Source organism: Campylobacter sp. IFREMER_LSEM_CL908 (genome assembly GCF_025771545.1).
Lineage (GTDB): Bacteria > Campylobacterota > Campylobacteria > Campylobacterales > Campylobacteraceae > Campylobacter_D > Campylobacter_D lari_D.
On sequence record NZ_JAKMQK010000007.1, the window covers coordinates 1 to 87,038 of the forward strand.

At 29.7% G+C, this 87,038-nt stretch carries 90 protein-coding genes, 1 tRNA gene and 1 pseudogene; 63 read left to right on the forward strand and 29 right to left on the reverse strand.

Features of this window, described 5'->3' with window-relative positions; translation table 11 throughout:
• The coding region (locus L8U04_RS03715) for a S8 family serine peptidase (protein WP_263709475.1) at positions 1-2,095 on the reverse strand (2,095 nt) is incomplete at its 3' end.
• 91 nt (positions 2,096-2,186) lie between these two features.
• The gene (locus L8U04_RS03720; RefSeq protein WP_263709476.1) at positions 2,187-3,407 is read right to left on the reverse strand and encodes a metal-dependent hydrolase; all 1,221 of its coding nucleotides are present in this window, start codon (positions 3,405-3,407) and stop codon (positions 2,187-2,189) included.
• Positions 3,408-3,495: 88 nt separating this feature from the next.
• Between L8U04_RS03720 and aroQ the strand changes: the two genes are divergently transcribed.
• Genes aroQ through fliY form a run of 9 tightly spaced genes read left to right on the forward strand, consistent with a single transcriptional unit; the run spans position 3,496 to position 10,686 of the window.
• Positions 3,496-3,978 carry a type II 3-dehydroquinate dehydratase gene (gene aroQ / locus L8U04_RS03725; RefSeq protein WP_133319632.1) on the forward strand — a complete coding sequence of 161 codons (483 nt, stop codon included), beginning with the start codon at positions 3,496-3,498 and terminating at the stop codon, positions 3,976-3,978.
• Positions 3,975-5,000 carry a M24 family metallopeptidase gene (locus L8U04_RS03730; RefSeq protein ID WP_263660679.1) on the forward strand — a complete coding sequence of 342 codons (1,026 nt, stop codon included), beginning with the start codon at positions 3,975-3,977 and terminating at the stop codon, positions 4,998-5,000. Before aroQ ends, L8U04_RS03730 begins: the two co-directional genes overlap by 4 nt.
• A 1-nt stretch (position 5,001) precedes the next feature.
• On the forward strand, positions 5,002-5,475 hold the full coding sequence (gene folK / locus L8U04_RS03735; protein ID WP_220566782.1) for a 2-amino-4-hydroxy-6-hydroxymethyldihydropteridine diphosphokinase: 474 nt from the start codon (positions 5,002-5,004) through the stop codon (positions 5,473-5,475).
• Between the two features lie 8 nt (positions 5,476-5,483).
• Positions 5,484-6,866 (forward strand): flagellar biosynthesis protein FlhF, encoded by a 1,383-nt coding sequence (gene flhF / locus L8U04_RS03740; protein ID WP_039667960.1) that lies wholly within the window; start codon positions 5,484-5,486, stop codon positions 6,864-6,866.
• A complete protein-coding gene (gene flhG / locus L8U04_RS03745) occupies positions 6,859-7,722 on the forward strand; it encodes a flagella biosynthesis ATPase FlhG (protein ID WP_133319628.1) in 864 nt (287 codons plus the stop codon). The genes flhF and flhG overlap by 8 nt, the downstream gene beginning before the upstream one ends.
• Positions 7,723-7,736: 14 nt before the next feature.
• A complete protein-coding gene (locus L8U04_RS03750; protein WP_133319627.1) occupies positions 7,737-8,093 on the forward strand; it encodes a hypothetical protein in 357 nt (118 codons plus the stop codon).
• Positions 8,080-8,766, forward strand: a complete 687-nt coding sequence (locus L8U04_RS03755) for an RNA polymerase sigma factor FliA (RefSeq protein ID WP_133319626.1) — start codon at positions 8,080-8,082, stop codon at positions 8,764-8,766. The genes L8U04_RS03750 and L8U04_RS03755 overlap by 14 nt, the downstream gene beginning before the upstream one ends.
• Positions 8,766-9,857, forward strand: coding sequence for a flagellar motor switch protein FliM (gene fliM, locus L8U04_RS03760; protein WP_263661152.1), 1,092 nt, complete (start codon positions 8,766-8,768; stop codon positions 9,855-9,857). Before L8U04_RS03755 ends, fliM begins: the two co-directional genes overlap by 1 nt.
• Entirely contained in the window at positions 9,847-10,686 is an 840-nt protein-coding gene (gene fliY / locus L8U04_RS03765; protein ID WP_133319624.1) for a flagellar motor switch protein FliY, read from the forward strand. Before fliM ends, fliY begins: the two co-directional genes overlap by 11 nt.
• Before the next feature lie 33 nt (positions 10,687-10,719).
• On the opposite strand, the gene L8U04_RS03770 is transcribed toward fliY, so the two are convergent.
• Together L8U04_RS03770 and L8U04_RS03775 are read right to left on the reverse strand one after the other, a co-directional pair.
• Positions 10,720-11,316 (reverse strand): C39 family peptidase, encoded by a 597-nt coding sequence (locus L8U04_RS03770; RefSeq protein WP_263709479.1) that lies wholly within the window; start codon positions 11,314-11,316, stop codon positions 10,720-10,722.
• A pseudogene (locus L8U04_RS03775) lies at positions 11,301-12,130 on the reverse strand (hypothetical protein). Before L8U04_RS03775 ends, L8U04_RS03770 begins: the two are co-directional and overlap by 16 nt.
• A 151-nt stretch (positions 12,131-12,281) precedes the next feature.
• On the opposite strand from L8U04_RS03775, the gene L8U04_RS03780 reads away from it, so the two are divergent.
• From L8U04_RS03780 to mnmA, 4 genes are all read left to right on the forward strand, one after another.
• On the forward strand, positions 12,282-12,866 hold the full coding sequence (locus L8U04_RS03780) for a hypothetical protein (RefSeq protein WP_263709480.1): 585 nt from the start codon (positions 12,282-12,284) through the stop codon (positions 12,864-12,866).
• A gap of 27 nt (positions 12,867-12,893) precedes the next feature.
• Complete coding sequence (locus tag L8U04_RS03785; RefSeq protein WP_263709481.1) at positions 12,894-13,526, forward strand: hypothetical protein; 633 nt, start codon at positions 12,894-12,896, stop codon at positions 13,524-13,526.
• 192 nt (positions 13,527-13,718) lie between these two features.
• The gene (locus L8U04_RS03790) at positions 13,719-14,354 is read left to right on the forward strand and encodes a TIGR00730 family Rossman fold protein (protein WP_133319622.1); all 636 of its coding nucleotides are present in this window, start codon (positions 13,719-13,721) and stop codon (positions 14,352-14,354) included.
• Positions 14,317-15,333 (forward strand): tRNA 2-thiouridine(34) synthase MnmA, encoded by a 1,017-nt coding sequence (gene mnmA / locus L8U04_RS03795; protein WP_133319621.1) that lies wholly within the window; start codon positions 14,317-14,319, stop codon positions 15,331-15,333. Before L8U04_RS03790 ends, mnmA begins: the two co-directional genes overlap by 38 nt.
• A gap of 173 nt (positions 15,334-15,506) precedes the next feature.
• Here the strand turns inward: mnmA and L8U04_RS03800 are convergent, their stop codons facing one another.
• From L8U04_RS03800 to L8U04_RS03820, 5 genes are all read right to left on the reverse strand, one after another.
• Complete coding sequence (locus L8U04_RS03800; protein ID WP_263709482.1) at positions 15,507-15,914, reverse strand: hypothetical protein; 408 nt, start codon at positions 15,912-15,914, stop codon at positions 15,507-15,509.
• Between the two features lie 82 nt (positions 15,915-15,996).
• Positions 15,997-16,488, reverse strand: a complete 492-nt coding sequence (locus L8U04_RS03805; protein ID WP_263673024.1) for a phosphatidylglycerophosphatase A — start codon at positions 16,486-16,488, stop codon at positions 15,997-15,999.
• Between the two features lie 2 nt (positions 16,489-16,490).
• Positions 16,491-17,657 carry a sulfate adenylyltransferase gene (locus L8U04_RS03810; RefSeq protein ID WP_263709483.1) on the reverse strand — a complete coding sequence of 389 codons (1,167 nt, stop codon included), beginning with the start codon at positions 17,655-17,657 and terminating at the stop codon, positions 16,491-16,493.
• Positions 17,635-18,510 carry a hypothetical protein gene (locus L8U04_RS03815; protein WP_220566787.1) on the reverse strand — a complete coding sequence of 292 codons (876 nt, stop codon included), beginning with the start codon at positions 18,508-18,510 and terminating at the stop codon, positions 17,635-17,637. The genes L8U04_RS03810 and L8U04_RS03815 overlap by 23 nt, the downstream gene beginning before the upstream one ends.
• A complete protein-coding gene (locus tag L8U04_RS03820) occupies positions 18,507-19,622 on the reverse strand; it encodes a bifunctional 2-C-methyl-D-erythritol 4-phosphate cytidylyltransferase/2-C-methyl-D-erythritol 2,4-cyclodiphosphate synthase (protein WP_263709485.1) in 1,116 nt (371 codons plus the stop codon). Before L8U04_RS03820 ends, L8U04_RS03815 begins: the two co-directional genes overlap by 4 nt.
• Positions 19,623-19,729: 107 nt before the next feature.
• On the opposite strand from L8U04_RS03820, the gene L8U04_RS03825 reads away from it, so the two are divergent.
• Together L8U04_RS03825 and L8U04_RS03830 are read left to right on the forward strand one after the other, a co-directional pair.
• Positions 19,730-20,833 (forward strand): Mrp/NBP35 family ATP-binding protein, encoded by a 1,104-nt coding sequence (locus tag L8U04_RS03825; RefSeq protein ID WP_133319616.1) that lies wholly within the window; start codon positions 19,730-19,732, stop codon positions 20,831-20,833.
• Positions 20,834-20,843: 10 nt separating this feature from the next.
• Positions 20,844-22,007: a 2,3,4,5-tetrahydropyridine-2,6-carboxylate N-succinyltransferase gene (locus L8U04_RS03830; RefSeq protein WP_263709486.1), complete on the forward strand. Its 1,164-nt coding sequence runs from the start codon at positions 20,844-20,846 to the stop codon at positions 22,005-22,007.
• Between the two features lie 337 nt (positions 22,008-22,344).
• Here the strand turns inward: L8U04_RS03830 and L8U04_RS03835 are convergent, their stop codons facing one another.
• The 3 genes from L8U04_RS03835 to galU all read right to left on the reverse strand — a co-directional run bounded on the left by L8U04_RS03835 (position 22,345) and on the right by galU (position 24,973).
• Positions 22,345-22,800, reverse strand: coding sequence for a Dps family protein (locus tag L8U04_RS03835; protein ID WP_263709488.1), 456 nt, complete (start codon positions 22,798-22,800; stop codon positions 22,345-22,347).
• A gap of 129 nt (positions 22,801-22,929) precedes the next feature.
• Positions 22,930-24,153 (reverse strand): glucose-6-phosphate isomerase, encoded by a 1,224-nt coding sequence (locus L8U04_RS03840; RefSeq protein WP_263659460.1) that lies wholly within the window; start codon positions 24,151-24,153, stop codon positions 22,930-22,932.
• Complete coding sequence (gene galU / locus L8U04_RS03845; RefSeq protein ID WP_263709489.1) at positions 24,143-24,973, reverse strand: UTP--glucose-1-phosphate uridylyltransferase GalU; 831 nt, start codon at positions 24,971-24,973, stop codon at positions 24,143-24,145. Before galU ends, L8U04_RS03840 begins: the two co-directional genes overlap by 11 nt.
• Positions 24,974-25,047: 74 nt before the next feature.
• Between galU and L8U04_RS03850 the strand changes: the two genes are divergently transcribed.
• Positions 25,048-25,629: an IMPACT family protein gene (locus L8U04_RS03850; RefSeq protein ID WP_263659438.1), complete on the forward strand. Its 582-nt coding sequence runs from the start codon at positions 25,048-25,050 to the stop codon at positions 25,627-25,629.
• A gap of 19 nt (positions 25,630-25,648) precedes the next feature.
• Here L8U04_RS03850 and L8U04_RS03855 read toward each other — a convergent pair whose 3' ends face one another.
• From L8U04_RS03855 to L8U04_RS03880, 6 genes are all read right to left on the reverse strand, one after another.
• Positions 25,649-25,981, reverse strand: a complete 333-nt coding sequence (locus L8U04_RS03855) for a hypothetical protein (RefSeq protein WP_039627883.1) — start codon at positions 25,979-25,981, stop codon at positions 25,649-25,651.
• A gap of 50 nt (positions 25,982-26,031) precedes the next feature.
• Complete coding sequence (locus L8U04_RS03860) at positions 26,032-26,364, reverse strand: hypothetical protein (protein ID WP_039617462.1); 333 nt, start codon at positions 26,362-26,364, stop codon at positions 26,032-26,034.
• On the reverse strand, positions 26,361-27,935 hold the full coding sequence (locus L8U04_RS03865; protein WP_263709490.1) for an ABC-F family ATP-binding cassette domain-containing protein: 1,575 nt from the start codon (positions 27,933-27,935) through the stop codon (positions 26,361-26,363). Before L8U04_RS03865 ends, L8U04_RS03860 begins: the two co-directional genes overlap by 4 nt.
• A gap of 120 nt (positions 27,936-28,055) precedes the next feature.
• The gene (locus tag L8U04_RS03870; RefSeq protein WP_263709491.1) at positions 28,056-28,589 is read right to left on the reverse strand and encodes a hypothetical protein; all 534 of its coding nucleotides are present in this window, start codon (positions 28,587-28,589) and stop codon (positions 28,056-28,058) included.
• Positions 28,590-28,592: 3 nt separating this feature from the next.
• A complete protein-coding gene (locus tag L8U04_RS03875) occupies positions 28,593-28,850 on the reverse strand; it encodes a hypothetical protein (RefSeq protein ID WP_263660687.1) in 258 nt (85 codons plus the stop codon).
• A gap of 51 nt (positions 28,851-28,901) precedes the next feature.
• Positions 28,902-29,393, reverse strand: a complete 492-nt coding sequence (locus L8U04_RS03880) for an NINE protein (RefSeq protein ID WP_220566796.1) — start codon at positions 29,391-29,393, stop codon at positions 28,902-28,904.
• 168 nt (positions 29,394-29,561) lie between these two features.
• Between L8U04_RS03880 and L8U04_RS03885 the strand changes: the two genes are divergently transcribed.
• The 3 genes from L8U04_RS03885 (at position 29,562) to L8U04_RS03895 (ending at position 32,392) form a co-directional block, all read left to right on the forward strand.
• Complete coding sequence (locus L8U04_RS03885; protein ID WP_039662706.1) at positions 29,562-29,771, forward strand: hypothetical protein; 210 nt, start codon at positions 29,562-29,564, stop codon at positions 29,769-29,771.
• Between the two features lie 253 nt (positions 29,772-30,024).
• Positions 30,025-31,023 (forward strand): hypothetical protein, encoded by a 999-nt coding sequence (locus tag L8U04_RS03890; protein ID WP_133319607.1) that lies wholly within the window; start codon positions 30,025-30,027, stop codon positions 31,021-31,023.
• A gap of 1 nt (position 31,024) precedes the next feature.
• Positions 31,025-32,392 carry a phosphomannomutase/phosphoglucomutase gene (locus L8U04_RS03895; RefSeq protein ID WP_263660689.1) on the forward strand — a complete coding sequence of 456 codons (1,368 nt, stop codon included), beginning with the start codon at positions 31,025-31,027 and terminating at the stop codon, positions 32,390-32,392.
• Here the strand turns inward: L8U04_RS03895 and tilS are convergent.
• Both tilS and rimO read right to left on the reverse strand, forming a co-directional pair.
• The gene (tilS, locus tag L8U04_RS03900; protein WP_263709493.1) at positions 32,373-33,335 is read right to left on the reverse strand and encodes a tRNA lysidine(34) synthetase TilS; all 963 of its coding nucleotides are present in this window, start codon (positions 33,333-33,335) and stop codon (positions 32,373-32,375) included. The genes L8U04_RS03895 and tilS overlap by 20 nt on opposite strands.
• Entirely contained in the window at positions 33,325-34,641 is a 1,317-nt protein-coding gene (gene rimO / locus L8U04_RS03905) for a 30S ribosomal protein S12 methylthiotransferase RimO (RefSeq protein ID WP_220566799.1), read from the reverse strand. Before rimO ends, tilS begins: the two co-directional genes overlap by 11 nt.
• Before the next feature lie 76 nt (positions 34,642-34,717).
• Between rimO and prfB the strand changes: the two genes are divergently transcribed.
• Together prfB and L8U04_RS03915 are read left to right on the forward strand one after the other, a co-directional pair.
• Entirely contained in the window at positions 34,718-35,818 is a 1,101-nt protein-coding gene (gene prfB / locus L8U04_RS03910) for a peptide chain release factor 2 (RefSeq protein WP_133319603.1), read from the forward strand.
• Between the two features lie 19 nt (positions 35,819-35,837).
• The gene (locus L8U04_RS03915; RefSeq protein WP_133319602.1) at positions 35,838-36,674 is read left to right on the forward strand and encodes a universal stress protein; all 837 of its coding nucleotides are present in this window, start codon (positions 35,838-35,840) and stop codon (positions 36,672-36,674) included.
• A gap of 57 nt (positions 36,675-36,731) precedes the next feature.
• On the opposite strand, the gene L8U04_RS03920 is transcribed toward L8U04_RS03915, so the two are convergent.
• The gene (locus L8U04_RS03920) at positions 36,732-37,769 is read right to left on the reverse strand and encodes a YeiH family protein (RefSeq protein WP_133319601.1); all 1,038 of its coding nucleotides are present in this window, start codon (positions 37,767-37,769) and stop codon (positions 36,732-36,734) included.
• A 106-nt stretch (positions 37,770-37,875) separates the two neighbouring features.
• Here L8U04_RS03920 and L8U04_RS03925 point away from each other — a divergent pair, with 106 nt between their 5' ends.
• Entirely contained in the window at positions 37,876-38,739 is an 864-nt protein-coding gene (locus L8U04_RS03925; protein WP_133319600.1) for a LysR family transcriptional regulator, read from the forward strand.
• Here L8U04_RS03925 and murD read toward each other — a convergent pair.
• Entirely contained in the window at positions 38,731-39,930 is a 1,200-nt protein-coding gene (gene murD / locus L8U04_RS03930; RefSeq protein WP_263709494.1) for a UDP-N-acetylmuramoyl-L-alanine--D-glutamate ligase, read from the reverse strand. The genes L8U04_RS03925 and murD overlap by 9 nt on opposite strands.
• Complete coding sequence (gene mraY, locus L8U04_RS03935) at positions 39,930-40,988, reverse strand: phospho-N-acetylmuramoyl-pentapeptide-transferase (protein WP_263664790.1); 1,059 nt, start codon at positions 40,986-40,988, stop codon at positions 39,930-39,932. The genes murD and mraY overlap by 1 nt, the downstream gene beginning before the upstream one ends.
• Positions 40,989-41,066: 78 nt before the next feature.
• Between mraY and gpmI the strand changes: the two genes are divergently transcribed.
• The gene (gene gpmI / locus L8U04_RS03940; protein ID WP_263709495.1) at positions 41,067-42,545 is read left to right on the forward strand and encodes a 2,3-bisphosphoglycerate-independent phosphoglycerate mutase; all 1,479 of its coding nucleotides are present in this window, start codon (positions 41,067-41,069) and stop codon (positions 42,543-42,545) included.
• A gap of 14 nt (positions 42,546-42,559) precedes the next feature.
• Complete coding sequence (gene fabG, locus L8U04_RS03945; protein ID WP_220566803.1) at positions 42,560-43,303, forward strand: 3-oxoacyl-ACP reductase FabG; 744 nt, start codon at positions 42,560-42,562, stop codon at positions 43,301-43,303.
• An 8-nt stretch (positions 43,304-43,311) separates the two neighbouring features.
• Here the strand turns inward: fabG and acpS are convergent, their stop codons facing one another.
• The 3 genes from acpS to L8U04_RS03960 all read right to left on the reverse strand — a co-directional run bounded on the left by acpS (position 43,312) and on the right by L8U04_RS03960 (position 44,917).
• Positions 43,312-43,668: a holo-ACP synthase gene (gene acpS, locus L8U04_RS03950; RefSeq protein ID WP_220566804.1), complete on the reverse strand. Its 357-nt coding sequence runs from the start codon at positions 43,666-43,668 to the stop codon at positions 43,312-43,314.
• A complete protein-coding gene (gene fliL / locus L8U04_RS03955; RefSeq protein ID WP_133319594.1) occupies positions 43,668-44,213 on the reverse strand; it encodes a flagellar basal body-associated protein FliL in 546 nt (181 codons plus the stop codon). Before fliL ends, acpS begins: the two co-directional genes overlap by 1 nt.
• Before the next feature lie 65 nt (positions 44,214-44,278).
• Positions 44,279-44,917: a transcriptional regulator gene (locus tag L8U04_RS03960; protein WP_220566805.1), complete on the reverse strand. Its 639-nt coding sequence runs from the start codon at positions 44,915-44,917 to the stop codon at positions 44,279-44,281.
• Positions 44,918-45,135: 218 nt separating this feature from the next.
• Between L8U04_RS03960 and L8U04_RS03965 the strand changes: the two genes are divergently transcribed.
• From L8U04_RS03965 to L8U04_RS03980, 4 genes are all read left to right on the forward strand, one after another.
• Positions 45,136-46,560 carry a catalase gene (locus L8U04_RS03965; RefSeq protein WP_263709497.1) on the forward strand — a complete coding sequence of 475 codons (1,425 nt, stop codon included), beginning with the start codon at positions 45,136-45,138 and terminating at the stop codon, positions 46,558-46,560.
• 51 nt (positions 46,561-46,611) lie between these two features.
• Entirely contained in the window at positions 46,612-47,073 is a 462-nt protein-coding gene (locus tag L8U04_RS03970) for an ankyrin repeat domain-containing protein (RefSeq protein WP_263664792.1), read from the forward strand.
• 172 nt (positions 47,074-47,245) lie between these two features.
• On the forward strand, positions 47,246-48,643 hold the full coding sequence (argH, locus tag L8U04_RS03975) for an argininosuccinate lyase (RefSeq protein WP_263709498.1): 1,398 nt from the start codon (positions 47,246-47,248) through the stop codon (positions 48,641-48,643).
• Positions 48,644-48,663: 20 nt separating this feature from the next.
• Positions 48,664-49,995, forward strand: coding sequence for an anaerobic C4-dicarboxylate transporter family protein (locus L8U04_RS03980; RefSeq protein ID WP_263666318.1), 1,332 nt, complete (start codon positions 48,664-48,666; stop codon positions 49,993-49,995).
• A 3-nt stretch (positions 49,996-49,998) separates the two neighbouring features.
• Here the strand turns inward: L8U04_RS03980 and L8U04_RS03985 are convergent, their stop codons facing one another.
• Entirely contained in the window at positions 49,999-50,673 is a 675-nt protein-coding gene (locus L8U04_RS03985; RefSeq protein WP_133319588.1) for a transcriptional regulator, read from the reverse strand.
• A 167-nt stretch (positions 50,674-50,840) separates the two neighbouring features.
• Between L8U04_RS03985 and L8U04_RS03990 the strand changes: the two genes are divergently transcribed.
• From L8U04_RS03990 to feoB, 7 genes are all read left to right on the forward strand, one after another.
• On the forward strand, positions 50,841-51,203 hold the full coding sequence (locus L8U04_RS03990; protein ID WP_044598311.1) for a Rid family detoxifying hydrolase: 363 nt from the start codon (positions 50,841-50,843) through the stop codon (positions 51,201-51,203).
• 3 nt (positions 51,204-51,206) lie between these two features.
• On the forward strand, positions 51,207-52,646 hold the full coding sequence (dcuC, locus tag L8U04_RS03995) for a C4-dicarboxylate transporter DcuC (protein WP_263659421.1): 1,440 nt from the start codon (positions 51,207-51,209) through the stop codon (positions 52,644-52,646).
• Between the two features lie 13 nt (positions 52,647-52,659).
• The gene (locus L8U04_RS04000) at positions 52,660-53,829 is read left to right on the forward strand and encodes a trans-sulfuration enzyme family protein (RefSeq protein WP_263709499.1); all 1,170 of its coding nucleotides are present in this window, start codon (positions 52,660-52,662) and stop codon (positions 53,827-53,829) included.
• 3 nt (positions 53,830-53,832) lie between these two features.
• Positions 53,833-55,197 carry an adenylosuccinate lyase gene (gene purB / locus L8U04_RS04005; protein ID WP_263659419.1) on the forward strand — a complete coding sequence of 455 codons (1,365 nt, stop codon included), beginning with the start codon at positions 53,833-53,835 and terminating at the stop codon, positions 55,195-55,197.
• A gap of 6 nt (positions 55,198-55,203) precedes the next feature.
• The gene (locus tag L8U04_RS04010) at positions 55,204-56,544 is read left to right on the forward strand and encodes an MmgE/PrpD family protein (protein WP_263664796.1); all 1,341 of its coding nucleotides are present in this window, start codon (positions 55,204-55,206) and stop codon (positions 56,542-56,544) included.
• A gap of 91 nt (positions 56,545-56,635) precedes the next feature.
• The gene (locus L8U04_RS04015; RefSeq protein ID WP_039627920.1) at positions 56,636-56,863 is read left to right on the forward strand and encodes a FeoA family protein; all 228 of its coding nucleotides are present in this window, start codon (positions 56,636-56,638) and stop codon (positions 56,861-56,863) included.
• On the forward strand, positions 56,863-58,887 hold the full coding sequence (gene feoB / locus L8U04_RS04020) for a ferrous iron transport protein B (protein ID WP_263664797.1): 2,025 nt from the start codon (positions 56,863-56,865) through the stop codon (positions 58,885-58,887). Before L8U04_RS04015 ends, feoB begins: the two co-directional genes overlap by 1 nt.
• A gap of 15 nt (positions 58,888-58,902) precedes the next feature.
• Here the strand turns inward: feoB and tenA are convergent, their stop codons facing one another.
• A complete protein-coding gene (tenA, locus tag L8U04_RS04025; RefSeq protein WP_263709500.1) occupies positions 58,903-59,568 on the reverse strand; it encodes a thiaminase II in 666 nt (221 codons plus the stop codon).
• Between the two features lie 145 nt (positions 59,569-59,713).
• On the opposite strand from tenA, the gene acpP reads away from it, so the two are divergent.
• The 4 genes from acpP to L8U04_RS04045 all read left to right on the forward strand — a co-directional run bounded on the left by acpP (position 59,714) and on the right by L8U04_RS04045 (position 62,269).
• Positions 59,714-59,947: an acyl carrier protein gene (acpP, locus tag L8U04_RS04030; RefSeq protein ID WP_039617517.1), complete on the forward strand. Its 234-nt coding sequence runs from the start codon at positions 59,714-59,716 to the stop codon at positions 59,945-59,947.
• 26 nt (positions 59,948-59,973) lie between these two features.
• Entirely contained in the window at positions 59,974-61,188 is a 1,215-nt protein-coding gene (locus tag L8U04_RS04035; RefSeq protein ID WP_263664799.1) for a beta-ketoacyl-ACP synthase II, read from the forward strand.
• A gap of 1 nt (position 61,189) precedes the next feature.
• A complete protein-coding gene (locus L8U04_RS04040; RefSeq protein WP_263709501.1) occupies positions 61,190-62,125 on the forward strand; it encodes an acetyl-CoA carboxylase carboxyltransferase subunit alpha in 936 nt (311 codons plus the stop codon).
• Positions 62,126-62,193: 68 nt separating this feature from the next.
• Positions 62,194-62,269 (forward strand) — tRNA-Phe (locus L8U04_RS04045).
• 3 nt (positions 62,270-62,272) lie between these two features.
• Here L8U04_RS04045 and L8U04_RS04050 read toward each other — a convergent pair.
• Complete coding sequence (locus L8U04_RS04050) at positions 62,273-63,070, reverse strand: ferritin-like domain-containing protein (RefSeq protein ID WP_263664801.1); 798 nt, start codon at positions 63,068-63,070, stop codon at positions 62,273-62,275.
• 81 nt (positions 63,071-63,151) lie between these two features.
• Between L8U04_RS04050 and L8U04_RS04055 the strand changes: the two genes are divergently transcribed.
• From L8U04_RS04055 to L8U04_RS04170, 24 genes are read left to right on the forward strand one after another with little or no spacing between them, the layout of a single operon-like run.
• Positions 63,152-63,928 carry an ABC transporter permease gene (locus tag L8U04_RS04055; RefSeq protein ID WP_263659412.1) on the forward strand — a complete coding sequence of 259 codons (777 nt, stop codon included), beginning with the start codon at positions 63,152-63,154 and terminating at the stop codon, positions 63,926-63,928.
• Positions 63,925-64,596, forward strand: coding sequence for a capsular polysaccharide export system, ATP-binding protein (locus L8U04_RS04060; protein WP_039617525.1), 672 nt, complete (start codon positions 63,925-63,927; stop codon positions 64,594-64,596). Before L8U04_RS04055 ends, L8U04_RS04060 begins: the two co-directional genes overlap by 4 nt.
• Positions 64,586-65,701 (forward strand): capsule biosynthesis protein, encoded by a 1,116-nt coding sequence (locus tag L8U04_RS04065; protein ID WP_263664803.1) that lies wholly within the window; start codon positions 64,586-64,588, stop codon positions 65,699-65,701. The genes L8U04_RS04060 and L8U04_RS04065 overlap by 11 nt, the downstream gene beginning before the upstream one ends.
• A complete protein-coding gene (locus L8U04_RS04070) occupies positions 65,701-67,359 on the forward strand; it encodes a polysaccharide biosynthesis/export family protein (protein WP_263664804.1) in 1,659 nt (552 codons plus the stop codon). The genes L8U04_RS04065 and L8U04_RS04070 overlap by 1 nt, the downstream gene beginning before the upstream one ends.
• An 8-nt stretch (positions 67,360-67,367) precedes the next feature.
• Entirely contained in the window at positions 67,368-68,324 is a 957-nt protein-coding gene (locus L8U04_RS04075) for a KpsF/GutQ family sugar-phosphate isomerase (protein WP_412175292.1), read from the forward strand.
• A 24-nt stretch (positions 68,325-68,348) separates the two neighbouring features.
• Positions 68,349-69,236 (forward strand): glucose-1-phosphate thymidylyltransferase RfbA, encoded by an 888-nt coding sequence (rfbA, locus tag L8U04_RS04080; RefSeq protein WP_263709502.1) that lies wholly within the window; start codon positions 68,349-68,351, stop codon positions 69,234-69,236.
• Positions 69,237-69,242: 6 nt separating this feature from the next.
• Positions 69,243-69,818, forward strand: a complete 576-nt coding sequence (gene rfbC / locus L8U04_RS04085; RefSeq protein WP_263664806.1) for a dTDP-4-dehydrorhamnose 3,5-epimerase — start codon at positions 69,243-69,245, stop codon at positions 69,816-69,818.
• Positions 69,811-70,692 carry a dTDP-4-dehydrorhamnose reductase gene (gene rfbD, locus L8U04_RS04090; protein ID WP_263664807.1) on the forward strand — a complete coding sequence of 294 codons (882 nt, stop codon included), beginning with the start codon at positions 69,811-69,813 and terminating at the stop codon, positions 70,690-70,692. Before rfbC ends, rfbD begins: the two co-directional genes overlap by 8 nt.
• Positions 70,689-71,696, forward strand: a complete 1,008-nt coding sequence (gene rfbB / locus L8U04_RS04095) for a dTDP-glucose 4,6-dehydratase (RefSeq protein ID WP_263664808.1) — start codon at positions 70,689-70,691, stop codon at positions 71,694-71,696. Before rfbD ends, rfbB begins: the two co-directional genes overlap by 4 nt.
• The gene (locus L8U04_RS04100; protein WP_263664809.1) at positions 71,689-72,615 is read left to right on the forward strand and encodes a glycosyltransferase family 2 protein; all 927 of its coding nucleotides are present in this window, start codon (positions 71,689-71,691) and stop codon (positions 72,613-72,615) included. The genes rfbB and L8U04_RS04100 overlap by 8 nt, the downstream gene beginning before the upstream one ends.
• Positions 72,608-73,054, forward strand: a complete 447-nt coding sequence (locus L8U04_RS04105) for a sugar 3,4-ketoisomerase (RefSeq protein WP_263664810.1) — start codon at positions 72,608-72,610, stop codon at positions 73,052-73,054. Before L8U04_RS04100 ends, L8U04_RS04105 begins: the two co-directional genes overlap by 8 nt.
• A gap of 43 nt (positions 73,055-73,097) precedes the next feature.
• On the forward strand, positions 73,098-73,376 hold the full coding sequence (locus L8U04_RS04110) for a sugar 3,4-ketoisomerase (protein ID WP_263664825.1): 279 nt from the start codon (positions 73,098-73,100) through the stop codon (positions 73,374-73,376).
• A complete protein-coding gene (locus L8U04_RS04115; protein ID WP_263664811.1) occupies positions 73,363-74,946 on the forward strand; it encodes an HAD-IIIC family phosphatase in 1,584 nt (527 codons plus the stop codon). Before L8U04_RS04110 ends, L8U04_RS04115 begins: the two co-directional genes overlap by 14 nt.
• A 1-nt stretch (position 74,947) precedes the next feature.
• Positions 74,948-75,169, forward strand: coding sequence for an acyl carrier protein (locus L8U04_RS04120; RefSeq protein WP_263664812.1), 222 nt, complete (start codon positions 74,948-74,950; stop codon positions 75,167-75,169).
• Positions 75,166-76,146 carry a GNAT family N-acetyltransferase gene (locus L8U04_RS04125; protein WP_263664813.1) on the forward strand — a complete coding sequence of 327 codons (981 nt, stop codon included), beginning with the start codon at positions 75,166-75,168 and terminating at the stop codon, positions 76,144-76,146. Before L8U04_RS04120 ends, L8U04_RS04125 begins: the two co-directional genes overlap by 4 nt.
• A 20-nt stretch (positions 76,147-76,166) precedes the next feature.
• On the forward strand, positions 76,167-77,639 hold the full coding sequence (locus tag L8U04_RS04130; protein WP_263664814.1) for a hypothetical protein: 1,473 nt from the start codon (positions 76,167-76,169) through the stop codon (positions 77,637-77,639).
• On the forward strand, positions 77,626-79,044 hold the full coding sequence (locus L8U04_RS04135) for a CDP-glycerol glycerophosphotransferase family protein (RefSeq protein WP_263664815.1): 1,419 nt from the start codon (positions 77,626-77,628) through the stop codon (positions 79,042-79,044). The genes L8U04_RS04130 and L8U04_RS04135 overlap by 14 nt, the downstream gene beginning before the upstream one ends.
• A 1-nt stretch (position 79,045) precedes the next feature.
• Positions 79,046-79,735, forward strand: a complete 690-nt coding sequence (locus L8U04_RS04140) for an IspD/TarI family cytidylyltransferase (protein ID WP_263664816.1) — start codon at positions 79,046-79,048, stop codon at positions 79,733-79,735.
• A 6-nt stretch (positions 79,736-79,741) separates the two neighbouring features.
• A complete protein-coding gene (locus L8U04_RS04145) occupies positions 79,742-80,800 on the forward strand; it encodes an NAD-dependent epimerase/dehydratase family protein (protein WP_263664817.1) in 1,059 nt (352 codons plus the stop codon).
• Between the two features lie 2 nt (positions 80,801-80,802).
• The gene (araD, locus tag L8U04_RS04150) at positions 80,803-81,516 is read left to right on the forward strand and encodes an L-ribulose-5-phosphate 4-epimerase AraD (RefSeq protein ID WP_263664818.1); all 714 of its coding nucleotides are present in this window, start codon (positions 80,803-80,805) and stop codon (positions 81,514-81,516) included.
• Complete coding sequence (locus tag L8U04_RS04155; RefSeq protein WP_263664819.1) at positions 81,509-82,600, forward strand: DegT/DnrJ/EryC1/StrS family aminotransferase; 1,092 nt, start codon at positions 81,509-81,511, stop codon at positions 82,598-82,600. The genes araD and L8U04_RS04155 overlap by 8 nt, the downstream gene beginning before the upstream one ends.
• Positions 82,593-83,432 (forward strand): glycosyltransferase family 2 protein, encoded by an 840-nt coding sequence (locus L8U04_RS04160; protein ID WP_263664820.1) that lies wholly within the window; start codon positions 82,593-82,595, stop codon positions 83,430-83,432. Before L8U04_RS04155 ends, L8U04_RS04160 begins: the two co-directional genes overlap by 8 nt.
• Positions 83,429-85,228: a hypothetical protein gene (locus tag L8U04_RS04165; RefSeq protein WP_263709504.1), complete on the forward strand. Its 1,800-nt coding sequence runs from the start codon at positions 83,429-83,431 to the stop codon at positions 85,226-85,228. Before L8U04_RS04160 ends, L8U04_RS04165 begins: the two co-directional genes overlap by 4 nt.
• Position 85,229: 1 nt before the next feature.
• Entirely contained in the window at positions 85,230-86,996 is a 1,767-nt protein-coding gene (locus L8U04_RS04170) for a DUF2972 domain-containing protein (RefSeq protein ID WP_263709505.1), read from the forward strand.
• Positions 86,997-87,038: the final 42 nt, after the last annotated feature.

Sequence of the window (87,038 nt, forward strand, 5' to 3'; positions counted from 1 at the left end):
CAGGTTTTGGTTCAGGTTTTGGTTCAGGTTTTGGTTCAGGTTTTGGTTCAGGTTTTGGTTCAGGCGCGGGCTTATTAATACTAACTTTATCTTCATCTAATACAGCAACAAAATCAATACTATTGTTTCCTGATATTTCAACTTTTTCAAAGTCATTTATATTATTTTTTAATCCAGCTAAATTTATAGTAATTATATTGCCACTAGTGTAAAACATAGGTAATGGTATGTATTGTAATTTACCACCTTCTATTTGATAAGAATTTGCTATAAGTTTAGAATTACCATTATTTCCAAAATCAAGCTGCAAAATAGCATTGTTTTTTTGGTTATATAGACCTTCTACAATTAAATCGCTTAAGTCTTGATTTCCAGGTCTCACAATTCCTTGATTGTATAAATTATTTTTTATTAAACCATTTCCGCTAAATTTACCATTAGTTAAAACTTTAACCTCCCCACTTATAATTCCTTTATTATTTTGTGTTTTTATTAGGGAAAGCTCACCTTCTTTTACTATAGTTTTACCAAGATAAGTATTTTCTCCACTTAAAATTAACCTCCCTTGACCATCTTTGATAAATCCAATATTTAAATTTTGTATTTCATCTTTTGGAGAATTTAAAGCATCGAGTCTATGTAAACTATCATCCCATTTTTTTTGAGATATGTCATTGCTAAAAGTCGCGTTATATCCTTGAGTATTTATAGTATAGTAAGCTTCTTTTTCGCCATAAGTATCGGTAATATCTTGTGAATTTAATCTATTTGCATCTAAAATTCCTATACCATTTACGGCTTTTTCAATGTCTAGAATGCCTTGTCCTAAGATTTGTTCTTTTTTGAGAGTTTGTATTCCTTTGTAGTCTTCATTGGCATTTTGCATAAGTGGATATTTGTCGATTAGATTGTTTAATATCTTATCTGCTTCAAAACTCCAATATCCAGCATCTATCAAATCTTGTTTTATTTTATTTTTATCATCAGGGATAGGCGTATCTATATAAATAATAGTATAATAGGATTGTTTTCTTCCATTGGAAGTATTAAGAAGTTGAGTTTCTTTTACTGTTAGTTTTGGAGTTTTGTAATTTTTATTTGCTGTACTTAATAAAACATCAGCTATTTGTTTTCCATTTAAAAAAGGGAATTTTTCTGACACTAAAGCAGCAGCTCCACTTACCATAGGAGTTGCCATAGAAGTACCACTCATTTTAACATATAAATTTTTATCAGGTCTTCCAAAAATGGGTTGTATATTATAAGCAGCATTAACTGAATTAACAAAACTTCCAGGTGCTACTAATGAAAAATTTTCAACTCCTTTTAATCCATTGCTATACGATGCTATAGCTTTAGAGGATAATATAAGTTTTCCATTTTCATCTTTTGTAATTTTAGAAGAATCAATGGCTCCAATGCTAAGCCATGATCTTAAATTTTCATCATAATAAGGAAGAGTAGCATTAAATCCAGGTGATACTATACCCTCATTTCCAGCTGCAAATAGTATTAGAATGTTTTTTTCTTTTGCTAACTTTATAATCCCATCAAGCGGTTTATTGTTGTTTGCTAAATTTAAAAAATAATTAGAATTTTGCTTTTTAAGATCTGATACATACCACCCGAGCTGACTCATTCCTACTATTGGATATAATTGCGTATTCCAACTATTATTGATTATTTTTATTTCTTTATCTTTAAAATAATCATAAATATTATAAGGAATTATTTTTTGACTTCCATTGTTATAGCCAAAAATTTGAATTCCATACATTTTCGCATTGTAAGCAATCCCATATGGTTCTTTAATGTTTTTAAAATTACCAAGTATAATTCCTGCTACATGTGATCCGTGAGTGTCTACTGTTAGATCAGGAGTATAAGGTTTATTATTTACTGTTGAGTATTGTTGCTCTATGATTTGTCCTTGCAAACTAGGATGATTTGCATTAAAAGCAGAATCTATAATACCTACATTTATATTTTTTCCTGTGATATTAAGATCGTGTGCTTTATGAACATTAATAACTTCAAAATCATTTAAAGCTAAAATTTGAGTTATAAAAATAAATATTATTAAATATTTTTTCATATGACTTTCTTAAATTTTATTAAAGATTCTTATAATTTTTAAGTATAACAGAAATATTTTAATTTTGATTAGAAACTCTTGTTTAAGATATTTATATTATTTCTTTTCCTTCTATAAAAAGTTTTAACACTTCTTTGCTTTGTAAGATAAATTGCAAAGGAAGTTGTTTTAAATTTGCACTATTTGGTAAAGCAAAAAGACTAAAATCAGCTATTTTGCCTTTTTGAATTTGACCTAGGTTTAAATTTAAGGCTTTTGCGGCTTTATTTGTTGCCATTAAAAGTAACATTTTGGCAAAATTTTCTAACTCTAAATCATCATGTATAAGTAAATTTGCTCTCATTTCATCAAGCATGCTTAAAGAAGTATTTGAACTTAAGCCATCGGTTCCTAGATGGATATTAATACCATTTTTTAAAGCAGATTTTAATTTAAAAGTATTTTTACTCAAAAGCCTATTTGAAAAAGCACAATGCGTGATTGAGTGCAGATTTTTATCTAGCAAATTCCATTCTTTAAAATACACGCAATGTGTAAATAAAGTCCTTTGATCTTTAAAAAGTTCTAAAAAGCTTTGCGGAGTGTAAAGTGGCATAGGATTTTTGCTAAATTTAGCCAAGCTCTTTTTAAAACCACCTTTTTTAAACCTTAGCCAGTTGTTTTCATGATTGCTTTCAAGAAAATGTGTGCTTAGTAAATGATCGTTTTCTCTAGCAAGTTTTATAGCAAATTTAGCAAGCTCTGGGTGGGTTGAGTAGGGTGCATGCACTGAAATAGCAGGGATAAATTTAGAAGTTTTAAAACGCATGCTTTTTTCATAACGAGTTAAAAATTCCTCTTTTTTTGCTTGGATAAAATTTTCACTTGAACCTAAAATTTCATTGAAAAATATCACTCTAGCTTGTGAATTTACACAAGGGTTTAAATCGCCCCCAAAGCTTGAAATTTCTCCTATAGTAGCAGTGCCACTTTTTAGCATTTTATGAATATTTTGTGAGATTAATTTTTCTTTGGCTTTTTCGTTTAATTGCTCGCGGTTATTAAAAACGCTATCAAGCCATTTTAAAAAGTCTCCAAAGACTAAATTTCCATTATTTGCACTAAATTCTAAATGTGTGTGCGGGTTGATAAAGGCGGGTAAAAGTAAGGTATTTTTTGGAGTTGGTATAAGCTTGGCTTTTGGATAGGATTTTTGTAAATTTTCTAAGCTATCAATTTCTAAAATATTATCATCAAAAAGAATAGCTTTTTTTTCTAAAATACTAAATTTATCATCACAAGTTAGGATGATTTTGGGTGCTATTATAAACATTTTCCATCCTTTAAAAAGGTAAATTGTAGCTAAAATTTAGCTTTAAAGTGTTATAATATAGTAAATTTTACTAAATAAAGGTTAGATTATGAAAGTTATGGTGATACAAGGACCAAACATTAATATGCTTGGTGTAAGAGAAACTCACATTTATGGTAATATGAAAATGGAAGATATCCACGAGCAAATGAAACAAGCCGCAAAACAAGCTAATGTGGAGATTGAGTTTTTTCAAAGTAATTTTGAAGGTGAGTTAGTTGATAAAATTCAAGAATGCTTAGGCAGTGTAGATGGAGTGATTATTAATCCAGCTGCTTATGCACACACTTCTATAGCAATCCGCGATGCGATCGCAGCGATTAATATGCCTGTGATTGAAGTGCATATTAGCAATACTTACAGAAGAGAAGAATTCAGACAAAAAAGCATGATAGCACCAGTTTGTGCAGGTAGCGTGGTAGGTTTTGGTCCTTTTGGTTATCATATGGCTTTAATGGGACTTTTCCAAATTTTTGATCAAATCAATGCATATAAAGCAGCTCAAGCAAAAGCACAACAAGCAAATCAATGAATTTTATCTTAAAAAACGAAAATGCACTTTTTTATGAGTGTGGCTATTCTTGCGATAATGCTTTGTTTTTAAAACTTGAAGATAAAGCTTTTTTCATCACTGATGCAAGATATAGCTTTGAAGCTAGCGAAATGATAAAAAATGCTAAGGTGGTTTTAGCACAAGATCTTTTTGCTAGTGCTAGAGAGCTTTTAGAAAAAGCAGGAATTGATAGGGTGTGTTTTGACCCAAAAGACTTTAGTTATTTTGAATTTAAAGAACTTAGTAAAAGTGCAAATATCGTTTTTGAAGAAAAATTAGACTTAAGTAAAAACAAACGCATTATAAAAAATGCCAAGGAATTACAGCTTTTGCAAAAGGCTGTAAATTTTGGTAAAGAATGTTTTGAAGAATTTGCTAAATTTATCAGCCAAGAAGGCCATGGAAAAAGCGAAAAAGAATTACATTTTAAAGCATGTGAAATTTTTCAAAAAAAAGGTGCTTTAGAACTTTCTTTTTCACCTATTGTAGCTATTAATGAAAATGCGGCTAAAGCACATGCTTTACCTAGTGATAAATGTTTAGAATATGGAGATTTGTTATTAGTTGATGCGGGTGTGGTTTATCAAAGGTATTGTTCTGATCGCACAAGAACGGCTTGTTTTGATGAGAATGGTATAGTTTTTGATAAAAATAAGCCAAATTTTAAAGATAAAGAAATTATGCAAATTTATGAAGTGGTTAAGCAAGCTCAACTTCAAGCTATAGAAAAAGCACGCGTTGGTATGAGATCAAGTGAGCTTGATTTTATCGCAAGAGAAGTGATTAAAAACGCAGGTTTTGAAAAAGAATTTATTCATAGCTTAGGGCATGGAGTGGGGCTTGATATACATGAGTTGCCAAATATTAGTCCAAGAAGTGATTATGAGCTAAAAGAAGGTATGGTATTTACCATTGAACCTGGAATTTATATCAAAGATAAACTTGGCATTAGGATAGAAGATATGGTCTATCTTGATAAAGAAAAGGCAGTGGTGTTATAACTTGCTGATTAAAGGGGCTAGAAGGTTAGAAAAAATTCGTTTTTTTCCTTTTTATTCAAAGGCTGATAAAAAAGGAAAATACATAGCCATTATAGGACTTGGAAGCAATATAGAAGATGAAAAAAAACGCTTTCGGAGTTTATTTAGGCTTTTAATGCAAGATAAACGCTTGCAAGTATTGCAAACATCGCCATTTTTGATTAATAAAGCTTTTGGCTTTGAAGAGCAAAAAGACTTTACTAATGCAGTGATGGTTGTAAGCACAAGTTTGCATGCAAGAGCACTTTTAAAAGTTTTGTTTTTTTATGAGTTTAAATTCAAAAGAAAAAGAACTTTTAAAAATGCTCCTAGAACGCTTGATTTGGATTTGTTGTATTTTTCAAAAAAAGCGCGTAAAGATGAGTATTGCATAGTGCCTCATGCGGGGGTAAATGATAGAATTAGCGTAACTTTGCCTTTGGGCTTGTTAAGATAAGGAAAAATATGGGACAATTGATTCATACTTTTACGGTTGAAAGCACAGATGAGATTATACCTAAGGTCAAGCAAGATTATGGCGATAAGGCTTTGATAGTAACTAATAAGCAAATTCGCCCAAAAACTATCAATCAAAAGCCTTTGTATGAGGTTATAGTGGCGATTGAAGAAGCTGATTATGAAGAGCATTTAAAACAAAATAATTTGCCTATGCCACCAAAGAAAAAACCAAACACAGCAAGTTTTCCTGAGGCTAAAATTCAAGCTCCAAAACTTGAAGATGAAAAAAAAGAAGAAGATGTGGTGCTTGATTTTTCTTCAAAAGCTAAGCAAAAACCTATTAATCCTTATTTAAATACAAGCAAAAAAGATGATAATTTTTTAAATTTAAAAAACAAACTTTCTCAAGTTAGTTCAGAAATTAGTAAGGTTTCAAACTATCAAGATTTTTCTATGCCAAATCCAAATTATGATAAAAAAATAGAAGCTTTTGAAAAACAAATGAACAAGCTTAATGATAAAATGAATTTACTTGTGGATATGATGTGGGATGATAAGGCAGATTTACGCAAAGAATTAGCTATACCACCTGAGTTTGCAAGTATTTATAAGCAAGCTAAAGCAAGTGGTATGCAAGAAGCGCATTTAGAAGCGATTATGAAAGCAACTATTGAAAATATGCCAAGCACTATGAAAGCAAATCAAGAAGCAGTGCAAAGGTATTTTTACTCACTTTTGCGTAATATGCTTCCATGCCGTTTAGAAAGTGAAATTAAAAAGCAAAAAATCATGATGTTAGTAGGTCCAACAGGAGTAGGTAAAACTACAACTTTAGCAAAGCTTGCTTTTCGCTATGCTTATGGAGATAGACGCTATAAAACCGGTATTATAACTCTTGATACTTATAGAATAGGCGCAGTAGAACAACTTTTTCAATATGCTAAGATGATGAAACTTCCTATTATTGATAGTATAGAGCCAAATGACTTAGATGATGCGATTAGAAGTTTAAATACTTGTGAGGTTATTTTAGTAGATACAACCGGAAATTCACAGTATGATAAGGCAAAACTTGAAAAAACAAAAGAATTTTTATCGCATTCTAATGCGCAAATTGATGTGAATTTAGTGCTTTCAGCAAATACAAAATATGAAGATTTATTAGAAACTTATAATAATTTTTCATTTTTAAATATAGACACTTTAATCATTACAAAATTTGATGAAACAAAAGTATTTGGAAATGTGTTTTCTTTGCTTTATGAAACTAGCACTCCGATGAGCTTTTTTTCCATAGGTCAAGAAGTACCTGATGATATAGAAGTAGCAAATAGCGACTTTTTGGTGCGTTGTGTGTTAGAAGGTTTTAGAAGGGATGAAAATGAGTAATCAAGCAGAAAAATTAAAAGATCTAGTAAAAAATGAAAACTCAAATGTAAAACATACCCATTTTATCGCAGTTACTAGCGGTAAAGGTGGAGTTGGAAAAAGTACTTTTAGTGCAAATTTGGGCAACATCCTAGCTAAAAATGGATATAAAGTAGGGCTTTTTGATGCAGATATAGGGCTTGCAAATTTAGATGTGATTTTAAATGTGCGTGTAGAAAAAAACCTTTTACATGTTTTAAAAGGTGAATGCTCACTAGAAGATATTCTAATAGAAGTCAAGCCAAATTTATGGCTTATCCCAGGTGAGAGTGGCGATGAAATTTTAAAATACAATGATAAAAATATTTATGAGAGATTTTTAAATCAAACAAGTATTTTAGATGATTTAGACTTTTTAATCATTGATACAGGAGCAGGTATTGGTGGCAATATAGGGAATTTCTTAGAAATGTCTGATGAGGTTATTGTCATAACTGTACCTGATCCTGCCGCAATTACCGATGCTTATGCTACTATAAAAACTACTTCAAAGACTAAAGAGAATTTATTAATGGTATTTAATGTAGTTAGAAATGAAAATGAGGCTTTAAGAATTTTTGATAATATTAAAAAAGTAGCAGATATTAACATTAAGCATAATTTAAATTTAGAATTTTTAGGATTTTTAGGTCAAAGTAAAGATATTAGTTCTAGTATTAAAAAAAGAACTTTATTTAGCGATGATGATACTAATGCAAGTGATGAGCTAAAAGCCATAGCTTCTAAGCTTTTATATAGGTTGGAACAAAAAGTGCTTAATAATGTGGGAGATAAAAGCATTATGAGTTTTTTCAAAAAGCTTTTGGATCGTTTTTAGATTGAAGGAAAAAGATGAGACCAGAAAATTTTGTTGCTTTTTTTACTGTTTGTGGTTTTTTTATAGGATTAATGTTCACCATAGTTAATATAGAAGATGCAGTAGAGATAGTTGTGTATACTTGTTTGATTACTTTTGTATTTTATGTGTTAATCCATATAGTAATTATGATTTTTGTAGATGCAAATAAAATTAGTGGTAGAAGCTTTAATAAAGAAAAATATGAAAATGAAAATAATAGCTTTATAGCAGAATTAGCTGCAAGAGAAAAGAAAATGGATTACTTGCTTGAAAAACTTCAAGAAGAGCGTGAAGACCTTAAAAAACTTGATAGCTCTTCAAAAAGAAAAGTAAAACATGCAGCCGCATAATGCTTATGCTTCTACGCTAAAAAAAGAACAAGATGACTTAGTCATCTCTTATATGCCCGCATTAAGAGCTATGGCTTTTAGACTTAAAGAGCGTTTGCCTGCAAGTATTGATGTAAATGATTTAATTAGTATTGGCGTAGAAGAGATGATTAAACTCTCGCGTCGCTATGATAAAGAACAAAATGACAATTTTTGGGGTTTTGCAAGAAAAAGAGTAAATGGAGCTATGCTTGATTATCTAAGAAGCCTTGATGTAATGAGTAGAAGCAATAGAAAAATCATCAAAGATATTGACGCTATTATAGATGAGTTTTATCAAGAAAATGAAAAAGAACCTGATGATGAGTATTTAGCACAAAGATTAAATTTAGAAGTAGAAAAGGTAAAAGAAGCAAGAGCAGCTCATGCTATATCGCTTGTTATGCCTTTAGATGAACAGCTAAATTGTTTTAATGATAGTAATATCATAGAACAAATAGAAAAAGAAGAATTAATAGAAAAAATCAACGCGGTTTTGGAAGAATTTAAAGAAAGAGAAAGACTTGTAATACAGCTTTATTATTATGAAGAATTAAATTTAAAAGAAATTGCAGAGATTTTAGAGATTAGCGAGTCAAGAATTTCACAAATTCATAAGCGTTTGCTTAAGAAGATTAGAGAAAGGCTAGTTTAATGGCTGAAATACTTTCCCAAGAAGAAATTGATGCTCTTTTAGAAGTCGTTGATGATGATAGCGATGATAGTACTGCTTCTTCAAAATTAGAAGAAATAGAAGATAAAAGAGATATTGTAGTATATGATTTTAAGCGTCCAAATAGGGTTTCAAAAGAACAACTTCGTTCTATTAAAGGAATTCATGATAAATTAGCTAGAAATCTTGCTTCGCAAATTTCATCTATGATGAGAAGTATAGTTGAGATTAAACTGCACTCAGTTGATCAAATGACTTATGGTGAATTTTTGATGTCTTTACCTTCGCCGACAAGCTTTAATGTTTTTTCTATTAAACCTTTAGATGGAAATTGTGTTTTAGAGATTAATCCAAGTATTGCTTTCCCTATGATAGATAGGCTTTTGGGTGGTCAAGGTGAAAGTTTTGACACCTTAAGAGAGCTTACAGAAATAGAACTTAACTTGCTTGATTCTATTTTGCGTATTATTATGCAAAGACTTAAAGAAAGTTGGATGAATGTTACGGAAATTTATCCAAGTGTTGAAGCAAAAGAATCAAGTCCAAATGTTGTGCAAATTGTTTCTCAAAATGAGATTGTTATCATGGTGGTAATGGAGATTATCATAGGAAATTCAAGTGGTATGGTAAATATATGCTATCCAGTTGTGCATTTGGAAAGTATTTTGAGCCGTTTAGCAAATCGTGATATTATGATGGGTGAAACTTCGGCTAAAAAGTCAAGAAACAAAGAACTTAAAACTTTGATCGGTCGTGCTGAAGTGATTTATGAAGCTATGCTTGGTAAAACTTTTATCAATGTAAATGAATTTTTAGATTTAAAACAAGGAGATATTTTAAAACTTGATAGAAGTGCAGATGATAAAGCTATAGTAGCCATAGATAAAAAAGAAGTATTTTTAGCTCAAGTAGGACTTCATAGATTTAGAAAGTCGATTAAAATCTTAGAACTTATTAAAACTGATAAAGATGAGATTAAAGAAATGCTTGAAAAATATGAAGATGAAAGAAGAGCAAAGGCAAATTCTTATGATGAAAATGAAGAATTAGAAGAGGAAGAAGATGATCAATGATTTTTTAGGCATATTTGTCAACGAGTGCATAAGCACAATAGAAGGCTTAACAGGGAAAAGTGCTGAATTTAGCGAGTATTATGAGTATGATGTAAATTCTCAAGATTCTATGACTCCACCACTAGTTAGTGCTACTTTTAGTGTCAATAATGAGATGAAAATCAAAATCTTAGCAAGTGCGGTTTTAATGAGTGCAATTGGTGAGTGGATGATGGGAGAAGAAGAAATCTCTAAAAATAGTGAGCTAAATGAAGATGAAATGGACGCGGCCAAAGAAGCTATACAAAATATCATTTCAGCATTTTCTACAACCTTAGGTGCACAAAAAGAAATTCCAAAAATGGAATTTAGTTTAGAAAATTGTGAATTTGTTGCAGATAGTCTAGAACTTGGCGGCTTTCATAAAATATATTTATATAATGTAAAAATAGCTGATTTAGAAGAGAAAATTTCCTTAGTATTTGATGAGAAAATTTATAAAGTTTTAACTAAAACTGATTTAGAAGAAATTGTTACAACTCATGAAGAGCATACTCAAGACCATAAAACCTTAGCAAGCGTTGAAGAGTTAAGAAATATCGGCTTGATTATGGATGTGCGTTTGCCTATAAGAGTGCGTATTGGTAGTAAAAAAATGCTTTTAAAGGATGTTTTAACTATGGACATAGGTTCAGTTATCGAGCTTGATCAATTAGCTAATGATCCTTTAGAAATTTTAATAGGTGATAAAAAGATTGCCTATGGGGAAGTAGTTATCGTAGATGGAAATTTTGGAGTACAAATTACTGAGATTGGCTCTAAAAAAGAAAGATTAGAGCAATTAAGATGAAAAATTAGTTCTCTAATCAAAAAACAATAAAAATCAATATAAGCTAAAAGGCTTAAAATCAAAATGTAAAGATTTTGGAGTATTTAGCTTGAAAGGTTTTAGCTCTTTTTTAGGAGCAACAATTAAAGCATAGCCACCTTTATTATATCTATCCCAAATACTAAAAAATTGACTTTTAGAGCTTATGTATTCTCCATGGCTTGGATCAAGCACTTGTAAATAATTTCCTTTATGATTAATAATTACCACAAAATGTGGGAAGCGTGGGGCATCTTCAATTTTTACAAGCATTGGAATATTTACAAGCTTGTCTAAGCTATCCCTATTGATTTGATAGGAATTGCTTTCATAACCTAGCTTTTTAACTATATCGTTTAAATCTGCAAAGCTTACCATATCCGTATAAAGCTTTTGTCCGCTCATGGTTTGTAAAAGTTTAAGCTCATCAAACTTTTTATCATCAAGTATATTGATTAAAGTTGCTAAAGATGAAGCCCCGCAAGATTGCTCGTAAGTTTGTCTTATTACTCTTTTGTTTTTAATTTCTTGATAAGACTTGACTACCCATTCTGCTTTTGCATTCAAAGAAAGAATGGATAAAAATAATAAAATTTTTAAAATTTTCTCCATAAGCTTATCCCAAATATACTATCAGGCGAAGCAGAACTTCCCCCAAAACTAGCATTAACAGAAACTGCGGTATCTGAATTAATGCTATAAGTAGAACCTAAACTTAAAGTTGGAATAGAACGCACTTCAGAATTTTGATAACCATTGATTTTTTGCTCGGTTTGAAATCTTTGCTCTGCTCCTAAATCCAAAGTAATCTTAGGACTTAGTATGATAGATAAATCCCCACCCACATAAATACTATTTCCATACTCTATTTTAAGGGTTTTAAATTTTCTTGATTGATTATAACCAAAACCGGTATAAATGCTATATACAACAGGGTCGCTATATCCCCTTAAACTAGCTTGTAAGCTTTGTGATTTTAGATAAAAGTTTTTGGTTTGATTGATTGCTTTTTCTCTTTGAATGACTGCAGTTTGAAAGGTAATTTGTGGAATTAAATCTGCAATGCTATCTCCTGTATAAATAAAACCTAGCCATAAACATCAAAACATATTCTGTTTTTACTAGAATACTCATTTGTAAAAAAGTTTGTATATTCAGCTCTTGCATAACTTCCGCCCCCTGACACAAGTATATCGAACTTGGGTGTTAGGGTATAAATGAAAGTTTGAGTTAAAAACACTTGCTTTGTATCATTCCAAATTGTAGGATCTCCACCTACAATGATGTTGGGATAAAGTGCATAAGAATTTGCATTTCCTGTACTAAGCAAAGAAAAGCTTGTGATACTTCTTAAGCCTATTTGCTTTTTAAATAAACTGTCTATACTTAGTTCATCACTAGCAAAAATACAACTAAGTAAAACCATAAATGTTAAAAAATCTTTTTCATTATTATCTTTCTAAATATTTTTAGATTTTTTCCATTAAAACAATAAATGTTTCAAATAACAAATTGATTTTAATATGTAATTTGTGATATTCTTTAAAAAAGAGTAAAAATAGCTAAAAAAGGAAGTTATGTTAAAGAAGTTAGCAGGTTCTTTGATTTTAGGTTCTTTGTTAGTAAGTTCTGCTTTTGCTGGGGATTTTTTAGCTAAAGTTAGTAATGGTGCTTTAAGTGATAATTCTCAAGGCGTAAAAGTTCTAAATGTAGATGAAATGAAACAAGTTAAGGGTGGGTATTTAGTCGGTTTTAAATTTTTTAAAGATCGTCCAAATTTAATTTCAGAAGTTTATGCAATTGCAGATTTTTCAGAATACGAACTTAGCAATCTTAACAAGGGTCTATGTGGTGCAGGAGATGAAAAATACTCAAACCCTAGTAGAGATAGATTAATTTCTTGGTTGCAAGCGAGTGCTAATTCTCCTGCTGAATATCGTCCTGTATATAAGGTAAAAAGACAAATAAAATACTCAAATTTAGGACAGCCTTATGTTTTATTTACTTATGGAGTCGGTGTTTATAATGTAAAGAATGGACAAATATATCAATATAATTCTAGTCCTATGTTAAATAATAATACAATCATGAGAGAAATTGCTTATAAATATCAAAATTCTATACAAGATGCCATGGGTGGTTGGAATCCAAGATTATTTTAATAAAATATCATAAAAAAAGGGTTTTCTATGGTAAATTTTGATACTCAATATACAAATATTAATTATCTAAGCAATAACACGAACAATAAAAAATCTGTGCTTAAAAACGATGATAATTATTTTAATTCCGTGATAAAAAAATTTAATTTCTCTGAAAAAACCAAAAAAGAACAAGGGTATAATGGATCTCCTGATGTAAAAGAAGTAGAAAACTCTTTATATAAAAGATATATGGAAGATAAACTAAGCAAGGATGAAATAAAAATACTTAATAAATTTGGCACAGACTATCTTACAGAAGGCGTAGATTTGTCCGCACTTCATAAACGAAAAGTTGATCTTTTAAAAACTCTTACAAGTATGAATGAATTTGAGAAAATATGGGGTGCTGAAAGGGCACAAAGAGAAAAACAATTTTTTAATGAACTTGGTAAGTCACTTACTCAAGAAGATATAGATAGGTTCTTAGCTAATAAAAACAATCAAAAAGAAGATAAAGAAAAACCCTTTAAACCTATACAAGCAGAAAGTAAAAACAAAGAAACTTACAAAGATGATAGTACAAGAAACGAACTTGTAAAAAAACTATTAGAAGATAAATTTAGTACAAGCGATGAGTTGAAAATTCTTTTTGGTGTTAAAATAGATGTAAAGATTTAAATAATAACGAATTTACTAAAATCTTTTCATAATTAAGTGTGTATAATATATAAAAGTGTGAATTTGAAAGTTTAGAAATTTAAAAAAACCTAATTTAATGCAGTTTGCAAAAGAAAATTATTTAAAAATTACATAAAAGATTATTATAAAAATTTAGCTAGAATGGAATTTATTTTAACTAAAGGTTATAAAATGAATGAAAAAATAATCCAAGATTTAGAAAAATTTGCTAACATGCCAAACCTAAAAAATGCTATAACTTTTTTTGGTTCTGCAAGATTAAAAGAAGACAATGAGTATTGTATTTTGGCTTCAAAATTAGCTCAAAAGTTAGCTGATGAGGGTTATAGCATCATCAGTGGTGGTGGCGGTGGTATTATGCAAGCTGCTAATCATGGCGCTATGCAAAGTCAAACTTCCCACTTAAAATCTTTTGGATTTAATATACATTTACCATTTGAGCAAAAAGCAAATGACTTTTTAGAGTATAATATCACTTTTAAGAGCTTAGCCATTCGCAAAATGGCTCTTATCCAAAAGAGTCTAGCTTTTGTGATTTTCCCAGGCGGCTTTGGAACATTAGATGAATTTTTTGAAATTCTTACTCTTAAGCAACTTAGTTTTAAAAAAGATGTTCCTATTATTTTAGTTGGGCAAAAATTTTGGCAACCTCTTGATGAATTTATCAAAACTTCTTTACTAGAACTTGGAACTATATCTAAAAATGATGAGTTAAAGTATAGTATAAGTGATGATTTAGATGAAATTATAAGAATGATAAAGGAAAAAGATGAAAATTCTTGTTGCAATGAGTGGGGGTGTAGATAGCACTGTAACTGCTTATAAGTTAAAGCAAGCAGGACATGAGATTATAGGTTGTTATATGAAGCTTCATGGAAAAGCTAATTATCATGAAGAAAATATACAAAAAGTTGAAAAAGTTGCTAAATTTTTAGACATCAAATATCATATTTTAGATTTGCAAGAAGATTTTAAAAATCAAGTTTATATGCCTTTTGTTAATACCTACAAAGAAGGAAAGACACCAAATCCTTGTGCTTTGTGTAATCGCTTTATTAAGCTTGGCAAGCTTTTAGAATTTGCTAAGAGTTTGGGTTGTGAGAAATTAGCCACAGGTCATTATGCAAGGATAGAAAATGGTTTGATTAAAATTGCAGTTGATGAGAGTAAGGATCAAAGCTATTTTTTAGCAAATGCAGAGAAAGAGGCTTTGGAATATTTGATTTTCCCTCTTGGAGAGATGAGAAAAGAAGATGTGAAAAAATTTGCTTCTACAATTGATGTTTTAAAATCTTTTGCAACACAAAAGGAAAGTTCTGAAATTTGTTTTGTGGAAGATACTTATGTGCAAGTTTTAGATCAGTTTATGGATACTAAAATTCCAGGTATTGTAAGAGATAGTAGTGGTAAAGAAGTAGGAAAACACGAAGGTTATATGCACTATACCATAGGTAAAAGAAGAGGTTTTGAGGTACGCGGGGCTCATGAGCCACATTTTGTGTTAAAAATTGATCCTAAAAAAAATGAAATCATAGTAGGTAAAAAAGAAGAACTTAAGATAAGTGAATTTAATCTTGATAATATTAATTTATTTGTTGATGCTAAAGAGCTAGATTGTGAAGTAAAAATACGCTATAGATCAAGATCGACCCCATGTAAAGTTTTGATTAATGAAGATAAAAGTGCAAAAATCATCTTACAAGAGCCTGTTTATGGGCTTGCTAGCGGACAAATGGCGGTATTTTACGATAAAGATTTGGTTCTTGCAAGCGGATTTATTAAATAAAAAAGCTAAAGGGTTGCACCCCTTTGGCGTTGCACCCTTTATACTAACTTTTTTTTAAAAATTAAAATTATTTTATTGTAATAAAAAATAAGAAAATTGTAGTTGAGGTTTTTCTAAGATAGATTAAGTAAATCTTATCTTAGAAAAATTATATTGCATTTGATAGGTTGATCTTATTCAGTCATATCAACAATTGCTCCACGATCTTCACATCTTTCTTTATTCCATTTTCTTGTATCACATGCTCCATAAACTATTTTATGTTTATTCAAATCGCCATTTTTATAGTTAATATAAACAACATCTCCATATTCTATTTCGCCTCTTGCAACATCTCCTAGCAATCCATCTTGTTCTATTTTAATACCTTCAAAATCTTCAGCCACTTCAGGGTGTTTTTCTTTTAAAGCATTTAAATCAACATCTTTAAGGCTTTTTATCACAACATTAGAGCCATAATCTTTTTTTAAAGTTTTAATGAATAAATCATAACCACCTTTAGAACCTCTACTTGGATCATATTTATAATCTACTCCATTAGCACATGCTATAAAAGAAATTAATGCTAAAGCACCAAACATTGTTTTTTTTAATCATTTTTTATCCTTTTCATTTTAGTTTCAAAGTTTATCATAAATGAAGTTAAATCTAAAAATTACGGAGCTAAAATATCTCCATAATGCTTATATCAAACCATAAAAGATCAAATTTAAGTAAAATTCCATAAATTACTGCACTAAATAATCCTGCGAAAATTCCTGCTAAAACATCATCTAGCATTACACCCAAACCACCTTTGGTTTTTTTGTCAATTTTACCTATGATAGAAGGTTTTGTGATATCAAAAAATCTAAATAAAACAAAAGAAAGCAAAAAAGTAAAAATACTCTGTCCGCAAATTGCCAAGGCTAAAAATACCCCAACAACTTCATCTATTACAATATGCTTATCATCGTGTATGCCTGTTTGTTTTTCATATTGATCGATGATTTTTATAGAGATTAAAAAAAGTAAAATTGCAAGCAAGATCAAAGTTCCTATGCCCAAATACCTTAAAATAAAAAAAGCAGGGATTAGCGCTGCTATTGTACCAAAGGTTCCTGGAGCTTTATTAACACTACCTGAATAAAAAAAAGTTAAAAATAATTTTTGCATGATTACACCATATATGACATTTGATGAAGTTTTATAAGTTGCTCATAAAATTCTTTATCGCTTCGATACTCTAAAATACCATGTGTAGGGAAAAGATTACTATAGATATTTTGTTTATTATGAAAGCGATTTGGGAAAAGCTCAGATAAAATCAAAGCTGAAATTTCTCTTCTTATAAAAACTGCTGGTGGAATGATACCAAGTCTAAGTAAATTTTTTAAAGAATCACCATGGTATTTCATATGATGATGAGCTCCATGGGGACATGATTTGGTACTTACTACCATTTTACATTCATCACAAAATACAAATTCAGGAAGTATGGTAACTTCTATATTATAATCTTTTGCAAAATCATCAAGCACGGTAAAAGCTCTATTTTGATTAAAATACATCCCAAGTCCTGCATGATTTTGTCCTACAAAAAGTTTATTGCAATCAAAACTTTTAGCCAAAGCACACTCAAGCACAGGGTTTAAATGCGAGGCAAAAATTTTGATATTATGTAAAGGTATAAGTAAAACCCTAGAAGATGGTAAGTAATTTTGCGCAAAAACATCAAAACAACGCTTTTTGAGTTTTAAGCTCAATCCGTTGTTTTCATAGGATTCTATAAGGAAAATAATCACTAAATCAGATTGTTCTATAGCCCATCTTAAAATTCTCTCATGTGCTCTATGAAAAGGATCAAAACTTGAAACAATGGCTGTGATATTAGAAGGATTTAATCTTTTTTTGATTTTTTCAAAATCTTCTTTAATGGCTTTGATATTATTGTGATAAATTTCAAATTCGCCACTTATACAAATTTTTCCAAAATCTTGGATCAAGCAAGCATTAGGTCTAAAAATATCATTGCTATTTTTATCATTTTCAAATTTGCTTTCTAAAATGATATGTCCTATGGGTTTATCATTGCAAATAAAGTCTATTTTATCGCCAACTTTTGCATTTTCTAAAGCAGTATTATTTTCTTTTGTACTTGCAGGTGCAAAGGTAAGAGTATAAGGAATTTTTTGTTTATGTATCATTCCTGTGGCTATAACTTCATCTCTTTCTTTTTGATTCATTAATTTTGTAAAAGAACCAAAAACTCCTTCTTTGATAAAACATAAAACTTCGTATTCTTCTTCTGAGATTGTAATACTATTTTTTCTTTGTAATGCCATATTTTTTCCTTTTTTCCCATAAAGATTTTCTAGAAATTCCTAATTTTTTTGACAAATCTGTATCAGGAAAGACATTTTGATAACTAATGATAATATGTTTAACATAATCATCAATAGTTAAAATTCCATTACTTTCGAAGTTTTTCTCATCCTCACCCAGTTCTAAAATTTGAAAATCACTATGTTCAACATTTGTACTTGTATGTATAATAACAGCTTTTTTTAAAGCAAGGTTTAACACTTTTTCTTTGTCTGATGATTTTAGAGTTTGGAAATTTACAAGATAGTATAAACAATTATCTTTAAAGATTTTATCTAAATTTTGTTGATGTGAAAGATCTATGTAAATATTTGCGACATTATGCTCATTGGTATAGTTAAATACAAAATGATCTGCAAAATTTTGATTATTAGTTTTTAAAATCAAAGGCAATTTGAATTTTTTATAATCAAAAGTTGGTAATTTAGCTGTCTCAAATTTATGTTTTAAATAAGACTGATAAGTATGATTTAAAATATTTATTTTCTTAAATTCTTGAAAATGTTTGATTTTTCGCGTTAATTCTTCTATCATAAAAGGCTTTTGTATATAATCACTCGCACCGGCTTTTAGTGGCGCTAAAACTGTATCTGAGCTTATATAAGATATGAGTAAAATAATAATTTTATGCTTAAAAATTTCTACAATATGTTCAAAATTAGCCATACTAGTAGAAAGCAAAATGATTTCATAATCATGATGAGCAAGCTCATTAACATTTGCAATAATATCACAATCATAACCTATAGAATTAAGTTTTGAACCTATGCTTTGGGCTAAATAAAATTCATTTTCTACTATTAAAACTTTCATAATTTCATCCAATCAAAATATTTTAAATTCGCACTTACTAAAACAGCAATTCCTTCTTTTCTTCCTACAAAACCTAAATGCTCTGTGGTGGTGGCTTTGATATTGATTTTATTTGGTGTTACTTTTAATATTTTGGCTATATTAAAAGCAATATCTTCTTTAAAATCTTTCATCTTGGGCGTTTGTGCAATGATTGTAATATCAGCGTTCACAAGCTCAAATCCATAATTTTGCACCAAAGTATAAGCATTTTGCAATAAAAGCATAGAATCTGCGTTTTTATATTGTATATCATTATCTGGAAAAAGTTCTCCAATATCTCCAAGTCCTGCTGCACCTAAAAGCGCATCAATTAGTGCATGAGTTAGCACATCTCCATCAGAATGAGCTTTCAAGCCCATATTTTCATGTACCTTTACTCCGCCTAAAAGTAAGGCTCTTTGCTCTCCAAATTCATGCACATCAAAGCCATTTCCATTAAAAATTTCCCAAGATGGTTTTGGTAAATTTAAGCTTTTTAAATCTTCTTTAAAGGTAATTTTTTTAGCTAACTCATCACCTTGTACATACCAAATCTTACCACCAATAGCTTGTATTGCTGTGCTATCATCGGTAAAATTTGCATTTTGCTCTAAAGCTTTTTTGAGCATACTTGTGCGCGAAAGTTGAGGGGTTTGTATGAGTTTTATTTTATCTCTGTCGATAACTTCTTGAGCATAAATTGCTGTATCGCTTACTTTTAAAACAGGTGTAATACAATCTGCTTTATCGTAATTTTCTATAATATTATTAAAAAGGTTTTTAGAGATCAAAACCCTTGCAACATCGCTAACTAAAACATATTCACTTTGTACTAAATTTAAAGCATTAAGTAATGATTGTGCTCTTGTATTACCGCCTTTAACAAAATGATACTCAGGTGCAAATCTTTTCATATAAGAAATATTACCAGAAGTAACAATTACTTGTTTAAAAGGGTAAAAAGAACTTAAATTTTTAGTTGCATAAAGCCATAAAGGATGTTCACCTAGTCTTAAAAACTGCTTTTTTACTGGAGCATTAAATCTTGATGACTCCCCTGCTGATAGCATAACCAAGGAAATATCTAACATTTGTTACACCTTAATTTTTTATTAATGTTACGATATTATACACCATAAAAGCCAAAATTTATATTTAAGTTAGTAGAATTAATCATTTTAAACAACAAGGAGAAAAATTGAAGGAAAAAATCGAAGAAAGACTAAAACAAGTTATATATCCGGGATTTAAAAAAGATATAGTAAGTTTTGGTTTTGTAAAAAAGATTGATTTGAATGAAAAACAAGCTCATATTGTAGTCGAAATCGTTTCGGCTAATGCTCAAATTGCACAAGAACTTAGACTAAACATTGCAAATGTTTTAAAAGATTTAAATTTAGAGCTTAATTTAGAAATCATACAGCCAAAAATTCCTGAAGAAAAAAGCAATTCAAGAAGTGGTAAAAATATCGCTCCGCAAATTAAAAATTTTCTTATGATTTCAAGTGGAAAAGGTGGGGTAGGTAAAAGTACTACAACTTTAAATTTAGCGATTTCTTTGGCTAAAATGGGTAAAAGGGTAGGGCTTTTGGACGCAGATATTTATGGACCAAATATACCAAGAATGCTAGGTGAGAGTAAAAGCAAACCTGAAATTGTAGGTCAAAAAATTCGTCCTATTTTATCTCATGGGGTTTATATGATGAGTATGGGTGTGTTGATAGAAGAAGGCAAGGGTTTAATGTGGCGTGGCTCTATGATCATGAAAGCGATTGAACAACTTTTAGCTGATGTGCTTTGGCCTGAACTTGATGTATTATTGCTTGATATGCCTCCAGGAACAGGTGATGCGCAAATTACCCTAGCTCAAAGCGTGCCAGTGAGTGCGGGTGTGTGTGTAAGTACTCCTCAAGTAGTGTCTTTAGATGATAGCAAAAGAGCGCTAGATATGTTTGAAAAATTGCACATTCCTGTTGCAGGTATTATAGAAAATATGAGTGGCTTTTTATGTCCTGATAATGGTAAAGAATATGATATCTTTGGTAAAGGCACCACAGAAGAAATGGCAAAAGCTTATAAGTGTGAAGTTTTAGCTCAAATTCCTATCGAAATGAGTGTAAGAGAAGGTGGAGATAGCGGTAAGCCTGTAAGTTTTTATATGCCTGAGAGTGTAAGTTCAAAAAGATATTTACAAGCTGCTGAAAAAATCTGGGAATTTATAGAAAAGGTTAATCAAGAAGGTAAAGTAGATAATTCAGCTATTCAACCTATAATGAATGGCAAAAGCGCGTGCTCGCAATAAGGAGGAAAATATGCCAATAGAAAGTAAAGAAGAATTTTTAAATTTAATCAAGCAAATCGAACAAAGGATTAATTATAAAAAGCCTAAAGCTTTTGCTATAGCAAGACTTGATCTAAGTCAAGTTGATCCTAGTAAAAAACTTCAAGCTAATTTTGGTGTGATTAATTTTGAGCAAAATTATGCCGCTGCAGCTGTTATGTTTGAAGCTTTTTTTAGAAGAGGGGTTGATGTTGATTTTAATGAAAGTGAGTTTGTGGCTACTTTGATTAAAGAAGATTTGGATTTTGCACTTGAATGCTTTGCGCCATTTTTACAAGAGCAAGGTCATAAAAATATAGAAGCAATCAAAGCAGCAAAGGAAAATTTTAGAGAAAATGCTTTTTCTTTTGTTTGTATTTTTGATGATGAAGCACCAAAAAGCTTAGAAAGTGTGTATTTAAAACTTTACTTGCTTTCTAATAAAAAAGTACCTTTAAGAAGTTTAAATTTAACAGGTGCTTTTGGGATTTTACCAAATGTTGCATGGAGTGATAATAAGCCTATTGATTTGGACTTTTTAAGAGAAAATGAGATTGATTTAAAAATGAGTGGAAGGTATCCAAGGATTGATTATGTAGATAAATTTCCAAGATTTTTAGCTCATGTTATTCCTGAGGATAATACTAGAATTTTAGAAAGTTCTAAAGTAAGAATGGGGGCGGTTTTAGCTGCAGGTACTACTATCATGCCAGGGGCTGCTTATGTGAATTTTAATGCAGGTACAACTGGAGCTTGTATGGTAGAAGGGCGTATTAGTTCATCAGCTGTTGTGGGCGAAGGTAGCGATGTAGGAGGCGGTGCTTCTATACTTGGTGTTTTAAGTGGTACAAGTGGTAATGCTATTAGTATTGGTAAAGCTTGTCTTTTGGGCGCAAATTCGGTTACAGGAATTCCTTTAGGGGATAATTGTATCGTTGATGCAGGCATTGCTGTTTTAGAAGGGACTAAATTTGTTTTAAAAAATAAAGAAGAACTTCAAAAAATCAATCCTGATTTTAAATTTGACAAAGATATATACAAAGGTTTAGAATTAGCAGGGCTAAATGGCTTGCATTTTAGACAAGACTCTCAAAGTGGAGTGATGATAGCAGCTTTAAACAAAAAAGCTGTAAAACTTAATGAAGATCTACATTAAATTCTTAGCCCTTATGGGTTAAGAATTTTAAAACTCACGTTGTAGATTTTAAATTAAACTATAGATATTGTAAAAATGATTTTTAGTATTTAGCTTTTTTAGTGAAAAATCCTACATAAAAGCTTGAACTGAATACTTATCTAAATAATATTTTGTGATGATAATTTTTCAATGATATATTTTTGTTTAAAAATACATTGAGTTGCTATAAATTATAATTATAAAATAGTACTTAAGCGAACTTGGAATTTTATAAGAGTAGTTTCTCTTGGGAAGTTAAATTTGTTTTTTGACTTAAAGCAATAAAGCTTTGTAAGTCAAAAAACATTATAAATTCTTACATAGAGCAAGTATTTTGGATAGTTGAATTAAGCATCCAAAGAACTTTTTCATATTTTGCGATATTTTCTTGAGCAAATGCTGCAGTTGTAGTATCGCTTGCTTTTTCAGCTTCTTCATTTAATTTTTTAAATTCAGCTAAAAGATATTTATAATCTTCTCTAATAAATTCTAAAACTTCTACAGGAGTAAAGCAATTTTTACCATTTTCTAGTTTTGGGCTTTTTGCATTTTCCATTAAAACTTTTTGGCAAGTAATAGCTTTTTCTCCAAGTTGTAAAACTCTTTCAGCGCAATCATCAAAAAGTTCTGCCATTTCTTCATAAGCTTTTTCTGTATATTCATGAATTGAAAAAAACTGTAAACCTTTTACATTCCAATGATAATTATGAAATTTAACCCATAAATGATGAGCATCTGCTTGTAATTGTAATAATTGTTTTGTTACTGACATGTTATCTCCTTTTTTTATTTTTAAAATTATAACATAAAATTCTTAAATAATAATTATTATTATCTAATAAATTTTAATGTTAATAATTATTATATTTTCATTATACTCTTTTTTTACAATAAAGCAAATTTATTTACTTAATATATTTTTGAGTATTAATTTTCCCACCTCTACGCCAGGTTGATCATAAGTGTTAATTCCAAGCATAATGCCACATGCAGAAGTAAATAACTCATAATAATACATCAAATATCCACAGTGATAAGCATCTAATTTCTCAAGTTCTATTACATCAACACTTAAATTTTCAGCAATTAATGCATGCATGGTTGCATCGCATTGCGCGTTTAAAAGATTATGTAAATTAACTTCATTAGTAAAATCACAATTTTGTAAATGATTAAAGCTTATATTTGGGATACTAGGAGATTTTTGACTATCTTTGATTTTTAAAAAAGTAACAGTTTTATCTTTGGGTCCATCCATGATAAGTTGTAAAAAGCTATGCTGATCTCTAGCACCAATTAAAGCAATAGGAGTTAAACCTATGCGTTTAAAGCCTTGTTTTTTACCTAGACTTTCAGCAATTAGTTGAATATACCATTCATTAAAACCTTTAAAAGCATCCCCATAAGAAAAAAGCACATTAATATGTGCACTTTTATGTGTGCAGTAATGATAAGCCTTTTGCAAAATTTGATCACATTTTTTCTCAAAAAAATCCACATAACAAGCTTTTGCGCCTTCTAATAAGGCTTTAGTATCATAGCCACAAAAACTCAAAGGAACAATACCAATAGCAGATAAAACACTAAATCTACCACCGACATTTTTAGGTATAAAAAAGCATTTTATGTTTAATTCTTCTCCTAGTTTGTGAAGTTTTGACTCAAAATCAGTAATAAACACAAAATTTTTGTGTAAATTTTCATTTTTAAAATCAAAATGAGCAATGATGAGTTTAAATAAAGAAATCACTTCTATAGTTGTGCCTGATTTGCTTGCTATGATGAAAAGTGTTTTTTGGGGATTTATTTTTTGCATAGTTTGGGTAAAAGTATGTGAGGAAGTATTATCTATAATGAAAAGTTTTTTTTCTTCTACTTGATCAAATAAAAGCTCTTTTAAAGCTTTAACCCCGCAACTTGACCCACCCATGCCTACTAAAACGATATTTTCTATATGAGGTTTAGTTGCGATAAATTCTTTACTTTCTTTGATTAAATCAAAGCTTGTATCTACTAAGTGATAATACCCTATATCACCACTTTCTAACTCATCATTCATTCTATTTGCATAAGCGGTAATTTTTTTAAAATCTTGGGTTTTAAAAAATAAAGTATTATTTAGCATTTTTACTTTTCTCATAAAAATAATTTGTCGCCTCAACAAAGCCTTCTACGCTTCCACAATCAAACCTTTTTCCTTTAAATTTATAAGCTAAAACCATATTATTAGTTGCTTGTGAAAGTAATGCATCAGTTAGTTGAATTTCTCCGTTTTTACCTGCTTTAGTATTTTCTAAAATATCAAAAATATCAGGCGTTAGAATGTATCTTCCTATGATAGCTAAGTTGCTTGGAGCATCTTTTGGATCAGGTTTTTCTACCATAGAATTTACCATGATCAAATCCTCTTCCACAGCATTTCCTGCTATAACCCCATAGTTTGAAACTTGATCAGCTTCAACTTCCATCACAGCTATAACAGAGCAGCGGTATTTTTCATAAATTTTTACCATTTGAGCTAAGACATTTACCCCATCTTCATTTACACATAAATCATCTGCTAAAATAACTCCAAAAGCTTCATCTTGCACTAAAGGCTTTGCTTTTAAAACCGCATCTCCTAAGCCTTTCATTTCATTTTGTCTTGTAAAAGTAAAAGTGCAGCGATCTATGAGTGTTCTTATTTCACTTAAAAGGTATTCTTTTTTAGTACCTGCGATTTGGTGTTCAAGTTCATAAGAAATATCAAAATAATCCTCCAAAGCCCTTTTTCCACGCCCTGTAACAAAGCCCATGGTTTCCATACCAGCTTCTAAAGCCTCATCTACACCATAATGAATTAAAGGCTTAGTTAGTATAGGTAGCATTTCTTTAGGTAGGGTTTTTGTAGCAGGTAAAAATCTAGTACCATAACCTGCTGCAGGAAAAATACAAGTTTGAAGCATAGTTTATCCTTAAATTTTTATAAGTTGTTTTGATTATAATTTTATTTAAATATTATAGCTAAATTAAGGAAAATATGAAAACCATTGATCAAATTTATCAAGCAAAAATAGAAATCAAAAAATCAACTTTTTTGTCGTTTTTATGTCCTTTTGAAGATTTTCAAACTTTAATGCAAAAGCTAAGAAATGAGCATTTAAAAGCCGTGCATTTTGTATATGCTTATAGGTATTTAAACGAATTTGATCAAATCATAGAAGATAAAAGTGATGATGGTGAGCCAAAAGGAACTTCTGCTATGCCTTGTTTGAATGTCTTAAGAGGGGCTTTGCTTGTTAATTGTGCGGTGATTGTGGTGCGTTATTTTGGAGGGATTAAACTTGGTACAGGTGGTCTTGTAAGAGCTTATAGTGAAGCTACAAATGAAGCTATTTTAAATGCAATGCTTTTAGAATTTGAAGCTAAAAATATTTTAAGTTTAAACATTCCTTTTTATCTTTATGCAAGATTTGAGCATTTTTTAAATAAAAATAACATTTCTTATGAAAAAAAATTTCAAGAAAATGTTGAATTGATTTTAAGTGTTAATACAAAAGAAGAAGAGGAATTTAAAAAATTTGCAAAAGAGTTTGAATTTAGTGGACTTATTTGGAAGTAAGCGTTTGCTTACTTCATTTTCATAAAGAATTTAAAAGATCTTTTACCATATCTTTTTGTGGCTCTTGTTTTTCTTCTATATTAGCTTGCATAGGAGTTTCGTTTTGTCCTCTAAAACGATAATTATAAATATTTGACATATTTGAGCTAAAAATTCCTGTGCTAAATTGATCTTGACTCATGGCTTTTGAAAAAAGCTCATCAAGTTTTATACTTTGCTCGTTTAAATTTTCGCTATTGTTTTGACTAAGTAAAGACATAAAGTCTTCATTAGCTCCTTGAGTGCTTTTATAGGCACTACTTTGACCATATCCATACTCTTTAACCGATAAATTATCATGGTTAACTTGCATGTTTTCTCCTTTCAAAATATTACAAGGAAAAAACAAGCAAAAATCATTCCTTAATCACCATGAGTTGGGTAGTATTCAGCTTCTATTTCATTGTTTTTGATAAACTCTTCTCTAGCTTTGTTACAGCGCTCATCTCTTAGTTTTCTATAAGCATTTCTACTTTCTAATTCTTGAGAAGTTAAAGGGCGATCTTCTAAAAATGAAATGTGAAAATAAGTATCATCTTCTTTGCTGAATTTTTCATAAAATTCAACATAGTCAAAATAATCTTTTTCACTTTGAAAATCAATACTTTCTTCTACATAAATAGTTGGGCCAAAACCTCTGTGATTTTGAGTAAAATGTCCAAAACCAGCTGCATATTTTATCTTAAACGAATTCATTCTAAACCTCCTAAAAATTCGTCATAACTTCCTTTAAAGTCTGTTAATTTCCCATCTTCTAAAAACCATATACGATTAGCAAAAGCACTAATTAGCTCTCTATCGTGGCTTATGCATATCACACAACCTTTGAAATTATACAAGGCTTCACCTAATGCAATGATACTTTCAAGATCTAAATGATTATCCGGTTCATCTAAAAGCAAGAAATTTCCGCGTTCTAACATTAATCTTGAAAGCATTAAGCGGTGTTTTTCACCTCCACTTAAGCTAGAAGCCATTTTTTCTTGATCACTTCCACTAAAGAGCATTCTACCAAGACATTTGCGAATTTCATCTAAATCTTTGAATTTTTCACTCATTAACCATTCATAAAGTTTCAAATTTTCATTGATTAAATTTGTCGTATCTTGTGAAAAATATCCCATTTCTATGGTAGCACCAAGGTGGATGTGGCCACTATCAGGTTCTAATTTTGATGCAATGATTTTGGCTAAAGTGCTTTTTCCAACACCATTTGCTCCGATTAAGGCTATTTTATCACCTTTTTCTAATTTTAATTCTAAATTCTCAAATAAAGTTTTATCATAAGCTTTGCTAATACCTTTTAATTCTAAAACTTCATTTCCTATTTCTCTATTTGTTCTAAAAATTATACTAGGATCACGCCTACTTGAAGTTTTAATCTCTTCAAGCTCAAGTTTTTCTAAAGCTTTAGCTCTACTTGTAGCTTGTTTGGCTTTTGAAGCATTAGCGCTAAAACGGCGTATGAAATTTTCTAATTCTTCTCTTTCTTTTAAAGTTTTATCGCGTTTGAGTTCAGCTTGTTTAGCAAGTAAGGTTGAAGCCATATACCAATCATCATAATTTCCAGCAAAATCGCGTATTTGTTTAAAATCCACATCTAAAATTCTTGTACAAACTTTATTTAGAAAATGTCTATCATGGCTAATTACTACTAAAGTTCCCTCATGTCTTAAAAGTTCATTTTCAAGCCAAGAAATAGCTTCTAAGTCAAGGTTGTTTGTAGGTTCATCTAAAAATAATACATCAGCACCTAAAAATAATACTTGAGCTAATAAAACTTTAAATTTATCCGCACTTTGTAAAGTACTCATGAGAGCATTAAAATCTTTAATATTTAAAGAGCTAAGAATTTTTTCACATCTAAGCTCGCAATCATAGTTTGGATCTTCTTCTGCTGTTATGATTTCAAGCTCGCTTAATCTATCATTGATTTCATCGGTAAATTCTTCACTCATATAAAGTTTTTCTTTTTCTTTTAGTGCATCATATAATCTTTTATTTGCACACATTACCGCATCTTTGATAGTGTAGTTTTCAAAAGCAAATTGATCTTGTCCTAACACTGCGATTTTTAAATTTGGATCTATGCAAATTTCTCCACTGCTTGATTCTATTTCGCCTGAGAGAATTTTTAAAAAGGTTGATTTTCCTGCGCCATTTGCACCTATAAGTCCATATCTTTCACCACGGTTTAATTTTAAATTTACATCTTCAAATAAAAGTTGATTTGCAAAACGCATAGTGAGATTTTTTATTTCTACCATAATTTTCCTTAGAATTTTTACTTATAAAAATTTTTAAGAAATTGTAACAAAAAAAGACTTGAAATTAATTGAGTATAAATTTTGCTTGGCAATAAAATAAAATTTCATTGCCAAAATAAACTAATAATCCAAAAGTTCTACAAAAACTTGTTTTTTATCATCGCTAAATTGAGCACTATATGAAATTTGTACTTCATGCTCTCCCCCATCAAATATAATTCCTTTTAAAGTGCCTCTTGCATAATTTTCTCTCATATCATCTGGCATTTGTGGGTAAGTTAATTTCAAACTAGCTCTACAAAAACTTGTTTTTTTATCATTACTATCTTGAGTTATAAAACTACTAAAAGAAGTATAACCCACTTCATTAGCATAATCTTTTAAGTCAAATATAGGTTTTAAATGAGCTCTTAAAATTCCAATGGTATCGGTAGATAATATAGCCTCTAAATCCCTTATATCCATGCCATTTAAGCTTATTTTTAAGGCCTTTAAAGACTGCTCACTTAGCCCATACTCAATATAAACCCACTCATCATCATCTAAAATACTTTTTAATGTAAGCTGAACAACCTCATCATCGCATTTTGGCTTATTATTAAAACATCCTGTAAATAACAAAACCATTATGAAACTTAATAAAATATTTTTCATTGCTTATTTGGTTATTATTTTAATAAACTTGATAATTTCACTATTATTAGCCCCATCTTGACTTAAAAGATTTTTTAATAAATCTAAGCTAAGCTGTGGCGGAAATATAAGATAAGAATTTTTAGGAAAATCATTTGATTTTAAACCTATACAAAATTTTTCATCTTTATTTGTATATGTTTTTCCAGCGACAATTTTAAAAGTATTTTTCTCATAAATCAAAGTGGGTTCTGTTTCAAAAGGTGCGTGTTTTTCATTCATTTTATCTCCTTAAATAAGTAAAAATTGAGAATATTTTCTTCCACAAATATACTAAGATTTTATATCGTCTATAATTAAGTTAATTTTTTCAAGATTTTGATTTCTAAGCAATACGCCAACTATAAACAAATCTATAAACCAAATACCAAAATTACCATAATTGATTATATTTGAAGTAGCTATCCAAAATGAATCATATGAGGAATCAGCAATAAAGCCAATTATCATAGCAAGCAAAGTTAAAACTAATCTAAAAATTCCCCATCCAATTTGACCTATATAAAATCTTGCAACACCAAAACCACCTAGTAAAAAATTGTAAACCCAAAAGACTAGAGTTGGGTTTTTGAGCTTGGTGTATTGAAGTCTTGTATATACTTTATCCAACTTATCAGAACTTAAAGTTTCAAATTTCTTTTTTAAATCTTCATTTGACATAATAGGATCAGAATATTTATATCCTCGACTTATTCTTTTTCTAAAAGACCCATATTCTTTTGGTAATTTATTTTTTATTGATAAAAATAAACTTGTAGCATCCATTCTTTCACTCCTTAACTTAAGATAACTTGAATTATTCCACAATTTAGCTTAATTAATATTGAAATAATCAATATTAATTAAATAAAACATAGAATATTTCAATTGTTTTTAATAAAGAATTTTTAATGTAAAATCAGCCCATAAGTATTTAAAAATTTAGGGTAGCTTATGGCAAAAAAGAGCAAACGCGATATGGCATATGAATTAGATATTGATGTTAGCACTTTGTATAATTGGAGAAAATACAAACCTAATTTATATCGCATCGTTATGCTTGGCTTTAAATTTGATGAACTTTTGGAAAAAAATAAAAAAAATTATGAAGAGCTACTTGAGATAAATCAAACCATACAAGATGAAATTGCAAAATTTAAATAAAAATAATTTAATGATTTTAATATATTTATTAGCTTTTTAATTTCGTAAAGTTTTATTTTAAAAGTTTTTTCGTGTTATCATTTGTTGCTTTGAAATTTAACTATCTAAGATAAATTACATTATTTTTTACTAAGCATATTTCAGGCATATTTATTTTAATTTCTATTTTTATTTTACTTATAATATGTATTAAAAAAATAATTCAAAATTGTTGTATAATTTTTAAAATTATTTTTAAATTAAGGTTATTTGATTGAGTTTAGTTTTATTATCTTTTTTACCTTCTTTTAGTTTTGTTTTGGAATTTTTAGCTTTATTTTTAGCTTATTTTTTTAAGCAAAATAAGATTTTTTTCTTGCTTTTGTTGATTTTATGTGCTAGGGCTTTATCTTTAGTGGCAAGTGAATATCAAGCGCATTTGTTTATCTCGGTATTTTTACCTTTTTCTTTTGTGCTTTTTGTGTTTTTGCAAGATAGTAAGCTTGTTTTTGAAAGAATTAATTTTATTAAATTTGCGTATTTAGCCTTTATGGGTTTTGTAGCGTTAATACTTAGCACAAGTACTAATTTTAATGCAAGCATTACAAGTGAAATTTTCGGCCTTTCAACGCAATTTTTTAAGCCTATTAGTGAGTTAAGCTTTTGTGTATTTTGGGTAGGAATGATATTTTTATTATTTTCATATTTTAAAAATAATGATTTTCATTTTTTGCTAGCTTATATGGGCTTGAGCGTGCAATTTTTATTTTACAATAGTGTTGATTTGGGTTATTATGAATTTGCTTCTTTGGTGTTGATAGGATTTTTAGTGTATAAAGCTTATAAAATAGCCTTTTTTGACACTTTAACCAATTTGCCAAATTTAAAGGCCTTAAGAAGATATGCCCAAGGACTTGAAAATTTTCATTTAGCCTTGATTGAAGTAAAAAATATCAATGAAATTTATCATCAAAAAGACTCAAAAATGGGCGAGTTTATAATGCATGAATTTGCTAGGATTTTAAAAAAAGCTTTACATGCTAGGGTTTTTAAAGATGATAAGGATTATTTTATTATTGTATTTGAAAATGAAAATATAGCCTTTGTGCAAAGCAAGCTTCAAATGCTTGAAAATTTTATGCAAAAATATTGTTTTGAATTTAAAGAACAAAATGTAAAGTTAGAAATTAAACTTTGTTTATCAAGTAAAAATGAAAACATAGAAGAAAGTTTAAAACAAGCAAAATTAGAACTTAGAAGACAAAAGGATTAAAATGTTAGATTTGATTTTTAGAGAGTATGATATAAGAGGGCTTTACCCAAGTGAGTTAAATGAAAAAAGTGTAAAAGCCATAGGCTATGCTTTGGGTTTAGAAATGAAATCAAGGGGTTGTGAGAAAGTAAGCGTAGGCTATGATGCAAGATATAGTGCAAATGAACTTTTTAACTATTTAATCAGCGGTTTAAATAAAGCTAATATGCAAGTTTTCAATATAGGCTTAGCACCAACTCCTATGGGGTATTTTAGCTTGTTTTTTGATGATATTTTTGATGCAAATATCATGATAACAGGTTCGCATAATCCAAAAGAATACAATGGCTTTAAAATAACGATTAATAAAGAAAGTTTTTTTGGTGCTGATTTGAAAAAGCTTTCTTTAAAAGTGCAAGAGTATTTAGAACTTGAAATCAATGATGATTTAAGATATGAAAATTATGATATTAAAAGCTTATACATAGACTTTTTAGCTAAACATTTTTCACATCTTAAGGGCTATAAAGAAAAAATCATTATTGATTGTGCAAATGGAGCTACTGGAGTGATTATAAAGCCTTTGGTGGAAAAATTAAATCTTAATGCACAAATTTTATTTGAAAATCCTGATGGAAATTTCCCAAATCACGCGCCCGATCCAACAGAGCTTGAAAATTTACACGCATTGCAAGTTGCGCTAAAAGAAAATGAAAATGCAAAAATGGGCTTTGCTTTTGACGGAGATGGAGATCGCTTGGTGGTTGCAAGTAAAGATTATGTATTTAAGGGCGATGAGCTTTGCTATTTATTTGCTAAAAATATAAAAAATCCTAGAGTTTTAGGTGAAGTAAAATGTTCTAAAAACCTTTTTGATGAGGTAGCTAAATTTGGTTTTATCATGATGGGTAAGACTGGACATTCTAATATTAAAAAAATGATGAAAGAGCAAAATATCGACATAGCAGCAGAGCTTAGTGGGCATATTTTCTTTAAAGATAGATATTTTGGTTATGATGATGGAATTTATGCATTTTTAAGAACCTTAGAGCTTTTGGTAAATGGTTTTGATATAGAAAAATTAGTTAAAGAATTACCAAAACTTTATGCAAGTGAAGAGATTAAACTTAAGGTTAGTGAAGAAAATAAATTTCAAATCATAGAAAAATTTAAAGAAAAAGTAAAAGCAAATGCTTTTGAAAATGTGCTTGATTGTAATGAAATTGACGGAGTTAGAATTACCTTTAAAGAAGGCTGGGCGCTTTTGCGTGCTTCTAATACAAGTCCATATCTTATCATGCGTGCTGAAGCTACAAGTGCTGAATTTAAAGACTTTTTAGAAACAAGAGTAAAAGAACTTTTTGAAGAAATCATAAAAGAGCTTGCATAAGTTCTTTTACATCAATATTTTTTGTGTATAAATATGCTCTTAAGAGTTTAGGGATTTTTGTTTTTCTATAAATTTCTTTAAATTCTTTTGGCATTTTCTCACAACTTACAAAAGGAAAAATCAAAACTTTTTCTTGTATGTAAACAATGCCTATTTTATGCGAAATTACTCCATCGCCTTTTAAAGTTTCTTGTCTTTGTTTAGCACTTAAAAGTACTCCAAGTTTTTTAAAGCATTTTGCGATTAAACTTTCATCTTTATGAGTAATGTAAATATTTTTAAATTCACAAATATTTTCTTCTTTTAAGTCTTTTTCTAGGTATTTAAAGCTCTTTTTTACTCCATTTGGATAAAGCTTTAAAAACTCATTAGCAAATTTTTTGCGTATGAAATTTCTAAAATATTTTTCATCATCATTACTCTCATCATGAAAATAAGTGATATTGTTTTCTTTTAGGTAGTTTGAAATTTCTTTTTTTGGAATTTCAAGCAAGGGTCTTATGATAGTAAAATATTTTCTTTTTTCAATATCTTTAAAACCAAGTAATTCTCTAAGCCCTGCGCCTTTGGAAAATTGCATTAAAAACCATTCTAGTTTATCATTTAAATGATGAGCTAGTAAAAGATTATCATAAGAGTGATTTTTGCAAAGTTCTTCAAAAAATTCATAACGCAAAGCTCTTGCACAAGCTTCGAAATTTTTTGTTATCTTGGGTGCGGTTTTGATGTAAATTTTTTTATGAAAACGCTTGGCTAATTCTTTAGCACTTTGCTCTTCTTTATCGCTATTTTTGCGAGTTTTGTAGTTTATAAAAGCAAGATCAAAATCTATATTTTTTTCTAAAAGCATGAAAAATAAAGCACTAGAATCACTCCCATGAGAAAATGCTAAAAGATTTTTCCCTTGCTTTAAATGATTTAAATATTTGCTATCAATCATCAAACTTTCTTAAGGCTTTTGCAATGAGTTTTTTATCTAAGCTCTGCGTGATTTCACACTCATAAAGCTCGCCCATTTCTAAATCTCCACAATCACTTTCATTGATGAGAATTTCTCCATCAATATTTCTATCCCAACGCAAATCTTTTGCACCGATGAAAAATTCTCCTTCAGAGCTTTGACCTTCACAAAATGCTAAGGTTTTTTTACCAACTTGTTGATTAAAGCTTTTTTCTATACACTCATCAACAATTTTTTCTATCACTTTTAATCTTGCATTGATGATTTTATTAGGAATTTGTTCCATTTCAAAAGCTGCGGTATCTTCTTCTTTAGAATAAGCAAAAACACTAATTCTATCAAAACCAAATTCTTTTATAAAAGCGCATAATTCTTCAAAGTCCTCATCACTCTCTCCTGGGTGTCCTACTATAAAACCTGTGCGTAAAAATGAATTTGGGGCTTGTTTCATTAAATTTAAAAGCTCGATTAATTTAGCTTTGTTAGCTCCGCGTTTCATGATTTTAAGCATATTATCACTGATGTGTTGTAAAGGCATATCAAAATAATTTACAAAAACTTTTGATTGAATGATTTTTTCTATCACTTCTTTGCTAATACTTGTTGGATATAGATATAAAATTCTAGCAGCCTTTACACCTTGGATATTTTCTATAGCTTCAATAAGCTTTAAAAGTCCATCTTTTTGACCTTGATCAAACAAATACGAACTTGTATCTTGAGCAATAAAAGAAAAGTCTTTATAGCCTTTTTTAACAAGCTCTTTTACTTCATTTATAATACTTTCTAAGCTTCTTGATTTAAGTTTGCCTTTAAAACTTGGTATAGCGCAAAATGAACATTTTTGATTGCACCCTTCAGCTATTTTGATAAAAGCATGATAGTTTGATCCTGTGATTACACGATTGGTATTTTTATCTTGCAAGTAAGTAGAATTTGAAAAAAGATTAGTTTTTTTAAGTATCATTTCATCAATTTTTTCATAATCTCCCACACCGGTAAAAAGATCAACTTCAGGTAGTTCTTTCATTAATTCCTCGCGGTAGCGTTGCATTAAACATCCTGTTACAACTAACAATGAATCTTTTTTTCTTTGCTCGTGTAAGTCTAAAATCGCATTTATGCTTTCTTTTTTAGCACTATCTATAAAGCCACAGGTATTTACAATCAAAACATCAGCTAAGCTTGGCTCATCACAAATTTCATAATCACTTAATCTTCCAAGCATGATTTCGCTATCAACTAAATTTTTATTACAACCTAAAGATATTAAAAAAAGTTTTGGCATATTTCTCACTTTAAATGTTTTATTTTTTGCTAAAATTATAAGATTAAATTATATCAAAATTAGAAAGAAAATTTTTATGGATAATTACGAATACAGCGAACTTTTAAAAAAATTAAAAAACAAAGTTGGAAATATCGCTTCTATTATTAAGCCTGAAGAGATAAAAACAAGATTAAAAGAAATAGAAAATTTAGAAAATTCCCCTTCTTTTTGGAGTGATGTAAAACAAGCAGGCGTTATAGGTAAAGAAAAAACTAAAATTTCAAATTTACTTAAAAATTATGAAAATGCAAATAATGCTTTAAATGATGCAAGCGAGCTTTTTGATCTTGCTAATAGTGAAAATGACTTAGATACTATAGAAGCTTTATTTGAAGATGCAAACAAGCTAGAAGATCTTATTGTAAATCTTGAAATTTCTATGCTTTTAAGTGGAGAAAATGATGGTAAAAATGCCATAGTTTCTATTCACCCAGGAGCAGGTGGAACGGAGAGTAATGACTGGGCTAGCATGCTTTATAGGATGTATTTGAGATTTTGTGAAAGAGAAGGTTTTAAAGTGGAAACACTTGACTTTCAAGAAGGCGAAGAAGCAGGGCTTAAAGATGTTAGCTTTTTAGTAAAAGGTGAAAATGCTTATGGGTATTTAAAAGCTGAAAATGGCATTCATCGTTTAGTAAGAACTTCTCCATTTGATAGTGCAGGGCGTCGCCATACGAGTTTTTCTAGTGTGATGGTTTCACCTGAACTTGATGATGATATTGAAATAGAAATTGAAGAAAAAGATATAAGGATTGATTATTATAGAGCAAGCGGAGCGGGTGGACAGCATGTTAATAAAACTGAATCAGCAGTGCGCATAACTCATATGCCAAGTGGTATAGTAGTGCAATGTCAAAACGATAGAAGCCAACACAAAAACAAAGCCACAGCCTTTAAAATGTTAAAATCACGCCTTTATGAGCTTGAGCTTATGAAACAACAAGATGAAGCAAATTCAAGCGAAAAAAGTGAGATAGGTTGGGGTCATCAAATCCGTTCTTATGTACTTTTTCCTTATCAACAAGTTAAAGATACACGCTCAAATGAAGCTTTTTCACAGGTTGATAATATCTTAGATGGAGATATTAAAAAAATCATAGAAGGTGTTTTAATAGCGCAAAAAGCGCAAGATTGATACTACAAAAGGATATTAAATGGAAAAAATTCTAGTTTGTGTAGATGTTTTAGAGCCTTGTAGGGAAAGTTTGCATTATGGGGTGTATTTAGCTAAAAAGCTAGATTTGCCTTTAATGTTTTTATATACTATAGAACCAAATTTTACTAATGCTGAATTAGCTTGTAGTTTTGGCATAGGCGCTAGTGGATGTGTGATTGAAGATTTAGTAGAAGAGCAAAGTCAAAAAAATGAAAATCTTTGCAAAAAAGGGCAAAGAATTTTAGAAGAATTTTGTGCTTACGCAAAAGAACAAGGCGTAAAAGAATGCTTTAGTGTGCAAAGAGATGGAGATTTAGAAGAGGTTTTAAAAGAATACAATGATCAAATAAGGTTAGCCATAGCAGGTTTAAAAGGCGGAGGTAAGAAAAATAAAATAGGCATTCATACAGAAGAATTAGTAAGAGCTTTAAATGTGCCTATTTTGCTTGTAAATTCTGCTTTTAAAGAGATTAAAAGTGTAATGATGGCTTATGATGGGAGTAATTTAGCTAAAAAGGCTATAGAACAAGCCATTAAAAGACCTATTTTTAAAGAAGCAAAGCGTTATGTAGTAAATGTATCTAAAGATGAAAAAGCTTCTTGTGAATTATTAGCTCAAGTAAGTCAAATTTTTAAAGAAGCAAATTTAAATGTGCAAACTCAATATTTAAATGGAGAGATTACTCAAGCTTTATTTGATTTTGGTGAGCAAAATGATATAGATTTATTGATCATGGGGGCTTACTCACATCACTGGGTAAAAAGTATTTTATTTGGTAGTTTGACAAATGATATTTTAACTAAGGCTAAAAAACCTTTATTGCTGATTCGCTAACATTAATTTATTTTGATTAAAGATTATAAAATAAATACATGAAGAATTTTCATGTATTTATAAATTTAATAATAAAATAAAACTAATTGATATAAAGATTAACCATATAAAAAGAAAAAATGCCATTAAAAATGGTTTAAAACCTGCATTTTTTAAAACATTTTTATGGATATTTACTCCTAAAGCTACCATAGCCATAGAAAGCAAAAGTGTGTCTATAGTTTGTATACTTGGTTTTATATAGTTAAGCGCAAAATCTGTATTTAATATTTCAAGTGAGCTAATACCGCATGCAAATAAAAACCACAAAGCAAAATAAGGAATATTTGCTTTAATGGAGATTTTTTCATTATTTTTACTTAGAAATTTCAATGAAAAAAGACTTAAGAAAATCAAAAAAGGCACTAGCATTAAAACACGCATCATTTTTTCTATGACAGCACCATCTCCTGCTTTTACAGCTTCACCTGCTGCAACAGCATGTGCAACTTCATGCAAGCTTGCTCCCATGAAATACCCTATTTGCTTTAAATTAAAAAAATCAAACCAACCTAAATTCCAAGCCAAAGGATATAAAAACATCCCTAAAGTTCCAAACACAACCACAGTGCAAACTGCTACGCCAACTTTAGCAGAGCCACCTTTAACAATGCTTTCACTAGCCATCACAGCAGCTGCTCCACAAATGCTTGAGCCACTACTTATAAGTATGCTTTCTTTAAGATCAAGTTTGAAGAATTTTCCTAACAAAAGTCCCATAAAAAAGGTAGAAAACACCACTAAAAATGCTAATAAAATTCCATTTAATCCAACTTTTTCTAAATCATTAAAAGTAATTCTAAAGCCATAAAGTATAATTCCAAGTCTCAAAATTTCTTTTGTTGCTATGTTTAAAACTCCTGATTTTTTAAGTAAATTTGCATTTTGATGAGCTAAATTTCCTATTAAAGCTCCTAAAATCACGGCTATGATTAAAGCTGAAATTCCAAGATTTTTAAAAAAATTAAGCTCAGAAATAGCAAAAGCACAAAAAGCAAGAGTAAAAAGCAGTAAAAAAGCTTCAAATTTTCTATGTTTATATATATTTTTATGCATGAATTTTTCCTTTTTTTGTTTTTTGTAATCTTAATGATTTTTTTGTGATAAGTAAAATTAATTTTATTTGATATAATGATTAAAAATATTTATCAAAAGAGTGCTTATGACTTTTAAACAAATAAAATATTTTCAAGCCTTGTGTAGAAATTTAAATTTAAGAGCTTGTGCTAAAGAATTAAATATAACTCAATCTGCTTTGTCTTTAGCTATATTTGAACTTGAAAAAAGTTTAAACACCAAGCTTTTTGATAGAAATGCTAAATTTTTAAGTTTAAATGAAAAAGGAAAAGTGTTTTTAAAACAAATCACTCCTTTGATTTTAGAATTTGAACGCATAGAAAAAGCAATGCAAGATGATCAAAGCTATGAAATAAGTATGAAAGTTAGTCAAAATGTAGGTACTTATTTACTAGGAACTTTTTTGGATCAAAAGGCAGAAAATATCAAATTAAATTTGTCTTTGGATAATAGTCAAAATATTATCAAAGATATTTTAGATAAAGAAATCGATATAGGTTTGATTGAAGGGATTTGCAAAGATAAGGATATAAAAAAGATTAAAATTTGTGATGATGAGCTTATTGTGGTGAGTAAAAATGACTTCAAAAAAGAATTTTTCATAGATGAATTAAAGGATTTTAAATGGCTAAGTCGTGAGCAAGGTTCAGGTGCAAAAGAAGTGTTTTTAAATGCTTTGCCTAAAGATGTAAAGCTTAATTTGGTTTATGAGTTAAACTCAACTGCTATGATAAAAGAGTTGACTAAAAAAGGTAAATTTTTAGCAGTTTTACCTAAATTTAGTGTTAAAGAAGAGCTCGAAGCTAAAAGTTTATTTGAAGTAAGATTAAAAAATTTTAAAATTTCAAGAGAGCTTTGCTTGATTTATCATAAAAATAAAGAACCAAGCAATAAATTTATAAATTTATGTGAGTTTTTAAAATTTTGCATTCAAAAAGATTTAGCTTAATTCTTGAATACATTTTTTAAAAAGATCTCCTCTTTCTTCATAAGACTTAAACTGATCTAAGCTTGCACAAGCAGGGCTTAGTAGGGCTACTTCATCATTAGTTAAGTTTTGATTGATTTTTTCTACCGCTTTAGGTAAAAACTCACAAAAATGTGCTTTTAAATTAACATTTTTAGCATAATCAAGTATTTTATTGGTGCTTTTTCCTATGGCATAAAGCTCTATATCAAGCTCTTTCATAAAAACAAATAAAGCGCTTAAATCCACTCCCTTGTCATCCCCACCTATGATAAGATGAATTTTTTTATCCTTATAGCGTTTAAGAGCAGCTAAACTAGCATCAAGATTAGTTGCTTTAGTATCATTTACCCAAAGTCTATTTTTATGATCAAATATTTCTTCAAGTTTGTTTTTTTCTATCTTAAACTCGTTTAAAAGCTCATAAGAGCAACGATCTAGTATGATTTTTTCTATACTTAAGGCAATAAGAGCATCAAGCAAAAATGGGGTTTTAAAATGAATTTTTTCTAAATCAATTTGCATTTTTTTAGCTAAATCTTGCTCATCTTCATAGCTTATAACATAAGCATGAGTTGGATAAGCCTCGTATTTTTTAGGTAAAATTACCACATCATTTTCATTCATTCTTTCAAGCACACTAAGCTTTGCTCGCTCATAATTTTCAAAGCTTTTGTGCCAAGAAAGATGATCAGGTGTGATAGGTAAAAGTGCATAAATTTCAGGTTTAGCTACTTTGGTGTAAAAAAGCGAAAAAGATGAGCTTTCTAAAATCCATAATTTAGCACTAATATCCATTTGTGCTAAAGGAGTTCCTATGTTTGCTCCCATTTGTGCATTGATATGTTTTAAAAGATGATGTGTCATTTGGGTGGTGGTGGTTTTGCCATTTGTTCCGCTTATCCAAACACTTTTTGGCATGCCATCATAAAAAAAATCATACTCACTGCTTAAATTTTTTGCTTGCCGTATGAGAGAATGATTATTTGGAAAGCCAGGACTTGGAATTTCTAAGTCACTTTTTAAAGGATCAAATTCACAAGGTGGTAAAAGTGTATTGCCAAATTCATCTTTACTTATACTTGTAAAATGATCATCATAAATATCGCAATTTCCAAAACGCTGTGCAAAAGCTTTAGTTGTTTTTCCGTATCCAAAAAGTGAAATTTTCATTATCTTAACTTTATACTAATTAATGCAATAATATTTGCAAGTAAGGCTATCATCCAAAAACGCACAATGATTTTATTTTCCACCCAACCTATTTTTTCAAAATGATGATGAATAGGTGCCATTTTAAATACTCTTTTGTTAAAGATTTTAAAACTTCCTACTTGTAAAATCACTGAAATAGTTTCTAAAACAAATACAAAGCCTATCAGTAAAAGTAAAATTTCATTTTTACTTACTATGCCAAGATAGCCTAAAAACGCCCCTATGCTTAAACTCCCACTATCTCCCATAAAAACTTGTGCAGGATAGCAGTTATACCACAAAAATCCCATAAGCGCACCAACTAAAGCCGCACTTATTACCACAAGTTCTCCTAGACCTTGAATTTTAGGTAAAAATAAATAAGAACTATAAATAGCATTTCCACTTAAATACAAAAAAGCACCAAGACTTAAAAGAGAAAATATAGAAGGCACGGTTGCAAGACCATCAAGCCCATCGGTTAAATTTACAGCATTAGAGCTTGATATAATAACTAAAATCCATAAAAACAACATAAACATACCACCATCAAAAATAGCATGTTTGTAAAAAGGTAAATAAAATTCAGTATTTATATCAAATAAATATAATAATCCAACACAAATAAAAGCAGCGCTAAATTGTCCTAGAAGTTTCATTTTTGGGCTTAATCCTGCGTGATTGTCTTTTTTTAAAATTTTCCCCAAATCATCAACTAAGCCTATAGTGCAAAATAATACTAAACATAATAATCCAACGATTACAAAACTATTATTTAAATCAGCACTTAAAACACTTGCTATGATAGTAGCAAAGATAAAAACAAGCCCACCCATAGTAGGGGTATGAGATTTAGCTTGGTGTGATTGTGGAGCGTATTCATAAATAGGTTGATTTGCTTTTTTGTTTTGAGCCCATTTGATAAATTTTGGCATTAAATACAAACTCAAAAACAAAGCAATAAAAAATGCAAAACCAGCACGCACGCTAATATAAGAAAAAAACATATAATTTGTATATTCTGTAAGATAAAACAAAATTTTAACCTTGTATTTGTTTTTTAAAAGCATAATTTTAGTAAAATCACATAAATAAATTATAAAAAAGAGTAAAAAATGAGTCAAAAATGTATTTTGATAATCACAGATGGTATAGGACATAATACAAATTCAAACTATAATGCTTTTTTTCATGCTAAAAAGCCAACTTATGATAAGCTTTTTGAAAATACCCCTAATGTTTTGATAAAAACAAGTGGCTTGGCAGTTGGCTTACCTGAAGGTCAAATGGGTAATAGCGAAGTAGGGCATATGTGTATAGGTAGTGGACGCATAATCTATCAAAATTTAGTCAAGATAAATAAAGCCATAGAAAATGACACTTTAAAAGACAATAAGGCTTTAAAAGAATTGTTGCAAAAATGCAAAAGAGCGCATATTATAGGGCTTTATAGTGATGGCGGGGTGCATTCTATGCATACACATTTTAATGCACTTTTAAAAATTTGTAAGCAAGAAAATAAAGAAGTTTTTGCACATGCAATTAGTGATGGTAGGGATTGTCCTCCAAATTCGGGTTTAGAATTTATAAAATCTTTACAGGAATTTTGCGAAAAAGAAGGGGTTAATTTTGCTTCTTTATCGGGAAGATTTTATGCTATGGATAGAGATAAGCGCTATGATAGGGTTAAGTCTTATTATGATGCTTTATTTGCTAAGGCACCAAAGTGTGATGATTTTATGCAATTTATACAAAAAAACTATGATGAAAATATCACAGATGAGTTTTTAACCCCAGTTATTAGTCAAAACTTTGATGGAATTAAGGCTGAAGATGGTGTGATTTTTATCAATTTTAGAAATGATAGAATGCGTCAATTAGTCGCTTCTTTAACCCAAGAAAGTTTTAATGAATTTCCAAAAGAAGTGCTTATAAAAAATGCCATTACTATGAGTTTGTATGATGAGAGTTTTAAACTACCTGTGATGTTTGAAAAAGAAGAGTTAAATAATACTTTAGCTTCTGTGATAGCTAATGCAAATTTAAGCCAACTTCACACAGCTGAAACAGAAAAATACGCTCATGTAACCTTTTTCTTTAATGGGGGAAAAGAAGAATTAGAATGCAATGAAACAAGAATTTTAATTCCAAGTCCTAAAGTAAAAACATACGATGAAAAACCTCAAATGAGTGCTAAAGAAGTCACAGATGAGGTGCTTAAGGGTATAGAAAGTGGTATGGATTTTATCGTAGTAAATTTTGCAAATGGTGATATGGTAGGACATACGGGTGATTTTGAAGCTGCGATTAGTGCGGTTGAATGTGTAGATGAGTGTTTAGGTAGGGTTATTGCTAAAGCAAGAGAGCATGATTATGCTTTTATTATTACTTCAGATCATGGAAACTGTGAAGCGATGAGGGATGAAAAAGAAAATATGCTCACTAATCACACAACCTTTGATGTTTTTGCTTTTGTCGAAGCTAAAGGAGTAGAAAAGCTTAAAGAAGGCATGGGGCTTAGTAATATAGCACCAAGTGTGCTTAAAATTTTAAACTTACCTATCTCAAAAGAAATGGATGAGGCTTTATTTTAATTTAAAGGAGAACAATGAAATTTAGTGGAAAAAATGTTTTAATAACAGGTGCAAGTAAAGGTATAGGTGCAGCAATAGCCAAAGAATTAGCAAGTTATGGCTTAAAAGTTTGGATTAATTATAGAAGTAAGCCTGAACTTGCTGATGCACTAAAAGAAGAGATAGAAAAAAGTGGTGGTTGTGCGGCTGTGATTAAATTTGATGCAAGTGTTGAAGAAGAATTTACAAGCGCTATTGCAACTATAGTAGAAAGTGATGGTGAGCTTAGTTATTTAGTTAATAATGCAGGTATTACTAATGATAAATTAGCGCTTAGAATGAGTATGGATGATTTTTCTTCAGTGATTAATGCTAATTTAAATTCAAGCTTTTTAGGTTGTAGAGAGGCATTAAAAACTATGAGTAAAAAGCGTTTTGGCGCGGTTGTAAATATCGCTTCTATAGTTGGAGAAATGGGAAATGCAGGTCAAACTAATTATAGTGCTAGTAAAGGCGGTATGATAGCTCTAACAAAATCTTTTGCTAAAGAAGGTGCAGCAAGAAATATAAGATATAACTGCATTACCCCAGGTTTTATAAAAAGTGATATGACTGAAGTTTTAAGTGATGAGATTAAACAAAATTATATTAACAATATCCCTTTAAAGCGTTTTGCAGATGCTAGTGAAGTAGCTCAAGCTGTGGCATTTTTATTAAGTGATCATTCTTCTTATATCACAGGAGAGATTTTAAAAGTCAATGGCGGGCTTTATATGTAAGCAAGGTTTTAACCTTGCTTAGTTTCTATAGCTACTACTGCTATAGCAAAACCCCCATCATGTGCTACGCTTACACTTGCTGATTTAATTTTGAATTCTTGCATGACTTTTTGAGAAAAACTAATGTGTGGAGCATTTTTATCATCCTTAGAGATGATGATGTCAAAAAAAGAACATTCTTTAGAAATTCCAACCCCCAAAGCCTTAGAGGCAGCTTCTTTAATAGCCCAAAATCCGGCTAGAGTGTTGGTATTTTTTATATAACTTTGCTCTTTCTTGGACAAAAATTTATCCAAGAAAAGTGTTTTATGTCTTTCATAAATTTTTTCTATGCGAGAGCATACGACTATGTCACAGCCTATCATTAAGATACTACAAAGTCGGTAAAATAAATATTTTTGATAAAACCATCAGTTAAAACTTCATTGATCTTGCCGGTTAATTCATCTTTTAATCTTTCTTTACCCTTTGTAGTGCTTACTTCTTCAAAGGTTTTTGATGTTAAAGTTCTAATGATAATATCTCTAATAATAGCAACTTTTTTATCAAGTTCAGGAGTTAATGTTTCAACATTTTGTTCAAGTTGAATGGTGCATTTTACATATCTTGATCCACCATCACTTAATAAATTTAGCGTAAAAGGTGCTAAAGGATACATCACGCCAATATTTGCATAATCACTCCCTCTAGCTGCTACTGCATTTGTTTTTTTAGGAGCTTGTGCAACTTGTGCGCTTTCTTCGGTTTGCGGGGTAGGATTTTCTTCAGAGCCACCACTAAACATTAGATAAGCAATTGCTCCTACAATAACAAGTAAAAATACAAATAAAAATACAACGATAATGATTACTAAAGTATTCCCGCCTTTTTTCTTTGATTCACCTTGTTCATCCATCATATCATCAGCCATATTTTTCCTTTTATAAAATTTTAAAATGTTATTGTATCAAAAATTATATTTTTTTTAAATTATGATTATTTAATCTTTTGTAAATGTCTATAAACACTAGGTTCTGAAATATTTAAAAGCTCCGCAACTTTAGGAATAACACCTTTTACATTAAATACGCCTTTTTCATATAAGCTAGCTATCATTTTTTGTTTTTCCTTTGGTTTTAAACTTTTATTTTTAAAACTTTCAATATCTATCCCCGTAATATCTTCAACGATTTCTTCTAAATCAAGTTTTATGTATTCTTTATTTTCTTGTTCAGGACTTTCATAAGAATTATCATAAATATTTCCAAGATTTAAAATTTCATCAGAGATTTTTTTAAATGCTGAAGTATCATGATTAATACAAAGCAAACCTTCAAGTTTTTCATCTTTTTTAATAAAAAAAGTAGAGCCTGACATTACTTGTGAGCTTTTAGCTGAAGTTTTATAATGTGTTATATAATCACGCTCTAAATAGATTTTGTTTTTAATCATTTCAATAGCAAAGCCTGTTAGAGGTGAATTTATAGTTCTTTTGCTAATATGATTATTAGCTATTTCTGCTATATTAGTACCATCTTCACTTACATCATGCAAAACTATTTCATAATTTCTTCCCAAAGCATCAGCAAGAAATTTCACTAATTTAATATAGTAAGTTCTTGTTTCTTTATCCATTAAACTCTCCTTGTTTTATTAATTTTGTAGTAAAAATATTTAAAATAAGAGCACTTATTCTTATTTTTCAACAATTTTAATACAAAATAAAAATAATTATGCTTAAAAAAAGATTATTTTTTCAAAAATAATAATTTTTATTGTTTAATTTTATTTTAATAATATAGGGATATAATTTATCAAATAATAAAAATTATTATTTATAAAAAGGAGAAAAGATGAAAAAACTAACCAATGATTTCGGAAATATCATAGCCGATAATCAAAATTCATTAAGCGCAGGTGCTAAGGGTCCACTTTTAATGCAAGATTATATTTTGTTAGAAAAACTTGCCCATCAAAATAGAGAAAGAATTCCAGAAAGAACTGTTCATGCAAAAGGGAGCGGTGCTTATGGGGAGCTTAAAATCACTAAAGATATTTCTCAGTACACCAAGGCAAAAGTTTTACAGCTTGGAGAAAATACACCTTTATTTATAAGATTTTCAACCGTTGCAGGCGAAGCAGGTGCAGCTGATGCAGAAAGAGATGTAAGAGGTTTTGCTATTAAATTTTATACTAAAGAAGGAAATTGGGATTTAGTAGGTAATAATACTCCGACATTTTTTATCAGAGATGCATATAAATTTCCTGATTTTATCCACACTCAAAAAAGAGATCCAAGAACTCATTTAAGAAGCAATAATGCTGCATGGGATTTTTGGAGTCTTTGTCCTGAAAGCTTACATCAAGTTACTATTTTAATGAGTGATAGAGGTATTCCTGCAAGCTATCGTCATATGCATGGTTTTGGAAGTCACACTTATAGTTTGATTAATGATAAAAACGAAAGATTTTGGGTGAAATTTCATTTTAAAACAAAGCAGGGTATTAAAAATTTAACCAACGAAGAAGCGGCAAATTTAATAGCAAATGATAGAGAAAGTCATCAAAGAGATTTATATGAAGCTATTGAAAAAGGAGATTTTCCAAAATGGACTTTCCAAATTCAAGTTTTAAAAGAAGATGAAGCAGAAAAATTAGGTTTTAATCCTTTTGATTTAACTAAAGTTTGGCCACATAGTATTGTGCCTTTAATTGAAGTAGGCGAATTAGTACTTAATAAAAATGTACAAAATTACTTTAATGAAGTAGAACAAGCTGCATTTAGTCCAAGCAATATTGTTCCTGGTATTAGTTTTAGTCCTGATAAAATGCTGCAAGCTAGAATTTTTTCTTATCCTGACGCACACAGATACCGCATAGGGACAAATTATCATTTATTACCAGTTAATCGTGCAAAAAGTGAAGTAAATACTTATAATGTAGCAGGTGCTATGAATTTTGACACTTATAAAAATGGTCTTGCTTATTATGAACCAAATAGTTATGATGATAGTCCAAAAGAAGATAAAAATTACCTAGAGCCTGACTTAGCACTTGAAGGTAATGCACAAAGATATACTCCACTTGATAATGATTTTTACACCCAACCAAGAGCCTTGTTTGATATAATGAATCAAGATCAAAAAGAGCAATTATTTAAAAATATCGCTGCTTCTATGAGTGGGGTTGATAAAAAAATTATTGCTAGAGCATTAAGTCATTTTGAAAAAATTTCAAGTGAATATGCAAATGGCGTTAAAAAAGCTTTGAAAATGTAATTTTTACTTGCCACTTTAAAAGTGGCAAACTAAAGATTATAAAGGAAAAATATGTTTAGTAATGAAGAAGAAAAAAGAATTCAAGAGCTTTGCACTATGGCTTTTGATTACGCAAGACAAAATGATTTACAAAATTTAAAGATTATGATAGAAGCGGGTTTGAGTGTGAATTTAAAAAATCATAAAGGCGATAGTCTTTTAATGCTTGCAAGTTATCATAATGCTTATGAATGTGCTAAGTTTTTACTAGAAAATAATGCTAGGGTAGATGAGAAAAATGATAGAGGACAAACTCCATTAGCAGGGGTGTGTTTTAAAGGATATTTACCTATGTGTAAGCTTTTGGTAGAACATGGAGCAAATATTGATGAAAACAATGGTCTTGGTATGACACCTTTTACTTTTGCGTTGATGTTTGGGCATAGAGATATAGTAGAGTTTTTAACAAGGCATTCTAAAAAAAGTTTTCTTAAAAAAATAGCTTTTAGTGTATTAAAAATTTTCAAAAAATAGTTAAAAATTTATAATATATTAAAAATATATTTTATTTATTTAAAATTATCAAAAAATTCTATTATTAAATTATAAATTTTTAAAATTTTTTATTATAGAAATAAAAAATTTAAGCTAAATTAAAATAAATTCAAATAAAATTACCCCTAATTTTTTAATGAAAGGATAACAAATGTCTAACAAAACAGAAAAATTATGGGGTGGGCGTTTTGATTTACCTACAAATAAATTAGTTGAAGAATATACTGCTTCACTACCAGTTGAGCCAAGACTTGCTCCTTTTGATATACAAGGTAGTATAATTCACTGCACCATGCTTGCAAAACAAGGTATTATAAAAGACGATGAAGCAAAGACTATCATTAAGGGCTTAGAACAAGTTAGAGAAGAAATTCAAAATGGTACTTTTGTGTTTGATATAGCTGATGAGGATATTCATATGGCTGTAGAAAAAAGAATGACACAAATCGTAGGTCCAGTAGGTGGAAAACTTCACACCGCAAGAAGTAGAAATGACCAAACTACTCTTGATTCAAAAATTCATATGAGAGCAGTTATTAAAGAAGTATTAACTCAAATTACTACTTTGCAAGAAGAAATCGTCCATCAAGCTCAAAAAAATATCAAAGCTATTATGCCAGGTTATACGCATTTGCAAACGGGCCAGCCAGTGCTTTTTTCACATTGGATTATGGCGTATTTTTGGATGTTAAGTAGGGATTATTCTCGTTTTGAGGATTTATATAAAAGAATGAATGAGTGTCCTTTGGGAGCAGCTGCACTTGGCGGAACTACATTTAATATAGACAGACATTTTTGTGCCAAAGAACTAGGCTTTACTAAACCAACAGAAAATAGCATTGATAGTGTAAGTGATAGAGATCACATGGTTGAATTTACTGCTATTGCTGCAATGTGTTTCATGCACCTTAGTCGTTTTTGTGAAGAGCTTATACTTTTTTCAAGTCAAGATTTTAAATTTATAGAATTAAGTGATGATTTTTGTACCGGTTCAAGCATAATGCCTCAAAAGAAAAATCCTGATGTAGCTGAAAAAATGCGTGGTAAGACAGGTAGAATGTATGGTAATGTTATGGCAATGCTAACTATTATGAAAGGTATTCCATTAGCTTATAATACTGATATGAGTGAAGATAAGGCTCAAGTTTATGATTCTATGGATACTTTAATGGCAAGTTTAAAAATTATAACTCCTATGATAGAAAAAATGCAAGTAAATGCTAATAATACAAGAGCAGCAGCTGCAAAAGGATTTTCAAATGCCACAGATATGGCTGATTATTTAGTAAGAAAAAATATACCATTTAGAGAAGCTCATAGTATAGTAGGTTCAGCTGTGAATTATTGTATTAAACACGGAAAAATGCTTGAAGAGCTTAGCATGGAAGAATTCCATCAATTTAATGAAAATATCCAAGAAGATATTTATGAAGCAATTACTTTAGAAACTTGTATAGACGCAAGACTTTCTTATGGTGGTACAGGAACTAAAGTTGTATTAGAGCAAATTGAACATGCAAAGGAATTGTTGGATAAATGTAAAAAATAAACAATAAGGGCGAAGATTAGATGGATATTATTTTTATACTTCAACTTTTTATTATTTTTTCTATGATAGCCATAGGTGGTAGATATGGTGGTATAGGACTTGGGGTTGCAGGTGGGCTTGGTATGTGTATTTTGGTGTTAGTTTTTGGTATGCAACCAGCTTCACTTCCTGTGAGTGTTGTGTTTATTATACTTGCTGTGATTACTTGCGTGAGTGTTTTGCAAAGCGCAGGCGGGCTTGATTTGCTAGTAAAAATAGCTGAAAAAGCATTAAAGAAAAAACCTCAAGCTATTGTTTTTATGGGCCCATTAATCACATCCACATTTACAATATTTTGTGGTACTACTTATGTAGCTTTTTCTATTTATCCAGTGATTGCTGAAGTAGCTGCTCAAGCTAAAATTCGTCCTGAAAGACCACTTTCAGTTTCAGTTATAGCAGCAGGTATTGCAGTGGTAGCTTCTCCTATGAGTGCAGCCACTGCAGGTATGGTAGCCATTTTAGCCATTAGTGGTGTAGGACTTGTTCAAATATTAGCTGTGGTAATGCCAGCATTTTTAATTGGTGTTATATGTGCTTGTTTGAGCGTTTTTAAAAGAGGAAAAGAGCTTGAGCAAGATGAGGAATTTCAAAGAAGAGTAAGAGCAGGGGAATATCAGTTTTTAACTCAAGATAAACAAGAAGATAAACAAGAAACAGATCCTAAAGTAAAAAGAGCTTTATTAATATTTGCTTTGGGGATTTTAACCATTATTTTCTTTGGGACTTTTACAAATTTGTTACCTCACTATGAGCTTGCAAATGGTAAAATAGAAAGACTTTCTACCCCAAATTTAATTCAAATGATCATGCTTGCAACAGCTTGTTTAATTATGCTTTTTGCTAAAGTTCCTGCTAATAAACTTGGTGAAGCTTCTGTATTTAAATCAGGACTTATAGGCGTTGTAGGGGTTTTTGGTATAGCTTGGATGACAGGGACATTTTTTGAAGCTTACAAGCCTTTATTTAGTAATTCTTTATCACATATTGTAGAAGATTATCCATATTTATTTGGCGTGGCTTTATTTGCCTTTTCTATGGTGATTTTTTCTCCAGCTGCAACAGTAGCTGCTTTGATGCCCTTGGGTGTGAGTTTGGGAATTCCTCCTCAAATTCTTATCGTGCTTTATCCTTGTGTGAGTGGAGATTTTATAGTTCCAGGAGCTAATCAAATAGCTTGTGTGGCTTTTGATAGAACAGGCACAACAAAAATAGGAAAATTTGTGATCAATCACTCTTATTTAAGACCGGGTTTTTCTTTAATCATTGGTGCTGTTGTGAGTGCTTATTTTATATCGCAAATAGTTTTTTAGCTATTAAAGGCTATTTTTAAATTTTTGCAAATATCTATAGACGCTAGGTTCTGATATATTAAGTGACTTAGCAACTATAGGTATACTTCCTTTTATATTAAAAATTCCCTTTGAATGAAGCTTTTTAATAATCTCATCTTTTTGTTCAGTGCTTAAGCTATATCCTGAATTTAAATATTTTAAGTCTATGTTTTCAGCTAGAATATCTTCTATAGAATGACTAAGTGTTTCTATATTACTCACATTGTGTAAATTTACATTGTTTTGATTGTGAATATCTAATAAATCACTAAAATCATTAATTTTTTCTAGTTCTATGATTTTACTAATAGCATTTCTAAGTTCTGTGGTGTCGTGATTTATACATAAAATTCCTACAATTTTATTTTGGTTTTTTATAAAAAAGGTTGATCCAGTAACGATCTTAGACTTTCCAACCTTTGCTTTGTAATCACATAAAAAATCTTTGTTTAAATACTCTTTTTCTTGTACAAGCTCACTCGCAAAAGAGGTTAATGGAGAATTGATTGTCCTTCCGCTAATATGATTATTTGCAATGGCTGCTATATATGAACCCTCAGGTGAAATCACATGAAAAACTATTTCATACTGATCTCCAAGAACTTGCCCTAAAAATTGAGTGAGTTTGATAAATAATTCTTTTTGTTGTTCATCCATGATCTAGACCTTTTTGTTGTTTTTTGTTATTTTACAAAATATTTTCATCAAAGTTGTTAATATTTACAACAATAAAAAAAATTATTATTATGATAAAAAAATATTGACAATTTATTATTATGATGATAATATTATATTATGATTTCATTTAAACACAAGGAGTATACATGGCAAATTATCCAAAGGCTATAGGACCATATTCAGCTTATAGAGAAGCTAATGGTTTGTTATTTATTTCAGGACAACTTCCTATTAATCCACAAAGTGGAAACATAGAAAGTGAAGATGTAAAAGAACAAACAAGACAATCATTGTTAAATATCAAGGCTATATTAGAAGAAAATAATCTTTATTTTAATAATGTAGTTAAAACGACTTGCTTTTTAGCAAATATTGATGATTTTTTGGCTTTCAATGAGGTTTATTCTGAATTTTTCGCAGCTCCATATCCTGCAAGAAGTGCTTTTGCGGTAAAAGATCTTCCTAAAGGAGCAAAAGTGGAGATAGAGGTTATTGCTCATAAAGGATAGAGCATGTTGGGTTTATTTTTTGCAGGATGTTCTGTATTTTTACTTGTTTTTATGCTCTATAAAAAAATCAACGCCCACATGGCGTTGCTTTTAAGTGGTTTATTCTTGTTAGCTTTAGCAGGAATTTTTGGACTTTCTCCTATCATTAGTGAAAAACAATCTTTACATTTAGGTCTTTTTGATATTTTCCAAGTAGTAAATACTAAAATGTCAAGTACTCTAGCAGGTCTTGGACTTACTTTAATGTGTATAGCAGGATTTTCTGCTTATATGGATCATGTAGGTGCAAGTTATGCTTTATTTAAAGTATTTGAAAGACCTTTAAAAGCTGTGAAATCACCTTATGTTTTATTGTTGGTTTCATATTTTGTGATCCAGTTTTTAGTGCTTTTTATACCTTCACATGCAGGTTTAGCACTTTTGCTTATGGTTACAATGTACCCTATTTTAGTGCGCTCAGGTGTTTCTAAGCTTTCTGCGCTTTCGATTATTGCTATTTGTCAATACATTGACCATGGCCCAGGAAGTGGTAATGTAATTTTAGCTGCAAAAACAGCTGAAATTGATCCTGCGGTATATTTTGTGCATTATCAGCTTCCTACAACTGTGCCTATTATCATAGCAGTGGGTATTGCGATTTATTTTTGCTCAAAATATTTTGATAAAAAAGAAAATTTCGCATTTAACCGTGATGATGTTGAAAAAGAATTAGCAGAACATGATGGCAAAAGTGAAGAGCTTAAAAAGCCACCTAGAATTTATGCGATTTTACCTATTATACCTTTAGTGTTAATTTTGGGCTTTAGTAGTGTTTTAGATAGCATTATGGTGTTAATGGGATTTACTACCATGGAAGAAGTTAAAGCAGCTTCATCTACTGCAATTAGAATGAATGTGCCAGTTGCTATGATGATTTCAACTTTTATAGCAATTATTTTTGAAATCATTCGTTATAAAAGTTTAATTGATACTTTAAATTCTATCATGGTATTTTTCAAAGGTATGGGCCATTTGTTTGTAATCACAGTTTCTTTGATCGTTTGTGGCCAAGTTTTTGCAAGTGGCCTTTTATCGGTTGGTTTTGTAGATACTTTAATAGACTTTGCAAAAGATGCAGGTTTTGGAGTGCTTGCTATCATCATAGCAGTTTCTATTTTACTTGCTGTGTGCGCATTTTTAATGGGTTCAGGAAATGCAGCATTTTTTTCTTTTGCACCACTCATTCCAAATATAGCAAAATCTTTTGGAGTTGAAACTATAACTATGATAGCACCTATCCAAATCATGACAGGTTTTGGTAGATGTGTTTCACCTATTGCACCAGCTATTTTGGCAATTTCAGCTATGGCTAAAGTAAATCCATTACAAGTTGTAAAAAGAACAGCTATTCCTATGCTTGTAGCTGCTATTGTTAATGTGATTATGACTTATGTTTATTTGTAAAAAAGGACTTAAAATGAATAATAAAACTAAATTAATCCACCTAGGAAGAGGCGATCAAAGCGCTGAAGCAAGATCAGTTAATCCAACCTTAATGCGTGCATCAACCATACTTTTTAAAGATCATGCTACTTGGCAAAAATACCGCGAGCTAAGAAAAAATGAGCGTGTTTTGAGTTATGGTGCTAGAGGAACAGCTACAAATTTTGAACTTGAAAAACTTATTTGTGAGCTTGAGGGTGGTTATAGAGCACAACTTTTCCCAACAGGGCTTGCAGCATTAGCTATGGTGCTTTTAAATTATGCTAGTAAAGATGCTCATTTTTTAATCACTGATGCTATTTATGGACCTGTTAGAACAATTTGTGATTTATTTTTAACTAAAATGGGTGTAGAAATTGACTTTTTAAAAGCTGATGCTTCTGATGTAGAGGAAAAAATCAAACCAAACACAAAATTAATCCTTTGTGAAAGTCCAGGTTCTATACTTTATGAAATCATAGACTTACCAAAACTTTGTGAAATTGCACACAAACATAACATACCAGTAGCGATTGATAATACTTATTCAAGTGGGTATTTTTTAAACCCGCTTGAGCTTGGAGTGGATATTTCAGTAATTGCAGCGACTAAGTACTTAAGCGGGCATTCAGATGTTACTATGGGTATAGTAGTGATTAATGAAAAAGAATGGAAAAATTTTGACAAATTACCAGAAGCTTTAGGATTTACTACAAGTCCTGATGATGCTTATTTAGTGCTTCGTGGTATGAGAACTTTAGATGTAAGAATGAGGGCTCATGAAAAAAGTGCAGATGAGGTAGTAGAGTTTTTACAAAGTAGAAAAGAAGTTAAAACAATTTTTTATCCAAAATTAAAAACTCATCCAAACTATGAAGTTTTTATGCGCGATCATAAAGGTGCTAATGGTATGGTAACGATTGAATTTGCAGATGGCATTTCTAAAGAACAAGCTATTTTGTTTGTAGATAATTTAGAGTATTTTTCAATCGGTGCAAGTTGGGGTGGATATGAGAGTTTAGCTACTGTTACTACTCCGCCAAGAACGGCAACAGATTGGAGCGCTAGAGGTCCTTTTGTGAGATTTCATATAGGTCTTGAAGATAGTAAGGATTTGATTGCTGATTTAAAACAAGCATTTGAAAAAATAAATTTTAAAGGATAAAACATGGGTGTGAGTGTATTTGATATGAGGTTGCTTCAAGATTCTTGGAGCACCTCTGCAATGAGAGCTATTTTTAGTGAAGAAAATAGAATTCAAAAATGGCTTGATGTAGAAGCTGCCCTGGCAAAAGCTCAAGCAAAACTTGGTATTATCCCTAATGAAGCAGCTATAGAAATAGCTAAAAAGGCTCATTATAAATTTATGGATATGGATTTTATTTTTGCTGAGTTTAAAAAGACTAAACACCCTTTAGTGCCTACTGTTAGAGGTTTGGAAAAAGCTTGTGAAAATGGTCTTGGCGAATATGTGCATTTTGGTGTAACAACACAAGATATCATTGACACAGGCATAGTTTTACAATTTAAAGAAGCAATGGCTTTAATCAAACAAGATTTAAAAGATATAGCTAAAAATTTAGCAAAAATCGCAAAAGAGCATAAGAACACTGCAATGATGGGAAGAACTTTAGCTTTACAAGCTTTACCTATAACTTTTGGACACAAAGTTGCAATTTGGCTAAGTGAGCTTAATCGTCACTATGAAAGAATTATCGAACTTGAAAAAAGATTATATGTAGGATTAATCGTAGGTGCAGTGGGAACTAAAGCAAGCTTAAGTGACAAGGCTAATGAAGTAGAAAAACTTACTTTAGAAAGTTTAGGTTTAGAGGTTCCTGACATCTCATGGCAACCAGCAAGAGATCGTTTTATTGAGCTTGGTTATGTTTTAGGTAATATCAACGCAACCTTTAACAAAATTGCACATCAACTTTTAATCTTAGCTCATAATGAAATCGATGAAATTGCTGAGCCTTTTGGAAAAGGTCAAGTAGGAAGTTCTACTATGCCTCATAAAAGAAATCCCGCAGTAAGTGAAAACGCAGTGACTGTAAGTAATGCCCTAAGAGCTAATATTGCAATTTTAAGCGATATAGAAAGACATGAGCATGAAAGAGATGGTCAAGTTTGGAAAATGGAATGGAAGCTTTTACCAGAAGCATTTTTAATGCTTTCAGTGGTATTAGCAAATATGAAATTTGTCTTTGATGATTTAGAAGTTAAAAAAGACAAAATGTTAAAAAATCTTGATACGCTTAATGGCTTTGTGTTAGCAGAACGTGTAATGTTTGCTTTGAGTGATCATTATGGTAAGCAACATGCACATGAAATTGTTTATGAAAATGCTATGAGAGGTATAGAAAATCATAAAACTTTTAAAGTTGTTTTACTTGAAGATGAGCGTGTAAGTAAGGTTTTAAGTGAAAAAGACATTGATGTTTTAATGGATGCTACAACTTATGTAGGTTATGCACCAAAATTAGTTGATGAGTTCTTAGAAAAAATCGCTAATGCACAAATTCTAAAGTAGGAAAAAATGTATTTAAGTGAAAAACTAGCCGAATTTATCGTAAATTTAGACTATGAAGCTATTCCTAGTGAAGTAAAACAAAGAGCAAAAGAGCTTATGCTTGATGCACTAGGAACAGCCCTAGCTGCTAAAAATGAAGCTTGTGTTTTAAATGCAACTAAGGCTTTTGAAGCTTTAAGCGTAAATCCTAGTGAAAAAATTTGGAGTGGGGATAAAAAGCTTGATGTAATTTATACTGCGATGGTAAATGCTATTGCAGCGCATGCCCTTGATTTTGATGATACTCATACTGAAGCTATTTTGCACGCTAGTGCTATTTTAACCCCGCTTTGTTTAACTTATGGATTTAGCGTAAATAAAGATGGAAAGAAAGTTTTAAAAGCCTTTATTATTGGTTGGGAAATTGCTGCTAGAGTGGGTATAGCAAGCAAAGGAAGTTTCCACAAATGCGGCTTTCATACTACAGCTATAGCAGGAATTTTTGGTAGTGTGGCTGCAAGTTGTGTTTTGCTTGATTTAAACAAAGATCAAATCATTAATGCATTAGGTTTAGCAGGAAGTTTTGCAAGTGGGGTAAATGAGTTTTTATCCAATGGTTCTAATTCTAAAGTTTTACACATAGCTAATGCTTTGAAAAATGGAATTTTAGTAGCAAATTTCGCAAAAGCTAATATGAGCGGTCCTTTGAGTATATTTGAAGGAAGGGATAATATCTTTAGAACTTTTGGCTTAGAAGATGAATGTGATAAAAATGAACTTTGTAAGGGGTTGAATGAAATTTGGCAAGTAATGCAAGTTTCGTTAAAACCTTATCCAAGTTGTCATTTTGCACATGGGCTTATTGATTGTGCTATGAGTTTAAGGAACGATGGCTTAAAAGCGCAAGATATCAAAAGTTTGCATTGCTTTGTAGATGAAGTACCAATTTCATTTATTTGTGATCCAATAGAAGCAAAATACACTCCACAAAGTGCTTATGCGGCCAAATTTTCCATGCCTTTTTTAATGGCCTTGGCATTTTTTGATGGCAAAATTACTTTAAAATCTTATGAAAATTTAAATAGAGCTGAACTAATAGAATTTGCTAAAAAAATTAGCTATGAGAAGAAAAAATCTAGCGGTTTCCCTAAATACTTTCCAGGACATTTAGAAGCTGTTTTAAATGATGGAAGAGTAATTAAAAAAGATGTGTTTATAAATAAAGGAAATTTTGATAATCCTTTAAGTTTTGATGAATTAAAAGATAAATTTCTTTCTAATGCTAGCATAGCACTTTCTTTAGAAAAGGCTGAGGAATTAGTCAAAAAGCTTCAAAATTTAGAAAATCTAAATGATTTTGATTTCTAGCAATCTCATTTTTTGAGATTGCTTATTTTTTAAAAAATAAATAATTGAATTTTTTATATAATGTCTTATCTTAGTTTTTGTAAGGAAAAACATGACTTTAGATACATTAAAAGACAATGAAGAAGCCTTTATAGTAGGCTTTGAAGCAGATAAACAACTCCAAGCAAGACTTTTTAGTTTTGGTTTTGCAAAAAACAAAAAAGTTAAAAAAATTCGCTCTTCTATAGCAAATTCTACTATTATGGTAGAACTTGATACAACTTGCGTGATTTTACGCTCAAGTGAAGCAAAAATAATACAAATTTCAAAAGAGTTTTAATGAAAGAAATCATCGTTGCTTTAGTAGGTCAGCCAAATGTTGGTAAAAGTTTATTAATTAACGCACTTTGCAAGGCTAATATGAAAGTTGGAAATTTTAGTGGTGTTACGGTTGAAAAGGCTGAGGCTAGATTAATTTATAAAAATTATGAGTTTAAATTTATAGATTTACCAGGAACTTATGCATTAGATGGTTATAGCGAAGAAGAAAAAATTACAAAAGATTTTTTAAAAAAGGGTAAATTTGATCTTGTGGTAAATGTGCTTGATTCTACAAATTTAGAGCGTAATTTGATTTTGAGTGCATCTTTAATAGAAGCTAAAATCAAAATGATTATGGCTTTAAATATGCAAGATGAAGCTAAAAATGAAGGTTTTAGTATAGATTTTAAAATTTTATCCCAACTTCTAAATACACCTTGTCTTGGCGTGTGCGCTAAAACTAAAGAAAATCTAAATGCACTTTTGGATTTAATCATTTCAACCCATGAAGCTAAATTTGAAGCTAAAGAGCGTGTTTATAGTGATATCATAGAAGAAGAACTTGCAAAAATAAGTGAATTTTTAAATCAAAATGAAATTACTTATTTAGATTTTTCTACAAAAGATTTGGCGCTTGCTTTACTTAAAAATGAAGCCAATATAGTCATTTCACACGCTTTGAGAAAAATACTTGATGAAGCTTTAGAAAAAATTTATATGGCATATCATAGCAAAGATATGGAAAGTATTTTTAAAGAAGAACTGATTGCTTTTGCAAATGGTATATGTGTTAAAGTTTTAAGTAAGGGTGTTAAGTATAAAAATCATACTAAAGAAATAGACTCTATTTTAATCAATAAATTTTTAGGAATTCCTATATTTTTGTTTTTTATGTGGGCTTTATTTCAACTAACTTTTACTTTAGGTCAAATCCCTATGGATTATATAGAAATGTTTTTTGCTAATTTAGGTGATATGGTAAAAAATAATATTAGCAATGAATTTATCGCTTCAGCCTTAGCTGATGGTGTTTTAGGTGGAGTCGGTGCGGTTATAACTTTTTTACCAAATATTATGATTTTATTTTTTGGTATAGCCTTGCTTGAAACAACTGGATATATGGCTAGGGTTGCATTTTTATTAGATGGAATTTTATACAAATTTGGCTTACATGGTAAAAGTTTTATCCCTTTAATCACGGGTTTTGGCTGTTCAGTACCTGCATTTATGGCTACAAGAACTTTAAAAAATAAAAAAGATAGACTATTAACTCTTTTTATTATTAATTTTATGAGTTGTGGCGCAAGACTTCCTGTATATGTGCTTTTTGTTGGAGTGTTTTTTCCTACTGATGTGGCGGGAAATTATCTTTTTGGGATTTATCTTTTGGGTGCGTTTTTGGGTTTGATTGCAGCTAAGATTTTAAGAATGAGCGCTTTTAGAGGACAAGATGAACCTTTTGTAATGGAAATGCCAAAATATAGAATGCCAAATTGGAATTTGGTATGGTTTATGGTGTTTAACAAAGCCAAAATGTATTTAAAAAAAGCAGGAACATTTATTTTAATAGCTTCTTTGCTTATTTGGTTTGCAAGTAATTTTCCTGCACAAGAAAATAATACTCAAGATGCTTTAACTCAAGAGTTTCAGATAGAAAATAGTTATCTTGGACAATTTGGCAAAGCAATAGAGCCTATTTTTGCACCACTTGGCTTTGATTGGAAACTTAGTGTATCTTTGGTAAGTGGTTTAGCGGCTAAAGAAGTGATGATTTCTACTATGGGTGTGCTTTATTCTTTAGGTGATGAAGTTGATGAGACAAGTTTAAATTTACAAGAAGCTATAAAAGAAAACATCCCTTTTAACACAGCAGTAGCTTTTATACTTTTTGTTATGATTTATAATCCTTGCTTTGCAGCAACTATAGTTTTTGCTAAAGAAGCGGGAAATAAAAAATATGCATGGTATCTTTTTATATTTACATCTTTATGTGCGTATTTGATCGCTTTTGTAGGGATTAATATTACTAAATTGATAATTTAATCATCTTTATGATGATTAAATTTCCATTTTTTGCTCTAAAGAGTGTTGCCAAAAGGCCGTTTCAAGTCTTATAGTAGTATAAAAAATTTCGTTTAATTTTTTAAATTTTTCTTCACTAATGCTATTTGCATAAGAATTAAAAAAGTCTTTAAATTCTTTAATTTCATCTTGAAATTCTTTACCTGCATAGGTTAAAATCCACTCTTTGTAAGGATGATTTTCTAAGCTTTTTTCATTAAGTCCTTTATAAATTTCTTCCCCTATATATGCATAACCTATAGCACAAGCACTCAAAGCACACAGCATATCCAAATAATCTCCATTTTGTCCCACACTTAGTAAGTATCTTGTATAAGCAATATTAGTTAAACTTTCATCTTTATAGTCAAGTTTTTCTACATTAATGCCTAGTTTTAAAATACTTCTGTGAAGTTCCAATTCTCCTTCTAAAGTGTAGTTTTGATTTTTAATGGCAAATTGAATTTCTTTAGCATTATTTGCATTTAAAGCAAGCAAAGCATAGCATTTTGCATAATTATTTAAAAAAATATAATCTTGTTTAAGATAAAACAAAAATGTATCTTTTTTTAAAGTACCATTTTGAAGTTTTTTTACAAATTCATGATAGATGTATTGCTCCCAAATTTTTTTATTTTCTTTTATAAGTTTATCCAAAAGCATAAATTTCCTTTGCTAAAATTTAAGCTTTTATTTAAACACAGATAATTAAATTTTTCGTAATAATATTTAATTTTTAACTTTTTAAACAAGAAATTTATTTTTTTATTGTAAAATGCGTTTTAATTTTTTAAACTAGGAGATAAAAATGGCAATTTTTGATGATGTAAAAAAAGTAGTTGTTGAGCAACTTAGTGTTGATGAAGATGCAGTTAAAATGGAATCTAAAATCATTGAAGATTTGGGTGCTGACTCTTTGGATGTTGTTGAATTAGTTATGGCTTTAGAAGAAAAATTTGATGTGGAAATTCCAGACAGTGATGCTGAAAAACTAGTAAAAATTGAAGATGTTGTTAATTATATAGAAAATCTTCAAAAATAATTTTAATTTTTAATAAGGAGTGCGGTTTGAAACGCGTTGTAGTAACAGGTATAGGAATGATCAATGCTCTTGGCTTAGACAAAGATAGCTCATTTAAGGCAATTTGTGATGGCAAAAGTGGCGTTGATAAAATCACCCTTTTTGATACCACTGATTTTCCAGTGCAAATTGCTGCTGAAGTAAAAAATTTTGATCCTTTAAGTGTCTGTGATGCTAAAGAGGTTAAGAAGATAGATCGTTTTATACAACTTGGTATTAAAGCAGCAAGAGAAGCTATGGAAGATGCTAAATTTGATGAAACTTTAAACAAAGAAGAATTTGGTGTAGTTTCAGCAGCTGGTATAGGTGGTTTACCAAATATAGAAAAAAATTCCGTTACTTGCGCACAGCGTGGACCACGCAAAATAACTCCTTTTTTCATACCATCAGCTTTAGTTAATATGCTTGGTGGGATTATTTCAATCGAGCATGGATTGCAAGGACCAAATATCTCATGCGTAACTGCTTGTGCAGCAGGAACTCATGCTATAGGCGAAGCTTATAAAAGCATAGCTTTAGGCAATGCAGATAAAATGCTTGTAGTGGGAGCTGAAGCAGCTATTTGTGCTGTAGGTATAGGTGGCTTTGCTGCTATGAAAGCTCTTTCTACTAGAAATGATGATCCAGCTAAGGCTTCAAGACCATTTGATAAAGAAAGAGATGGTTTTGTGATGGGTGAAGGTGCTGGTGCTTTGGTTTTTGAAGAGTATGAGGCTGCTAAAAAGCGTGGAGCTAAAATTTATGCTGAGTTGGTAGGTTTTGGCGAAAGTGCAGATGCACATCATATCACTTCACCTACTTTAGAAGGGCCATTGCGTGCTATGAAAAAAGCCTTAAAAATGGCAGGAAATCCAAAAGTAGATTATATTAATGCACACGGAACTTCTACTCCAGTAAATGATAAAAATGAAACAGCAGCTATTAAAGAACTTTTCAAAGATCAAATTCCTTTAGTTAGTTCTACAAAAGGTCAAACAGGTCATTGCTTGGGTGCTGCTGGTGCTATTGAAGCTGTTATTTCTTTAATGGCGCTTGATCAAGGTGTATTACCGCCAACTATCAATCAAATCGTAGCAGATGAAAATTGTGATCTTGACTATATACCAAATACTGCAAGAAAAAACGAAGTTAATGTAGTAATGAGCAATTCTTTTGGTTTTGGTGGAACAAATGGTTGTGTGATCTTCAAAAAAGTAGATTAATATGGCTTCTTATTTAGATTTTGAAAAAAATATTCAGCAAATTGATGAGGATTTAGCAAATGCTAAAATCAAAGGCGATGATGAAGCAGTAAAAATTTTAGAAAAAAACCTTGAAAAAGAAACTCAAAAAGTTTATAAAAATTTAAGCGATTACCAACGCTTACAGCTTGCAAGACATCCTGATCGTCCTTATGCGCTTGATTATATTCAAGCTATACTAAGTGACGCTTATGAAATTCATGGCGATCGTGCTTTTAGAGATGATCCTGCTATTGTGTGTTATGTAGGTTATATAGGTGGGAAAAAAATTATTGTTATAGGTGAGCAAAAAGGTAGAGGTACTAAAGATAAGCTTCATAGAAATTTTGGTATGCCTCATCCTGAAGGTTATAGAAAAGCTCTAAGAGTAGCAAAAATGGCTGAAAAATTTGACATACCGGTATTGTTTTTAGTAGATACTCCAGGTGCTTACCCAGGAGTGGGTGCTGAAGAGCGTGGTCAAAGTGAGGCTATAGCTAGAAATTTATATGAGTTAAGTGCCCTTAAAACAATCACTATAGCAGTAGTTATAGGCGAAGGTGGAAGTGGTGGTGCTTTAGCTATAGGAGTAGCTGATAAACTTGCTATGATGAAAAATTCAGTTTTTTCTGTGATTTCACCTGAGGGTTGTGCTGCTATTTTATGGAATGATCCATCAAAAAGTGAAGCTGCTACTAAGGCGATGAAAGTAACTGCTGATGATTTAAAAACCCAAGGTTTAATAGATGATGTCATCGAAGAGCCAATAAGTGGAGCTCATAGAGATAAAGAAAAGGCGATAAAAAATTTGAGTGATTATGTCTTAAAAGCTATAGAAGAGTTAGAACAATACGATAAACGTGAATTAGCTGCATTAAGAATGCAAAAAATCTTTAAATTTGGAGCTTTTGCTGAATAATTTGCATTTTTATGCAAATTTCAACTTTTTTTAAAAAAACTATTGTATAATTACAACTTCAATTCAGTGGTTGGATAGCTCAGTCGGTAGAGCAGCAGACTGAAAATCTGCGTGTCGGCAGTTCGATTCTGCCTCTAACCACCATCTTTATTTTCTATTATAAAAATCATCTAATTTTTGAAGTTCATTTTCGTTAAACCCTGCTTGTATTCTAGCTGTTTTATTATATACTTTTCCTAAAAGATTAAATTCTTTATATTTGGCGCAAAGATCAAGGTAATCATCATTTTCATTTTTTGCATAATTCCACCAAAAATCTCCTTTATTTACATGTTTAATCTCATCATTTAATATAATGGTAAAAATTTCACCAAATAAACTTTTTATAGGATGATTAGTTGTGTTTAATTTTTCTAAGACAAAAGGATTGGCATCAAGTCCTTTTGCTTCAAGTCCTCTATGCACTATGCCCATTCTGTGAGCAAGATTATCTTTGGTTAAAAATAAGGCTTTTTCAAGATTATCATGGGCATAGAAATCTCCATATTTAAAACCAAGTTCATTTAAAGTTTTTTCTAAAAGTAAAAAATGCTTAATTTCCTCATCAGTTACCTCAAGCCAATCTTGATAAAATTTCAATGGCAAATTTTTAAATCTATAACTAGCATCTAAGGCCAAATTTATAGCACTATATTCTATATGTGCAACTGAATGTAATATTTTAGCTAAAGATAAAGTACTATTTGCTTCTTTTGGACGCCTTATTTTCATAGGATGAAGGATTTTAACTTGTGAGTTTTCACAAATGATCGCTTCATGAGAATGATTAAAATCATATAAATTAGCTTTAAAATTTTCATAAAACTCATTAAATAATTCAATCTTTTTGAAAATATCTTTATGATATAAAATTTTTTCTAATTCCTCAAAAAAATTTCTTTTCATTTTTAAACCTTGTTAAATATTATATAAGATAAAAAAGTATAATATAAAAATTTTGAAAATTTAAAAAGGTTTGCTAAAAATATGTTTAATGTCATACATGCTCTTTTTTTTAGAGAGTTAAAGACAAGATTTGGTATTAATAAATATTTGGGCTATTTTTGGGTAATCGGAGAACCTATGATGGTAATTTTAGTGATTACTTCTATAATCACACTTATTAGAGAGTTTCATCATCAAATCATGCCTGAAGGTGTTTCTATCTTTTTGTTTTTAGCAGTAGGAATTATACCTTTTTTTATGTTTAGAAGTATTATTACTCAGCTTTTAAATGGTATAGGATCAAATTTAACTCTTTTTGCTTATAAGCCTATTCGCCCTATACATGTTTTTATCGCAAGAGCATTGCTTGAGTTTTGTATTTATTTTACTATTTTTATTTGTGTAATGTTTTTAGCAGGTTGGTTTTTGCATATGCAAGTTATACCTAAGCATTTTTTAGAAGTGATGTTTTCGCTTTTTTTGCTTGTGGTATTTGGCTTTGCTATGGGAATGTGTTTTGCTATAGCAGGGCATTTTGCAGAGCCTTTAAAAATGGCATTAAATTATTTAAATATAGTTTTATACTGGACAGCTTTGGTGGTATTTCCTATATGGATAGTTCCAAAACCTATTTTGGATATTTTATATTATAATCCACTTTTACATATTATGGAACTTTTAAAATATAATTTTTTTCAAAATTACCCATTACTTGATGATTATAATTACTATTATCCTATTACATGTTTGAGTGTGATTTTGTTTTTGGGATTGTTTTTTTATTATTTTACTAGAGAAAAGCTGATAGCGGTGCGATGATAAAATTAGTTAATTTAACAAAATCTTTTCCTTTACGCAATGGTGGAAGGCATTATGTTTTTAAAAACTTAAGTTTTGAATTCCCTGAAAATTGCAGTATAGGTTTAATGGGGCGCAATGGTGCCGGAAAATCAACCTTAATGAAACTTTTAAGCGGCTCCTTGCTTCCTGATAGAGGTAAGATTATAACTAATAAAAAACTATCTTGGCCTCTAGGCTTAGCAGGTGCGTTTCAACATAGACTTTCAGCAAGAGATAATGCACGCTTTGTAGCTAGAGTATATGGTTATAAAGGAAAGGCTTTAGAAGAAAAGATTAAATTTGTTGAAGATTTTGCTGAGCTTGGAAAATTTTTCGATGAGCCTATGAATACTTACTCAGCTGGTATGAGCGCTAGAATATCTTTTGGCTTAAGTATGGCTTTTGATTTTGATTATTATTTAATTGACGAAGCAGGTGCTGTGGGAGATCCTAAATTTAGAGAAAAAAGCTCTAAAATCTATAAAGAAAAGCTAAGCCAGTCAAAAGTTATCATGGTTTCGCATAATGTAGCTGAAATTAAACAATGGTGTGATAAAATTATATTCATGCAAGATGGACAAGCTACTATATATGATGATGTAGATGAGGGTATAGCGGTGTATCAAGGAAAAATAAATGCAAAATGAGTTATTAAAAAAACTTAAAAATTTAGAAATATTTAATTCTTTTAAAATAGTATTGATTTTGACAGCATTTGTTGTATTTTATTATATTTTTATAGCAGCAAATCGCTATGTGAGTGAAAGTGTTTTAAGTGTGAAATCAACCACAGGAGATAGCGGAGCTATTACTGGAATTGCCGCATTTTTGACTAATAATTCTTTTTCAAGCGAGGATATTAATTATTTAAAATCTTATATTCATTCTTTAGATATGTTAAATATCTTAGAAGAAAAAGTTCAAATTCATGAGTTATATCAAAAACAAAAACTTGATTTTTTTTATAGTATTTCCTCATCAGCCAATCAGGAAGAGTTTTTAAAGTATTATCAAAACCGTGTTAAAATTACTCAAGAAAACTCAGCTAATGGGCTTTTGCGTGTAGAAGTTGAAGGTTTTGATCCACAAAGTGCACATTTGATAGCTTCAACTATAGTTAAAGAAAGTGAAAAATTTATCAATGAAATTTCACACAAAGCCGCAAGAGATCAAATGCAATTTGCTGAAGAAGAACTTTTGCAGTTTAAAAAAAGATATCAAAAGGCTAAAGATGAGCTTTTAGCTTTTCAAAACAAATATGGAGTATTTGATCCACTCAAACAAGCAGAGGGCACTCTAAAACTCATAGCTGAACTTGAATCAAAAATAGCAGCCAAAGAAGCTGAGCTTTTAATGATGCAAAGTTATATAAACGATAATGCACCACAAATTGTTACTATAAAAAGTGAAATCACAGCCTTAAAAAAACAACTTCAAAAAGAAAAATCCAAAGTTTCATCCCCAAAATCCTCTCAAAAACTCAACGATCTTGCAGCTAAATTCCAAGATCTAACCATAGAAGCAGGTTTTGCAGAAAGTGCTTACACAGCTGCATTAAAAGCTTATGAGAGTGCTAGGATAGAGGCCTTAAGAAAGATAAAGCAGGTGGTTATAGTTCAAAGTCCAAGCTTACCTCAAAGTGCTAAATATCCAGAAGTTTTGTATAATATACTCACAGCTTTTGTGATTTTATCTTTGATTTATGGAATTGTTAAATTTATTAAAATGATTATAGAGGAGCATAGATACTAATGAGAAAGATATTTTTACTTTTACTTTTACCTTTGTTTTTATTTTCTGCAGTAGATGTTTCTCAAATTGCGAAAATTCAAAATCGACCATTAGCTCCATCTTTAGAGCCACAAATTATAAATTATGATAACAACCAAAGTGATTTTAATCAAACTCAAGCTCCGATAACTAAAGTTTTTGGTGCGCATTTGTTTAACGGAAACTTTACTAAATTTACCCAACATGTTTATAATCCTGATTATAAATTAGCAGTAGGCGATAGGATTAATGTAAAAATTTGGGGCGCAGTAGAGTTTATACAAACCTTAACAGTAGATTCTCAAGGAAATATTTTTATACCAAAAGTAGGTGCGATTAATCTTTTGGGTGTGAAAAATAGTGCTTTGGTTCAAGTTATTACAAAAGCTATTAATAAAATCTATAAAAGCAATGTCTATGTATATGCAGATATGGATATTTATCAAAATGTATCAGTTTTTGTTACAGGAAATGTGAATCAACCAGGTCTTTATCAAGGACTAAGTTCGGATTCTATTATACAGTATTTAGATAAAGCAAGTGGAATTAATTTAGAATATGGTAGTTTTAGAGATATTCAAATTTTAAGAGATAATAAAGTCATTAAAAAGGTAGACTTGTATGATTTTTTACTTAAGGGTCAGCTTGATCTTTTTCCTTTTAGAATGGGTGATGTGATCTTAGTGGGTAGTGTGCAAAAGTATGTTTTTGTAGAAGGAGATGTGCAAAAACCTTTTAGGTTTGAGCTCAGTAATGATATTTTAAATTTAGAAGATATAGCCAAAGTTGCAGGAGCTAAACCTATAGTAACTAATGCTGTGGTAAAAAGCTATAGAGATGATCATAAATTACATGTAGATGCGTATAGTAAAAAGCAGTTTTTAGGTGTGAAATTATACAATGGCGATGAGATAGAGTTTAGACCTGATTATACTGCGCAAAATATTAGCATTAGCATAGAAGGTGAGCATAGCGGGTTGCATTCTATGGTAATAAAAAAAGGCACAACTTTAGCTGAACTTGCTAAAATGATTACAGTTAATGATCAATCAAACATCAACGCCTTGCAGGTTTTTAGAAAAAGCGTAGCAGCTACTCAAAAACAGCTTATTGAGGCTCAACTTAAGGAGCTTGAAACGCTAGCTCTAACAAGCTCTTCAGTTAATGCTGAGCAAGCTAGTATTAGAGCTACTCAAGCTAAGACGATTTTAGAATTTATTGCACGTGCAAAGCAAGCTCAACCAAAAGGACAAATCGTTATAGATAATGTCAAAGCGTATAATTCTATAGTATTAGAAGAAGGTGATGTAGTAAATGTACCTAGTAAAAATAATCTTGTTTTAGTTCAAGGTGAAGTTTCTATACCAGGTGCATTTGTGTATATGGATAAAGAAAAATTAAGATATTATATCAACTTAGCGGGTGGCTTTAGCGATAGAGCTGATATATCAAGGGTTTTAGTGATTAATGCTAATGGTAAAGCAACTAAATACAGTGGTAGAAGTTCAGTAGATATCAAAGCAGGAGATTCAATTTTAGTTTTGCCAGAAGTAGATAGTCAAAATTTACAAATTTTTAGCATGTTAACACAAATTTTATACCAAATAGCTATTGCAACTAATGTAGTGTTAAATATATAGGAATTTAGATGAGCCAAATAGATGCGATTAAAATAGCTAAAGAAGTTTTTGAGATAGAATCAAAAACGATTTTAGACTTATGTGACACCTTAAATGAGGAATTTAGTAAAGCGGTTAAGTTGATTTTGTCTATTAAAGGCAGGTGTGTAGTAAGTGGTATGGGTAAGTCAGGCCATATAGGAGCTAAGATAGCTGCGACCTTAGCTAGCACAGGTACCCCGAGCTTTTTTATGCATCCAGGTGAAGCACTACATGGAGATCTTGGTATGCTTACAAGTGAGGATGTGCTTTTAGCTATTTCAAATTCAGGAGAAACTGAAGAGGTTTTAAAGCTCATACCAGTGATTAAAAAGAGAAAAATTCCTTTAATTGTTATGGCAGGAAATCAAAACTCCACTTTAGCTAAACAAGCAGATATTTTTATAAACATAGCAGTAAAAAAAGAAGCTTGCCCGCTTCAACTAGCTCCAACTTCTTCTACCACGGCTACTTTAGCGATGGGTGATGCAATAGCAGTAGCTTTGATGAGAGCAAGGAATTTTAGACCTGATGATTTTGCTTTATTTCATCCAGGGGGAAGCTTGGGTAGGAAGCTTTTAACTAGGGTGGGTGATTTGATGGTATCAAATAATCTACCTATAGTCAACCCTAATAGTGATTTTAATGAATTAGTTGATGTGATGACTAGTGGTAAATTGGGACTTTGTATAGTTGTTGAAAATGAAAAATTAGTTGGGATTATCACGGATGGAGATTTAAGAAGAGCATTAAGAGCAAATGATAAGCCAAGATTTGACTTTAAAGCCAAAGAAATCATGAGTGAGAGTCCAAAAACCATAGAAGCAAATGCCATGGCAAGTGAAGCAGAAGAGCTTATGCTAAAACATAAAATCAAAGAAATAGTTGTCACTCGAAATGAAAAAATAGCAGGCATTATACAACTTTATGCAATAGGAAGTGTGTAGGTAGTTTTTATATAAGGAGTTGTAATGAAGGGTATAATTTTAGCAGGTGGAAGTGGCACTAGGCTCTATCCAATAACAAAAGGTACTAGTAAACAATTGTTGCCGATTTATGATAAACCTATGATTTATTACCCATTATCGGTTTTGATGTTGTCTGGAATAAAAGAAATTTTAATTATATCCACACCTAAAGATTTACCAAGATTCCAAGAATTACTAGGAGATGGATGCGAGTTGGGAATTACATTGTGTTACAAGGAACAGCCAAGCCCTGATGGCTTGGCGCAAGCTTTTTTGCTGGGTGAAGAATTTATAGGCAATGATGATGTTTGTTTGATACTAGGCGATAATATTTTTTATGGTCAAGGATTATCATATTTGCTGTTAGACAGCGTAGAAAGAGCAAAAAATAATTCTAAAGCTACTGTTTTTGGTTACTATGTTAACGATCCTGAAAGATATGGCGTTGTAGAATTTGATCAACAAGGTAGAGTGATTAGTATAGAGGAGAAACCAGAAAAACCAAAGAGTAATTATGCGGTTACAGGTTTGTATTTTTATCCTAATGATGTTATAGCTAAAGCAAAACTGGTAAAACCTTCAGACAGAGGGGAGTTGGAAATCACAACGTTAAATCAAATATATCTTGAAGAAGAAAGATTAAATGTTGAGATTATGGGAAGAGGTTATGCATGGTTTGATACAGGTACACATGATTCTCTATTGGATGCCAATATTTATGTACAGACATTAGAAAAAAGACAGGCTTTAAAAATAGCATGTTTAGAAGAAATAGCTTACAATAAAGGATATATCACCAAAAAGCAATTGCTAAAGCTAGCAAAGCCTTTATTAAAAAATCAGTACGGTCAATATCTAGCAAAAATATCAGAGAATATTTATTTTAAATGAGTTTTGATGCAAATACTTGATACGAATTTTAATGATGTTAAATTAATAAAGAAAGAATTGTTTTTTGATAATAGAGGATATTTTACAGAAGTTTTTCACCAAAAAAAAATTACAGAAAAAATATGTAAAAATATAGATTTTGTTCAAGAAAACGAAAGTTGCTCAAAAAAAAATACTATAAGAGGTTTACATTATCAAATACACCCTTTTGCACAAACTAAATTAATAAATGTTATTAGCGGTAGAATTTTAGATGTAATTGTGGATTTACGTAAGGATAGTCCAACTTTTTTAAAACATATCAAGATTACAGTAAGGGCTGAAGATAATATATTGTTATTTGTTCCTCGTGGATTTGCGCATGGTTTTATAGCATTAGAAGATTTTACAAAAGTTTCTTACATGGTTGATAATTTTTATAATCCAAAGAGTGAAAGAGGTATATTGTATAATGATCCACAGTTAAAAATTGATTGGGGTGTAAATGATTCCGAAGTTTTAATTTCTGATAAAGATCTGTATTTGCCTACACTTGAGCAAATTCAAGATTTTTTTGATTATAATGTGGATTATTATGAGTAGAAGCATTGCTATCTTGGGATCTAATGGTCAATTAGGAAAGACTTTTCAGGAATTATCTAGTTTGTATAAAAAAAAATATAGTATGTTTTTTTTTGATAAAATACAAATAAATATACAAGATAAAAATTTACTAGAATATTTTATTGATAAATATAAGTTTGATTATATAATTAATTGTGCTGCATATACTGATGTAAATTTAGCGGAAGTCAAACAGAAAGAAGCTTATATGCTTAATTATAATAGTGTTGAAAATATAGCTGATTTGACTAAAAAATATAATTTAACTTTTATTCATATTTCTACTGATTATGTTTTTGATGGTAAAAGCTGTACTCCTTACAAGGAGAATGATAAAGCAAAGCCTTTGAATGTTTATGGTAAGTCAAAGCTAAAAGGTGAGCAAGTGATTGTAGATATTAGCCCAAAAAATACAATTGTCATAAGAACATCATGGCTATACAGTAATTATAAAAGAAATTTTGTCCATACTATAAGAAATCTTGGCAAAAAAAAGGGAGAGATTAATGTTGTCTATGATCAGATAGGGACACCTACATATGCCAGAGATTTAGCTGAAGTAATTTTAAATATTTTACCATATATACAAAACGATAAACCAGAAATTTATCATTATTCTAACGAGGGTATTGCTAGTTGGTATGATTTTGCAAAAGAGATAATGAAGTTATCGCAATTAGATTGCAATATTAAACCTATAGAAAGTAAAGATTTTTTGGCATTAGCTCCAAGACCTTCTTATAGTGTGTTAAATAAACAGAAAATTAAAGAAAAATTTCATATTGAAATTCCACATTGGAAAGATAGTTTGGAAAAATGCATAAGTATATTGCAGAAGGATGATATTTTATGAAAAATTTATTACTTACAGGAACAGCAGGTTTTATTGGTTCGAATTTTGTGCCGTATTTTTTAGAGAAATACAAGGATTACATTTTAATTAATCTTGATCTTTTAACATATGCAGGTAAATTGGAAAATTTAAAGGAGTGTCAAAATAATCCTAGATTTAAATTTATAAGAGGAGATATTTGTAATCAAGAGCTGGTTCAATTTCTTTTTGAAGAATATAACATCCAAGGTGTTATTCACTTTGCTGCAGAATCGCATGTTGATAATTCTATTAAAAATCCTGAAATTTTTATTCAAACAAATATAAATGGAACATTCAATCTGCTAAATATAGCATACAAACATTGGATGGAGAAGCCATTTGTATATAAAGATAAATATCAAAATTGTAGATTCCATCATATAAGCACAGATGAGGTTTATGGGACTTTAGGGGAATGCGGTTTTTTTACAGAAAATACTCCTTATGCTCCAAATTCACCTTATTCTGCTAGCAAAGCTAGTTCTGATATGCTTGTAAGATCTTATCATGAAACCTATGGATTAAATACTGTTATTACTAATTGTTCTAATAATTATGGACCAAAACAGCATGATGAAAAATTAATACCTACAATCATACGAAATGCATTGGCGGGTAATAAAATCCCAATTTATGGAGATGGGAAAAATATTCGAGATTGGTTGTATGTTTTGGATCATTGCAAAGGCATTGATCTTGCTTTTCATGGTGGAAGATCAGGTCATATTTATAATATTGGTGGTAGAAATGAGAGGACAAATCTACAGATTGCTTATAAAGTATGCGAATTATTAGATCAATATAGACCAAAAAATATTAGCTATAAAGCACAAATTACTTTTGTGGAGGATAGGGCAGGACATGATAGACGCTATGCTATTGATGCTAGTAAAATTGAAAATAAACTTGGTTGGAAAGCTGATGAGAATTTTGATACAGGTATAATAAAAACAGTAGAGTGGTATTTAAAAAAATATGAATAATACAGTTGCGATTTTGCTTGCCACATATAATGGTGAGAAATATTTAAAAGAGCAAATTGACTCGATTTTAAATCAAACTTATAAAGATATTAAGATTTATATAGGTGATGACTGTTCAAAAGATAGCACTATTGATATTATTAGAACTTATAAGGATTTATATCCCGATAAGATTATATATTATCAGAATAACACAAATATGGGATTTATTAAGAATTTTGAAAAGCTTCTTCAAAGTTGTAGTGAGAATTATATGGCCTTCAGCGATCAGGATGATATTTGGCTGCCTAATAAATTAGAAGAACAAATGAAAGAAATAATCAAAATGGAAAAAAAATGTAATTTACCAATAATGTGTCATAGTGATTTGATTATGATAGATGAGGATAAAAAAATTCTATATAAATCTTTTTTTAAATTTAAACAATACAAAATAAACTTAAAAAAAGATTTGGGGCATATACTTGGACCTTGTGGAGTGATGGGTAATACTATGATGATAAATAAGGTGTTAAAAGAGAAAATACTGCCATTTCCAAAAAATATCAATTTTCATGATTATTATATAGCTATTATGTGTGAACTTTTTGGAAAACGAATAACATTAAGTGAATCTTTTGTTTTGTACAGAATTCACCAAAATAACACAAGCAATTCAAAATTAAATATTAAAAAGAAGAAAAATACAGCTTTACCTTATCTTGAACGAGATCTTGATTGGCTGGATAATATTAAACAGGATTTAAAAAAAAATGATCTGTTGATTATAAATAAATTTCAATCTTATATTCAAAATCCAAAAAAATTATATCATTATTTAGAATTACTTAGATATAATCTAGTAAAGAGAAATGATATTTACCGATTTAAGTTATTTTTTAGATTTTTGTATAACATATATTGGAAGACTAATGGATGAATTTTATAAAATAATAGACTTTAATGCCATAGGAAATCAGAATGATGGGTTTTTGGTGGCTTTAGAGAGTAATAAAAATATACCTTTTGAAATCAAAAGAGTTTATTATATATGGGGCAATCAGCAAGACAAGATAAGAGGAAAGCATGCACATAAAGATTTAGAGCAAATTGTGATATGCGTAAAAGGAAGTTGCGATTTTATTTTAGATAATGGTATTATTCAAAAACATATTCATCTAAATCAACCTAGTCAAGGGCTTTATATAGGTAATAATATTTGGAGAGAGTTTACTAACTTCTCGAAAGACTGTGTTGTAATGGTGATCGCTTCTAAATATTATGATATTGATGATTATGATACGGATTACTTGGAATTTAAAAGTAGGTTAAATAGTAATATACTTGCCATAACTGGGGGGGGGGATTTTAAAAACTAGTATTGATTTTCCTATAAAAAGAATTTTTTATATATATGGAAATATAAAAGAATCAAGAGGAAATCACGCTAATATTTTTTCAAAATTTATAATGTTTCCCGTTGTAGGTTCATGTAGAGTAAATATTGAAAGCAAAAATAAAAAACAGAATTTTTTACTTAATAAAAAATCTCTACTTTTTGTAAATAATATGACTTGGAAAAGAATGTATGATTTTGAAAAACAAACAGTATTAATGGTTTTATCGGATTCGTATTATATGCCTGATGAGTATATTTATGATTATAGTGAATTTAAAAAGGTGAGTAATGGATATATTTGAGATACAAAATTTTGTTTTTTCGGAAAATTCTAGAGCAGATTTGTCTAGTTTTGAAAATACATTGAAAAAAGAATATAAGATATTTGTTTATCGAAATCATTCTTTTGAAGTTCTTGAAAGCGTAATTCAGCCTTATTTGTTTTATTCTAAAATAAATGCGGAATTTGTCTATAGTAGCTATGATGATTCTTTTTCTTTTAATGAAATAGATTATAAGTCAGATATGCTTATTTTTTGGGTTGATTTAAGCCGATACGAGGAAAATGCTGAAAATTTTATTTTGCAAAGGTTGGAAGTTTTACAGAAGCAGTATTATAAGCCAGTTTTGCTTGTTTCTACTGTATCTTCTGAGCTATTTAAAAATAAGAGGTTTTATTATTACTCTTTGGAAGATATAAAAGATAACCTAGGAAATAAATTTTTTAATAAAAGATTGGAGAAATTTACTGGAACATCTTTAAGCGATAAAGCGTGCATGGAGATTGCAAAAAAATTGGGCTTAAGTTATATTCCAGCCTTGTTAAAGCCAAATTTGAAAGCAATAATTGTAGATTTAGATAATACGCTGTATCAAGGTGTGTTAGGTGAAGATGGTATAAACGGAGTTATATTGACCTCTGGCCATTATAGATTACAAGAAGCACTAAAAAAGAAAAAAGAAGAAGGCTACTTTTTGTCAATTGCATCTAAAAATAATTTAGATGATGTTAAAAAGTTATTTGTATCAAGAAAAGATTTTCCTTTACAGCTTGATGATTTTTCTTATATTATGGCTAATTGGGATTGTAAGTCAAAGTCTATTCAAAAAATAGTTTCTAAGCTTAATATAAATGTAGATAGTGTATTGTTTATTGATGATAATCCTGGCGAAATTTTATCTGTTTTATCTGTATTTAATACGTGTAATTTTATTTTAGCTTTGAGTGATGCAAACAAAACATATAATATTTTAACAAATTATCCTAGATTATTAAAATTACGTAGTAATATTGAGGATTCTGTCAGACAGAAAGATACATTGGCTAATGAGGTGCGCGAGCAAATAAAAAATACCATGTCTAATGAAGACTATTTAAAAAGTCTTGATATCTTAATAACTTATAATTTTGATAATTATAATCAAACTTCAAGAATTTCAGAACTTGCGAATAAGACAAATCAATTTATCTTCAATTATATGCGTTATAGTGAAAGTGAAATTTTAAATAGGATGGAGAATGATAGGTATATAGTTGCAAGCATTGAGTTGGAAGATAGATTATCAAATAGTGGAATTATAGGTGTTTGTGTGGGATATATAGAAGATGAAGTATTGATATTAGAAGAATGTTTTGTTAGTTGTAGAGCATTAGGAAGAGGATTGGATGATTTAATAATTTTAGGCTGTGTAGAAAAAATGTTAAAAAAAGCGAATGTATCTAGACTAAAAGTTCTTTTTAGAAAAGGAGAAAGAAATTTGCCAGCAGAAAAATTTGCTAAAGATAAATTCCGGGATTATCTTGTAGAATCACGTATTTTTAACTATACTAACACAAATGATTTTATTAAAACTATAATAAAAGGAAATTGATATGGAACAAGCATTAGAAATAATTTCGAAAATTTCAAAAATATCCAAAGAAGAATTAATCAAGAATGCAAATAATCCAATGCAATGGAGTTCTTTTACTCATATTGAAATTGTTATGGCTTTAGAGGAAGAATTTGGATGTATGTTTGATGAGAATGAAATTATTGAGATGAAAACTTTAAATAAAATATTTCATTTTTTAGAAAAAAAGATTGCTAGATGAAAAAAAACATTATACAAGAAGGTTTAAATTATAGATTAAGAATGGTTAATACTGACGATGCGGACTTTATTGTTCATATTCGGACAGAAGATTTAGAGAGAACTCGTTATGTTCACCCAATATCCTGCGATATTCAAAAACAAAAAGAATGGATTAAGCAGTATATGGAAAAAGATAACGATTACTATTTTGTAATTGAAAATAAAATAAATGGAAATCTAGAAGGATTGATATCTATTTATAATATTGAGCATTCAAAAGCTGAATGGGGTAGATGGATTTTACAAAAAGGATCGCTAGCTTCATTTGAAAGCATATTGTTAATATTCGAAGTTGCTTTTCAAAAGTTAAATTTGAATGAAATTTATTGCAGAACAATTGCTGATAATAAACCTGTAGTTGAGTTTCATGAGTTAATTCAAGAAAAATTTAGGTCTAAGTTGAATAATTTTTTTACATTAGATGATAAAATATTTGATGCGATTGAGCACTATGCAGACTACGATCATTATATGTGTGTAATAAAACCTTTATTAGAAAATAAAGTTTTTAGGATTTTTTCTAGAAATTTAAAAAAAGAACTTGGGCTATTTGAGTTTCATCATATAGGGGTTGCTTGTGATGATATCGAAAAAGAATTTTTCAGTTATAAATTTCTTGGTTATTTTAAGGAGAGCAATCCTTTTGTTGATGTAAATCAAGGAATAAGAGGGCAATTTATTATTGCAGCAAATCAACCAAGACTAGAACTTTTGGAAAATTTATCAAAATCAAATACTTTAAATCATTGGATTGATAATGGCATTAAAATGTATCACTTTGGTTATATTGTTGAGGATATAGAAAAAGCCCAAAAAATTTTTAAACAGTTAGGGGCAAAGCTTATTTCTCCGTTAAAGTATTCAGAATATTTTAAAAAAAGAATATGTTTTCTAGTTTTAAAAAATAGTTTTATTATTGAGTTAATAGAAAAATAATTTAGAAAAAAAGAGTCATAATGTCAGTTCAAAAGATTATAATTGATTTAAAAAATGAAGGATATGAAAATATATGTTTTTGGTTGCCAGCTTATAATATAGGTGGTGGTACTTTTTGTATTGCTGAATTGGTTAAACAAATTACTCCATATGCACATTTGGTTAAAATTTATATTATGGACTATCACGAGGGATATTTGTCGTTTTTGTTAAGACATAATTCACATGTTGAAGTTTTAAAATTTGATGAAAAGTATCCTTACTTTCCTTTAAAAGAAAAGTCAATTATTATTACAAATAGCACTAGAATAATACAGCTTAAACAAATGCATCCGGAAAACAAAATTTTTTTGTGGCATTACGAAACTTTACCTTGTGCTTGGAATATTGTTTTTTTGCAAAATGAAACAAGCAAAATAATGAAGTTGATGTATGACAACAACGCTGTAAATTTTATCGATTGGGCAGCAAGAGATAGTTTAAATGGCCATGGTGTAAAATTTGATAAAGAACTCTATTGGCCAATTGTGGTTAAAGAGAAAACAATATTGGACCAAGAAAAAAAAATAATCAATAAAGATAGTATAAATCTATGTTGGTTGTCGCGACTTGCGCCAGATAAAATACAATCTTTATTTGCTATTATAAAAGCATATGCAAAATACGATACCAATAAGAAAAAAATATTTCACATTATAGGAGATGGAAGAAGTCGCACATTGGTTGAAAATTTTTGTAAAGGTTATGAGGATAAAATTGAATTTATATTTACTGGAACTATAGAAAGAAATGAATTAGATGATTACTTAATAAAAAATGCTGATATCGTTTTTGGTATGGGTACTTCTATACTAGAGTCAGCTGCATTAGCTTTACCTTCTGTAGTTGTGCTACTTGATTTTAAGGATATTAATGATGATGATTTCTTTTGGTTGTATGATTCTAAAGAATATTGTGTGGGTGTATTAGTCGATCAGAAAGAAAGATTTGATATAAAATATTCAAAATTTTCAACTATTATAAATGAGGTGGTAAATACCTCAGATGGTAAAAAAATTCAAGGTGAGAAATGTTATAAATACTACATAGAAAACCATAGTAGTATAGAAAAAGTAGCTGCAGATGTTCTAAAGCAAATTAAAAACTCATCTTTGACTTTTGAGAAAATTCAAAAATGTTTAAAATATATTCCTTATAATCTCATTGAAATGTCAACTTTTAAAATGTTTAGCATTTCTATTGTGAAACGTCTTCATCATTTATATGGAACAAGATATAGAGTGTTTAATATTCCTTTTTTTAGAATTAAATTTTTTAAAAATATTAAGACATATTATTTTTTTAATTTTCCATTTTTTTCTTATATGAGATCAAATCATCATGTTATATATTGGCTATGTAAAGTAAAAATTTGTGAATATCGAAAAAAAAGTGGTTTTGTGTTTCCGACAGCAAAATTTGATGATAGGAAGAAATATAATGAGAAAAATTAGCTTTTTTAAAATTCCTATTTTGGATATAGTTAAAATTCCAAATTCATCAAATTATAATATTTATATGTTTAAAATGCCATTTTTGAGCATTAGATCAAAAAATAATTGTATAAATGTCAATTTTTTATTACTTCAAAGAATTTGGGCTAAAATCAAACCAAAGATAATTGGTTTTAAAAAAAGTTGTGCAAATTATAAATATAGAAAAAAATTAAGAATAAAATATAAAAAAGGGAAGCTTAAAATTTGTTTGCTTGCTGTGGCACGACCCAATATGTGTATTTTTGATTATATATATAAAGCTTTAGAGAAAAATGGCAAATTTGAAATTTTTATAGTTATTCCGCCAGATCCAGCATATGAATATACTATGATGTGTAAGTATGCTAAAGAAGTTTATGATGAGCTATCTTCTAAAGGATATAATCCTATAATGGGTTATGATTTTACTACTAAAAAAAATATCGATCTAAGAAAAACAATCAATCCTGATATTATTTTTTATTCGGATTTTCATAAGATGCATTTTCATAAGGATTTTTATATAACAAATTTTTTAGATAAAGTGACGGTGTTAAACGACTATGGTTTTTCAGTAATGCAAGAAGAAAAAACAGTAAATTTCGAACTAAACAATACTGTTGATATGTATTTTAGACCAACTGCTATTCACATGAAAATGGCAACAGAATTAATGGAGAATAAAGGGAGAAATACTGTATTGGTTAATGGTAGTCCAAAGCTTGATGCTATTTTTGATAAAAATCATATTTTTAAAGATGTATGGAAAACACAGCCAAAGATTAAAAAAAGAATCATATGGGCACCGCATTACTCTGATGGTCATCCAAAAGATATGTACCAGTATAATGCATTTTATGAGTTGTATGATTTTATGTTTGAATTGGCATTGAAATTTAAAGATGAAATTCAAATAGCATTTAGACCGCATCCTGTTTTAGAGTCAAGATTGGTCTTAAAATGGGGCAAAGAAAAACAACAGGCGTATTATGATAAATGGGAAAAATTAGAAAATGGACAATATTATCCTGGTGATTTTTTAGATCTTTTTGTTTCTTCTGATGCTATGATTATGGATTCTTGTTCATTTATGGGCGAATACACGGTAGTTAACAAGCCTTTATTCCATACAGTTGGGTCTACAACTAGAATTAAATTAAATGATTTTGGTAATGAAATTTACAAATTTTGTTATAAAACAAAGCAGAATTTAAAACAAGATATTGAGAAATTTATAAAAGAGGTTGTATTAGAGGGTAAAGATGTATATAAAACACCAAGAGAAGAATTTATACAAAGATATTATATAAGTAAAGATGGCAAAAATGCATCCGAAAGTATAGTAGAAAAAATAGTGAATTATATAGAAAAAGGAGGACTGTAGAATGAATATAGCTTTGATTATAGCAGGTGGCATAGGTGCTAGAATGAATCAATCCATCCCAAAGCAGTTTATGAGTATTAATGATAAGCCTATTATTATATATACATTGGAAAAATTTGAAAAACATCCTGCGATAGATGAAATTGTAGTGGTTTCGTTAAATGGTTGGGAGAATATATTATTAAGTTATGCAAAGCAATTTAAAATCACCAAGTTAAGACATATAACAAAAGGTGGAGATTCGGGACAGGAATCTATAAAAAATGGTATTTTGAAGTTGAAAGAATTTTATAGTGATGATGATATTGTTTTAATACATGATGCTATTAGACCTAATGTTTCAGAAGAGATTATTTCAGATGCTATTAGGGTGATCAATGAAAAAGGCTCTGCGGTATCTGTAATACCTTGCAATGAAGCAATGTTAGTTAGCAATGATGGTGGTATTAACTCAAGACAAACTTATGATCGACAAAAGCTGAAAAGAACACAGACTCCTCAAGGTGCAACATTAAAAGCACTGAAAGATCTTCATGATAAGGCGGAAAAAATGGGTATTAAGGATTCTGTTGCTACATGTACATTGATGATAGAAACAGGGGGAGAAATTTATTTTTCAATAGGTTCGGAAAAAAATATTAAAATCACAACAATGGATGATATTGATATTTTTAAAGCATTGTTAAAGTAGGGTATTGTGTATTTTCAAGATAAAATTTATATTAATAATTTTCAGACTATTAAGAAGGAGTGTTTTGATAGTCTACGGTCAAGTAATATTTTAATAACAGGGGCTACAGGATTAGTGGGATCTTGTATTGTTGATTTTTTGATGTATTTAAACGAATATTTTAAATATGATGTTAATATTTATGCTGTAACACGTTTTTCAAGCAAAGCTTTTGAAAGATTTAGTAGTTATGCTAATTATTGTAATTTGCATATAGTTGAATGCGATCTAAGCAAAGAAATTCCAAATATAGATGTGAATATAGATTATATTTTACATGCGGCTAGTAATACTCACCCTGAATTATATGCTAAAAATCCAGTTGAAACCATGTGTATAAATTTTATAGGAACTTTAAATATATTAAAATTTATGCAGCAAAATTATCGTAAATCTAAAATGATATTTTTGTCAACTTTAGAAGTATATGGTGAAATGCAAAAAAATAAAAAATATTTTTGCGAAAGTGATATAGGTAAAGTTGATTTTAATCTCTCAAGATCTTGTTATCCTGAGAGCAAAAGAGCATGTGAAACACTGTGCCAATCCTTTATAAAAGAATATGAATTAAATATTACTATTGCAAGATTGGGATATATTTACGGTCCTACTGTTGATTTAAGTAGTAGTAAGGCTGATGTTCAATTTTTAAAATGCGCATTAGAACAAAAAAATATAATTATGAAGAGTAAAGGAATACAAGCTAGATCTTATTGTTATGTTGTCGATGTTGTCTCGGCTCTAATGTTTTTAATGATAAACGGAAAAAATGGAGAGGCCTATAACATTGCAAATAAAGAATCTAATATTACATTAAAAGATTATGCTGTTGCATTGGCAGATCGAGCAGATGTTAAAATTGAATTTTGTGAACCTAGTGATATCGAAAAAGAAGGTTATTCTACTGTTCAAAATTCAACTTTAAATTCAGATAAAATTGAACAATTGGGCTGGAGACCGCAATTTTCATTGAGAGAAGGTGTAGGTTTTACATTGGCTATCAAAAAAAATATTAAAGGAAATTAAAAATGTTGGGTGATTTGAGAGAGGAAGTATTAGAGGCGAACATTGCCTTGGTAAAAGAAAATTTAGTTGTTTTAACTTGGGGTAATGTTAGCGCTATTAATGATCAAGGTGTTGTTGCAATAAAGCCGAGTGGTGTGGAGTATTCTAAGATGTCAAGCAATGATATAGTTTTACTAGATTTAGATGGTAGAATATTGGAAGGGCAACTAAAACCTTCTAGTGATACACCTACTCATTTGGCTTTGTATAGACAACATCCTGAAATAAAGTGCATCATTCATACTCACTCTCCTTATGCTACTGCATTTGCGCAAGCTGGAAAAAGTATCCAAGCTCTCGGAACAACTCATGCTGATTATTTTTTTGGTGATATTCCAGTATCTAGATCCTTGACAAAAGAAGAAGTGGAGGTAGACTATGAAGTAAATACAGGGAAGGTTATATTGGAAACTATTGCAGGTAGAAATGCTCTTGATATTCCAGGAATTTTAGTTAAGCAACATGGGGTTTTTGTTTGGGGGGAAACCATTAAAAAAGCTTTAGAAAATGCTGTAGTAATTGAGCAAATTGCCTATATGAATTACTTAACTTTAAACCTAAACCTTTCTATAGAAGCCATCCCAAAATTTATTTTAAATAAGCACTTTTATAGAAAACATGGTAATAATGCTTATTATGGACAAAGTAACCAAAGTAAAGGTAAGAAAAATGATTAAGTTTTTGGATTTGCATAAAATTAACAGTAGGTTTCAAGAAAAAATTAATTATGAGATTAAGGAAGTTTTAGATAGTGGTTGGTATATTCATGGTAAAAAAAATGAAGAATTTGTAAAAAATTACTCGAATTACTGTGGTGTAAAATATTGTTTGGGTGTAGCAAATGGATTAGATGGGCTTAGAATTATGTTAAAAGCTTCCGGATTAAAACAAGATGATGAGGTTATAGTACCAGCCAATACTTATATTGCTACAATTTTGGCTATAAGCGATAATGGTTATAGACCTATATTAGTAGAACCTGATATAGAGACTTACAATATTGATCCAAAATTAATTGAAGATAAAATTACGCCAAAAACAAGGGCTATTATGGCTGTTCATTTATACGGACAAGCTGCACCTATGGAAGAAATTTACACCATTGCAAAAAAATACAACTTAATAGTATTTGAAGATGCAGCGCAAGCTCACGGTGCAACATTAAACGGGAAAAAAGTTGGCAGCCTTTCAAAGGCTGCGGCTTTTTCATTTTATCCTGGAAAAAATTTAGGTTGTTTGGGAGATGGTGGTTGTATCACAACCAATGATGAGGAGTTGTATTATAAAATGCAAGCATTATCAAACTATGGTTCACATAAAAAATATCATAATATCTATAAAGGTTTTAATTCTAGACTTGATGAAATTCAAGCAGCGATTTTAAATGTCAAACTTGCTTTTTTGGATCAAGACAATCAAGAGCGTAGAAAAATAGCAAGGCGGTATTTAAATGGTATTAAAAACCCGATAGTTGTTTTACCGCGAATGCAAGATGAGATGTCTCATGTGTGGCATTTGTTTGTTGTTCGTGTAAAAAATAGAGATAAATTTCAAGCTTATTTGAGTAAAAATAAAATCGAAAGTATTATTCATTATCCAATACCACCTCATAAACAAGAAGCTTATAAAGAGTGGAATCATTTATCTTTTCCTATAACTGAGCAAATTCATAATGAGGTGTTAAGTTTACCTATATCTCCTGTTATGGAAGAATGGGAGGTTTCTAAAGTTATCGAGGTGGTTAACCAGTACGATGAGTAGCTCTTTACCTCTGATTTCTATATTAATTCCTGCTTATAATCATCAAAATTACATTCAAGAATGTATAGAATCAGTTATATGTCAAGACTATGGCAATTTAGAATTAATTATTTTAGATGATGGGTCTTCTGACTTAACTTGGCTTAAAATAATCGAATTAGAAAAAAAATGTAGAGTGAGATTTTCTAATTTTAGTTCAATGACAAGACAAAACAAAGGTATTTATGAAACATTGAATGAGTTGATTGAATTGTCAAATGGCGAATATATTTATTTATTGGCTTCCGATGATAGGATTCAAAATGAAAAAGCAATAAGCATATTATATCAAATAATATCACATGATGATAAAATAGTGTTGGCTGTTGGAGATAGTGAAATTATAGATTGCAATTCTAATCGCATAGCTTGGGATATTAAGCAAAATATTGTTAAATTTAATGAAGGGTACAATACTTTCTGGGAGTATTTTTGCTATAAACACCCTAGGGTGAAAAAAATTTCAAAAGATATGAAAAAATTTGGAAGTTATCGAACTCTCGTAAAAGGTAATTATATTCCAAACGGTTATTTAATTCGTGCAGAAAAATTAAAAAAAATAGAGAAATTTACAGCAAAAGCACCTATGGAAGATTGGTTTATGCATTTGCAACTTTCTAAATTGGGTAGATATAAATTTACTAAAGAGATTTTATTTTCTTATCGTTGGCATGATGCAAATACTATAAAAAATACAAAACAAAATAAAATAAAAAATAAAATAACTAAAAGATATTTTGGCATTCTTCATTTTTTGTATAAAATTTTTAAAAAAAGAAGGTCAAAACTTTGAAAAAAAATATAGTACTACTTGGTGGAAGTTCTATTTTTATGCAAAATGGTATCCAAGAAGGTTTAAAACAGGGTAGCTTGGCATCATCCAAGGATGAGATTTTTATTTATAATTATACCGTAGGAGCTACAACAAGTATTCAAAATTTATGTGAGTTGGTGAGGCGGCAAAAAGTTTTAAAAACTGCTGCTTTGATTATTACTAATTCTAATACCAATGATAGCATTAGTGTTTTAAGTACTAAAGAACAACAACCAATAGAGATATTGTATAGGAATTTATTTTTATACTATCAAGAGTTGTATAAGTTAAAAAAAATAATTCTTGTTCTTATAACTCCTTTTGATCGTGATGATATAAGAAATAAATTTATTATTAATATTCATAGAGGATTGATAAAATATTTTGGATTTAATTTTATAGATATGTATGAATATTATGAACATCATAATTTATTTGAGTTTGGGAAACGAAGAGATACGGTTCATGAGTTTGATTTTGTTATGAGGGAGTTGGGTAGGAATATTATAAAAAATTTAAAATCTTTTTTTATTTCTCAAAAAAATGTAAATCACTTCCTTCAAGAATACTATTTTTTACCTGCAAAAGAACTAGAAGTCGTTAGAGGGAATGTAAAAAAAATACATCACAGTAACTTTTCATACAGTGAAGATGTGGTTAGAATCGAGACAGGTGATATTGTAAAAATACCGGATAAGTATTATAATTATCAAATTATTGCTTTACATACTTGGAACAATCATATCCCATGGGATGAAAAATGGCAAAAACTAGATCAATTTGTTTTGAATTATTCTAGTATTGAGATTAGTAATTTACAAAATAGTGTTATAAAAGAAACCAATTCTTTAATAAATGTCCTTGAGTTGCATAAGGATTTTATTATAAAACCTAATACATATATAAAGTTAAATACTACAAAAAAATGTGAAGAATTATATCATCATGCATATAGTTGGCATGATAAAGCAAAAAATAACAATTTTTGTGACATTGTTGGATTTCTTCTTGTAAGCAAACCTATACAAAATTTTCAAATTAAATTTGATATTTTAAGTAACCAAACTACTTATATTTCTAAAAAACAAGATTTTGGTTATCTTATGCCACCTGTAGAATGGTATAAAGAGATTATAGATGAGTATTGTTCGGTAATGGATCCAAAAAAATTAACACCTCTGCAAAACCAAATAAATACATTAAAATCTACAATTTCATTGTTGGAGCAAAGTAAAAATCAACTATCGCAGGAAAAAAGAGAAATACAAGAGGATAATCTTTCTTTAAAACATATTTTAAATTCTCTATCCACAAAAAAACAACAACTTGAAATTTCAATTTTAGAGCAAGATTTGATTAATAAAAAATTACAAAACAAACAATTACTAAAAATATTAAGCCCGAATATTAAGACGACCACAGTTGATTTTAACTCGGCCAAATTCCGCATTCATAACCAACTCTCTTATAAACTAGGTCAAGCTATGATAGTCAATTCTAAAACTTTTCTAGGTTATATAAGAATGCCTTTTGTATTATCTTATATAAAAGATAAACACAAACAAGGACAAAAAATCTATCAAGAAAAAATACAAAAAGATCCTTCTTTAAAACTACCTCCTTTGGAATCTTATCCTGATTATAAAGAAGCCTTAAAAGAAAAAGAATGTTTAACTTATAAACTAGGACAAGCTCTTATAAAAGCTAATAAAACTTGGTATAGAGGAGGATATATTGGATTGTTATTTGAAATTAAGAAGTTAAAAAAGGAATAAAATGAATATTTTTAGTGCAAAAGATAGAGTTAAAAATCATCTTGCTTATAAATTAGGATTTGCTATTATTCAGCATAAAAAAAATAAAAAACTAATATCTTTGCCTTATAAACTATATAGCATTAAAAAAAGACATATAAAAGAAAAAAAAATCTATAATGATATAGTAAATGTGTTTCCGTATATGAGATATCCATTATTAGAACAATGTAAAGATTATAATGAGAGTGTGCTCTATCAATTCCATCTTTCATATATGTTAGGACAAGCATATATTCGAGCGCATAATAATTGGCATAAAGGAGGTTATATAAATTTTCTATTTGAATATAAAAAAATTTATAGCAAATATCAGAAAATACAACAAATTTTAAATATATTACCAAAAGAGCTGCATTCGAAGTTGTTGATGTCTAATAATCTTTTAATAGTTGGCGATTTATTGGTAGATATACATAGTTATAGTCCAATGTTACAAATGATTATCAAAAATTTCGATTTTTTTTTACAACACTTTGATTTAATTCATGAATGGATTAATTCGGATTATTTTTATGAAAAATATAAATACAAAAACCATCCCTATCCTCCATTGGTAGATTTTAGAAAAAATAGTTTTTGCTTCAGCGTAGATCAAATGTGGGACTTAAATATACCATTGCCAAATAAATTTCAATTTATTTATCTATACAGGCATGGCTCTGGAGCACAAAACACAATGTGGTATTTTAGAAATTCTGGACTATATTTTATTGATTGTTTTAGGTGGGGAGAAGGAAAAGATAGATATTGTAAAATGTATTCAATATTAAACAATATAAATAGTAACTGTGTTATTGGTATGAGTGATATTGAGTATAAAAATGTAGAGGAGATGGAAAAATTCATTTTTTTGTTGAGACAAGATGATATGTATATTTTAACGCAAACAAGAGATCCTATAGATTTAATAAAACATGTATGCTCTAGAAGTAGACGCTATACAAAAGAGCAGCTAAATTTAATTAAAAAAAATGTATTTACAATAAATGATTTATTTGATGATGTATATCAGGAAGACTTGCAGGAAAATTATAACAAAAATATAGTAATAATGCGTTTTCCGACAATTTTTTCACATTATAAACATCTAGAAATATTGCAAGATTCTATTAAAAAAATTTACTACATTGACTTTAGTGACATAAAAAGCGATAAGATAATCAATATGATGAATGAGTTTTTTTCAGAATTAAAATTAACACCCTTGTCTATATCTAAGGCTAGAGAGGTATTTGCTGTTAATAGATATAAAGGAAGTTTAAATTTGCTATTTCCTGTTACCTTAAAAATTCATTTAGATAGCAATAAAACAAAAACGATAGCAATAAAATTTATTGAGAATTTTTTCTTGCCGCAAAATATTGATGACTTTGATGATTTTTATAAAATTATCTTTGGTTGTACACATCCATCATTTGGTGTTTATATTCATAAAAATGAATTGCTTTTCCTACGCCAGAATGGTATTTTGTATGACAAGGTATTGGAATATTTAAAGCTTTTTTTATGTAAACTTTTAAGCCGAATTGATAACGAGGAAAAATATAAGATCAGTATTGAGAATGTATTAAATGAACTAAAGCAAAACCAAGACAAAAGAAATAAATTAAAGTGTATACTACATGAAGAATTATCGTTTTGCAAGAAACATCGTCCAGATATAGTCACCTCTTGGAAATACTATCAAGAATTTGAAAGAATGTGTAAAGAATTAGATGGCGATTAATATCAGAGAAAGATAAAAAGGATATAATTATAAATTAATTTT

What these genes read in the sequence shown, in the direction of transcription:
- L8U04_RS03720 (WP_263709476.1), bottom strand. Translation starts at nt 3,407, where the DNA reads ATGTTTATAATAGCACCCAAAATCATCCTAACTTGTGATGATAAATTT.
- aroQ (WP_133319632.1), top strand. Translation starts at nt 3,496, where the DNA reads ATGAAAGTTATGGTGATACAAGGACCAAACATTAATATGCTTGGTGTA.
- L8U04_RS03730 (WP_263660679.1), top strand. Translation starts at nt 3,975, where the DNA reads ATGAATTTTATCTTAAAAAACGAAAATGCACTTTTTTATGAGTGTGGC.
- flhF (WP_039667960.1), top strand. Translation starts at nt 5,484, where the DNA reads ATGGGACAATTGATTCATACTTTTACGGTTGAAAGCACAGATGAGATT.
- flhG (WP_133319628.1), top strand. Translation starts at nt 6,859, where the DNA reads ATGAGTAATCAAGCAGAAAAATTAAAAGATCTAGTAAAAAATGAAAAC.
- L8U04_RS03750 (WP_133319627.1), top strand. Translation starts at nt 7,737, where the DNA reads ATGAGACCAGAAAATTTTGTTGCTTTTTTTACTGTTTGTGGTTTTTTT.
- L8U04_RS03755 (WP_133319626.1), top strand. Translation starts at nt 8,080, where the DNA reads ATGCAGCCGCATAATGCTTATGCTTCTACGCTAAAAAAAGAACAAGAT.
- fliM (WP_263661152.1), top strand. Translation starts at nt 8,766, where the DNA reads ATGGCTGAAATACTTTCCCAAGAAGAAATTGATGCTCTTTTAGAAGTC.
- fliY (WP_133319624.1), top strand. Translation starts at nt 9,847, where the DNA reads ATGATCAATGATTTTTTAGGCATATTTGTCAACGAGTGCATAAGCACA.
- L8U04_RS03770 (WP_263709479.1), bottom strand. Translation starts at nt 11,316, where the DNA reads ATGGAGAAAATTTTAAAAATTTTATTATTTTTATCCATTCTTTCTTTG.
- L8U04_RS03780 (WP_263709480.1), top strand. Translation starts at nt 12,282, where the DNA reads ATGTTAAAGAAGTTAGCAGGTTCTTTGATTTTAGGTTCTTTGTTAGTA.
- L8U04_RS03785 (WP_263709481.1), top strand. Translation starts at nt 12,894, where the DNA reads ATGGTAAATTTTGATACTCAATATACAAATATTAATTATCTAAGCAAT.
- L8U04_RS03790 (WP_133319622.1), top strand. Translation starts at nt 13,719, where the DNA reads ATGAATGAAAAAATAATCCAAGATTTAGAAAAATTTGCTAACATGCCA.
- mnmA (WP_133319621.1), top strand. Translation starts at nt 14,317, where the DNA reads ATGAAAATTCTTGTTGCAATGAGTGGGGGTGTAGATAGCACTGTAACT.
- L8U04_RS03800 (WP_263709482.1), bottom strand. Translation starts at nt 15,914, where the DNA reads ATGTTTGGTGCTTTAGCATTAATTTCTTTTATAGCATGTGCTAATGGA.
- L8U04_RS03805 (WP_263673024.1), bottom strand. Translation starts at nt 16,488, where the DNA reads ATGCAAAAATTATTTTTAACTTTTTTTTATTCAGGTAGTGTTAATAAA.
- L8U04_RS03810 (WP_263709483.1), bottom strand. Translation starts at nt 17,657, where the DNA reads ATGGCATTACAAAGAAAAAATAGTATTACAATCTCAGAAGAAGAATAC.
- L8U04_RS03815 (WP_220566787.1), bottom strand. Translation starts at nt 18,510, where the DNA reads ATGAAAGTTTTAATAGTAGAAAATGAATTTTATTTAGCCCAAAGCATA.
- L8U04_RS03820 (WP_263709485.1), bottom strand. Translation starts at nt 19,622, where the DNA reads ATGTTAGATATTTCCTTGGTTATGCTATCAGCAGGGGAGTCATCAAGA.
- L8U04_RS03830 (WP_263709486.1), top strand. Translation starts at nt 20,844, where the DNA reads ATGCCAATAGAAAGTAAAGAAGAATTTTTAAATTTAATCAAGCAAATC.
- L8U04_RS03835 (WP_263709488.1), bottom strand. Translation starts at nt 22,800, where the DNA reads ATGTCAGTAACAAAACAATTATTACAATTACAAGCAGATGCTCATCAT.
- L8U04_RS03840 (WP_263659460.1), bottom strand. Translation starts at nt 24,153, where the DNA reads ATGCTAAATAATACTTTATTTTTTAAAACCCAAGATTTTAAAAAAATT.
- galU (WP_263709489.1), bottom strand. Translation starts at nt 24,973, where the DNA reads ATGCTTCAAACTTGTATTTTTCCTGCAGCAGGTTATGGTACTAGATTT.
- L8U04_RS03850 (WP_263659438.1), top strand. Translation starts at nt 25,048, where the DNA reads ATGAAAACCATTGATCAAATTTATCAAGCAAAAATAGAAATCAAAAAA.
- L8U04_RS03855 (WP_039627883.1), bottom strand. Translation starts at nt 25,981, where the DNA reads ATGCAAGTTAACCATGATAATTTATCGGTTAAAGAGTATGGATATGGT.
- L8U04_RS03860 (WP_039617462.1), bottom strand. Translation starts at nt 26,364, where the DNA reads ATGAATTCGTTTAAGATAAAATATGCAGCTGGTTTTGGACATTTTACT.
- L8U04_RS03865 (WP_263709490.1), bottom strand. Translation starts at nt 27,935, where the DNA reads ATGGTAGAAATAAAAAATCTCACTATGCGTTTTGCAAATCAACTTTTA.
- L8U04_RS03870 (WP_263709491.1), bottom strand. Translation starts at nt 28,589, where the DNA reads ATGAAAAATATTTTATTAAGTTTCATAATGGTTTTGTTATTTACAGGA.
- L8U04_RS03875 (WP_263660687.1), bottom strand. Translation starts at nt 28,850, where the DNA reads ATGAATGAAAAACACGCACCTTTTGAAACAGAACCCACTTTGATTTAT.
- L8U04_RS03880 (WP_220566796.1), bottom strand. Translation starts at nt 29,393, where the DNA reads ATGGATGCTACAAGTTTATTTTTATCAATAAAAAATAAATTACCAAAA.
- L8U04_RS03885 (WP_039662706.1), top strand. Translation starts at nt 29,562, where the DNA reads ATGGCAAAAAAGAGCAAACGCGATATGGCATATGAATTAGATATTGAT.
- L8U04_RS03895 (WP_263660689.1), top strand. Translation starts at nt 31,025, where the DNA reads ATGTTAGATTTGATTTTTAGAGAGTATGATATAAGAGGGCTTTACCCA.
- rimO (WP_220566799.1), bottom strand. Translation starts at nt 34,641, where the DNA reads ATGCCAAAACTTTTTTTAATATCTTTAGGTTGTAATAAAAATTTAGTT.
- prfB (WP_133319603.1), top strand. Translation starts at nt 34,718, where the DNA reads ATGGATAATTACGAATACAGCGAACTTTTAAAAAAATTAAAAAACAAA.
- L8U04_RS03915 (WP_133319602.1), top strand. Translation starts at nt 35,838, where the DNA reads ATGGAAAAAATTCTAGTTTGTGTAGATGTTTTAGAGCCTTGTAGGGAA.
- L8U04_RS03920 (WP_133319601.1), bottom strand. Translation starts at nt 37,769, where the DNA reads ATGCATAAAAATATATATAAACATAGAAAATTTGAAGCTTTTTTACTG.
- L8U04_RS03925 (WP_133319600.1), top strand. Translation starts at nt 37,876, where the DNA reads ATGACTTTTAAACAAATAAAATATTTTCAAGCCTTGTGTAGAAATTTA.
- murD (WP_263709494.1), bottom strand. Translation starts at nt 39,930, where the DNA reads ATGAAAATTTCACTTTTTGGATACGGAAAAACAACTAAAGCTTTTGCA.
- gpmI (WP_263709495.1), top strand. Translation starts at nt 41,067, where the DNA reads ATGAGTCAAAAATGTATTTTGATAATCACAGATGGTATAGGACATAAT.
- fabG (WP_220566803.1), top strand. Translation starts at nt 42,560, where the DNA reads ATGAAATTTAGTGGAAAAAATGTTTTAATAACAGGTGCAAGTAAAGGT.
- acpS (WP_220566804.1), bottom strand. Translation starts at nt 43,668, where the DNA reads ATGATAGGCTGTGACATAGTCGTATGCTCTCGCATAGAAAAAATTTAT.
- fliL (WP_133319594.1), bottom strand. Translation starts at nt 44,213, where the DNA reads ATGGCTGATGATATGATGGATGAACAAGGTGAATCAAAGAAAAAAGGC.
- L8U04_RS03960 (WP_220566805.1), bottom strand. Translation starts at nt 44,917, where the DNA reads ATGGATAAAGAAACAAGAACTTACTATATTAAATTAGTGAAATTTCTT.
- L8U04_RS03965 (WP_263709497.1), top strand. Translation starts at nt 45,136, where the DNA reads ATGAAAAAACTAACCAATGATTTCGGAAATATCATAGCCGATAATCAA.
- L8U04_RS03970 (WP_263664792.1), top strand. Translation starts at nt 46,612, where the DNA reads ATGTTTAGTAATGAAGAAGAAAAAAGAATTCAAGAGCTTTGCACTATG.
- argH (WP_263709498.1), top strand. Translation starts at nt 47,246, where the DNA reads ATGTCTAACAAAACAGAAAAATTATGGGGTGGGCGTTTTGATTTACCT.
- L8U04_RS03980 (WP_263666318.1), top strand. Translation starts at nt 48,664, where the DNA reads ATGGATATTATTTTTATACTTCAACTTTTTATTATTTTTTCTATGATA.
- L8U04_RS03985 (WP_133319588.1), bottom strand. Translation starts at nt 50,673, where the DNA reads ATGGATGAACAACAAAAAGAATTATTTATCAAACTCACTCAATTTTTA.
- L8U04_RS03990 (WP_044598311.1), top strand. Translation starts at nt 50,841, where the DNA reads ATGGCAAATTATCCAAAGGCTATAGGACCATATTCAGCTTATAGAGAA.
- dcuC (WP_263659421.1), top strand. Translation starts at nt 51,207, where the DNA reads ATGTTGGGTTTATTTTTTGCAGGATGTTCTGTATTTTTACTTGTTTTT.
- L8U04_RS04000 (WP_263709499.1), top strand. Translation starts at nt 52,660, where the DNA reads ATGAATAATAAAACTAAATTAATCCACCTAGGAAGAGGCGATCAAAGC.
- purB (WP_263659419.1), top strand. Translation starts at nt 53,833, where the DNA reads ATGGGTGTGAGTGTATTTGATATGAGGTTGCTTCAAGATTCTTGGAGC.
- L8U04_RS04010 (WP_263664796.1), top strand. Translation starts at nt 55,204, where the DNA reads ATGTATTTAAGTGAAAAACTAGCCGAATTTATCGTAAATTTAGACTAT.
- L8U04_RS04015 (WP_039627920.1), top strand. Translation starts at nt 56,636, where the DNA reads ATGACTTTAGATACATTAAAAGACAATGAAGAAGCCTTTATAGTAGGC.
- feoB (WP_263664797.1), top strand. Translation starts at nt 56,863, where the DNA reads ATGAAAGAAATCATCGTTGCTTTAGTAGGTCAGCCAAATGTTGGTAAA.
- tenA (WP_263709500.1), bottom strand. Translation starts at nt 59,568, where the DNA reads ATGCTTTTGGATAAACTTATAAAAGAAAATAAAAAAATTTGGGAGCAA.
- acpP (WP_039617517.1), top strand. Translation starts at nt 59,714, where the DNA reads ATGGCAATTTTTGATGATGTAAAAAAAGTAGTTGTTGAGCAACTTAGT.
- L8U04_RS04040 (WP_263709501.1), top strand. Translation starts at nt 61,190, where the DNA reads ATGGCTTCTTATTTAGATTTTGAAAAAAATATTCAGCAAATTGATGAG.
- L8U04_RS04050 (WP_263664801.1), bottom strand. Translation starts at nt 63,070, where the DNA reads ATGAAAAGAAATTTTTTTGAGGAATTAGAAAAAATTTTATATCATAAA.
- L8U04_RS04055 (WP_263659412.1), top strand. Translation starts at nt 63,152, where the DNA reads ATGTTTAATGTCATACATGCTCTTTTTTTTAGAGAGTTAAAGACAAGA.
- L8U04_RS04060 (WP_039617525.1), top strand. Translation starts at nt 63,925, where the DNA reads ATGATAAAATTAGTTAATTTAACAAAATCTTTTCCTTTACGCAATGGT.
- L8U04_RS04065 (WP_263664803.1), top strand. Translation starts at nt 64,586, where the DNA reads ATGCAAAATGAGTTATTAAAAAAACTTAAAAATTTAGAAATATTTAAT.
- L8U04_RS04070 (WP_263664804.1), top strand. Translation starts at nt 65,701, where the DNA reads ATGAGAAAGATATTTTTACTTTTACTTTTACCTTTGTTTTTATTTTCT.
- L8U04_RS04075 (WP_412175292.1), top strand. Translation starts at nt 67,368, where the DNA reads ATGAGCCAAATAGATGCGATTAAAATAGCTAAAGAAGTTTTTGAGATA.
- rfbA (WP_263709502.1), top strand. Translation starts at nt 68,349, where the DNA reads ATGAAGGGTATAATTTTAGCAGGTGGAAGTGGCACTAGGCTCTATCCA.
- rfbC (WP_263664806.1), top strand. Translation starts at nt 69,243, where the DNA reads ATGCAAATACTTGATACGAATTTTAATGATGTTAAATTAATAAAGAAA.
- rfbD (WP_263664807.1), top strand. Translation starts at nt 69,811, where the DNA reads ATGAGTAGAAGCATTGCTATCTTGGGATCTAATGGTCAATTAGGAAAG.
- rfbB (WP_263664808.1), top strand. Translation starts at nt 70,689, where the DNA reads ATGAAAAATTTATTACTTACAGGAACAGCAGGTTTTATTGGTTCGAAT.
- L8U04_RS04100 (WP_263664809.1), top strand. Translation starts at nt 71,689, where the DNA reads ATGAATAATACAGTTGCGATTTTGCTTGCCACATATAATGGTGAGAAA.
- L8U04_RS04105 (WP_263664810.1), top strand. Translation starts at nt 72,608, where the DNA reads ATGGATGAATTTTATAAAATAATAGACTTTAATGCCATAGGAAATCAG.
- L8U04_RS04115 (WP_263664811.1), top strand. Translation starts at nt 73,363, where the DNA reads ATGGATATATTTGAGATACAAAATTTTGTTTTTTCGGAAAATTCTAGA.
- L8U04_RS04120 (WP_263664812.1), top strand. Translation starts at nt 74,948, where the DNA reads ATGGAACAAGCATTAGAAATAATTTCGAAAATTTCAAAAATATCCAAA.
- L8U04_RS04125 (WP_263664813.1), top strand. Translation starts at nt 75,166, where the DNA reads ATGAAAAAAAACATTATACAAGAAGGTTTAAATTATAGATTAAGAATG.
- L8U04_RS04130 (WP_263664814.1), top strand. Translation starts at nt 76,167, where the DNA reads ATGTCAGTTCAAAAGATTATAATTGATTTAAAAAATGAAGGATATGAA.
- L8U04_RS04135 (WP_263664815.1), top strand. Translation starts at nt 77,626, where the DNA reads ATGAGAAAAATTAGCTTTTTTAAAATTCCTATTTTGGATATAGTTAAA.
- L8U04_RS04140 (WP_263664816.1), top strand. Translation starts at nt 79,046, where the DNA reads ATGAATATAGCTTTGATTATAGCAGGTGGCATAGGTGCTAGAATGAAT.
- araD (WP_263664818.1), top strand. Translation starts at nt 80,803, where the DNA reads ATGTTGGGTGATTTGAGAGAGGAAGTATTAGAGGCGAACATTGCCTTG.
- L8U04_RS04155 (WP_263664819.1), top strand. Translation starts at nt 81,509, where the DNA reads ATGATTAAGTTTTTGGATTTGCATAAAATTAACAGTAGGTTTCAAGAA.
- L8U04_RS04160 (WP_263664820.1), top strand. Translation starts at nt 82,593, where the DNA reads ATGAGTAGCTCTTTACCTCTGATTTCTATATTAATTCCTGCTTATAAT.
- L8U04_RS04170 (WP_263709505.1), top strand. Translation starts at nt 85,230, where the DNA reads ATGAATATTTTTAGTGCAAAAGATAGAGTTAAAAATCATCTTGCTTAT.